We start from the raw sequence: 111027 nt of genomic DNA, 5'->3' as shown, positions 1-111027 counted from the left end.
AGCGGTTGACGCACACGCATGTCTGCCCGGTGTTGCGGAATTTCGAGGCCATCGCGCCCTTCACGGCTGCATCGATGTCGGCATCGTCGAAGACAATGAACGGCGCGTTGCCGCCCAATTCCAGCGAGACCTTTTTCAGGGTGTCGGCGGCCTGACGCATCAGCAATTTGCCGGTGCGGGTCGAGCCGGTAAACGACAATTTGCGCACCACGCTGGAGGCTTGCAGCGCACCGCCGATGGCCACTGCATCACCGGAAACGATGTTGAACACACCGGCCGGAATCCCGGCCTGCTCGGCCAGCACTGCCAGAGCAAATGCCGACAACGGGGTTTCTTCCGACGGTTTGAGGATCATCGTGCAACCTGCCGCCAGCGCCGGGCCGACCTTGCGGGTAACCATTGCCAGCGGGAAGTTCCACGGGGTAATCGCCGCGACCACACCGATGGCTTCCTTGGTCACGATGATCCGCGCATCAGCCTTGTGGCTCGGGATCACATCACCGTAGGCACGCTTGGCTTCTTCACCGAACCACTCCAGAAAACTCGCGGCGTAGACCACTTCGCCCTTCGCTTCGGCCAGCGGTTTGCCCTGTTCGCGGCTGAGCAAGGTCGCCAGCTCCTGCTGGTTGGCGAGCATCAGATCGCTCCAGCGTTTCAGGCGCTGGCTGCGTTCCTTTGCCGTGAGTTTGCGCCACGCCGGAAAGGCACGATTGGCCGCCTCGATGGCGAGGTTGGTTTCTTCGGCACCGGCCTTTTGCACCTCGGTGATCAACTCGCCATTGGCCGGGTTACGCACCGGATACGTGGCGCCGCCCTGGCCCCACTGACCGTCGATGAAGTTGCCGTGACGGATCAATTCGCTCATGCCACCGCCTCCTGCAACGTGAAGCGTTCGAGCCCCGGACGGGCCGTGCGCAGGATGCGTTTGCCGGCGGTGTAATCGTTGATCACATCGCACGGGGTATAGTTGCGCTCCAGTTCGTGCAGTTCTTCGGCATCGAGTTTGGTCTCCAGAGCGGCCAGTGCGCTGTCGAACTGCGCGGTGGTGTCGGCGCCGACCAGCATGCAATCCACGCCCGGATGATTGGCGACCCAGGCCTGGGCGATCTGCGCGTTCGACACGCCACGGGCGCGGGCCACGCGTTGTACCGAATGAGCGATTTCGAACGAGACTTCGTCGCTGTACATCTGCTGGGTGAAGAAGTCGGTCTGGTTGCGGGTCGATTGCACTTCACCGGTCAACAGACCACGGGCCAGCGGACTGAACACCGACACGCCGATGCCCTGGTCGCGGCAGAACGGAATCATCTCGCGCTCTTCTTCGCGGTAGGCGCAGTTCAGTTGCAGCTGCATGTTGATCGGCTTGACCCAACCGTTGCGCTCGCAGGCCATGAGGATTTTCGCCAGTTGACCGGTGAGCATGGTCGAGACGCCGATGTAACGCGCCTTGCCGGAACGCACGATGTCGCTCAGCGCGCCCATGGTTTCCTCGACCGGGGTGTTCACGTCGAAGTAATGCAGCATGAACACGTCGACGTAATCCATATTCAGACGCTTCAGCGAGGCATCGATGCTGTCCATGATGTGCTTGCGCGAATGGCCGCTGGCGTTGATGCCGTTGCGGGTGCCGTAGCCGACCTTGGTGGTGATCACCAGGTCCTCGCGGCGGGCCAGGCGCTTGACGATGCGCCCCACCACTTCCTCGCCGACACCGGCGGAATAGAAGTCCGCCAGGTCAATGAAGTTCACGCCGTTGTTGAGGGCGTGAGCGACGATAGGTTCGCTTTGTTTTTCATTGAAGATCCACGGTTTCCAGTCCGGGGTGCCCATGTTCATGGTGCCCAGGCACAGACGGGAAACTTGCAGGCCGGAGCTGCCCAAACGGATGTATTGCATGGCGCGGACCTCAGGCTTTTGGCGTGTAGAAAGGGTTGCTGATGTGGTTGACCACATCTTTGAGCTGCGCGGTTTCCGGCTTGCCGGTCAAGGCGGCGCGGATCGCGGTGCGGCAGGCGTTGTAGTTGTTCAGGTAGACCGCATCGAGGTCATCGCACGCCGGGTTGACCCAGTTGGCGGTGACGATCGCCCACTCGTCTTCGGCTTGCGGCGGCAGCGTGCCGTCGAGCAGCGCTTCGAGCACCGCCTTGGCGATACCGGCCTGGGAGGCGCCCCACGTTGCATTGCCGTGCAGGTCGCTGCTGATCGCAGCCTTGTTGACGTAAAGGGTCATCGGCTTGACCGGGATGTTCGGCTGGGCGATCACCATGAACGGGCAATGGCCCTGGCTCGGCGACGCCAGGCTGTTGGCAAACGCCTGCCCTGCCGGGCCATTGCGCGGGCCGATCAGGATGTTGATATGCGCGGCGTTCACGCCCGGGCCTTCGAAACCTTCACCAATGTACAGGTCGAGTTCTTTCATCAGTCATTACTCTTTGCGATGCAGAGGGATTTTTTGGGGTGATCGACAGCTCACGCAGGCCGAGAGGCCGACGGGATCAATAACGGACGTGGGGAGACGCGAGGGAAGAATCGGGACATGGCTGCAAACGCTCTCTGGTTGTTATTGATGAGCTGTGTTTGCGATTTTTTAACACCGGGGATCTGGCCGGCCGTAACCATTAAAAATCATGGGGCAATGACTTTTAGTCATAGCCTTTTGTGGCGGCAAAAAAAAATCCCGCTCGAAAGCGGGATGTTTTTGAACGGCTCTGATTATGCGACGACAGGAATCATCGGATCCGCAGCCGCCAGCGCGCTGGCACGGTCAGCCGCTGGCGGGTAGATCCACTGGGTGTTGATCTGCATCTTGAGGGACTTGCCCTCCTGCTTGACCAGTTTCACCTGACGATCCCAGCCTTCGGTGTACACCGCGCCCCAGGCGCCGAGATCGAGGCAGGTCACGTATTTCGGCTGGCTGTATGGCGTAGGGTCGACACCCAGAATCTGCGCAGCAACGTTGTTGCCGGCGTGGCGCCCCAGGGAAATCGCGTGCTGGCAGGTCATCAGGGCGAAGTTGCCGATATCGTCGCTGGCCGCATAAGCCACGTCGCCGGTGGCGAAGATGTCGTCCTGGCCGATGACTTTCAGATGGGCATCAACGTGCAGGCGACCCTGACGATCACGCTCGGCAGGAATCTGCTCGGTCAGGGAGCTGGCGCGCACGCCGGTGGTCCAGACCACGGTTTTTGCCTCGATACGTTGACCGTCCGACAAGGTCACGCCGTTTTCGTCGACCGACAGCACCGACACACCCAGTCGCCATTCCACACCCAATTCTTCGCTTGCTTGGGCAATCGACACGCTGATCGCTTCACCCATGGCCGCGCCAATTTTCTGCCCACGGTCAACGATGATCACCTGAACGTTGGCATCGTCGCCCAGTACGGCCCGCAGACGCGCCGGCATTTCAGTGGCGGTTTCGATGCCGGTGAAGCCACCGCCGGCGACGACCACGGTGTTTCGAGCCTGGCTCTCAGGTTGGTCGATCAAGGATTTCAGGTGGTTTTCCAGGCGGATGGCGGCTTCGATCCGGTCGACGTCAAACGCGTATTGCGCCACGCCCGGGGTGTCCGTCAGGGCCAGGCCGCTGCCGGAGGCGAGCACCAGTTTGTCGTAATTGAACACCTGTTGCGCACCGGCTGCATCGATGTAGCCCACGGTTTTCGCCTGCACGTCGATGGTGTTCGCCGCGCCCTTGATGAAGTTGACGCCAACCGCATCGAACAGATCGCCCAGCGGCGCCGCCAGCGTGTGGGCGTTCGGCTCGTAGAAACGCGGACGAACGCGCAGCTCGGCCTGCGGCGCCAGTACGGTGACGTCGATGTTGTCCCGATTGTGAATGTCGACCAGACGCGTGGCGCTCAACGCCGTCCACATGCCACCGAAACCTGCGCCGATTACCAGAATGTGCTGTTTCATTGTTCTCTCCAGGCACGAAGCCTAGTCACTGAATGAGGTTAAAGGATTCACATCATCGGGAGCGGACACATCTGTATTTTTCAAGAGTGCGGAAGGCTGCTCACCGGATAACGGCGACTGTATTGGTCGCCTTTAACGCCGACAAGTCAGATTTTGTGATGATTATGATCGAATAACTCGATAGCTCAGACCGCTCATGGCTGCCCTACGCAACGCTTTGATTAAGCAATAAACCAAGAAAATCGGGATATACATCGCTGAACACGCAAAGCGTTCGGATTTGTTTGCCACTGATAAGCCTGATAACATCGGCGACAAATACAGTCGGAGATAGTTATGTCGCTTTACAGTGCGGGGGTCGAGTACGGCATTCACTGCCTGGCCTTTCTGGTGGGCAGCGGCGGTGACAGTCGTGAAGCCAGCGTGCGCGATCTGGCAGAACTGCAAGGGGTGCCGCTGGATTACCTGGCGAAGATCTTCACCAAACTGGCCAAAGGCAAACTGGTGGAATCCACCGGCGGCGTACGCGGCGGCTTCACTTTGGCGCGCCCGGCGGATGAAATCACCCTGCTCGACATCGTCAATGCCATCGATGGTCGCAAGAACATTTTCGAATGCCGGGACATTCGCGGACGCTGCGCGCTGTTCGACGGCTCGCCACCGGACTGGGCGCTGGAAGGCACCTGCTCGATTCACGCCGCGATGATGACCGCGCAAAAGCGCATGGAAGAAGCCCTCGCCCAGCAGACCATCCTCGACATCGCCAGAAAGGTCGGGCGCAAGGCACCGCCGGGGTTCAACAGCCAAGTGGAAGACTGGATGCAGGATCGCCGGGAAAAGAAGACCGGTGGCGCCGGCATTCCGCTCATCGACCTCTCGGACTAAGCTCGATCAGCAGTCAAAAAAAAGCAGAAACCGATCACCGGTTTCTGCTTTTTTATTTCGCCATTACAGGCAATCACGCACCGCTTTGCGCAACGACCCGGACTTCGCCCACGGCGGCCCCTGATAGAGGGAGACACGGCTGCCGTCCTTGTACTTGACCACATCGAGAATCTCGTCGGCGGTGACGATGCTCGGCGCGGTAATCCGATAGCCGTTGGAAATCGCTGTCTGGGAGGTCTTGGCAACGTCCTGCTGCCACAGTGGCAATACACACGCGGCATATTCCTTGGGGGTTTTGTCGCTGGTCTTGCTGACATTTGGCTCGCCCGGCACCAGTGACGCAGGCAACGAACAACCGGCCAATGCCGCCAGCAGCATCCCCCCGATCAATATCCGCATGGTGATTCCTTCATCTGAAAAAACGCGAATGTACCTTGTAACTGTTCGGACATCCATCGTAGCGCTCTGCCGGTACTCCCTGAAAACCGGGCCATTGAGCTTATCGACAGATGACCTTGCCCCGCACCGGAAAAATGCGGCTACTCTGTTTTACCGAGAATGTTCCGGAGGTGATCATGCGGCTCAATGAATACGAACACGAACTTCAGCGTGACCTGCAAAGCGTGGCATCGGACCTGAGATGGTCGGCGGTGGACCTCAAGCGCATCGCCGAGCAACTGCGCCAGTCGGGCAACGAAGCGGACGCCCAGGCGGTGCTGCGATCCTGCGAGGTGCTGCAAAGCGATGAGGAGCGCCTGCAACTGTATGCCCGGGAAGTGAAAGCCCGCGCCATCAGCCGAACCAAAGTCCACTGAACCTCACACTGTCCACAGCAAAAAGCCCCGGACAACCGGGGCTTTTTCTTTACAGACCCTCAGTCTGCCTTGCGACCGCGTGCGCGGCTTTTGTACCCCGGCAACGCGGCGGCATACGCCAGCGCTTCCTCGCGACTGGCAAACGAAGCGAGCCGGTCACCCTGCGTGCAGACCCGCCACGGGCCGTTGTTCACGCTGAGTACGTCGTAGCCATTCATGTGCATTTTGTTCAGCATCGCCATGCTCATAGGCACCTCCTGTCTGGTAACGAACTTTTCCACCTTACACCCGCAACGCGCTCGCGTGCCGACCGGACGTCGCACCGCGCCGCGTCAAGCCCCCGGCACTTTTGCCACTGTCCGGCACTCAGAAGCTCTAAACCGGCAACGGCCCAAATATTGCTACTTCATGACAGTTTTATGACAAACGGCATTCTGGTGACACATGAAAGTACGAGCAACCGTCATCTGCGAGCAGGATCGACACATTCTCCTGGTGCGCAAACCCAGGTGCCGCTGGACCCTGCCAGGGGGCACCGTCGAGCCGGGAGAAACCCGCGCGCAGGCAGCCGCTCGTGAACTCAGAGAAGAGACCGGACTGGACAGCGACGACATGCTTTATCTGATGGAGTTACAGAATGGCAGCACCCGCCACCACGTCTACGAGGCGTCGGTGCTGAACATCGATCAGGTTCGCCCGCTGAATGAAATCGTCGACTGTCTCTGGCACCCGCTCGATGCGGTGCAGAATCTGAACGTCGGTGAAGCCACGTTGAGCATCATTCGCGCCTTTCGACGACGTCTTTGATCCTTAGCCGGCGAAAGCCCGGCGTCCGGCGCTCATTTCCGTGCGCAATTCACCGATGAAGTTGGAGATGTCACGAATGGTGACCAGGTGCTCCGGGGAAACCCCGTTGAGCAACAGATTGACGCGCCCGCTGTCGGGTTCGTAAACCTTGATCTGCAAGAGGCCCTGCGCCGTTTCGGTGCAATCGCAACACAACGGCGAAAAGCCGGATTCGACGATGCGGCAAATGTCGGCAATGGCAATCATGGGGGCGCGCCTCACAGGCGTTGGCTCGGGCGACCCAATGAGCATAGATGAGCTTTGGCCGCTCTGTTTGCGCCGCCCACCGCAAAATTTGCCAACGGCTTCACATCTTCAATTCGCCGCACTCAGTGAGCGTCGTGATCCCAGATCCAGTTCCAGATTCCCGGCAGGTTCACCGGTTTCGACGACTCTTGCACGGTGCGCGCCAGCGCGGCTTTTTCAAGCGCCGCGCGATCGTCATAGAACGGTTTGTCCGCCAGTCGCACACCGGTGGCGGCGGCGCTGTCGAGCAGAATCTGCAAGTACTCACGAGTGTGTCGAGCGGTGTAGCGATTGAGGTCATGGAAGGTCACCACCACCGGAATTACCCCGTCCACTGTTGGCAATTCGCCGAGGGCTATCTGTTCGCGGACTTCCGACAGCTGACGCAGCATGTTCGCCCGCCGCCGGGGGCTGGCGTTGAAGCCCCAGATCTTGCCATCGTTGGCGCTAAGGTCGGTCAGCAACACCCGCATATGGTGCTGCTGATAGGCGGCGAAAGTGCGTTTGTCGTAATTCCAGAACGGCGGACGCAGCAACGTTGGCGGCGCGCCGGTGATCGCCGCGATATCCGCCGAACCGTTGGTCAGCGAAGTTTCGAGTTCATCCGGGTCGAGCAATCGATGATTGGTGTGCCAATGGGTGGCGGTGTGAAAGCCCAGAACATGCCCTTCAGCGTGCTCGCGGCGCATGACTCGCCGGCCGATCTCGCTATTGCCCGCCCGGGGCGCGCCGGTCTGGACAAAAAACACCGCTTTGATGCCCGGTTGCAGCGGGTTGTCCTTGAGGCTGTCGAGCACAGTGTCGGTGGGATTGAAAAAACTCGACGCGCTGGGCCCGTCATCGAAGGTCAACAGAAACCGCACAGGCGCCTGTTCTTTGAGCCGGGCCTCGGTCTGCGGGGTCATTTCGATGGGAGCGGCGATGCATCCGGCCAACCCGACGGCCACCGCCATCGCGCAGAAAAGCTTGAACCACTGTGTCATGTTTTGCCTTGAGCCCGACCGTTGCGGTCATGTTGTCGAATGGCAAAACTCCCTCGCCGCTGTTGCCTCCCTGCGACCCAATGAGATGGGCCGAGGTTGGATAAAGATACACAGGATTTGGTTCAGGCGCTCGCACTCACCGGCCAGGGCAGCAAGGATTGATCCGTGCAACTAAGCTCAAACCTTCAGGCAGCTGTTCGCCGGAGGGTCGGCCAATGTGCGGAAGACTGTCGCAATACCGGGGCATTCACGATTTCGTCGCGGTGCTGAGCATTCCCGATGCGCTGATCAATCACGTTGGCGACGCACCGCTGGCGCATTACAACGCCGCGCCCACCACGTCACTGGCGATCCTTCACCAGTACCAGCAACGGCTGTACGCCGACAATCTGCGCTGGGGCTGGCGCCCGCACTGGGCGAAGGATCGCGCGGCGCCGATCAACGCGCGGGTGGAAAAAGTCGCTCATGGGCCGTTCTTTCGAGCGATCTGGCGCCATCGACTGATCGTGCCGGTCGACAACTGGTTCGAGTGGGTCGACGGGCCCGACAAGAGCCGACAGCCGTGGCTGATTCGTCGGGCCGATCATCAGCCGGTTTTCTGCGCCGCCATCGGCCAGCTTCCGACACCCGGCGAACCTCCACGGGACGACGACGGCTTCGTCATCATCACTGCCAACAGCGAAGGTGGCCTCCTCGATGTGCACGACCGGCGCCCGATCGTGCTGAGCGCCGATCGGGTGCTGGAATGGCTCGATCCCGCCACACCCACGGAGCGCGCCGAGCAGATGCTGTTGTTCGAGGCCGAGCCCAGCGAAGCGTTTGAATGGCACAAAGTCGGCAAAGCGGTCGGTAACTCCCGCAATCAGGGTGCTGAATTGATTGAAGCGGTGACGTAAATAAATGCCGGCGCGGTACGTTATCAAGAGCAGCCATCCACGAATTGAATCCTGCGCGTTACACACGGTGTTTCATTCGCGAAACACGGCGCTGACACAGTCGTTTGAGTGAACTAACCGCCTGTCTGACATTTCAATCGCCATACATACTTTTAGAAACACTACGGATAGCATGCGCGCCGCATTTCCTATTGGCATACCAGCTGACCAAAGAGTCAGTAAAACCAGGAATACCCCACAAACTTAACAAACCTTGCAGAGAACTAAGTTGCGCGACGATTTTGCAATCAAACAGGTCATCGGCCTGGAGTGTATTCATCTGTCCACGACAGAACGCTTTCAACTCGACTGTTTTATCGCCCACTACATCAAGACTCGAAACCTGCGTGACGTACCCGATATCGACCGTATCCTGCGCGCCACCCTCGAAAACTACCCCTGCCACCCGCCGGTGATGGTCAACGAGCTGAATGCCTGGATCGACAAGACTTTGGGTTATCGGGCCTCCCACCCCGATTTCACGCAGCTGGAAGATCTTTGATGAAACGAAAAAGCCCCGCGATCGCGGGGCTTTTTCGTTGTGGCGTTCAGGGTTTCAGCGGGCGTTCCTGATCACGGTCGGACAACTCTCGGCTGTCGTCATGCTTCCAGGTCTGCTCCTTGTGTTTCTCCCGCTCGATCTCTTCTTCACTCGGTTCATCATCTTCTTCGGGACGTTTCTGCTCGGTTGCCATGTTCACCTCGCTAATCAAATTCATCCATTAAGCGTAGAACACCCGCAACTTATAGCCACCAGCGCAATAGAAAGAAGAACGCCATGCTCAACAGCATGCTGAGTAACGTATTGCGTGTGTAGATCACCAGGCCGATTGCCACGAGTGAACTCAGCAGATAAGGGTTATCCCACTGCAGATTCAGTTGTTTGTCCGGCATGAATACAATCGGCCCGCAAATTGCGGTCAACATGCCCGGCACGGCAAAACCGAGAAACTGCCGTGCGTTGCTGCTCAGACGCACCGGCAAGCGCGGTTCGAGAAACACGTAACGGTTCAGGAACACCAGAATCCCCATGCCGATAATCACTGCCCAGACCATCATGTGCGCTCCCGATACAACTTGTTGCAGATAAACCCGGCAGTCATACCCGCCAGTCCCGACAGCACCAGCGCCGAGCCCCACTGCCAATAACTGAACAGCACCGAGCAGAACAGCGACACCGCCACGCAAACCACTGTCGGTACATTGCGCACAACCGGGGTGATCAGGGCGATGAAAGTTGCGGCAATCGAGAAGTCCAGCCCCAGGTGTTCAAGCCCCGGAATGCTGCTGCCAAGCACGATGCCGGCCAGAGTGAAGAGGTTCCAGGCGATGTAGAACGTCAGACCGACGCCCAACGCGTACCAGCGATTGAACTGCTCGCGGTCGTGCTGACTGGTCAGGGCGAACAGTTCATCGGTGAGCAAAAAGCCCAGGCCGATGCGCCAGCGCCCCGGCAACGGCGAAATCACGTGGCGCATGCTCATGCCGTAGAGCAAATGCTGCGACGTCAGCAGCAAGGTCGTCAGCAGAATCGAAAAAATCCCCGCGCCACCCTTGAGCATGCCGATCGCCACCAACTGTGCCGCGCCGGCGAACACGATGCTCGACAGGCCCTGCCCTTGCAGCGGCGTGAGGTTGGCTTCGATCGCCATGGAACCGGCCAGCAGCCCCCAGGGCGCGGTGGCCAGGGATAACGGCATGATCGCCGCGGCTCCGCGAAGAAAGGCACTGCGCGGCATTAATGAGTCAGACATAACACTCTTCAACCGTGAGACAAGACCCCGGACTCTGCCAACAAACGCCCGTGGATGGCTTGAACAATCTTGCGCAGTTGGCGCAAAACCTTCCTTCTGGCAGCCGTTTACCGGCGTAACATGGCAACCATTCACACACGCGTCAGGGAGACGACATGCTGTATCGAATAGCCGGCGACGGGCTGGTGCTGTTTCATTTGCTGTTCATTCTGTTCGTGCTGTTCGGCGGGCTGCTGGTGCTCAAGTGGCCACGATTGTTCTGGCTGCACTTGCCGGCGGCGGCCTGGGGCGTGGCGGTCGAGGTATTGCACCTGACCTGTCCACTGACCTATTGGGAAAACCTGATGCGCCACGCTGCCGGGCAGACCGAGTACGCCGGCGGTTTCATCGAACATTACGTGTGGCCGATCATCTACCCGGCCGGGCTGACACCGCAGATTCAGCTGGTACTGGGCAGCGTGGTGCTGATGGTCAACCTGCTGGTCTACGGGCGTCTGATTCGCCGCTGGAAACTTGGACGCGCCGCGCGCATTCCGTTTTAACGCGCTTTCAAGGTTTCCAGCCAGGCCGGATCGAGGCGCGGCTGATCGGTGTCCAGGCCGAGCGCCTCCATCCGCGCCTTGTGTGCTTCGACTTCCCGGTGCAATTGCGCGTGATCGCTGGAGTTGCCGTCCAGCTCATGCATCTGGGTCAGGCCCAGGTGGTAGAAACGCAGCACCTTCATCGCCACCGGATCGCCCTTCTCCACCGCCGCCGTCACCTGATGCATCACGTTGGTGACACTCATCAGGCTGCGCTTGAGCCGCCAGCCGTACACCGCCGGGGCCATCCAGGTCTGATTCCAGAAACGCCCGCGCAGCAACGCCGCCGTCAGCAGGAATGCGCCAAACACCCCGCCGACATTGAATCGCAGGTTATCCCCGCCCGGCTCGCCGAACAGTGCCACTGCCGCAGTCGAAAACACCATCGCCAGCACCAGAAACAGCACCGCGATGATCAGCGTGCTGCGCCGGGTCTGCTGGCGATAAGTGACGGCATCGATCGGTTGAATCTCGAACATCGCGACAGGCTTCCATGGCTTGAGTTAAAAAGAGGCTGCGCATTATCGCCTCTGAGGCGGATTTAGCTATGCTGGAGCGCCTTTTCATCTTTTCAACGTCCAACGGGGACATGGCGATACCACGCAGATCGTGCCATCTTCATTCATGGATACACACTATTCGGATGCCATTGGCCATGTCGGCAATGACATCGTTTTAAGGATCACTGCATGACCCAACGACACGTAATCAATGCCTCGGTCAGCCCGAAAGGCAGCCTCGAAACCCTTTCCCAACGTGAAGTTCAGCAACTGAGCCAGGCCGGAACCGGCAGCACCTACACCCTCTTTCGCCAGTGCGCCCTGGCCATCCTCAACACCGGCGCGCATGTCGACAACGCAAAAACCATCCTTGAAGCCTACAAAGACTTCGAAATCCGCATCCATCAGCAGGATCGCGGTGTACGCCTGGAACTGCTGAACGCCCCGGCCGACGCCTTCGTCGACGGCGAAATGATCGCCAGCACCCGGGAAATGCTGTTCAGCGCCCTGCGCGACATCGTCTACACCGAAAACGAACTCGATGCCCTGAGCATTGACCTCAGCACCTCCCAGGGCATCAGCGACTACGTCTTCCACTTGCTGCGCAACGCGCGCACCTTGCGTCCGGGCGTCGAGCCGAAAATCGTCGTGTGCTGGGGCGGCCACTCGATCAACACCGAAGAATACAAATACACCAAGAAAGTCGGCCACGAACTGGGCCTGCGCAGCCTCGACATCTGCACCGGCTGCGGCCCGGGCGTGATGAAAGGTCCGATGAAAGGCGCGACGATTGCCCACGCCAAACAGCGCATTCACGGCGGCCGCTACCTGGGCCTGACGGAGCCGGGCATCATCGCCGCCGAAGCGCCGAACCCGATCGTCAACGAGCTGGTGATCCTGCCGGACATCGAAAAACGTCTGGAAGCCTTCGTCCGCGTCGGCCACGGCATCATCATCTTCCCGGGCGGCGCCGGCACCGCCGAAGAATTCCTGTACCTGCTGGGCATCCTGATGCACCCGGACAACGCCGGCCTGCCGTTCCCGGTGATCCTGACCGGGCCGAAACATGCCGCGCCATACCTGGAACAGCTCGACGCTTTCGTCACGGCGACCCTCGGCGAAGCAGCGAAGAAGCACTACGAAATCATCATCGACGACCCGGCCGAAGTGGCGCGGCAGATGACCGCGGGCCTCAAGGCCGTGAAGCAGTTCCGCCGCGAACGTGCCGACGCGTTCCACTTCAACTGGTTGCTCAAGATCGACGAGGGCTTCCAGCGCCCGTTCGACCCGACCCACGAAAACATGGCCAACCTCAAGCTGCACCGCGACCAGCCGCCCCATGAACTGGCAGCCAACCTGCGCCGCGCGTTCTCCGGGATCGTCGCCGGCAACGTCAAGGACAAGGGCATTCGCCTGATTGAGGAACACGGGCCGTACCAGATCCGTGGCGACGCCGCGATCATGCAGCCGCTCGATCTGCTGCTCAAAGCCTTCGTCGCCCAGCACCGAATGAAACTGCCGGGCGGCGCGGCGTATGTGCCGTGCTATCGCGTGGTGTCCTGACACCATCAATGCATAAGCCTGGAGCCCCATTCTTCAGGCCATCCCATAACACTGTGGGAGCGGGCTTGCCCGCGAAGGGGCCATCGAACTCAGCATCTTTGTTGACTGACGGACCGCTTTCGCGAGCAAGCCCGCTCCCACAAAAAGAGTGTGAACCATGGATCACATCAACCACATTCTGATCGTCGACGATGACCGCGAGATCCGCGAGCTGGTCGGCAATTACCTGACCAAGAACGGCCTGCGCAGCACCGTGGTCGCCGATGGCCGGCAGATGCGCAGTTTTCTGGAAGCCAACACGGTCGACCTGATCGTGCTCGACATCATGCTCCCCGGCGATGACGGGCTGGTGCTGTGCCGCGAGTTGCGCGCCGGCAAGCACAAGGCGATCCCGGTCCTGATGCTTACCGCCCGCGACGACCAGACCGACCGCATCCTCGGCCTGGAAATGGGCGCCGACGATTACCTGACCAAACCCTTCGCCGCCCGCGAACTGCTGGCGCGGATCAATGCCGTGCTGCGCCGCACGCGAATGCTGCCACCCAATCTGCTGATCACCGAAACCGGGCGCCTGCTGGCGTTCGGCCGTTGGCGCCTGGACACCACCGCCCGTCATTTGCTCGATGAAGACGACACCATGGTCGCCCTCAGCGGCGCCGAGTATCGCCTGCTCCGGGTGTTTCTCGACCATCCGCAACGGGTGCTCAGCCGCGACCAGTTGCTCAACCTGACCCAGGGCCGCGACGCCGACCTGTTCGACCGCTCCATCGATTTGCTGGTCAGTCGCCTGCGCCAGCGTCTGCTGGACGACTCCCGCGAGCCGACTTACATCAAGACCGTGCGCAACGAAGGTTATGTTTTCTCCTTCGCCGTAGAGATGCTCGCCGAATCCTGATGGATTTGTATCGCTCTGTATAAATTCGCCACGCAGATACGTAACCCGTGTTTTCGGGCCGCAACACCACATACCAGCGATACACCCTCGCGTTTGAATGAACCCACCAGAAAGCACTGGCTCACTCATCTCAGACGCAAGGAGAAACACCATGTTGAAATCCTCGAAATCCCTGGTACTCGCCATCAGTCTGCTCGGCGGCCTGGCCCTGGCCGACCTGGCGTCCGCCAGCTCCCAGCCGCTGGTCGCCGAATACGGCTCGGAAAACCTGCAGAAAGATCGCGTTGCCGAAGGTGGCGCGGACCGTTTGCAAGAGTTGCGCGAACGTGTCGCCGAAGGGGGTGCGGATCGCTTGCAGGAACTGCGCGAACGTTCGACTCGCAGCGTGCTGGTCGCCGAGAACCGTCCCGAGTTCGGTTCCAAGTACCAGCGTTACTGATCGTTTAGACCCGCCGTTGTCGATTCCTGCCGGGGGCGCTCAGCCCCCGCAGCGTTCACTACCGAACCGCCTTGTTCTCTGACACAAAAGCCCCGCTGTTTCCCCACGACAGCCGTCGTGGCGCGTACTAAGCTGCGCGATTGATTTGTTCAGGGACGATCCATGAAACGATTTGCCGCCTGTCTGCTGTCCGTGCTGGCCCTGACGGCCAGCGCGGCGGATCTGCAACTGCTTACCGACAACCACCCGCCCCTGCATTTCATGCAAGGCAATCAACTCGCAGGATTCGGGGTGGACGTGGTACAGGCCTTGGCGACCCAGACCGGCGATCGCATCCACCTGCAACAAGTCCCGTTGCTGCGCGCCCTGCGCGTGGCCAGCGATACCCCCGACACCGGCGTATTCACCGTGCTGCGGACCGACGACCGTGACGATCGCTATCAATGGGTCGGGCCGCTGATCGAAGTCGAAACCGCGCTGTACGCCCGCGACAATCTCCAGCCTCCCGTGCACAGTCTGCGTGAAGCCGATCATATGGGCCGGATCACCGTGCCGCGCAAATGGCTGGTCTACAGCTATCTGCAAGGGCAAGACCTGAACAACCTCTACGGCGTGGAAACCCCGGAGCAGATGATGCGGCTGTTCAGCCTGGGGCGTACCGATTTCGTGGTCTCCGATACCTGGTCCAAGGCTGCCCTGGCCCGCGAACAAGGCATCGAGCCGGCGCGCTTGCAGTACCAGATCCCGTTGATGAAACAGAACACCTACATTGCCTTTTCGCCGCAGACCGATCCGAAACAGGTCGCACGCTGGCAGCAGGCGCTGGATACGCTGCGGGCCGATGGTCGTCTGGAGCAGATGCGCCAGCGTTGGCTGAGCAATACCCTACCGCGCTGATCAGGCATCAACGCCTTCGATAACGACTATGCGCAAGGGTGTTTTCACATTAAATCTCTCCAGCACTAGAGTGGGCCCCATCTTCTCCCCACTCCCTGGAGCAACATCATGAAAGACATCATCGCACTTGGCTTCATCGTTTCCCTGATCGGCGCCACCTCCGCCATCGCTGCCCCACACGCCAGCACTCCGGTTGTCGCGGCTGCGACCGTTGGCCAGTCCGGCACCCTGAACGTCGACACCGTCGGCATTGATGCCGAACACAAAGGCAACCTCAACCTGCAACAAAATGCCGAACAGACCAAACTGTACGTCGCGGAAAACCGTCCGGAATTCGGTTCCAAATATCAGCGCTACTGAGTGACCGGTTTGAGCTGCCAGAAACAGGAAACCCCGCCGAAGCGGGGTTTCTTGCATTCGGGCATCAGCGCAACAGTCGCGCGGCCAGTGCCTTGGCCTGCGCTGCCACATCGGTCACGGCAGTACTTTCCCACCACATGCCGCGCAACGGCGGGCCCATGGCGAACAAGCGGTTCGAGACCCGACCCTCTTCATCCAGCACAGCGCCGTCCACCGCCGCCGCAATGCCCAGCGCCAACGGCCCCGGACGAACCAGACCGCGCGCCAATAATTGCTGCGGCAAAGGTCGTGCGACCCGGCGCCAGTCGTATTCGATGCCGCTGGAATTGATCAATGCCGCGCCCTGCACCACGCGGGTATCAGCCTCGCCGCGAGGGCGAACGCGGATACTCACCCCGTCGCCCGACGCCGACTCAAGTCCCTTGTAAGACGCCGCATGAATGCGCAATCGCCCTTCCCGGTGCAGACGCTCGACCAGTTCCGCACTCAGCGGCGGTGAACGATGGTGATGACTTTCCCACCACGGCCGCACATGACGTACAAACTGACGCCGCTGCACATCGCTGGCCTGGCTCCACAACCGACCGATGTGCGCACGTACGGTGTCCAGCGGTGCCTGCCAGTCGATGCCTTGTGCGATGGCGTCGCGACAATGCCGGCGCAATTCGCGCAACAACTGGCGTGGCGTGCAGATGCTGTGATCTTCAGCGAGGAAGTCCACCCATGCGGGCGGTTGTCGACGGACATGGGGCAGCAACCCATGCCGGGAAAACACCTCGATCGGCCCGCGATGCCCGGCCTGCTCCAGCGACACCACGGCATCGACCATGGTCAGGCCGGAGCCGATGATCAGTACCGTCGACTGCGGATCAAGCTGGCGCATGGCCGCGACATCCCACGGATCCAGCGCCGCTGCATTAAGGCCGCTGGACTCCTTTTGCGGTGTGCGGGCCGCCGGGAACATCCCGGTCGCCAACACTGCAAAAGCGCCGCGCAGTTGCTGACCGTCATTCAAGGTGAGCTGCACGGAATCGCTGGAGGCCTGAACATCGACCACTTCGGCGCGCACATGCTCGACCGTCGCCCCCTGTTGCGCGCCCACCTGCTGCGCTTCGGCAAGACGCTGTTGCACGTACACACCGAACAGCCCCCGCGGTGGAAACAGTTCGCTGACCGGCACATGTTGCTGATCCGACTCCGGCCAACCGCCGCCGGCGATGTGATCGGTCAGCCACTGAGTCAGGTCATCGGCATTGTCCGGATCGACGCTCATCCGGGCTGCGTTGCCGTTGAGCGTATGGCCCAGCTCCACCGCACTGTACGCTTCGCCCCGGCCCAACTCGGCCCGGGGCTCGATCACCAGGATTTTTCTGCGACCCGGCAAACGCAGTAATTGCACCGCCAGCATCGTGCCGCTCAGGCCGCCGCCGACAATCAGAATGTCGGCGTGACGCAGGGCGGTCGTATCGGATTGAGTCATGCCGGTCTCGCAACTGAGGATAGGCTCGGGCCAGTGTCATTCAGACGCCGCGAGGACGTCTAGACGGACGCGACTTTTTTCTCCTGCCGACGCGATCCGCTGTCGGGTTCTGTGTCAGTCAGATCACCACATTGCGCACGAAACGCGCCGCCACTTCCCCATCGTTGCGATAGGTGTGCGGCTGATTGCTGGCGAACATGAAAAACTCCCCGGCTGCAATCTGTTGGGGTTGGTCGCCGAGCATCAGCGTCAGGCAGCCCTCGAACACGAAAATCTGTTCGCTCCAGCCTTCGGCGTCCGGCTGCGAAGGATAAACCTCGCCGGGTTGCAGGCACCATTCCCACTGTTCCACTGCACGGGTGGCGCTGGCCTTGGACAGCAAAACGGCTTTGCTGCCGGGGATGCTGCCAGCCCAGGCCAGTTCGTTGATACGGCCGGGATCGCGATTGTCCGGGGCCTGGATCAGATCGCTGAAGGCTACTTCGAGGGCTTCGGCGACACGGTCGAGGGTGGTCAGGCTGACATTCTTTTCGCCGGCCTCGATGGCCACCAGCATCCGCCGGCTGACCCCGGATTTTTCCGCGAGGGCCGTCTGGCTCATGTCGGCGGCGTGGCGCAGGCGCCGGACATTCTGGCTGACGTGTTGCAGGACCGAAGCCCGCTGAATGGAATCTCTGTGCACTATATTGCTCACTGGCTGGGACTGGGCAGTATACTGCGCAACATTTGGCGCATTGTGCGTCTCTTCCTAAATAGTGCGCAAGGTCATGACGTCAGCCAACTCCTCCCAAACTCCCCTGCGGTTTCACCGGTTCAGCAAAGCCGAGTGCGTGCTGGTGCTGATCACCATGCTCTGGGGCGGCACCTTCCTGCTGGTGCAGCACGCCATGACGGTCAGCGGCCCGATGTTTTTCGTCGGTCTGCGCTTTGCCGCCGCCGCGAGCATCGTGGCGCTGTTCTCGTGGAAACACCTGCGTGAACTGACCCTGTTCGAACTCAAGGCCGGTGCCTTTATCGGCGTGGCGATCATGCTCGGTTATGGCTTGCAGACCGTTGGTCTGCAGAGCATTCCCAGCAGCCAGTCGGCGTTCATCACCGCGCTGTATGTGCCGTTCGTGCCACTGCTGCAATGGCTGGTGCTCGGTCGGCGCCCGAGTTTAATGCCGAGCATCGGCATCATGCTGGCGTTTGCCGGGCTGATGCTGCTTTCCGGGCCATCCGGGGCTTCACTGAATTTCAGCCCCGGTGAAATCGCCACGCTGATCAGCGCCATCGCGATAGCGGCCGAAATCATCCTGATCAGCAACTATGCCGGGCAGGTCGATGTGCGCCGCGTAACCGTGGTGCAACTGGCGACGACTTCGGTGCTGTCGTTCTTGATGGTGGTGCCGACCGGTGAGGCGATTCCGGATTTTTCGTGGCTGTTGCTGAGCACCGCCCTGGGGCTGGGCGCGATGAGTGCGGCGATTCAGGTGGCGATGAACTGGGCGCAGAAAAGCGTTTCGCCGACCCGGGCGACCTTGATCTACGCCGGTGAGCCGGTGTGGGCCGGGATCGTTGGGCGTATCGCGGGGGAGCGTCTGCCAGCGATTGCGTTGGTGGGTGCGGGGCTGATCGTGGCGGCGGTAATCGTCAGTGAATTGAAGACCAAAGGCAAAGAGACACAAACGGTCACGGAAGAATTGGAGCACGAGACCGAAGGCTAAACGCGGGTTTTACGGCTACTTTGTAGGATTCAGAGACATCCTCGCGTTTGGCGATCCGGGAGCTGGCACGTATGATGCTTCACAAACTTCCGCAGATTAGAAGCCTATGTCTCTGATAGTTCTACTGCTTCTGCCTTTTCTGGGCAGTTGTCTGGCAGCCGTGCTGCCGCACAACGCACGTAACGCCGAATCCCTGCTGGCAGGTCTGGTCGCGTTGATCGGCACTGTCTCGGTCGCGATGCTGTACCCGCAGATCGCTCATGGCGGCGTAATTCGCGAAGAATTCACATGGCTGCCCAGCCTGGGCCTGAACTTCGTTCTGCGCATGGACGGCTTCGCCTGGCTGTTCTCAATGCTGGTGCTGGGCATCGGCACCCTCGTTTCCCTATATGCCCGTTATTACATGTCGCCGGACGATCCGGTGCCGCGTTTCTTCGCATTCTTTCTGGCGTTCATGGGCGCCATGCTCGGGCTGGTGATCTCCGGCAACCTGATCCAGATTGTGTTCTTCTGGGAACTGACCAGCCTCTTCTCGTTCCTGCTGATCGGCTACTGGCACCACCGCCACGACGCGCGCCGTGGTGCGTACATGGCGTTGATGGTCACCGGCGCCGGGGGATTGTGCCTGCTGGCGGGGGTCATGATCCTCGGCCATGTCGTCGGCAGCTATGACCTGGACAAGGTCCTGGCCGCCGGCGATCTGATTCGCGCACATGCCCTCTACCCTATCCTGCTTCCCCTCATTCTTATCGGCGCCCTCAGCAAAAGCGCCCAGTTCCCCTTCCACTTCTGGTTGCCGCACGCGATGGCGGCGCCAACACCGGTTTCGGCGTACCTGCACTCGGCGACCATGGTCAAGGCCGGGGTTTTCCTGCTGGCACGGTTGTGGCCGTCGCTGTCCGGCAGCGAAGAATGGTTTTATATCGTCAGCGGCGCCGGTGCCGCCACGCTGCTGCTCGGCGCGTATTGCGCGATGTTCCAGAACGACCTCAAGGGTTTGCTGGCCTACTCGACCATCAGCCACCTCGGCCTGATCACGCTGCTGCTGGGCCTGAACAGTCCCCTGGCCGCCGTGGCCGCGGTGTTCCACATTCTCAACCACGCGACCTTCAAGGCTTCGCTGTTCATGGCCGCCGGGATCATCGACCACGAAAGTGGCACCCGCGACATCCGCAAGCTCAATGGTCTGTTCAAGCTGATTCCGTTTACCGCCACTCTGGCCATGGTCGCCAGTGCATCCATGGCCGGCGTTCCACTGCTCAACGGTTTCCTGTCGAAAGAAATGTTCTTCGCCGAAACCGTGTTCATCAATGCCACGGCGTGGGTTGAAACCAGCCTGCCGATCGTCGCGACCATCGCCGGCATGTTCAGCGTGGCCTACTCGCTGCGCTTCACCGTTGATGTGTTCTTCGGCCCGACTGCCACCGACTTGCCGCATACGCCGCACGAGCCGCCACGCTGGATGCGGGCGCCGGTTGAACTGCTGGTATTTACCTGTCTGTTGGTGGGCATTTTCCCGGCTCAAATCGTCGGGCCGCTGCTCGCCGCTGCGGCATTGCCAGTGGTGGGTGGCGAGCTGCCGCAATACAGTCTGGCGATCTGGCACGGTCTCAATGCACCGATGATCATGAGCCTGATCGCCATGTCCGGCGGCATCGTGCTGTATCTGCTGCTGCGCAATCAGCTCAAGCGCGGGCGCTTCAAGTACCCGCCATTGGCCGGACGCTTCAACGGCAAGCGAATGTTCGAGCGCAGTCTGGTGGCGATGATGCGCCTGGCCCGGCGGCTGGAGCGGCGGATCGGCACCAAGCGTCTGCAAACCCAGCTATTCCTGATGGTATTGGCGGCAGTGCTGGCCGGCCTGATCCCGATGCTGCACAGCAGCCTGAGCTGGGGCGACCGGCCGAAGATCCCGGGCTCGATCGTGTTCGTGACCCTGTGGCTGCTGGCAATCGCCTGTGCTCTCGGCGCCGCCTGGCAGGCCAAGTATCACCGGCTCGCCGCCCTGACCATGGTCAGCGTCTGCGGACTGATGACCTGCGTGACCTTCGTCTGGTTCTCGGCGCCGGATCTGGCCCTGACACAGCTGGTGGTCGAAGTGGTGACCACCGTACTGATCCTGCTCGGCCTGCGTTGGCTGCCACGGCGGATCGAAGAGGTTTCGCCGCTGCCGAGCAGCCTGCGCAAGGCGCGAGTGCGGCGTCTGCGCGACTTGTTGCTGTCGATTGCCGTCGGCGGCGGCATGGCGCTGCTGTCCTATGCGATGCTGACCCGGCAGACGCCGAACGATATTTCCTCGTTTTACCTGAGCCGTGCCCTGCCCGAGGGCGGCGGCAGCAACGTGGTCAATGTGATGCTGGTGGATTTCCGTGGTTTCGACACCCTGGGCGAAATCACCGTGCTCGCCGCCGTGGCACTGACCGTATTCGCCCTGCTGCGTCGTTTCCGCCCACCGAAAGAAAGCCTGCAACTGCCGGCCCAGCAACGCCTGCTCGCCCCCGACGTGGTCACCGATCTGGTCAACCCGCGCTCGGCCAGCGACACCGCGCTCGGTTTCATGATGGTGCCGGCGGTGCTGGTGCGCCTGTTGCTGCCGATTGCGCTGGTGGTGTCGTTCTACCTGTTCATGCGCGGGCACAACCAGCCGGGTGGCGGCTTCGTCGCCGGTCTGGTGATGTCGGTGGCGTTCATCCTGCAATACATGGTCGCCGGCACCCAGTGGGTCGAGGCGCAAATGAGCCTGCGGCCGCTGCGCTGGATGGGCACCGGTCTGCTCTTCGCTATCGTTACCGGTCTTGGGGCGATGGCGGTCGGCTACCCGTTCCTGACCACCCACACCTGGCATTTCAGCGTGCCGCTGCTGGGTGACATCCATATCGCCAGCGCGCTGTTCTTCGATATCGGCGTCTACGCCGTGGTGGTCGGCTCGACCTTGCTGATCCTCACCGCCCTCGCCCACCAATCGGTCCGGGGCCACAAAACCGCTGCCGCCAAAGGAGCCGTCTGATGGAAGAAGTCATCGCAATCGCCATCGGCGTACTCGCCGCGTCCGGAGTGTGGCTGATCCTGCGACCACGGACGTTCCAGGTGGTGATGGGCCTGTGCCTGCTGTCTTACGGTGTCAATCTGTTCATCTTCAGCATGGGCAGCCTGTTCATCGGCAAGGAGCCGATCATCAAGGACGGCGTACCGCAGGACCTGCTCAATTACACCGACCCGCTGCCCCAGGCGCTGGTGCTGACGGCCATCGTCATCAGCTTCGCCATGACCGCATTGTTTCTGGTGGTGTTGCTAGCCTCACGGGGCCTGACCGGCACCGACCACGTTGACGGAAGGGAGCCCAAGGAATGACGGCGATGACTCACCTGATCGCCGCACCGATCCTGCTGCCGCTGCTGACCGCCGCCATCATGCTGATGCTCGGCGAAAAGCACCGTCCGCTGAAGGCGAAAATCAACCTGTTCTCCAGCCTCCTCGGCCTCGGTATTTCGGTGATGCTGTTGCAATGGACCCAGACCACCGGCGTGCCCGGCTCCATCGGCGTGTACCTGCCGGGCAACTGGCAGGTGCCGTTCGGCATTGTGCTGGTGGTCGATCGTCTGTCGGCATTGATGCTGGTGCTGACCGGGATCATCTGCGTCAGTGCCCTGCTGTTCGCCATGGCCCGCTGGGACGGCGCCGGGTCGAGCTTCCACGCGTTGTTCCAGATACAGCTGATGGGCCTCTACGGCGCGTTCCTGACGGCAGACCTGTTCAACCTGTTCGTGTTCTTCGAGGTATTGCTGGCCGCGTCCTACGGCCTGCTGCTTCACGGCTCGGGCCGGGCGCGGGTCTCGTCGGGGTTGCATTACATCTCGATCAATCTGCTGGCCTCGTCGCTGTTCCTGATTGGCGCGGCGTTGATCTACGGCGTGACCGGCACGCTGAACATGGCGGATCTGGCGTTGAAGATTCCTCTGGTGCCTGAGGCCGACCGTGGCCTGCTGCACGCCGGCGCGGGGATTCTGGCCGTGGCCTTCCTGGCCAAGGCCGGCATGTGGCCGCTGAACTTCTGGCTGGTGCCGGCCTATTCCTCGGCCAGCGCGCCGGTGGCAGCCATGTTCGCGATCATGACCAAGGTCGGCGTCTACACCTTGCTGCGCCTGTGGACGCTGCTGTTCTCCGGCCAAGCGGGCGCTTCGGCTTACTTCGGCGGTGACTGGCTGATCTACGGCGGCATGGCCACCATGGCCGGCGCAGGCGTGGCGATCATTGCCGCGCAACGCCTGGAACGCATGGCCAGTCTGAGCATTCTGGTGTCGGCGGGGATTTTGCTGTCGGCCGTGGGTTTCGCCCAACCGAACCTGATCGGCGCAGCGCTGTTCTATCTGGTCAGCTCGACCCTGGCATTGAGCGCGCTTTTCCTGCTGGCCGAATTGATCGAACGCTCGCGTACCGCCATCGAAGTTCCACTGGAAGACGAAAACGAGCTGCTCCCACGTCCGCAGCAATGGCAACGACCGGTCAAGGGCATCAACCTCGACGACGATCAGAAAGCGGTAGTCGGTCAGGTGATCCCGTGGACCATGGCCTTCCTCGGTCTGAGCTTCATTGCCTGCGCGCTGCTGATTATCGGCATGCCACCGCTGTCCGGGTTCATCGGCAAGCTGAGCCTGATCGGCGCCCTGCTCAATCCGCTTGGCCTCGGCGCTGGCGAACCGATTTCGAATGCCGCCTGGGCGTTGCTGGCCCTGCTTATCCTGACCGGACTCGGCTCGCTGATGGCGTTCTCGCGGCTGGGGATCCAGCGCTTCTGGTCACCAGAAGAACGACCATCGCCGCTGCTGCGCAAACTGGAATGCACGCCGATTTTCCTGCTGCTCGGCCTGTGCATCGCGCTGACCTTCAAGGCTGAACCGCTGCTGCGTTACACGCAGGCGGCAGCCGATGCCCTGAACAATCCGCAGCAATACGTGATGGCGGTGCTCGGCACCCGCGCCGTGCCGAGCCCGGAAGCCAAGGCCGCACTGCTGGAGGTGCAACCATGAAGCGACTGTTTCCTGCTCCTTGGTTGTCGCTGGCGCTGTGGTTGCTCTGGCTGGTGCTGAACCTGTCGGTCAGCCCGGGCAATCTGCTGCTGGGTGCCGTACTTGGTTTCTGTGCCCCGCTGATGATGCGCAAACTGCGCCCGCAACGGATTCACATCCGCCGCCCGGGCACGATTCTGCGTTTGTTTCTGCTGGTCGGGCGTGACGTGATCGTCTCGAACCTGCAAGTGGCCTGGGGCGTACTCAACGCCGGCCGCCGGCCGCTTCGTTCACGCTTCATCAAGGTGCCGCTGGACCTGCGCGATGCCAACGGTCTGGCGGCGCTGTCGATGATCTGTACGGTGGTGCCCGGCACGGTGTGGTCGGAACTGGCGCTCGATCGCAGCATTCTGTTGTTGCACGTCTGGGATCTGGATGACGAGGCGCAATTCATCCAGCACTTCAAGGTCACTTACGAGCAGCCGTTGATGGAGATTTTCGAATGAGTCCGCTGCTGTCGAACGCGATTCTGCTGACGCTGTTCCTGTTTTCCCTGGCGATGGTCCTCACACTCGTACGCCTGTTCAAAGGCCCGTCGGCGCAGGACCGGGTACTGGCGCTGGATTACCTGTACATCGTCGCCATGCTGATGATGCTGACCCTGGGGATCCGCTATTCCAGTGACACCTACTTCGAAGCGGCGCTGCTGATCGCGCTGTTCGGCTTCGTCGGCTCGTTTGCCCTGGCGAAATTCCTCCTGCGTGGCGAGGTGATCGAATGAACGCTGAACTGTCTCTGTGGGTGGAAATCCCGGTGGCGATCCTGCTGGTCCTCAGCGGCGTGTTCGCCCTGATCGGCGCAACCGGACTGCTGCGGATGAAGGACTACTTTCAACGCATGCACCCACCGGCGCTGGCCTCGACACTCGGTGCGTGGTGCGTGGCACTGGCATCGATCATCTGTTTTTCCGCGCTCAAGTCCGGGCCGGTGCTGCACGCATGGCTGATCCCGATTCTGCTGTCGATCACCGTACCGGTGACCACCTTGCTCCTGGCGCGGGCGGCGTTGTTCCGCAAGCGCATGGCCGGGGATGACGTGCCGGCCGAAGTCAGCAGCCGGCGCACTGAAACCGGCAGCTAGATCCAGGCAACAGCCAAGAGCCCGGCTCCCAATATCAGACACAACGGCGAGTAAACCCAAGTGTCGAGCCGGGCAAACCGCGACCCCTTCACTTCCTTGAAAAAACCGACCAGCTCCGAATCGCCAATCGCCCTCGCAAACATCAGCAGTGCAATCGCGCTGATCACCCATTGCAGTGCCCAGTGATGCACGACGGGCAGCCACCATCCCACTCGCATGCATACCAGTGCGGCAATCAGTAGCAGGGCTGCCGCCACCACCAGCGTGATCCAGCCTGACGGCTTGAACGCCGGCCTGAGAGTCAGCCCGCCGCTGTCCACCGGAACCTGCGGCACCACGGCCACGGCCGCCCACTGCCCACCCATCGCCCAATACACATGCATCAGGCTGATTACCGCGAATATCGTCACCAGCCATTGAGCCAACACAAAGGTCATGGTCGAGAATCCTTTAAAGGGATTTGAACAAAACATCCTAGTCGGCATTTTTCCATGTGCACGACCGGTCGGCGGTGCGGTAAAGTGCCGCCCCATGAAATTCACCCGTACCGATCGCTCACTATTGGCCTGGATGCTCTATTGCTGCGTTCTGTTCAACGTGTTCGCCTGCAGCATCGGTCACGGACAAATGGTCGGCATGCAGCTCAACGGTATCGGCGGCCAGTTCTGCGCCGTCGACCCGAGCACCCAGGCGCCGCTCGCCTCGAATCCCGCCGAAGAAAAACTGCCGACGCTGGCCAAGGCCTTCGGCTGCCCGCTGTGCTCCACTGGCGGTATGGGTCCGGCGTTCAACTCCAGCCTGACCCTGGCTATCCTGCCGGAACAACACAGCCCGCCGCTGCCGGCCATTGTCAGCGCTGACCTCCCTGCCCGCTTCATCTGGCCTTCGGCCAATCCCCGCGCTCCGCCGCTCGCCTGAGTGTCCTTGCCCTTTTTGATTTGTCAGCCCACTGCGCCAACGCGCGGCGTTCGCCTGTGCGCTGACTCCGAGACAAGCATTCAGGATTCAATCGATGAAACAACTTACCTTGCTGGCGAGCCTGTGCGGCTGCCTGTCGGTCAACGTCTGGGCGCAATCCACGGTCGATCTGGCGCCGATCACCATTGATGGCGAGTCCGGCGCAGAACCCGGCCTGAGCCTCGACCAATCCAGCGGCATGGCCTCGCGTCTTGGCCTTAGCGTGCGTGACACCCCGGCTTCGGTGGCCATCGCCAACCGCAATGACATCGAACGTCACGGTTCGCAAAACTTTCAGGACGCAGCCAACACCTTGCCGGGGGTGAACGCCAGTGCGCCGCCTGGCTTTGGCGGGTTCGTCTCCTACCGCGGTTTCACCAGCAGCCAGATCACCCAGATGTTCAACGGCGTCAACGTTTCCGGCGGACTGGCGCGCCCCGTGGATTCGTGGATTTATGACCGGGTCGAACTGTTGGGCGGCCCGTCTTCACTGATCAACGGCGCCGGTTCGGTCGGCGGTTCGCTGAACTACGTGACCAAACTGGCCACTCGCGACGAGCAAGCCGTCGAAGGTCGAGTCAGTTATGGCACCTACGACACCACCGAAACCGCATTCGGCCTCAATCACGCGCTGACCGAACCCGGTGCCGACGTGCAGCATTACGCGCGACTCGATGTCAGCCACAACACCAGCAATGGCTACATCGACCGCCAGCAACGCGATGCCTGGAGCGTGGCATTCTCGCTGCTCAGCGACCTGACGCCAAACCTGTCGCACACCCTGGCCCTGGAATATCAGGACGAACACGAGGACAGCCCGTACTGGGGCACGCCGGTGCTCAACCCCAAGGCCGGCGAATTGAAGATCGACAAGCACAACCGCTTCAACAACTACAACGTCGAGGACGGCCGCTACGAGCAGCGGACCATCTGGGTGCGCTCGATCATCGATTACCGGATCAACGACAGCACCAGCCTGCGCAACACCCTCTATCACCTCGACAGCCAACGTGATTACCGCAACCTGGAAACCTATCAATACAACGCCGACAACAGCGCGGTGAATCGCTCCACCGCGTATCAGGTTCGACACCAGGGCGAGCAGAACGGCAACCAGTTCGAATTGCGCCACGACAACACCCTGTTCGGCCTCGACACCACCTGGTCCGGTGGTTTCGAGTACAAAGTCAACCAGACCACCAACTCGCCGCTGAACGTCAAAGGCGCCAGCACGGTGAATCCGAACAACTACCGACCGGGGCACTTTTATGACATTCCCGGAACGATGCCGGGTTTTGTCAGCGACAAGACCAATGAGGTGACGACCAAAGCGCTGTTTGCCGAAAATCGCCTGGCGCTGACCGACAAGCTCTCGTTGCTCACAGGCCTGCGCTACGACGACATCGACCTCGACGTAACCAACCATCGCACGGTGACCGCGAGCAACCCGCGTCATCTGAAGCGCAGCTGGGAGCCAGTCACCGGACGCGTCGGCCTGACGTATCAGTTCATTCCGTCAGCCAATGTCTACGTGCAATACAGCACCGCCGCCGAGCAACCCAATGGCACTCAGGACTTTGATGTCTCGACCGGCAAACAATGGGAAATCGGCGGCAAGTTCGACTATCTGAACGGTCGCGGTTCGGCGACGGTGGCCGCCTACACTATCGAGCGAAAAGATTTCGCGGTGACGGATCCACTGGACCCGACCAGCAGCATTCCGGTCGGCCAGCAGACTTCGAAAGGCATCGAGATTGCCAGCTCGCTACGGATCACCGACAAGTTGCTGGCCGAAGGCAACTTCGCTTGGGTCGACGCGCAATACGATGAATTCAACGAGAAGAACGCCGCCGGCGTAGTGGTCTCCCGCAAGGGCAACACACCGACCAACGTGCCGGACCGAGTCGGCAATCTGTGGTTGACCTACGATTTCTCGTCGCAATGGCAAGGCGGGGTCGATGCGCGGTACGTAGCATCGGTGTTCGCCGATAACGCCAACACCATGACCGTGCCGTCCTACACACTGTTTGGCAGCTTCCTCAGCTACAAGGTGGATTCGCACACCACGGTGACCGGGCGGGTACGTAACCTGACGAATGAGGTGTATGCCGAGTTCGCCCATGTGTCGCCGGCGTATTACCTCGGCACACCGCGTACATTCGAGCTGGCAGTGCAGACAAGGTTCTGATCCACTTTGGCGAGGGCCTGGTGCCCTCGCCACATCGCTACAGACCTGCCTGAACCTTCTGCGCTACGTCCTTCGGCAACCACGCCTGCCACACATCCGGATGCGCTTTCATGAACGCCACCGCCGCATCCCGAGGCGCCGTGTGTTTCTCGCTCATTTCGGCCAGCGCCTTGTTCAAGTCATCGATCGGAAAGTCGACCTTGCTGAAGAATTCGGCAATTTGCGGATACTGCTTCTGGAATGGCGTGGACACACCGATCGACAGCTTGGAAACCAGTGAACGGGTCGGTTTTGGATTGGGATTGTCGGCGTCGGTCAGGGTCTTCCAGGCTTCGGCGTCGAACGGCGGTTCTTCCAGTTGAACCAGCTTGAACTTGCCGAGCAATGGCGTGGGCGACCAGTAATAGAACAGCACCGGTTTGCCCCGGCGGATCGATGAGCTGATTTCAGCATCCAGTGCCGCACCAGAGCCGCTGCGGAAATTGGTGAAGTCATTCTGCAAGCCATAGGCCGTGAGCTTCTGCTTGTTCACCACCTCCGACGTCCAGCCGATCGGGCTGTTGAGGAATCGACCCTTGCTCGGGGTTTCCGGGTCCTTGAACACGTCCTTGTACTTCTTGAGATCGCTGACGCTGCGCAGGTCCGGCGCCAGTGGCTTGATGCCCTTGGCCGGGTCGCCCTTGATCACGTATTCCGGCACCCACCAGCCTTCGGTCGCCCCTTTGACTGTGTCGCCCAGGCTGGCGACCTTGCCTTCGGATTCGGCCTTGACCCAAACCGGACTGCGTCCGGCCCACTCTTCACCAATGACCTGAATGTCATTGTTGGCCAACGCCGTCTCAAGCGTGATGGTGGTGCCCGGCAAGGTGTCGGTCGGCAGGCCGTAGCCCTTCTCGACGATGATGCGCAGGACATCGGTGATCAGGCTGCCGCTTTCCCAGTTCAGGTCGGCAAAGTGGATCGGCGCCTGTGCCGCGCTCACCGCAGGCACCGCCGTCATCAAGCCGAAGGTGGTCAGGCCAGCGGCCAGCAACCGTCGAAATCCGTTCATGCTTTTGCACCTCGTGCTGTTCACAGCAATAGCAGGATGGCCTGACAGAAGACCGCAAGCCTCTGAATACTCAGTCAACTGACTGTAGACGAGGTTCCTGCTTTTTCAGGGGCATGAAACGGATAAGGCTACTTTTCAGACATTTCCTGCAGGCTCTTCAGCTCGCGTCTGACCATGCTGGCGTATTCCGCAGGCTGCAAGGCGTAGATCTGCGAGGCAACCCAACCCAGCCATGCACCCTTCAATTCGCCCTTTGCAGCGAACAATCGACGAGCTTCATCACGGGCGCTGTCGAGGTTCTGCAAATGGAAATCGGCGCGGCTCACTCGCTGGCCTTGAACGTCACCAGTTCGCCCTTGCGCCACTTGGCGGCTTTGGCGGTGACGGCTTTCAGGGTCTTCGTCAGGCCTTCCTGGAGTTGTTCATTGGCGGCGAACACGGTGACCGCGCTATGGCCTTCCTTGAACACGATGGCATGGCCGTCGGCTGTGGTGACGAACGCGTAATCGCCCAGACCGTAAACGGTCATTTTGATTTCGCGAAAGCGGATATCCATCTTGCCGCCTTCACGGCTCGGCAGTACCGACGCGCTGAAATGATCACCGACCTTGAGCTTGAGGCCAGGTTTGTCATCGACCACCAGTGCGCTTTCGGTATCGATCTCGGCAACATAAATGCCTTCGGCGTTCTGCTCGGTGATGTAAACAAAACGCGATTGAAACTGCTTGACCAGCTTTGCCCGCAAATCACCGAGCACGAACAAAGCATGCATATCGAGGTTACTGACTGCCAAAGAAACATCCCCACACTTGAAAAGAGTGCCGCACGCGAATAGCGCGCACGGCAGAAAAATTCGGCTTGGCCGAAGGTGTTGCGCGATGACTCGAATATACGCCTGAGCGAGCGAAGTGCTCATTCAACGCGAGTTGCACAAGACTACTGGAATGCCACTCGCGAAACCTGCAAAGACGTTCTCCAAATGTTGAAGGAAAACGCGTCAAGGCCGGCCAAAGAAAACTGACTACGAACTTTAGGGAAAAAACTCACCAAAAAAAGCACTTTTCCGACATATCGCACGCAAAAAATTGCTTTAGATAGCGCCATACCGTCAACAGGTGTTGGCGATTTTAGAGCAGCGATGCTGTTCGCGACTACCCGCAACACCCTGTAAATGCGGGTCAATCCATGAAAAGGACTTCATATGTGCACTATGACGCATTTTGCCGTGACTCACGAACCCGTCTTTGCCTTGAACACTCCAGTGTTCGAGACTGATCCTACAATTGAGCCTTGTGGTCGGGAGCCGTTGTTTCAGGTGGTCCCGGCGGGCAACAGCTTTTTCCATATCAGGGAAAAGTCGACGGGGCTTGTAAGAGGTTTCCGCGAGAATCATAACGCCGCCTGCGCCCTCGCCCGTTCTCTGGAATCGCGAATCGAACTCCTGACCAGCGAGCACCTCAGATAAAGAGAGTCATCAATCCCGCCATTCTTCAAGGAGTACACCATGGAACTGCCTGCCTACAACCTGACAACCCTGTTCGATCAATTGGGGCTGCCTTCGGAGGAAGCGGCGATTGACGACTTCATCGAAGCCCATCCGCTGGAAGCCGATACCAAGTTGATCGACGCCGACTTCTGGAGCCCGCAACAAGCGCAGTTGCTCAAGGAATGGCTGCGTGCCGATGGCGAAGAAGCGGTGATGGTCGACGAGCTGAATGTGCGCCTGCACCGGGGCAAATGATTTCGATCAGTGCAGGCTGTTCTCTGTTCTGGCGCCCAACTGCGCGAGCCAAGCCGCCCTGCACTCCTCGGCTTCATCGCGACTGGCAAAAGCGGTGCCGCGCTGCTCGCCATTGAGCAGCACCACCCAGCAGACACTTTGCCCCATCGCGCGCAGTCCGGCGGGTACACCGCTGCCGATCATCACCGCGACATCGACTCTGCATTGCATGCTGACCTCCCAACTTCATTAGCAACCTAACTATGCGGGCATGTTAATGAAGTGGATCAAGAGGAAACAGCAACGCCGCTGCACAGCTTAATTGCAGTTCCGGCAACAATGCCTCAGCGCGGTTTCTCCGGTTTGTAGCCCAGACGCAATCCACCCCAGTGGCGTCCCTTGACGATGATGGGCACCGACAGGTCGTGCATCAGCTCGCCGGTATCGCGGGTGTAGGTCTGCAACAGCACCGGTTGCTGATGGCTGCCGCAGCGGATGCCCGTGCGGTCGGCGAATTTGCGTTTGGTGCGATTGTTGACGGTATCGACCTGCACATCCCCGGTCAGCGGCTGGCTGAACACCTTATTATGGGTCGGCACATAACCCTGCTGCGTACAGGCGATGGCGAATACCAGGCCTTCATGACGCGGCAGCAACGGTTCCTGAATCGCCGGCAGCACCTGATCGGTGTAGCGGTCGAAACGGGTCTGGAACTTGGCCGGCTGGGTGCCTGGAATCGGCTGATACTGGCGGTCAAACAGGTCTTCAAGGCTGATGCACCCTTGCTCGACGTCAGCCTCGAAACGCGCAGCAATCTGGCTGGCCCCTTCGCGGGCGAGGTCGTAGATGCGCTGGTGATAGTCATCCAGCCCGACTTCGGCCAAGCGTTCGCTGATGGATTCTGCCTGGCCCTCCATCTGCACCGCGGCCTCGGCCAGGCGACGAGTCTGCTGGTCGCTGATCGCCAGATCGCTGCGCATCTGTTCGATGGCAGTGAACAGGCTGTCGAGCTGTTCACGATTGGTTTCTGCACCCCGGGCAATTTCGCTGACCTGGTTTTCTACACCGGCCGCCAGTCGTGCGATGTTTTCCAGGTGCTGACCGGTGTGTTCGACCTGCTCGACACCCGTGTGCAAATCGTCGGAGAGCTGACGGATCTGCTCCACCACCTGCGCCGTACGTTGCTGAATGTCGGCGACCATCTCGCCCACCTCGCCAGTGGCCGTCGCAGTACGCGCCGCCAGACCGCGCACTTCATCCGCCACCACTGCAAAACCGCGACCGTGCTCGCCGGCCCGGGCCGCTTCGATGGCGGCGTTCAGTGCAAGGAGGTTGGTCTGACTGGCGATGGATTGGATCACCAGCGTCACGCGCTGAATATCGTCGCTGCGCTGGCTCAAGGCTTCGATCAGTTCGCGGCTGGCATTGGCGCGCTGGCTGAGCTGATGCATGCGCGAGATCGAATCCACCAGTTCGGTGCGCCCTGCTGCGCTGCTGTGATGGGCTTCGCTGGCAGCGCCCAATGCCTCGCGGCTGAGCTGCGAAGTGGCCTGTTCAGTGGCGATCATGACTTCAGCGTTATTGACGATCTGCGCAGCGGCGTCGAGTTGCGATTGCAGCTTGCCCGCCAGCTCCTTGACGGAAAAAGCCACGCCAGCAGCCGACAGCGCGTTATGACTGGTGGTGTACGAAAGGTCGCGAGTCAGCTCGGACATCGCGTTGCTGCTATCGACCGGTTGCGCATCAGAGACCGCCCGGGAACGCAGGCGCGGCAGCCAGACGATCAGTACCGCCAACGGCATGCCAACGTATAAGGACCATTCGCCCAGCGTCATCGCGGCCAGCAACAGCATCAGCGCGATGCTTTGCAGGGTCGGCGTCATCCAGCGATTCTTCGGCAAAACAACTGGTGCAGGCCGAGCCGCAACCAGAGATCCATCTCTCGTCATTTTGTTACCCCACGCTTGTTCTCATTGTTGTGGCTGCATTAAACGCCACTACAACGCCATTATCCATGGTCCGTTAGTCGTGGGTCTGTGGCAGGTCAATGGAATGGTGGGCAGGATTTTTCGGCAGACGAGAAAAAGCAAAGATCGCAGACTTTTGCAGTTCACTGAGAAACTGCAAAAGGCTGCGATCTTTTCGCGACGACCCACAGCGAAGGGGCCGCCTCAGGAATCAGGCCTGACGCTGGTGCTTGTCGATCTGCTCGTGACGCTCTTGAGCTTCGATGCAGTACTTGGTGGTCGGGCTGATCAGCAGGCGTTTCAGGCCGATCGGCTCGCCGCTGTCGTCGCACCAGCCAAAACTGTCTTCCTTGATCCGCTCAAGGGCCTGCTCGAGTTGCGGCAGCATGCGCTGGTCGCGATCAATCGCGTTCACCAGCCAGGTGCGCTCTTCTTCCACCGATGCGGCGTCCGCCGGGTCAGCCGGGGTGTCCAGGCTTTCGATGGCAATACGGTTCTGCTCAATGCGCTCATGGGTTTCGACTTTCATGTTCTGCAACAGCTCTTGAAAGAAAGCGTGTTGCTCGGCATTCATGTAGTCATCTGCCGGCATGGCCAGCAACTTGTCCTTTGTCATTGATATCTCTATAAAAAACGTGCATTAAGGCGAATTAGGGAGCGTTCCGGCGAACCGCCTGCGGTCATCGGAAAGGCATCGTTTATTGCAAACGCCACCCGGCACTCAATTTACGAAGGGGCGGCAGTCTAAGGCCCGTTTGAGGCCTCAGCAACTGTAAATACCGGGAATTTGTCCGACAAGGCTCGGAAACTGCTCTGACACAAGCTTCACAGCGCTCATCGGAGTGCGTTTATAGCAAGAAATTCAGTCGAGCGGCTGTATATAGAAGACAAACGTCGGACGAGCGGCGCTTTGTCGCAATTCGTTACGATCATTGACTGCGAAACCAGCCCCTTCTCAAAGACTGACAAATCCCCCCAACCTCAGCTACGTTATGCCCTCTCCGGTTCGACTTGAAGGAACGCGTCATGAAACTGATCGGCATGCTGGACTCCCCTTACGTGCGCCGCGTGGCGATCTCCGCCAAATGCCTGGGGATCGAACTGGAACACGACCCGGTCTCGGTGTTCCGTCACTTCGAGCGCTTCCAGCAGATCAACCCGGTGGTCAAGGCGCCGACCCTGGTACTTGATGACGGCGAAGTACTGATCGACTCAACCTTGATCCTCGACTATCTCGAAGCCCTGTCCGGCAAAACCCTGCTAACTGCAGACCTGACGCAACGGGTCAAAGCCCTGCGCCTGATCGGCCTCGGTCTCGCCGCCTGCGAAAAAGCCGTGCAGCTCTACTACGAACGCAACCTGCGCCCGGCCGACATTCAATACCAGCCGTGGGTCGAACGCGTCGAAGGCCAACTCGCCGCCGCCTTCGCCGCCATTGAACACGAACTCGAAAAACACCCGTTGCCCACCGACGGCCCCCTCCAACAGAACGGCATTACCCTCGCCGTCGCCTGGAGCTTCACCGGCCTCGTCGTCCCCGACCAGATCGACGCGGAGCGCTTCCCGCGCATCGCCCAATACACCGCGTACGCCGAAAGCACCCAGGCGTTCATCAGCACCCCGATGACCTGACCATGAGCACCACCGAAACCGCCGCCCCGGCCCTGAAAGAAATCTTCAACGCCGAACGTCTGCAACACATCGCCACAGAAATGAGCGCCGTGTACCCGGCGTTCAAGGCCAAGGCATTTCTCAAGCATGCCAACGACGGCCTCGCCGACCTCTCCGTCATGCAGCGCATGGCCCGCGTCAGCGAAAGCCTGCACCACGTGCTGCCGCTGGATTACGCAGACTCCCTCGCCGTCCTGCGCGAACTTGCCCCGCGACTGAACAGCGGCTTCGTCAGCATGTGCCTGCCGCACTATGTCGCGAGCTACGGCGCGCACGCGTTCGATACCTCGATGGAAGCCCTGAAGTACTTCACCACCTTCGGCTCCTCCGAATTCGCCATCCGCCACTTCCTGCGCAGCGATCTGGAACGTTCGCTGGAACTGATGCACGACTGGGCGCGAGATGAAAACCACCACGTCCGAAGACTGGCCAGCGAAGGCAGTCGTCCGCGCCTGCCTTGGTCGTTTCGGCTGGAACCGGTGCAGGCTGATCCCCTGTTGGCTGCCGGGATACTTGACCGGTTGAAGGCCGATGAAAGTTTGTACGTGCGCAAGTCCGTGGCGAATCATTTGAATGACGTGACCAAAGAGCATCCTGATTGGGTGCTGGACACAGTTGAAGGATGGTCGCTGGATAACAGGCACACAGCCTGGATTGCCAAGCATGCGTTGCGGAGTTTGATCAAACAGGGGGAATTGCGGGCGCTCGCGGTTATCGGTGCTGGGGCAAAGGCTGAGGTCGAGTTATTGGATGTGAAGGTGGAACCGGCGGTTGTGCGGCTTGGGGAGACGATTACTTTATCGTTTACCGTTCGATCGTTGGTGCCCGTTGAACAGCGGTTGGTGATTGATTATGCGATTGACTATGTGAAGGCCAATGGCGGGACGTCGGCCAAGGTTTTCAAGTTGAAAACGTTGGATTTGGCGGGGTTTGGAAGTGAGGTTGTGGCGCGGCGGCAGGTGATCAAGGATTTCACTACGAGGAAACACTATGCGGGGGAGCATGCAGTGCATGTGATGGTTAACGGGGAGCGGCTGGCAACTTCTGCCGTTGAAATAATCACTTCATAACGTCAATACCGGCCGGTTACCCAATCTGTGGTGTGGCTGGGGCGGCAACGGTGACCCAGAGGCCGACCTGGAAAACTCGACGGTGTGCGCGTTTTCAATCCGCAAGGCAAGGCGATAGGACACGTCAGCGGTAGACGACAGAAAAGGAAAACCTTATCCACCAGGCTCGTGAAGGCGTCATCACGCCACACGTGGTTGATTTAGAGCGGGCCCAAAGAGAATTTCTCCATGACCGTAATTGATCGCCTCAGGTTTTTGCGCGTTGTTCTGGTTCTGGCTGGCTTCGCGTGCCTTGCCCTCTATCCACTCATGGTGTTCTGGCCGTCTGGTTGGGCCTGGCACATCGGCCACTCAGACTACCCGCTGATGATCGTTGGCATCTACGCCACACTGGGCGTGTTCTTGATCCTGGCCGCACGTGATCCGTTAGCCAATCTGAGCCTGATCTGGTTCACCGTGTGGTCCAGCGTCGTGCACGGAGCAATCATGGCCGTCCAGGCGGCCACCCAGCCGGGGCAAATGGGACACTTGGCAGGTGATGTGCCGGCGCTCTTCATCGTGGCAATTGCCTTGGCAATCTTGACGCCCCGCTCGCAACCTGTCTCTTAGTTCGAGATAGGTCATGGAGCCTGGAGCCGGTCTGGAGATGCTTCGAAACAACAGACACCATTAAGAAACAACAGGAGACCTTTCCATTTCCGCTCTACTCTCACCGGCCTTGGTGCCACTGAGTGCCGAATGATAATGTTCAGCCTCAAAACCAGGGACGACACTTCGTGCACAAACAATGCCTTGCAGCAGCAATAACCTTCGCCATCAGTTTTTCCGCTCTTGCCTCCCCTGTGCCGCAGGAAGAGCTCGAAGAGTGCCAACGGATAGAAAATTCAGCCAAACAGGTCATGAAGAGCAGGCAGCAAGGCGTGCCCATGGCTTCGCTGTCGGAACTGGCCGAAGCGGCAGGCAAGCAAAGCGAGTATGTGGGTGAGCTGTTCAGGACGTTGATCCGCGAGGCGTACGCGATTCCTCAGTACTCAACCGAGAGCCAGCAGCAGAAATCGATCAGCGATTTCCAGAACAATTTCTACAAGGCTTGCATCGTGACGGCGGAAAAGAGAGCAGAGGCCAACGGCTGAATTCATCGAACAAAAAAAGGGAGCAGATTCAGGTAATGAATCTGCTCCCTTTTACTGAAGGACTCGTGATTCAGTTTCCGGGCCAAAGATCCCCATCACCTTCACGGGCATTAAAAGCCGCCCCTCAATGTGATAAACCTGTGGCTCCTCCGAAAAATACCCCTCCAGCCCCAGCATAAAAATCCTGTGATCCTCCCCTGCCTCAAACTCTGTATGAGCCTCAAGCGATTCCCACCGCACAATCAAATTGAACCGTTCCGGCGTTTCAATCCCCTGCGCCAACATGTGCCCGCCGTACCCGTTCGCGCGGCGGAGTAAAGGTGCAATCTCGGTAAATGCACGTCTGAACGCTTCACGACGTTCTGCATGAACAGGCAGCAAGGCAATCTCATAAATCATGACGCATTCCCCACAGAACTCGACCGAAGCGCCGGCTCGACCGCAATCGCAATCTTCCCTTGAAGACCGTTATTGGGACTTTCCAACCGTGCATGGGCCAGCGCAATCTCCGCAAGCGAATACACCGCGCCAACATGGGGCCGAAGTTGACCGCGCTCCACCAGGGCACTCAATTCATCGAGCTTGCCGCGGTTCTGGCGGGTGAAAACGAAGTGATAACTCGCGTTCTTGCCCCAGGCCTGGACCAGGCTTTGTGGTTTGGCAATGTCGACGATCGAGACCACGCGGCCTAGTTGTGCGAGGGCGTCAGGACTGCGCGACAGGGAGTCGCCGCCGATGGTGTCGAACACCACGTCCACTCCGAGACCATCGGTTTCTCGCAGGACGGCGTCGACGTAGTCTTCCTTTTCGTAGTCGATGATCACATCGGCGCCCATGCGGCGGACGAACTCGGCGTTTGCTTCGCGCGCGGTGGTGAACACTTTGGCGCCCATCGCTTTGGCGAGCTGGATGGCGACGTGTCCGACGCCTCCCGCCTGCCGACAGCTTGGCAAACCTCGTCAAACCACCAGAACGCAGCAAGGCACCTGATAAAGAATGTGCTCGGTGGTACTGCCCAACCACTTGCTCAGACCCCGCTTGCGAACCCTGCCCATCACGATGACATCGACATGCTGCTCGTCGGCGAACTCGCTCAGCACGGTGACTGGCCGGCCTTCAATGAAGTGGCGCTGACTGGAGGCCACACCGAAATGCCCGGCCAGTCGAAGAAACGATTTTTGCAGGTCTTCGCGCAGTGACCGGGTCAGCTCGGCCAGCGGCAATCCGCCCATGTCCGCCAGGTACCCGGCGGAAATATCGCAGGCATAGAGCAAGTGCAACTCGGCGTCGCACTGAATGGCCAGGGCATTGGCCTGCCGGATGATCTGCTCGTTCAACGAGTTGTCGGCGGATTCGATATCCGACACCTCGACCGCCGCCAGCACTTTGCGAGGCAATACATAGCCGCTTCCGCCCACCAGATAGACAGGTACCGGACAATCGCGCAGTAATTGCCAGTCCAGCGGCGTGTAAAACGCGCGTCTGAGGGCCGACACCTGTTCGATTTCCTTGATCAGCAGATCGGGCTCATACGCTTTGACGTGATCAAGGATGCGCTGCTCCACATCAGCGGCCCATTCCACTTCGATGGTCACCTCGATCCGCCTGCCGCGCAGATTGACCGCCCGGGCCTCCAGCGTTTGCCGATGATCCTGAAGAAATGCCTCGCGCGCCTGTTGCCGGTTGCCTGTTTCCAGCAGCGACAAACCGTCGGGCGAAGGAATCAGCGCCAATATGTGCAAACGCGCGCCGCTGGCCCTGGCCAGCGCTGCTGCATGATTGATCGCGCCGGACTCGCGCAGGAGCGGATTGATGATCAGCAGCAATCGCTGATACTGGCTCATGGCAACCTCGCGTCAGCTGAGTGACTGTCTACGCCGGCTCTGACGCCCGGCCCCACTGCCAGAATGCTACCGGGTACCGAATACAATGCCCGTTCGGTAGTGCTGCCGATCAATCGATCGATACCGGTCCGGTGTACGGTGCCCATCACGACCACATCCGCCACGTATTGCTCGACAAACTCGCTGATGACCGGCACCGGCAGCCCCATCACAAAATGGCGTCGCTCGGGTGGAATCTCGTAGCGTTCGGCCAGATTGATGAACGCCTGATGCAGGGACTGCCGCAGCTCCTCGACAAAATCCATTCCCCAGCCGGCACCGACCAACGGCGCATCGCCATTGAATGCCGGTGACAGGTCATAAGCGTAGAGCAGGTGCATGGGCGCGTCACATTGCGCGGCCAGCGCGTTGGCAGTCTGAATGATGGTGTCATTCAGACCGCTGATCTGGGTCTCTGGATCGAACGGATCCACGGCCGCGACGATGCGATGCGGCAGGCTGTAACGGACCTCGTTGACCAGATGCACGGGCACGGGGCACTCGCGCAGCAAATGGCAATCCAGCGGCGTGATGAAAACCCGTTTAAGCAGGGGTTCCATCGCCACGTCCTTGATCAACACATCAGGATTGAGGTCTGCGACAGCCCGCAAAATGTCCAGTTGCGGGTGCGTGGTGAACACCACCTCCACTGTCACCTTCAATCCCTGTCCTGAAAGTTGCTCAAGCTGATCGGCAACCCAGCGACGATGGTGACGCAGGTATCGCTGATAGCCGGCCTCGTCGATTTTGTCCTCCCACAGCCGGACAACCGGGGCCGGCTCAGTGAATACCCGAACATCCAGCGCCGCCCCGCTCGCCTTGGCCAGCGCCACTGCGCGCAGCATGGCGGGCGTCTGATGCAGGGTCCGGTCGGCGACCAGCAGCAAACGTTGATATTGCCCCATCACACACCTCCGCAAGACAACCACAGGCTTTGAGACTGAGCCTGACTGCCGGCGCGCAGTTGATTTACATCAACTCCGGACGATTCAACATCGCCGGTCTCTGACCCAGATCAGATTCCTGCCCTTCGAGCGGCGTAGAAAGAAAGCGACTGCGGGGCGCTGTGTCCCGTGCCCGTCTCCAAAACCGCAGGGAGGTTCTCCTCATGCTCACCGTCAAAGACCACAACGAACGAGCCGCCGTTGCCTATGCCTCGATCGCCGGCCAACACTGGATCGAAGCACTCAAGGACGGTCGTCATGTACTGATCCGGCCTCTTTCGGAAAAGGATCGGGAACGCGAATATGCGTTCATCAAACGCTTGTCTCCCGAGTCGCGACATATGCGCTTTCTGGCGCAGATCAACGAACCGTCGGGCACGATGCTGGACCAATTGATGGACACCGATAATCGCCTGCGCCTGGCTTATGTAGCGCTGGTGCACGACAACGGTCAATTGATCGAAATCGGCGTAAGCCGCTATGCCGCCACGGGTGAACACGAGTGCGAATGCGCCGTTACCGTTGCCGATGAATGGACGCATCTGGGGTTGGGGACATTATTGATGGAGCACTTGATCACGGCGGCGCGCAAGAATGGAATGCACCGAATGTACTCGGTCGATGCCGCCAGCAACGCCCAAATGCGGGACCTGGCCCGGACGTTGGGGTTTGAACGGAACAGCGATCCTGAAGATCCTCGCCAGGTCATTCACAGCCTGAATTTGTAGCCTCTGCGGCCGGCGATCGTCCAAACGGGCGATCGCCGGCGCTTCGGCGCTAAAGCCCCCTGCCCGGCTTGATCGCCAACACACTGCACGGTGCCCGGTGCAGGAGCTGTTCGGCGGTGGTGCCCAGCCGTTTGCTCATGCCTTTGTGCTGCACCGTACCCGCGACGATGACATCGACATTCTGCTCTTCGACGAATCGGCAAATGGCCGGCACCGGCACACCTTCGATGAAATGGCGACAGTCCGTCGACACGCCGTGACGCTCGGCCATCGCGGCAAACGCCTCATGCTGTGCCGTCCCCAATGCCTCGTAGATGCCGGTGGCCAGCGGTAACGCGCCGAAACCGTAGTCTTGCGCATACGCAGCGGTCCAATCGTAAACGTGCAATAACTGCAGCCGGGCATTGCACACCTCGGCCAGCTTCGATGCCGCGTCGATGATCTGGTCGTTGAACAGCAGATCCTGATCTTCGCTGCGCAGCACGTCGATGATCGCCAGAACATGACGGGGGCGTGGGTTCAAGGCATTGGTCACCAAGTGTGCCGGAATCGGGCAGTCGCGCAGCAGTTGCCAGTCCAGCGGGGTGAAGAACACCCGTTTCAGGGCCGACTCTTCATGGGCATCCTTGATGATCATCACCAGCGGCATTTCATTGATGAATTGCACAATCTCCGCGTACGGGTCCTGAACCCACACCACTTCGCTCGTGACGACGATCCCGTGTCCACGCATCCGGGTCGCCTGTTCTTCGAGCCAATGGCGATGCTTCTCCAGGTAGGCGTCACGGACCACTGCGACCTGGTCGGGGGCAAACAGTCCGGCCACGGCCAGCGCCTGTAAATAATCGAACGCCACGATATGCAGCGGTCTTTGCAGCGCCTGGGCCAATGCCAAGGCACGATCGAATGCCGGAGTGTGGTCCATGGCGGATGGAGCGATCAGCAGCAGGCGGGGTTCCTGTGACATGGTGCACCTCGACATTGAGCGATGGCAGGGAATTAAACTCACGCTGGCCCTTTTACCGACAACCACTTTGATTTTTGTCAGTGTCCGGTCAAATCGTCGCTTGATTCACCAGCAGACCGGCCCACATGGCAGCGGTCAGCAGAATCTGGCCGGGTATGACATACGCGGCAAAACGTCGTCCGCCACTGATCCAGGCCACCAGGCATTTGCTCAATGCGTTGCTGCTGACCGCCAGCAGCACGGGTGGCGCAATGGCGCTGTAAGCCAACAGACCGCCCTTGGCGAGGGTGGCAATCGAAGCCGTGGAAGAATGCGCATCGGCGAATCCGCTGAGTACGGCGGTCAGCATCACGCCCGCCTCGCCAAAGTAGTCGAGCATCAACGAAGACAAGAACGTCACCCCGGCCATGGTCAACGTGACCGCCAGCGCGAGTTTGAGATTGAACGCCCCGCCGACCTTGATCGGCTGGTTCGCTGCGACCGCAGGTTTGGGGAACAGCAAACACATACTGAACAGCAGCGTAACGATGATTCCGGCCAGCAACGGTCCCCACAGGTGCGGCAACAGCGCGGTGTCGACCGCGCCGAGGATCAGCGCGACCTGCGCCGCCGTGGCCAGGTTCGACAGCAGGGCAGCCGAACTCAATACCTTCAGGTGCTCCGGGTCTTTGCGAGCGATGTGCCCCATCGCCGCGATCGTCATGGTGCTGGAGGCGAAACCGGAGGCGATGGCGCTGACCGCATAGCCGTAGCGAACCCCCAACGTGCGCACGGCGATATGCCCGATGGCGCCGACGGCCATCAGCAACACGGTCAATGTGCAAAGGGTGCGCAGGTTTAGCGCCGAGTAGGGGCCGATGAACCGGTCAGGCGTCAGCGGCAACACCACCAGCGCTGCGATCAGCAGCACCAGCCCGTCGCGCATCTCCGCTTCGCTCAACTGGCTGCGGGCGAAATGATGGAGTTTCTGCCGGTAAGCCAACAGCCCCGCCATGACCACGCCAACGGCGATTGCCAATTCCGGCGCTGTACCACACAGCGCGCCCAGTACCAGCACCGTAAGCAAGGCCACTTCGCTGGTTACCCCTGGATCACTGCTCAGGCTGCGCCAATAAGCCACGCTGATCAGCACCGCCAGACAGCCGCCCACAATGCCCACCAGCAGCGCGCCGCCCACTTGCATCGCGACGTAACCCAGCAACGCCGTGATCGCAAATGTGCGCAAGCCGGCGCAGGCACGGCTGTCGCCGCGCCCTTTGTGCCGCTCGCGCTCCAGACCGACCAGCATGCCGATCCCCAGCGCCGCGGCGGCTCCGGCCAGACCCAGTGCGTTGGTCATAGCGCGACGGGATCACGGGCGCGCGCGACCTCTGGTCGTGCAACCGGCGCTGTATCGACAATTGTTGGCCACACATGAGGCGCATCGATCCTTGCCTTGAGCTGATCGACAAAAGATTGCGCAGCGACCTTGCTGTCAAACCTGACCACGAACGCATCCATTCGCACGATCCATTGGTCGCCGCTTGGTCCACTGATTTCAATGTTCATCGATCACCTCCAATCGCCGAAGACAATCCGACATGCAGTCACCGTTACATCCCTCGAAGCAGTGTCGTGAGCTCGCCATGAGTGGCCGTCGCCGATGACCTTGAGCGCCTCGGCATCAGGCCAGCATCGCGGTCATCTGCCGGGGGTGGGCGCTGAACCAGACTGCGCCGGGCTACGCGACCGACCCTTGATAATGATCAACAATCCACGCCGCAAACGGTTGGGGGAATCCCTGCGTCAGCGCTGCCGATCCATATCGAAGTCAATTCGAGCCAGATCCACGCTGTCGCGATACTCCGGCACCGACACCGGCCATCCCAGTTCCAGGCTGATGCGGCGGCGCAGCGTGTCGGAAGCGTTTGGTTCACCGTGCACCACGAAGGTGTGCTTCGGCGGCCGCTTGAATCCACGCAACCACTGCATGATTTCATCGGCGTCGGCATGCGCCGACAGGGTTTGCATGGGCACCACCTCGGCGTTGATGGGTACGTCCCTGCCATGGATGCGTACGCTGGGAGCGCCCGCGACAATCTGCGCCCCACGGGTGCCACCGGCCTGAAAGCCCGGCATCAACAATGTGTTGAGCGCGTTGGGAGCCAGCGCCTTGAGATGATGGACAACCCGCCCTCCCGTCGCCATGCCGCTGGCAGCAATGATCACCGCCGGCGTGCGCATTTGATCAAGCTCTCTGGAGTCCTGGACCGTCTGGACAAACTGCGCGACATGGCACATCCCGTCGCAGTCCTGCGCAGACAATTTGTGCTCGCTGCGAAATCGCTGATACAGGCCCGTGACGTCCGTGGCCATGGGGCTGTTCAGGTAGACAGGAAGATCCGGAATCGCTTTTGTGCGTTTCAATTGATACAGGTGATACATCAGCAATTGGGCACGTCCGACTGCGAACGATGGCACCAGCGTGATGCCTCGGCGCAACGCAGTACGGTTAATGACCTCGGCCAACTGTTGATGGGGTGATTCGGCTGGATGCTTTCGGTCGCCGTACGTTGACTCCACCAGCAGAAAGTCTGCTTGCTCGACCGTTTCCGGGGCGAACATCAAAGGGTCATCCGGTCGCCCAAGATCCCCTGAAAACACCAGGGATTGTCCTTCGGCAACTACCGTGACCGTCGCTGCGCCCAGAATATGCCCGGCGCAGCGCAGTTCGATGGTCATGCCGGGGACAATTTGAAGCTTGTGGTGCAACTCCACCGGCCGCAACAGTTTCAACGCTCGTGCTGCGTCTTGTTCGGTGTAAAGCGGCAGCGCCGGATTGTGCTTGGAGAAACCATGCCGATTGGCGAACTCAGCCTCCTCTTCCTGCAATCGACCGCTGTCCAGCAGCAGGATTTTTACCAGTTCACAGGTCGCTGGCGTGGCGTAGACCGGGCCGCGATAACCATTGCGTACCAATACCGGCAGATAGCCGCTGTGATCGAGATGGGCATGGGTCAGCACAATCGCGTCAAGACCGCCGGGAGGGAGCGGGAACGGGTCGCGGTTGTGCAGTCGCAGTTGCTTGTAGCCCTGGAACAGGCCGCAATCGACCAGCACATGTTGCTCATAATGTTCGAGCAAATACTTGCTGCCCGTCACCGTGCCGGCAGCACCCAGAAATGTGATTCGCATGGCCGTTTCCTTGAACGCTCGGAGGAGCACCATTGAGCGCTCCTTTTGGCTCGGGAGCCGTTGATTTTTATCAACTGCTGACCTGACAACGCTCACTTTCAATCGGAGGGCTGCGGCGACTTGACGATCATCAGACTGCAGGCAGCCTGGTTCAACAGGCTCTCGACGGTACTGCCGATGAGCCGGTGTTTGCCGTCGGGATAGAGCATCCCCAGAACCACCATGTCAAAAGCATGCTGCCGGGCAAACAGCCCGATGACCTTTCGCGGGATGCCGGTCAGCGAGTGTCTGCATGAACTCGGGATGCCATAGCGTTCGGCGAGTGCTTCGAAAGCTTCTTGCTGGGCGTCCTCGATTGCGTCTTTCAGACTGTCGTCCAGGCTGCCTGTCGGCACACTTGCGGTTCCCTCATCCATGACCGCCCAGCAACCGACATTGAGCAGGTGCAGCGCCGCGCCGCAATCGGCCGCCAGCCTGCAAGCAAGGTCAAGTATCCGGTCGTTCAACCCCCGCGTCAGTGCTTCAAGATGCGACAGATCGACCGCCGCAAGGATCTTCATTGGCCTGGCATGCCCGGCGCGAGTCACCAGGTGCAGATGTGCCGGACATTCGCGCAGCAAGCGCCAGTCCAGCGAGCGATGGAAAGCACGGTCGAGAGCCGGGACGCAATGGGTATCCTTGACGACCAGGTCCGGATGGAAGTCCTTCACGTACTCAAGCACGTGCGCCAGGCACGATCTGGCCCAGACCACTTCAGTGGTCACGTTCAGGCCGATGCATCGTTTGAAGCGGGCCTGCTGCTCCAGCCAGTGCCGATGCACTTGCAGATACCCTTCCCGCGCCCGGGCCATTGCCTCGGGCGCAAACAGTCCGGCCGCTGCCAGCACCGGGACATAATCGAACGCGACGATGTGCAACAGCGCTCCGCCTGCACAAGCCAGCGCACAGGCGCGCTCAAACGCCGGGGTCAGGGTCATTTCACCAGGGGCTATCAATAGAATGCGTTTGAGTTTGAGCACCACGTGCCTCTCCCTGAAACGTTTACCTTGAAGATTGCAAACCTGATTTCCTAAAGAGCGACAGGGGCGTGAGTTTCTCTGCGTGTGACCACAATCAGGAAACGCTGCCGTTCAAGTATCTGGCGGCACACGTCTGAATCACTGATTTTTATCAACTGAATGAGAGACGTCGCCACACTGATTCATGGCTGGTTTCTGATGCACGTGAATGTCTGACAGCCCGGATCCATTCGTCGTTTGACGACGTTTTTTCCGTGCCAATGGCGACCCGAGAACTATGCTGAACAGGCTGAAAGTGAGGGCTTTTCGGTGGCAGAAACTCGCTCTTGTCGCAATCAACAACTCAAAACGGCGTGCTCCAGTTGCAGCGTGCTGGAGTTGTGTCTGCCGCTCGGTTTGAGCGGTGGGGAAATCGAGCGCCTGGACACGCTGATCACCCAGCGACTGAAGGTCAAGAAAGGCGCTGCGCTCTACCGTGCCGGTGATCCTTTACGCTCGCTCTATGCCGTGCGGCTGGGGTCGTTCAAGACCAGCGTGCTGTCGATCGACGGTCGCGAGCAAGTCACCGGATTCCAGATTGCCGGTGAAATGCTCGGTCTGGACGCCATCAGTTCGGATCTGCACACCTGCGATGCGGTCGCGCTGGAAGACAGCGAAGTCTGCCCCATCCATTTCGGTCATCTGGAAAAACTGAGCCGGGAGCTGCCGTCACTGCAGCACAACCTGAACAAAATCCTCAGCCGGGAAATCGTTCGCGATCACGACATGCTGATGATGCTGGGCAACATGAATTCGGATGAACGCCTCGCGGCGTTCCTGTTGAACCTGTCGCAACGCTTGAACTCCCGGGGTTATTCGTCCCGCTGCTTTGTGTTGAAGATGCGTCGGGAGGAGATCGGCTCCTACCTGGGCCTGTGCCTGGAAACCGTCTGTCGCGGCATCGCCCACCTGCGCGACCTGGAGCTGGTGGAAATCACCGGCCGCGACGTCACCATTCAGAACATGGACGGGCTCAAGCAGTTGGTCGCCGGCTGCCATCGTCACCTGCCGTGAGTTGGCCGACGGGCTGGCCGCACCGTCACCTTCACGGTGTAATCGCCACTTTCATCACCCCGTCACGCTGGTGCGCAAACAAGTCATAGGCCGCTTCGATGTCATCCAGTTTGAATCGGTGAGTCACCAGCGGTGACAGGTCAACCCTGCCGCTCTGCACAACTGCCATTAAACGCCGCATACGTTCTTTTCCGCCGGGGCACAGGGTGGTAACGATGCTGTAATCGCCCAACCCTGCGGCAAAGGCGTCGAGCGGTATGTGCAGATTGCTCGAGTAAACGCCCAGGCTCGACAATCGACCGCCCGGACGCAGCACGCGCAACGCCGATTCAAAGGTGCCTTGCGTGCCCAGTGCCTCGATCGCGACATCGACGCCGCGCCCGTCGGTCAGGGCCATGATCTGCTCGACCACATCGCCCTCCCGGAAATTGACGACATGGGTTGCTCCCAGACGATGCGCCACCGTCATGCGCTCGGCCACTGCATCGACACCGATGATCGTGCTGGCGCCCTTGAGCCGGGCACCGGCCACCGCACACAGGCCGATGGGCCCCAGGGCAAACACCGCGACGGTGTCGCCGATGCTCACCTCACCCCGTTCGGCACCTGAGAAACCGGTGGACATGATGTCCGGACACATGAGTACCTGCTCATCACTGAGGCCATCGGGAATCGGGCAAAGATTGGCCAAGGCATCGGGCACCAGTACATACTCGGCCTGGCAGCCATCGATGGTATTGCCGAATTTCCACCCGCCGATGGCCCGGAAACCATGGCGAGTGTCCGGCCCGTCCTGAGAACCACAACCACACAGGCACGCATAACTTTGACCGCTGGGGGTGATGGCGCCGGCAATCACGCGCTGCCCTTCTGCGAATCCGCGCACCTGCGAACCCAGACGCTCAATGATGCCCACTGGCTCGTGACCGACCGTCAGCCCTTTCGCCACCGGGTACTCGCCCCGCAGGATATGTACATCCGTACCGCAAATGGTCGTGGTGGTTATTCGGACCAGAGCGTCCAGCGGGCCGACCTCGGGGATCGGTTTTTCATCCAGCACGATGCGATTGTTTTCGACAAAAATGGCGGCTTTCATGGTGGCCATGAGCATTCTCCTGAGCGATCCGACTCTTGGCCCAGCCTGCGCCGCTCTCCCTGAGCGGCACTTGATAATGATCAACAATCGACGACATCCACGACGATTGACCATCCGTCTGTCGTGTTCTGCCGGCCACCCATTGTTTGACAAAGATCAAACGCCCAACTCAGGCACGGCGCAGCCTGTGAGCATCGGTTCAAAGCGTCCTGCCAAAGGAGAGTCGTCATGTCAGAGCAATCGCGTTACATGCTGGTCGCCCCACCCCTGATGGAAAACAACCCGGCTTTCGAGCGTGCGGCGGCACTGGCCAAAGCGGCGGGCGCGGCCCTGCACATCGTGGCTTTCGATTACCTCGAAGGTCTGGCGACCGCCAGCATGGTCAACGAGCAAGCACTGGAGCAGATGCGGATCGGCTATATCGAGCGTCATCGTCAGTGGCTCGAAGAGCGGGCGCACTCGATGCGCAAGCTCGGGGTCACCGTCACCACGGAAGTGGTATGGGTGGAACGGCCGTTACAGGAAATCCTCATTCATCTCAGGGAACAGCCCATGGCGGCGCTGATCAAGGCGCTGGAGCCAGAATCGTTCCTTTCACGTTTGATGTTCACCCCGCTGGATATTCACTTGCTGCGCGAATGCCCGGTGCCGCTGCATTTCGTCAGCCATGTCGGGCATGCCCTGCCGCGCAAGATCCTGGCCGCCGTAGATCCGTTCCACCGTGACGGGCAATACGCCGGTTTCAACGACCGGATCCTGCGCGAGGCTGCCAGACTGGCCAGCCTGTGCAATGCCGAACTCGACGTGCTGTATGCCCATGATCTGTCTTCGATCAGCGCCAATGAATTCGGCTTCGACAATGCCTCGGCATTCTTCTCCTCCAGCGCCGCCAAATCGCTGTTCGATGCCCAGGCCGCTGCGTTTCGCGAACTCGCCGAGCGCAACGGCATTCCAGACGAGCGTCAGCACATGGTCATGGGTAACCCGGCCAAGGTGCTCTGCAGTTACGCAAGCGGATATGACATCGACATGATCGTCATGGGACGTGTCGGCCATCACGGCGTAGATCGGCTGGTCGGCAGTACGGTCGAACACCTGCTGTACAAGATTCCGTGCAGCGTTTGGGTCGTAGCGCCCGAACATCTGGCCGACTGAGCAGGCTTGCGCCTCAGGAGCGAGTGCGTCCTCCCAGCATGCGGTCAAGGGTGTCGTCACCCACCCAGTAGTGGTGGAACAGTCCGGCGGCCGCATGCAGACCGATCAACCAGTAACCGGCATTGCCGATCAGCTCATGCCAGTGCTTGAGTTGCTTGGCCAGGTCGGTATCCACCGCCAGCGGCGACGGCAGATGAAAGCCGAAATACGGGAAAGGTTTGTCACCGGTCGCCAGCATCAGCCAGGCCAACACCGGCGTGGCGATCATCAGCCCGTACAGGGCCAGGTGCATCAAGTGCGCGATTGCGGTCTGCCAGGCGGGAGGTTTCGGGGTGATTGGCGGACGCGGCGTCAGGCGCCCGAGCAAGCGCACCCACACCAGAACAAAGATGCTCGCGCCGAACACCCCGTGCAGGCCCATTAACAGGCCCCGCGCTTCGCTGCCTCGGGGCATGAACCCCTTGATTTCAACGCAGGCATATACGCCGACGAACAGCGCCAGCATCAGCCAGTGCAAGGTGATCGACAGTTTTCCATAACGGTTTGCGGGCATGTCGCGGGTCATAGGTGCCTCGTGATTGTTGTGAGCGACGGCCGATTCGTTCGGCCGTCTCGATCCGGTTTTTGCCGGGCGAGCCGACGGCGTCACCCTGCCCTGACAGTCTTAAGACAATCTGAAGATCGGTCGTTCGTTAACTTTTTTTCACCTTCAGACTTCGTTAAGAAATGGCCCGGATACTCCACTCAAACCTATTGAGGGAGGCGTTCAGCCCATGCCCGATTCTGACTGGAACATTCCCTTGCCCCTGCGTTTTGGCCACAGCGAAACACCGCAGATGCAACTGTCTAGCGCCCAGCCGGGCGACGCTCACCGGACGGCGTTCGAAACGTTCATTCAACAACGCTTTCGCAAGGCCCACGGCGCCGATATCCGCCATTTCATGCCTGAACTGTTTGGTGTGCACAACGACTCCGGCGACCTGTGCGCGGTGGCCGGGGTACGTCGTGCGCACCTTGAACCGTTGTTTCTTGAACGCTACCTGGACGAGCCGATCGAGCCGTTGATCAGCGCAGCCGCCGACCGTCCGGTGGAGCGCAGCGGGATTGTCGAAGTCGGCAACCTTGCCGCCAGCGACACTGGCAGCGCACGCCTGAGCATCATTGCCATCACTTACGTGCTGGCCATGGGCGGCCTGGAATGGGTGACCTTCACCGGCAATATCGGACTGGTCAACAGCTTCCATCGCCTGGGGCTGAAACCGGTGACCCTGTGCGCCGCCGACCCGGAACGCCTGGGCGATGACCGTCACCACTGGGGCAGTTACTACGAAAGCAAACCCTGGGTGCATGTCGGCAATATCCGCGCCGGCTTCATCCATCTGCGCAATATCGGCCTGTTCAGCCGGCTTGGATTGCCGACGTCTATCGAAGGAGCCTGCCATGTCGCTTGAACGGCAACGATTCCAGGAAACCCTGCGCAGCCATGCAGGGCGCAATGACAACGCTCTGGCATTGTGGGGCGACACGCTGAAAATCAGCTACACGACGCTCTACGCCGAAGTGATGTACCGCCAGCAACGCTTGCGCGATGAAAACGTGAAGGTTATTGCCTTGGCACTGGACAACGGCGTCGAAGCCATACTCTGGGATCTGGCGGCGTTGTTTGAAGGACTGGCCTGCGTGACCCTGCCGCCGTTCTTCAGTCCGGCACAACGCGCCCATTGCCTGGAACAAAGCCAGGCCGAGCGGGTGATCGCCGAACCGGAGCTGGAACCTGAATTACTCGCCGCCGGTTATGAAAAACGCGGTGAATTCTGGTGCCGCGCCTTTGAAGGGCCCGACCGCTTGCCCGCCGGCACCGCCAAACTGACGTTCACCTCCGGCACCACCGGCACACCGAAAGGCGTTTGCCTGAGCGCCGACAGTCTGCTGCGGGTCGCTCGGGAACTGGAAGAGGCAAGCAAAGCGACAGCTCCCCAACATCACGTGGCGTTGCTGCCACTGGCGATCCTGCTGGAAAACCTCGGCTGTTACGCGGCGCTGTACGCCGGTGCGGCCCTGAGCGTGCCGAGCCAGAAAACCCTGGGCATCCAGGGCGCCAGCGGCGTCGACCTGCCGCGCTTGCTTGGATGTTTGGCCAGCCGGGCACCCGAGAGCCTGATTCTGGTGCCGCAATTGCTGTTGTTGCTGGTCAGCGCCGCCGAACAGAAAGCCTTCGATCCGCAATCGCTGCGTTTTGCCGCCGTCGGTGGCGCACGGGTTTCCGAAGACCTGCTCCACCGTGCGCAACGAGTCGGCCTGCCGGTCTACGAAGGTTATGGCCTGTCCGAGTGCGCTTCGGTGGTCTGTCTCAACCGGCCCGGTGCGCGGCGTCCGGGCAGTGTCGGGCAGCCTCTGCCCCACGTCGACGTGCGCCTGGCCGAGGACGGAGAGGTGTTGATCAAAGGCTCGACCCTGCTCGGCTACCTTGGCGAACCGGCGTTCAGTGATGAGTGGTGGCCCAGCGGCGATCTGGGCGAGTTCGACCCGGAAGGTTTCCTCTACCTCAAGGGCCGCAAGAAGCATCAGTTCGTCACCAGCTTCGGACGCAACGTCAACCCGGAATGGGTCGAGTCCGAACTGACCCAGCGCCAGCACATTGCCCAGGCCTTTGTGTATGGCGAGGCCATGCCACACAACCATGCCCTGCTCTGGCCGCACCGTCCGGACTGCACCGATGCACAGTTGGCGGCTGCCGTCGCCGCTGCCAACGAGGCCTTGCCTGATTACGCCCAGGTGCATCACTGGACACGTCTGCAACAACCTTTTACCGCCGCCAACGGCCTGCTCACCGCCAACGGTCGTCCGCGCCGCGATGCCATCGTCGCGCAATACCGCACCGTGCTCACCGAATCCGTCCTTTGCGAGGAAAACGCACCATGAGTTTTTTCGACACCCTGCAAGAAGCCACACAGCAGGAACGCCACGAGCTGTTCAACCTGCCGATCATCCTTGATGCGCTGCAAGGCAAGGTCAGCCTTGAAAGCTATCGCGCGTTTCTCGCCCAGGCCTACTACCACGTTCGTCACACCGTACCGTTGATGATGGCCTGCGGCGCGCGCCTGCCGACGCATCTGGAATGGTTGCGCAAAGCCGTTTGCGAATACATCGAGGATGAATACGGCCATGAGCAATGGGTGCTCAACGACATCGAGGCCTGTGGCGGTGACCGGAACGCGGTGCGTGACGGCCAGCCGTCGCTGCCGATCGAGCTGATGGTCAGTTTTCTCTACGACCTGATCGCCCGAGGCAACCCGGTGGGTCTGTTCGGCATGGTCAATGTGCTTGAGGGCACCAGCATCGCCCTGGCCACCCATGCGGCGGGCAGCATCCGCGAGCGTCTGGCGCTGCCGGAAACAGCGTTCAGTTACCTCAGCTCCCATGGCTCGCTCGACATCGAGCACATGCAAACCTATCGGCACCTGATGAATCAGCTGCAAGACCCGGCCGACCAGGCGGCGGTGATCCATGCCTCGAAAGTCGTCTATCGGCTCTACACCGACATGTTCCGTGGCCTGCCCCGCGACGCGGAGGCTCAACATGCAGCTGCATGAAGCCCGCGTGGTGCTCACCGGTGCCAGTGGCGGCATCGGGCTGGCCATCACCCAAGCCCTGTGCAGCGCCGGGGCCAAGGTTCTGGCCGTGGCGCGTCACCAGGAATCATTGCGCCCGTTGCTCGAACGCTACCCGCAAAACCTGTGCTGGGTTGCCGCCGACCTGACGGTCCTCAGCGACCGCCGCAACGTGCTGGCCGCCGCCGAGGACATCGGCGGCATCAACCTGCTGATCAACGCGGCCGGGATCAACCACTTCGCCATGCTGGAACAGCTCGACGACAGCGACATCAACGCCATGCTGGCGGTGAACATCAGTGCGCCGATCTGCCTGACCAAACTGCTGCTGCCGCTGCTCAAACAGGCCGACAGTGCCATGGTGGTCAACGTCGGCTCGACCTACGGTTCGATCGGTTATCCGGGTTACGCCAGCTATTGCGCGTCCAAGTTTGCCTTGCGCGGATTTTCCGAAGCCTTGCGCCGGGAGTTGGCGGATACCCGGGTCGGTGTGTTGTACGTGGCGCCCCGCGCCACGCGCACCGCCATGAACAGCCCCGCCGCCCAAGCCTTGAATGACGCACTGAAATCCAGCGTCGACGACCCGCAAGCCGTCGCGAATGCCGTGATCCATGCGATCGCCGGTGATCGCCGTGACCTCTATCTGGGCTGGCCCGAGCGCTTTTTCGTACGCCTCAACAGCCTGCTGCCCAATCTGGTGGATCGCGGCTTGCGCAAGCAATTGCCGTTGATCCGTCGCCTGAGTGAAAAACCCGAGAACGAGACGCCAAAACCATGAAAAAACTTCTCGCCTGTGTGTTGTTGGGCGCCCTCAGTCAAAGTGTCTGGGCACTGGACGCCGCCGATCAGCAACGCCTCAACGGCATCCAGCAGAGCTGGGCGCACATCCAATACGAAACACCGGAAAAACAACGGGCCGCCGCGTTTGAACAATTGGCCGTCCAGGCAACGCATTTCGCCACCGAACGTCCGGCCGTCGCCGAGGCCTGGATCTGGAAAGGCATCGTCACCAGCAGTTGGGCCGGTGCCGAGGGCGGACTGGGGGCTTTGGGTAAAGCGAAGGACGCCAAGGCTGATCTGGAAAAATCCCTGACCCTCGACCCCAAAGCGCTGCAAGGTTCGGCCTACACCAGCCTCGCCGCGCTGTACGACCGGGTGCCGGGCTGGCCAATCGGCTTCGGCGACAGCGACAAGGCCGAACAGCTGCTCAAACAGGCCCTGCAACTCAACCCCGAGGGGATCGACAGTCTGTACTTCTGGGGCGATCACCTTTACCGTCAAAAACGCTACGCTGAAGCCAAGGCAGCACTGCTCAAGGCCCAGCAGGCCGCTCCGCGCCCGGGCCGGGAAAGTGCAGACGCCGGGCGCCGCAAAGAGATCGCCGCGTTGCTGGTGGACATAAACAAGAAACTCGACTGACAGGAGTCCGTGTGCGTTTATTACTGATCGAGGATGACGTGGCTCTCGGCGAGGGCATTCATCAGGCGCTGGGGCGCGAGGGCTACACCGTCGACTGGCTCAAGGACGGCAGCAGCGCCCTGCACGCCCTGCTCAGTGAAACCTTTGATCTGGCGGTGCTCGATCTCGGCCTGCCGCGCATGGACGGGCTCGAAGTCCTGCGTCGTCTGCGCGCCAGCGGTTCGAACCTGCCGGTGTTGATCCTCACCGCCCGCGATGCCACCGAAGACCGCATCGCGGGGCTGGACGCCGGCGCCGACGATTACCTGATCAAACCCTTCGACCTGGCCGAACTCAAGGCCCGTCTGCGCGCGCTGCTGCGACGCAGCGCCGGACGCGCGCAGATGCTGATCGAACACGCCGGCATCAGCCTCAACCCCGGCACCCAGCAAGTCAGTTATCTGGGCCAGCCGGTGGTGCTCACGCCCAAGGAGTATCAACTGCTGCACGAACTGCTGTCGCCGCCGGGCCGGGTCATGACCCGCGATCACCTGACACAACTGCTCTACGGCTGGAACGAAGAAGCCGAAAGCAACACCCTTGAAGTGCACATTCATCACCTGCGCAAGAAATTCTCCACCGACCTGATTCGCACCATCCGCGGTGTGGGTTATCTGGTAGAGGAGCGTCGATGACCTCGATCCGGCGCCGCACCCTGACCCTGATCATCGGCCTGATGCTCGCCGGTCTGACCGTCCTCAGCCTGTTCAACCTGCACGACAGCAACCACGAGATCGCCGAGGTCTACGACGCTCAACTGGCGCAGAACGCACGCCTGCTCCAAGGCGTGATGCGCATGCCGTTGCCGGGGCAGGAACACGCGGATCTTTATCGGGCGTTCAACTCGGCATTGGCCGAAGCAGTGCCCAAGGGTGACGGCCATCCCTACGAAAGAAAACTCGCCTTTCAGGTCTGGAATGCCAGGGGTGAGGTCCTGGTGCATACCGCCAGCGCGCCCTCGTTCAGCACGCCGCCGATGCAGCCTGGCTTCAGCGATGTGGTGGATTTGAACAAGCGCCACTGGCGGGCGTTTGTTCTGCAAGACAATCAGAACGGTTTGCGCATCTGGGTAGGTGAGCGCGGTGACGTGCGGGCCGATCTGGTTGACCGGATCGTTCGTCATACCCTGTGGCCGAACGTGATCGGCAGCCTGATCCTCGCGGCGATGATCTGGCTGGCCATCGGCTGGGGTCTCAAGCCATTGGCGAACATGGCGGCGACCCTGCGCGCCCGGCACAGCGGCTCCCTCGACCCCCTGCAATTGACACCCCTGCCGAGCGAGCTGGAACCGATGCAGGCCGCGCTCAACCGCATGCTCGCGCAGATTCAGGAAGTACTGGGGCGTGAACGCCGGTTCATCGCCGACGCCGCCCACGAAATGCGCACGCCGCTGGCGGTGCTGCGGGTGCATGCGCAGAACCTGCTGGAGGCCGGTACCGAGCAGGAACGCCGCGAATCACTCGAATTTCTGATCGCCGGGGTCGATCGCACCAGCCGACTGGTCAATCAGTTGCTGACCATGGCCCGTCTCGAGCCCAAGGCCGGCGCCCCTGTCAAACAACGCATCGACCTTGGCGATACCGTGCGCAACAGTCTGGTGCAGCTCACGCCTTGGCTGCTGAGCAAGCATCTGGAACTGGCTTTTGATGTCAGCGACCAACCTTTTCCCGCACATGCCGATGCCGCCACCATCGACATTGCCCTGAACAACCTCATCACCAACGCCGCCAACTTTTCGCCGGAGCAAGGCGTGATCAGCGTGCAATTGACCCCCGCGGACGGCTTCTACCATTTGAGCGTTGAAGATCAGGGGCCTGGAATCGATGAAGCGGACCGGTCGCGACTGTTCGAACGATTCTACAGTCGGGGCAACCCCCAGGGTGCGGGGCTGGGACTGACCATCGTCCATACCATCGCGACCCGTCTGGGTGGGCGGATCACACTGGAAAACCGGGTCGAGGGCGGCCTGCGGGCGACGTTGTCGATTCCCGCCGGTTGATCAGGCCTCGCGGCCGTTGAATCATGGCGCTGTCATCGGCGGCGCCTTGCTTTGCAGTGCCATTGAGTCGGCATTGGAGCGCGACACCGTTTCCGGCACCGCCACCCAAAGCAGCCCCAGCGCCACCATCGCGACCCCCGCCAATGTCAGGAACGCAGCGCTGTATCCCGCCTCCTGAACCACAATCCCCGCCAGGCTGTTACTCAACGCCGCGCCCAGACCAAACACCGTCGAAATCGCCCCCAAGCTGACATTGAAATGCCCGGTGCCCAGCGTCAGGTCTTTCACCACCACCGGAAACAGCGCCCCGAAAATCCCGGCGCCAATGCCATCGAGCAACTGCACCGAAACCAGCCACCACGGATCGTTCGACAGCACGTACAACACGCCACGCAACGGCAGGATAAGGAAGCCCGCCAGCAGCAACGGCTTGCGTCCCCACAAATCGGCTTTCGCCCCCACCAGCAGCGCGATCGGTACCATCACCAGTTGCGCCGCGACGATGCAGGCGGACGTGAGCGGCGTGGCCAGTTGCAGGTTGGCCTGTGCCAGTTTCTGACTCACCAGCGGCAGCATCGCCGCGTTCGCCAGATGAAACAGCGCACAGCAAATCGCGAACATCAACAACGGTCGGTTGGTGAGCAGTACGGAAAAACCCGAAGGCTGCTTGCCCTGCCCCGTTTCGCTTGGCGAAAGACCTCGGGCGAGGTCGTGATCAATGGCGTCTGCCGAAACGAACGAAACGGCAATCACACTGGCCAGCGCCATGACCGCCATCAGATAAAACACCGCGACCGGACCGAACAGGTAAGCGGACAAACCGGCCAACAACGCGGCGCAGGCGTTGCCGGCATGGTTGAAGGTTTCGTTGCGCCCGGTCCTTCGCGTAAACGCTCGAGGCCCCGTGATCCCGAGGGTGATCGCACAAATCGCCGGCGCGAAGATCGAAGCGGCAGCGGCGCTGATCGCCTGCGTCAGCGCCACCAGACTGAACGACGTCACGAACGGCAGCAGCAGACAGCTACCGGTGACCACCAGCGCGGCAATCGCGATCAGCGCCCGTTTGAAGCGTGTGCTGTCGACCAGCGCGCCTGCCGGGGTCTGGGTGATGAGCGCGGCGATCCCGGCAATGGTCATGACCAGACCAATGCTTGCCGGCTCCCAGTGGTGGACCGCCAGCAGGTAAATCGCCAGATAGGGACCGAGGCCGTCACGCACATCGGCGAGGAAAAAATTCAGGCTGTCGAGGGACAGGTTATTACGGCGATCGAGATGAGTGGCCACGGGTGACGTCTTCGTTGTCGAGGTTCTGCGAAATGACTCAACCTCCGCAAACCGAATGACCTTTTGCCAAGCGTTTTAGTTGCATGAAACAGCGGTCGTTACTGCCCCATCAACAACTCGCGCTCGCCTTCGCACAACTCCACCACATAATCCCAAACCACCCGCAACCGCACTGACTTGTGCAACTCGCGCCGGGTACTGATCCAGTAACTGCGCTCGATGCTCTCATCCGGCAACAGCGCCACCAGATCCGGATCCGACGCGGCCATGTAGCAAGGAAGCACCGCGATTCCCAATCCCGAGCGTGCCGCCTGCTGCTGGGCAATCACGCTGGTGCTGTGAAACACCACCCGTGGATTGCGGCAGAAACTGTTGAGGAACATCAGCTCCTGACTGAACAGCAGATCATCGACATAGCCGATCCACGCGTGCCGTCCAAGATCCTCTCGACTGCGCAGCGGCGGCGCGTTGTCGAGATAGGCGCGGCTGGCATAGAGCGCGAGTCGGTAATCGGTGAGTTTGCGGGTGACCAGCATGTCTGCCGCCGGCCGTTCCAGGTGAATGCTGATTTCCGCCTCGCGGTTGAGGATGCTGACGAAGCGCGGCACCGCCACCAGTTCCACTTCCAGCCCCGGATAGCGATCAAACAACCCGATCATGCGACTGGCCAGAAACACAATGCCCAAGCCTTCGGTTACACCGACGCGGATCTTGCCCAGCGGCGCCGTGGACTGGGTGATCTCCTCCTGGGCCAGCAGCGCGACGTTTTCCATGGCTTCGGCATGTTTGAGCAGCGCCTCCCCCGCCGGGGTCATTTCGTAGCCTTGGGCATGCTGGACGAACAGCGCGGTGCCGAGGCTTTTTTCGATGGCCTCGATATGCCGGGCGACGGTGGCGTGCGTGGTGTTCAGGCGGCGGGCGGCAGTCAGCAAACGGCCGCTGCGCTGCAACTCGAGAAAGAACCGCAGGTCGTTCCAGTCGAACATGGCTTGTCCTTGTCGGCTATCGTCAGGGAGCGCTGTTTGAAAACGCACAGCGGCTGCGCAAAAACTAACATTCTTTTGACGAAAGCTAACAACTAGGATGACCGACAACAAAAACAAAAAGCGAGGTCAGGGAATGCAGACTTCCCTCGATGAATTCGATTACATCGTGGTCGGCGCCGGGCCGGCCGGGTGTTTGCTGGCCAATCGTCTGTCGGCGGATCCGCAGCAGCGCGTGCTGTTGCTGGAGGCTGGCGGGCGCGACAACTATCCGTGGATTCACATCCCCGTGGGTTACCTGTTCTGCATCGGCAACCCGCGCACCGACTGGTGCTTCAAGACCGAAGAACAACCGGGCCTCAACGGCCGTGCGCTGAGTTATCCGCGCGGCAAGGTGCTGGGCGGATGTTCGTCGATCAACGGCATGATCTACATGCGTGGCCAGGCCAACGACTACGACGGGTGGGCTGCCGAGGGCAATCCGGGCTGGGCCTGGAATGACGTGCTGCCGCTGTTCAAGCAGAGCGAAAACCACTTCGCCGGCGCGGCGGACTTTCATGGTGCCCAGGGTGAATGGCGAGTCGAACGCCAGCGCCTGTCGTGGCCGATTCTCGACGCCTTTCGCAGCGCTGCCGAGCAAAGCGGCATCGCCAGCATCGATGACTTCAACCAGGGCGACAACGAGGGTTGCGGCTACTTTCAGGTCAACCAGAAGGCCGGGGTGCGCTGGAATGCGGCGAAGGCGTTTCTGAAGCCGATTCGCGATCGAGCCAATCTCACGGTGCTGACCGAAGTCGAAGTGGATCGCGTTCTGTTCGAAGACGGCCGCGCCTCGAAAGTCAGTGCTCACTGGCAGGGTCAACAAAAGAGCTTCAAGGCGCGCAAGGAGATTGTGTTGTGCGCCGGTTCCGTGGGCTCGCCGAGCATTCTGCAACGCTCCGGGATCGGGCCCCGTCCACTGCTGGAAAAGCTCGGCATCGGCGTCGCACATGAACTGCCGGGCGTCGGCGGCAATCTGCAGGATCACCTGCAACTGCGGCTGATCTACAAACTGGAAAACGCTCGCACCCTCAACCAGATAGCTGGCAGCGTGTGGGGCAAGATGGGCATGGGCCTGCGCTATCTGTATGACCGCAGCGGGCCGTTGTCGATGGCGCCGAGTCAACTGGGCGCGTTTGCCCGATCCGGTCCGGAACAGACCTCGGCCAACCTCGAATACCATGTGCAGCCGCTGTCGCTGGAGCGTTTTGGCGAGCCGCTGCACAGCTTTCCCGCGTTCACCGCGTCCGTGTGTGATTTGCGCCCGCAGAGCCGGGGCCGGGTCGAGATCCGCTCCGCCGATCCGCAAACCGCGCCGCTGATCCAGCCCAATTACCTCAGCCATCCCGAAGACCTGCGCGTGGCCGCCGACGCGATTCGCCTGACCCGGCGCATCGTCAGCGCCCCGGCGCTGCAAGCCTTCAACCCGGTGGAATACCTGCCCGGTGCCAGCCTGCAAAGCGAAGAGCAACTGCACGAAGCCGCTGCGAAGATCGGCACGACGATTTTCCATCCGGTCGGCACTTGCCGCATGGGCAACGACGCGGACGCGGTGGTCGATGCGCAGTTGCTCGTGCATGGCGTTCCAGGGCTGCGAATTGCCGATGCGTCGATCATGCCGCGCATTACCTCAGGCAACACCTGTTCGCCTACGCTGATGATTGCTGAAAAAGCGGCACAGCTGATTCTCAACGCTTCACAAGCAACACCTGTGGGAGCGGCGATGCGACGATTCGACTTGCCCGCGAAAGCGGTGGATCATTCAGCAGTGAGTTGAATGGCACACCGCCCTCGGGAGCAAGCTTCCTTCCACAAATGACCCGCATCAGATTCACGGACATCGCGCATCACCCGGACACGCAACACCAGTGGAAACAACAAAAACAATCACTGTGAGGGATACCGATATGTCAGAACACGTTCAGCCTCTGGACGCCGTGCGCAGCACGGACGCCAGCCCCGATACCCGAAAGGTCATCTTCGCCTCGTCCCTGGGGACGGTGTTCGAGTGGTATGACTTCTTTCTCTACGGCGCTCTGGCGGCGGTCATCAGCAAGCAGTTCTTCGCCGGGGTCAACGACACCACCGCGTTCATCTTCGCGCTGATGGCGTTCGCCGCAGGCTTCATCGTGCGGCCGTTCGGGGCGCTGGTGTTCGGTCGGTTGGGGGACATGATCGGGCGCAAATACACCTTCCTCGCGACGATCATTCTGATGGGTGTGGCGACGTTCGCGGTGGGCCTGCTACCGACTTACGCCAGCATCGGCATCGCCGCGCCGATCATTCTGGTGGTGCTGCGCATGCTGCAGGGCCTGGCCCTCGGCGGCGAATACGGCGGCGCTGCGACTTACGTGGCAGAGCACGCGCCGATCGGCAAGCGCGGTTTCCACACCAGCTGGATTCAGTCCACCGCAACTCTCGGCTTGCTGCTGTCGCTGCTGGTGGTGCTCGGTTGCCGCTACTTCACTGGCGATCAGTTCGAAGTCTGGGGCTGGCGTATCCCGTTCCTGCTGTCGATCGTGCTGCTGGGCATTTCCACCTGGATTCGCCTGAGCCTGCACGAGTCGCCGGCCTATCTGAAGATGAAAGAGCAAGGCAAGGCCAGCAAGGCGCCGATCCGCGAATCCTTCGGCAAATGGGAAAACCTCAAGGTGGTGCTGATCGCCCTGTTCAGCATCAACGCGGGGCAAGCAGTGACCTTCTATGCCGCGCAGTTCTACGTGCTGTTCTTCCTCACCCAGTTCCTGAAAATGGACCCGGCGGTGGCCAACAGCCTGCTGATCATCAGCGTGGTGATCGGCGCGCCGTTCTTCATCATTTTCGGCTGGCTGTCGGACAAGGTCGGGCGCAAACCGGTGCTGATGCTCGGCCTGCTGCTGGCCACGGCGCTGTACTTCCCGATCTTCAAATCCCTGGCTCACTACGCCAATCCGGCCATCGACCGCGCCAGCCAACAGGCGCCGATCACCGTAGTGGCCGACCCGGCCACCTGCACCTTCCAGTTCGATCCGGTGGGCAAGGCAAAATTCGACAGCCCGTGCGACAAGGTCAAGACCTTCCTGGTCAAGCAGGGCCTGCCCTACTCCAGCGTCGCCGCCCCGGCGGGCAGCACGGTGCAAGTGAGCGTCGGCGATGTGAAACTTGACGGTTTTGACGAGGCGGCACTGCGCGGCGCCATCACCCTCGCCGGCTACCCGCAACAGGCTGACATGCAACAGATCAACAAACCGATGATCGTGGCCCTGATCGTCGGCCTGATCATTATCTCCGCCATGTGCTACGGCCCGCTCGCGGCGCTGATGGTCGAACTGTTCCCGACCCGCATCCGCTACACCTCGATGTCCCTGCCGTATCACATCGGCAACGGCTGGTTCGGCGGATTCCTGCCGACCGTGTCGTTCGCGCTGGTGGTGTACACCGGGGATATCTTCTACGGCCTGTGGTACCCGGTGCTGATTACCGGGGTGAGCCTGGTGGTGGGGATGATTTGTCTGCGTGAGACGAAGAATATCGATCTGGACAAGAACTGATTGATAGATGGGTGGCGGGGGCGCAATGCCCTCGCCACCCTGCGGATTTTCAGACCTCCGCCTCCAGCAATTCAAACTTCACCTGATCGGGATAAAACGCCACGTAGTCCTTAATCTGGCTGACCGAAATCTTCGGATGTTCGTAAGTCCACACCGCGTTCGCCCCTTCGTGTCCGGGCACTTGCAGACTGAAATAGTTGGCATCGCCCTTGTACGGGCAGTAGGTGGTGTGGTCGGTGCGGGCGAAGTATTTTTCGTCGATGTCTTCACGCGGGATGTAGTAGACCGGCGGGTAATTGGCTTCGAGCAGCACCAGCGCGCGGGCCGACGCGGCGACCTGGATGCCGTGGAATTTCACAAGGAGGCAGCCTGGCTGCTCGGCAATGGTGATGACGGGACTGGGACCGGAGGTTTTCATCGGGTGCTCCTGACAACGGCTGAGAGACCGGTTCAGGTATAACCCATGCAGCGCGATCCTGTCGGGCTCGCAGCCGAACGGTTTTTTCGCTCACAAAAAACCGCAGCCGGTGAGGGCTGCGGTTTTCCGTTTTCAGATCAGGCGACGATATCGGTCGCCACGGCTTGCCCCACCACACCCACGGCGAAGTCCACCGAACCCTGGCCCGTGAGGTCGATCATCAGGCTGGTCTGGTTGGTCTGTCCGAAGTAGGTGAGGATCGCATCGCCGGCGTGCCCGGTGAAGCCGCTGACGAAGTTCAGCGTGGCTGCGCCGGTGGCGAACCCGGCGATGCCCGACAGGTCGATCTTGTCCAGGCCGCTGGTGAAATCCATGATCCAGTCCGGCGCGGTCATGGTCGAATCACTGGCTGCGCCGAACACGAAGGTGTCCACGCCTTCACCGCCCCACAGCGTGTCACCGCCGCCACCACCGTAGATGATGTCATTGCCGGCACCGCCGATCAGTTCGTTGGCCGCGCTGTTGCCGATCAACAAGTCATTACCGGAACCGCCAATGGCATTTTCCACGGTCACGCCATAGGCGATGGACACGTTGCCCACCAGGCCGCCAACGTCGGAGAACGACCCTTCGTTGAGGTTGATCTTCTGGTGCTGGCTGAAGCCGGAGAAATCCAGGGTGTCGTTACCGCCGCCGTCCCACACCGAGAACACCAGTTTGGAGGCGTTGGAAGTCGCGCTGTAGAAGTCGCGATCAGCGTTGGAGTTGAAGCCGTAAACAGTGTCACCGGCACGGGTTTTGAGGTTCGCACCGTAGAGTTTCTGCACGGCGACGATATCGTCCATCAGCGGTGCCGAGGCGTAGGCGCCGCTGCCGTCCTTGCTGAAGTTCTGGTCGGTGTTGGCTTCGCTCCAGTAGCTCATCAGGCTGTAGCCACGGGTGTCTTCGGCGTATTTGGCGTCGCCGTAGGTCGGGTTGCCATTGCCGGCGTTGTACGCGCCCGGATGCGACAGGCCAAGGGTGTGACCGATTTCGTGGGTCAAGGTCTGACGCCCGTAGTTGTTGGTGTCCGGGGTCTTGTTGACCTGGTACTGATCGTTGATCAGGTACCACGATTGACCGTCGTAGCTGCTACCCTGCGGCAGGTAGGCGAACGCTGCGCCGCCGGTGCTGACGTCGTAGTTGCCGAAGGTCATGTGGCCGTCGCCGCCCTTGCCTTCGGTGAAGGTCACGTTGGCCACGTCCGACCACGATTGCATCGCCAGCACGGCCTGGGCTTTCTGCTGAGCGCTGAACTCGCTGAAGTTGCCGAGTTTCGGGTTGTAGTTCGACGGTTTGTCGGTCAGGAACGTGTAGGTCAAATCAATCTTGCCGTCGGCATTCTTGTCCTGCCACGACATGCCTTTGCGAAGGATCTCGGCGGCGGCCTGGTCGGCGGTGAACGACGGTTTGCCGTTGACGGTGCCCGTGCCCCGGTCATACAGGTGGCTGAAAGTGTCGACCGCAGTGAAGGCGCTGCTGGCCTGGGAGTAAGGTTGAGACATGGTGTACGTCCTTGTTTCTGAAGAGTCAGTGTCAGACAGAAAAGCGGCGATCTTCTGGCGAGATCGTCCTGTCACTCGCCCTTTTAAGGCGATTCGAACCTGACACAGTGCCGGGCATGAGCGCCATTCAATTTCTCGATAGCGTCCCGGATTGCCCCGACGCGCGCTGTCATGACCGGCAATCCTTTTATCTGTATATCCATACAGATAAAAGTTGCCCCGGCGCCCGAGTCAGGCCATTCTGTGCGCCTCTTCGGGCAATGAGCGACGACGGTGGTTATGCGGCTGTACCTCTGTGAAAAACCTTCCCAGGCCAAGGATATTGCGGCCGTGCTCGGCGCAAAGCGTCGCGGCGATGGCTGCTGGCTGGGAACGGACGTCACGGTGACCTGGTGCATCGGCCACCTGCTGGAGACCGCGCCACCGGACGCCTACGACGCCAAATACAAGCGCTGGGTCCTGGCGGACCTGCCGATCATCCCCGACAAGTGGAAGATGACCGTCAAGCCGCGTACCGCCAGCCAGTACAAGGCGGTCAAGCGCCTGCTCGGCGAAGCCAGCGAACTGGTCATCGCCACCGACGCCGACCGTGAGGGCGAAATGATCGCCCGGGAACTGGTGGAGCATTGCCGCTATCGCGGGCCGATCCGCCGCTTGTGGCTGTCGGCGCTGGACGAAGCCTCGATTCGCAAGGCGTTGGCAGCGCTCAAACCGGGCGCTGAAACCTTCAGCCTGTATCACTCGGCGCTGGGTCGCTCGCGGGCGGACTGGTTGATCGGGATGAACATGAGTCGCCTGTTCACCCTGCTCGGCCGGCAATCCGGCTATCAAGGCGTGTTGCCGGTAGGCCGGGTGCAGACGCCGACCTTGCGACTGGTGGTGGATCGCGACCGCAGCATCGCCGATTTCGTGCCGGTCGCGTACTGGGCCATCGACGTGCAACTGCTGCACCACGGCACACCGTTCATGGCGCAATGGCGTGCACCGAATGAGGCCTGCGACGATCAGGATCGCTGCCTCAATCAGGCCCTCGCCCAGCAAGCGGCCGCTGCAATCAGCAACGCTGCCAGCGCCCGGGTGGTCAAGCTGCGCACCGAGCGCATGCGCGAAGTGGCGCCCCTGCCTTTCGATCTGGGTACCTTGCAGGAGGTCTGCTCGAAGAAGCTCGGCCTCGGCGCCCAGGAAACCCTCGACATCGCCCAGGCCCTCTACGAAACCTACAAAGTCATCACCTACCCACGCAGCGATTGCGGTTACCTGCCCGTCAGCCAGCACGGCGAGGCGCCGGGGATTCTTGCGGCGCTGCGCCAGGCCGATCCGAGTCTGGAAGCCTTGCGCGAGCATCTGGAGCCGCAGCGCCGCTCCCGCGCCTGGAACGACGCCAAGGTCAGCGCCCACCACGGCATCATCCCGACCGCTGCCGCGAAAAATCTCGAGCGCCTGACCGGCAAGCACCGTGCGGTCTACACCTTGATTCGCGCGCGGTATCTGGCGCAGTTCCTGCCCAATCACGAATACGACCGCACTCAGGCCGATTTCGAATGCGCCGGGGAAGCCTTGCGCGCGGTCGGCAAGCAGATCATCGAGCCAGGCTGGAAGCGCGCTTTACCCGAAGCGCTGGCCCCGGCCAAGGGCCGTGAAGCCCCCGCGCCACAGACTTTGCCGCCCCTGACTCAGGGTGCCGAGTGCGCCGTGGCGGACGTCAAGCTCAAGGACCTGTGGACGCAGCCGCCCAAGCCCTACACCGAAGGCGATCTGATCAAGGCGATGAAAAACGTCGCCAAACTGGTGGAAGATCCGCTGCTCAAGCAAAAACTCAAGGACACCACCGGCATCGGCACCGAAGCGACCCGCGCCTCGATCATTCAAGGGTTGCTGGATCGCGGTTATCTGGTGAAAAACGGCAAAGCGCTGTCCGCCACACCCGCCGCGTTCAGCCTGATCGACGCGGTGCCGCGCGCGATTGCCGATCCCGGCACCACCGCGATCTGGGAACAGGCGCTGGACATGGTGCAGAGTGGCGAGATGAGTCTGGAAGAATTCGTCACCAAACAGGCAGCGTGGATGAGCAAGCAAGTGACCCGTTGTGCCGGGCTGAGCCTGACCATCAGCGGCCCGCCGCCTGCCGGCAAGGCCGCTGCGCCGTGGAAAAACAAACGCAAGACCACCCGACGCAAAACCACCGGAACCAGCAAACGCTCGGCGAAACCGGCAGCCAGATAGCCCGCTGCGCGCTACTGTTTCTGCAGTGATGGTCAGGAGGCAGTGGTATGTCGGTCATCGAACTGCGCGCCGCCCGGCGCGACGAACTGGACACCCTCGAAAACCTGATGCAGTTCTACACCTACGACTTCAGCGAGTGGCTGCCGCTGAAGCTCGGCGGCCATGGTTTCTTTCCGATCCAGTTGAAAGGCGATTACTGGCGCCAGCCGGCGACCCGGCCGTTCCTGATCCATGTGGACGGCGAACTGGCGGGGTTCGTGACCGTGGATGACCACATCCTCATCGAAGGCGCCGACTACAACATCGGCTACTTCTTCGTCAGCCGGCGCTGGCGTGGCCAAGGCGTCGCGCAGTTTGTCGCCTCTGCCCTCTTGAGCCACTTGCCCGGTCGATGGCAGATTTTCCATGTCGACGCCAACCGGCCTGCACAGCGGTTCTGGGCCCGGCTCATCCCCGAGCTGAGTAGCGGCGACTTTACCCGCCAGACAAAGACCGTGGACGGCTATCCCTGCACGTTCTACTACCTGCGCAGCCTTTCTCCCGCTGCCTGAACGCCGCTTTTTTCATTCCAGAATGACTTTGTCCGACAATATGTAGTGAGCAAAAATAATCACTACAAAACCGTTGACGGCGTCGTTTGGCTTTTGCATGATGCAGACGTCTCCCCGATCGGGAGCACTGGCAACACGCTTGAGCAAGCTCGTCTGACCGCCGAGCTGTTTTTTCCGGATACACGCTGCCCACAAGGCAGATTGAAGAAGCTGACCTGGCCTGAACGTCCAGTACAAGGACGAGAAGCGCTGGCGAAAATTCTCAAGACGCTTGTGGTCGACCCTGAAAACGTCGTCAAGGAGCCTCCCGGTTTTCGCTGCTTCTCCTCGTTGTGACGCTATTGCGTAGCAGTTATTCAACACGACTACATGCAACAGACGCATGACCCCGTACTTCACACGGGCGACCGCTGACGTCCTGGTTTCGGTGCCAGGGATCAACTAACCGATGGGCTACCTGTATTAGCGAATCAACTTTGAAAGATCACCAAACTGGTCAAGGGGCAATAACATGAATCTGAACAATCAACCTACTATCGAAGAACTGGCTCGTATGTTCGCTGCGCAAAAAGACAGCCACGACAGCCATATTCTGTGGATCAGCAAGTCGGGTCAGGTCCATATTGACTGCCTGTCGCCCCATGCTGGTGAAGAAGAGTTCGACCGGAACAACCAGAACCTGCTGGCCCGCCTGAAGATGTACCGCCGCGGCCATGGCTATGTCGGCAAGAAAGCCGCGGCCGACAAGGACTTCATCGGTAATGTTCTGCAGACGCTGAAACAGGCGTGGGAATCAATGCAGAACAAGAACGAAGTCCGGGTGATTGATCGGTTCTGCTAAGTTAAAACTTCAATAAACAAAAGGGCCTGCTTCCGAATAGGAGCAGGCTCTTTTTTATTGCTCGCAAACAATGCTCATGAACGGGGTTCCAGCACCATCTCCATGAACGCCACCGATGCCGCACTGTGATAGTTGTTCTGGCGCCGCAACAACGCCGCTCCCCGCTGCGGTGCCTCGCTCTGGACATGCAACCGGCGCAATGCCCGGTCATCGGTCGCAATCGCCTCTGGCAACATGGTCGCAATCGGCGCATGCCGGATCACTTCCAGCAACGTGCTCACCGAATTCACCTCGATCTGCACCTTGGGCGTGATGCCGTGCTGACGGAAATACTCGTCAATCGATAACCGCGTGATGAAGTCCGGTGCCAACAGAGCGAAATCCAGTTGCGCAATCTCACCCGGCGTCAGCACCGAAGCGCTGTCATACAACGGATGCTCTCGCCCGACCATCACGCCCAACGTCTCGACAAACGCCGGGATGCATTCGATGTCAGGGTTGCGCACCGGCGTGAAAGCAATCGCGATATCCAGTGAGTCATCCGCCAGCCCGGCCTCGATGTCGTCCATCGACAACTCGAAAATCTCCAGGTGAATCCCCGGATACCGCGCCACGTAGTCGCGCACCAACGGCCCGACCAGATACGCCATGAATGTCGGCGTCATGGCCAGCCGCAGCGAGCCCCGGGAAAGATCCTTCACGTCATGCAACGCGCGCTTACCCGCCTCCAGCTCCACCAGCACCCGTCGCGCGCATTCGATATAGGCCTGACCGGCGTCAGTGGGTTTGACCGAACGCGAGGTGCGATCAAACAGATCCACCCCGACGCTTTCTTCCAGTTGGCGGATCTGTTGCGACAGGGTGGGCTGCGACACGTGCAGCGCTTCGGCTGCCCGAGTGAAACCGCCGTGATCGGCCACGGCCAGCAGGTATCGCAAATGTCGCAACAGCATGGGACGCTCCATCTATAGGCAGTACTTATGCTTTGCATTGTATATCGGTCTTGGACGCTATGGATCAATCGACAGAAGATGAGCCCACACAGCAAGCCAACCCCGAAAGGAGAAGCAACATGCAATCCCAAGCCTACAACGACAGCCGCATCGCCCTGACCACCCGCACCCTGGATGCCAAGGCACAGAAGAACCTCTCGTGGCAGGATCTGGCCGACGGCACCGGCCTGAGCCTGGCCTATGTCACCGCCGCCCTCCTCGGCCAGCACCCGCTGCCAAAAAACGCTGCCGAAGTGGTTGGCGACAAGCTTGAGCTGAGCGCCGAAGACGTCGCCGCCCTGCAAATCATCCCGCTGCGCGGCAGCCTCGACGGTGTGCCGACCGACCCGACCATCTACCGTTTCCACGAGATGATCCAGATCTACGGCACCACCCTCAAAGCCCTGGTTCACGAGCAGTTCGGCGACGGCATCATCAGCGCGATCAACTTCAAGCTCGACATCAAGAAAGTCGAAGACCCTGAAGGCGGTTCCCGCGCCGTGGTCACCCTCGACGGCAAGTTCCTTCCGCTGCGTCCGTTCTGATTCCTCCGGGCCCGCCCATCGCGTGCGGGCCCATCCAAAACCTGAATTGCCAAGTCGTCACCACATCTGTCTGGAGGCTGCCCCATGCAAAAAATTCTGTTGACCCTGGCCCTGCTCGCCGGCCTTGCCGCCCAGGCTCAGGCTGATGAAGAGGCCGTCGCCTACCGCTACGGCATGTCTCTGGACATCGCTGAAGTCGTGAGCATCACCCCGGTCGCCGACATCTGCGGCGTGGTGCCGGTCGAGATGACGTACCTCGACAGCCACGGCGCAAAACACATTCTTCAATACAGCGAATTCGGCACCGGCTGTTCGAACTGAGAGGACTACACCATGAAAAACCTGATCGAAGGCTTCCTGAAGTTCCAGAACGAAGCGTTTCCACAACGCACCGAACTGTTCAAACACCTGGCGACTACCCAAACCCCGGGCACGCTTTTCATCACTTGCTCCGACAGCCGCGTCGTCCCGGAACTGCTGACCCAGCAAGAACCCGGCGAGCTGTTCGTGATCCGCAACGCCGGCAATATCGTGCCCTCCTACAGCCCGCATCCGGGCGGGGTTTCGGCGACAGTGGAATACGCGGTGGCTGTGCTCGGCGTGACCGACATCGTGATCTGCGGCCATTCCGATTGCGGCGCCATGACCGCCATCGCCCAGTGCAAATGCATGGATCATCTGCCCGCCGTCAGCGGCTGGCTACAACACGCCGAGTCGGCGAAAGTGGTCAACGAATCAAGGCCACACGCCAATGACGCGGCCAAGCTGAGTTCAATGGTGCGGGAAAACGTGATCGCCCAACTGGCGAACATCCAGACTCACCCAAGCGTGCGCCTGGCCCAGGAGAAAGGCCTGCTGAATCTGCATGGCTGGGTCTACGACATCGAGACCGGCTCCATCGATGCCTTGAGCGAAGACCGCCGCACCTTCGTCTCACTGGCCGAGCACCCGTCGACGTGCGCGGTCTACGGTCAGGCAGTCGATGCTGCTTGAAAACACAACGCCGCGCCCCTCATTGCGACGGGCGCGGTGTTGTTCCGTTCAGCGTTTTACGCCCAGATCGATTTGCGTCATGCGGCTGCGTACGGTGAACACACCGTCGCCGGAGAGGATCGCGCTGCGGGCAAACAGACGACCGCTTTCCCAGTTCGAAAGGCCAAGTTCCGGCTTGTTCAGCGCGTATTGGCCATCGACCCATCGGGTGATCCCGTTACCCACGAACGGCGCGTTGACCGCGCTGTAGAAGCGCTCCTGAACCGCTGCATCTTCGCTGATCAACGACACCGTGAATTGCGGGCTGTAGCGATTGAACAGCGCGATGGCCTGATCCAGATCGTCGACGATCATCAGGCTGGTTTCCGGGGTTTCTTCCCATTCCCACTCGCGACCCAATTGCGCTTGCGGCAGCGGTTCAGCCAGCGCTTCGGTCTGGTAACCCTCGGCGCGATAGACCTCGACCGTCGCGTTCTGCCAGTCGCTCGGCAGGTAGCTTTCGCTGCCTTCGACGATGTGCAGTTTGCAACCCTGACCACGCGCAGCACCGGCCTGCTGCAAGGCGTCGAGGAACAGCGGCACCAGTTCGGCAGCACGCTCGCGCTGGATCAGGCAGACGTTCAGCGTGTTGCAAACCTTGCGATCCAGCGAGTTGCGCACCACCGCGGCAAAGCGCCTGGCGTCGGCATCGCGATCGGCGATCAGCCACGCGCCACCCGTGCCGTGCAGACTGACGGCGGTGCCGGCCTGCTGGGCGATGCTGCCCAGCTGACTGACCGCGCGGCCCGAACCACGTGCCACGGCCAGCGACAGACGCCGATCGGCGAACATCGCCCAACCGGCGGCGTGGTTGACGCTCTTCACCAGCGACACCGCACCCGCCGGCAGACCGGCATCGGCCAGCGCCGGATTCAAGGCATGAGTAACGATGGCTTGCGCGGTGCCCAATGCATCGCTGCCAATGCGCAGCACCGCCGTGTTGCCGGTGCGCAGTACGCCAGCGGCGTCGGCGAAGACGTTCGGCCGGCCTTCGAACACGAACGCGACGATACCCAGCGGCGACACGACCTGCTCGACCTTCCAGCCGTCATGCTCGACGCTGCTGATGACTTTGCCGCGGGTGGCCGGCGCATCACGCCAGGCACGCAGGCCGGCGATCATGTCGCGGCGCATACGCTCGTCGGCGAGCAACCGGGTAGTGGAACGGCCGCGAACCTTGGCCCGTTCGATGTCGGCGAGGTTGGCGGCTTCGATCAGTGCCCAGGCGTCCGGGTTTTCCAGGCGTTGGGCGAACAGATCGAAGAAGCGGCTGATGGCCTCATCCGACACCGCGGACAACGCAGTAAACGCCGCCGCTGCACGCTCGATCGCCACCGACGCGGCCTGCTGATCCACCACCGGAATCAGCAACAGCTCGCCGCTCACCTGCTCCACCAACAGGTGATCGCCGGGTCGGAAACGCTCGGCCAGTTCGGGGCTGACCACGGTGACGCGGTTACCGGCGAAAGGGATAGGCGTGCCAGCGACGAGACGTTCGAGCGCGAGAGACATGGAGCAGATTCACCATATTGAGGGCGGCCGGAAAATGTATAGGTTGGCCTCCCTCAAAGCAACACGGGCTCAGAACACCGACCAGCCAATCCGCGAACTGAGCATTTCCAGCGCCGCCATCCCCGCCAGCGAGTTGCCCGCCGTGTTCAGTTCCGGCGACCACACGCACACCGTGAACTGCCCCGGCACCACCGCGACGATGCCGCCACCGACGCCGCTCTTGCCCGGCAGACCAACGCGATAGGCAAAGTTACCGGCCTCGTCGTAGAGGCCGCTGGTGGCCATGATCGAGTTGACTTGCTGGGTCTGGCGCCGGCTCAGAATCTGCTCGCCGCTGTGTTTGCAGAAGCCGTCGTTGGCCAGGAAGCAGAACGCCCGAGCCAGGTCGATACAGCTCATGCGCAGCGCGCAATGGCTGAAATAGCTGCGCAGCACCGCCTCAACGTCGTTGTGGAAATTGCCGAAGGATTGCATCAGATACGCCATCGCCGCGTTGCGCGCGCGGTGCTGGTACTCGGAGTCGGCGACCTTGCCGTCGACCATCACCTGCGGGTTGCCCGACAGCCGCCGGACGAAGTCGCGCATCGACAAGGCCGGTGCGGCAAAGCGCGACTGATTGATGTCGCAGATCACCAGTGCCCCGGCATTGATGAACGGATTACGCGGACGGCCGCGTTCGAACTCCAGTTGCACCAGCGAGTTGAACGGCTGGCCGGACGGCTCGTGGCCCAGGCGCTCCCAGATTGCCTCGCCGGAATGTTCGATGGCCTGCACCAGGCTGAACACCTTGGAAATACTCTGCACCGAGAACGGCGTCTCGGCGTCGCCGGCGCAATACATCTTGCCGTCGTTGCCATACACGGCGATGCCCAGTTGATTGGCCGGCACGGTGCCGAGGGCGGGAATGTAGTCAGCCACCTTGCCCTGCCCGATCAGGGGCCGGACAGCGTCAAGGATCTCGTTCAACAGCGCTTGCATGCCGGGTCTCGAAGTCTCGCCCCATGGGATTGCGGGGACACCGTGGCTAGACGCTGCGGGGCTGAGGCAAATCACACATTCGGAATAATTGGAGATCCATTGTGGGCGAGCTTGCTCGCGATGAGGCCAGTACAGCCAGCATCCTCGGCGCCTGAGCCACCGCCATCGCGAGCAAGCTCGCTCCCACAATTTTTGAGCAGTCTGTGTATCGCAGTGTGTACGGCTCGATGCCCGACACATCCCGCGCACAAATCCGGCCCTTCGCGACACATCAGCGATACAGCCCGGCGTTCAAATGAACCTGTCGATCGGCAACACCGATCAAGCCTTTGAACTCACACCTCGCATCGGAGATTCACCATGACCAAGCTTTCGAAAACTTCCCTCACGCTGGGCCTGCTGCTTGCCGGTGGCCTGGCCCTGTCCAACGCCGCTTCGGCTTCCGAAGCGTTCAGCGTCAAGCAACTGGATCACGGCTACAGCCAGACCCAGGCCAAGGCCGACTCGGCGGAAAAAACCTCGGAAGGCAAATGCGGCGAAGGCAAGTGCGGCGCCGGCGAATAACCCTTTGCACGGGGTACGTCGGTGCCCCGTTTCCCTTTGAATGAATGGAGCCTTGCCATGACCACAGCTCTCTCGTCGGCCGTCAAAGGCCTGCATTTGAACCTCGACCGCGCCGGCCAGTGGCTCGCACCGCTGACCTTGCGCCTGTTCATCGCCTGGGAATTCTTCGAATCGGGGCTGGAGAAATTCAACGGCCAGAACTGGTTCGAAGACATTCAGGAGCGTTTCCCGTTTCCCTTCGATCACTTGCCGGCGACGCTGAACTGGGAGCTGTCGATGTGGGCCGAGCTGATCTGCGCCTTGGCGATCCTGATCGGATTCGGCACGCGGATTTCGGCGATTTCGCTGATGGTCGTGACCGTCGTCGCCACCGCAGCCGTGCACTGGCCGGCGGACTGGTCATCGTTGAGTGAACTGGCTCAGGGGTACGCGATCACCAACAAGGGCTTCGGCAACTTCAAGCTGCCGGCGATCTACCTCGCCGCATTGGTGCCGCTGGTGTTTGCCGGGGCCGGCAAGTTGAGCGTGGATGCCTGGCTGGCGCGCTTGTTCTGGAAACGCGCCAGCCGCTGAGGATCAATGCGCCCGGTCCAGCCCGGCCAGCAGCGCGCTGTCCCGGCTGTAGATGTCCGGTGCGTAGAGCACGCGACCATGGTCGTCGGCCTGGGCCGTCCAGTAAGTCATGAGGATCGGCACCGGATTGCTCAGGCGGAATTCATGGGTGGTTCCGGTAGCGAGCAAGGTATCGGTGCGCGCCTTCTCCGCCGGGCTGAGCAGGAAGTCGCGCAGCTTCATCGGATGCTCGACCCGCACGCAGCCGGAACTGAACGCCCGTGGTCCCTTGTCGAACAGCGCCTTGCTCGGCGTGTCGTGCAGGTACACCGAAAACGGGTTGGGGAAACGAATGACCATTTGCCCCAGCGGGTTGCGCGGCCCGGCGTCCTGACGCAGGAGGATGTTGCCGGGGTTGTCCCAGTCGATGTCGGCGGCGGCCAGCGGCTGGCCATTGGCGTCGAGCACTTGCAGATTCTGGCGGCTGAGGAAGGTCTGGTCCTTGCGGATTTCCGGCAGTTTGTCTTCCTTCCAGATGGTCGGCGGCACGGTCCAGGTCGGGTTCAGGGTCAGGCGCGTGACCCGGGATTTGAGCAGCGGGGTCTGGCGTTCGGCGCGCCCGACCTGGGTGCGGGTGTGCCACACCGGCAGGCCACCCTGATAAAGCGTCAGTTCGGCAGCGGCGACATTGACCAGCAAACCGTCCGGCTCCATGTCCTGGGCCATCCAGCGGAAACGTTCAAGGTTGACCCGCAACTGTTCGCGACGGGTCAGCGGACTGATGTTGAGCTCGGCAATCGTTCCCGGCCCGACCACCCCGTCGGCCTGCAACGAATGGTTGGCCTGAAAGCTCTTCACCGCCTCGACCAATACGCCGTGATAAGCGTTGTCCGGCGTGCCGACCAGGCTGCTCAGGTAGCCTTCGCTGTAGAGCCGCCGCGCCAGTTCCGGTACGCGTTTGTCTTCCATGTCCGGACGCAACAACGGGCCGTTGCCCACCGATGTCCATTGGGGCAAGGCTTTCAGGCGCTGAGCGGCGTAGAGATGACGCAGGTTCTGGTACTGCGCCAGTTGCGGGCGTGCCAGATCGAAGGCGGCCGCAACGTTGCGCACGCCCGGAACGGCGATGGCAAGCAATTCGGCCTGACGGTCGCGTGGCGTTTCGTCGGAATGCCACAGCGGTTCGAAGTGCGATTGCAACAGGAGACCGTAATGCAGATCCTGCAGGGCTTGCAGGTAGTAACGGCTGATCTGGATGTCGGCGCACAGTTCGCCGTCCTGCGGGGCGGTGAGCGCCACCGGATAGCGTTTCGGGTTCAGGCCATCGTCGGCCAACAGCTGCAATTGCGCATGCAAGGCCGGCAATTGCCCGCCATCGGCCCACACCGGCAGCCAGTCCCGCTGCTGGTAGAACGCGCGCAATTGATCCAGCGCCGGACCATTGAGGCTGGTGCCGATCGTCGGGCACGCCTGCGGCAGGCTGATCAGCGCAGCCTGCAACGGGCTCTGCGGCTCGACAGGCATTTGCCTCGGTACGGGCGGTAGCGTCGGGAGCCCCGGCAACGGCTCTTCGGCACAAGCGACAAACGGCGCAGCGAGCAAACAAATGCTCAAGTAGCATGCGTACTTTTTGAACAACTGCTTTACTCCAATCCATGGCCGTCCTGATTGACGGTCAACCTTACCTCAGGTGCGGTGAACAGTCAGGCCCGATTCGCGGGCTTGCCGGGAACGACTGGACGTCAGGAGCCTAAGTGCCAAACAAGTAGCAAGTGGAGACTCACGTTAAATGTTGACGTTTTTGCGCCGACTTCTGCTGACTGCCACCGCCATTGGCGTGCTGACCAGTCCAGCCTTTGCCGCCGGCACCTCTTCGCCGGTTCTGTACACCAGCCTCGCGCACGCCGCTCCGGAACTCAATCCCCAGGCGCTCAAAGGTGCCTTGAACGCCATGCAATGTGCGATCAACAACGGCGCGAAGCAGTCCCGTCACCTGGCGATCATCGACTATTCGCAGCCGTCCACCGAGCGTCGGTTGTGGATCTTCGACCTGACCCGGAAAAAACTGGTGCTGCGTGATCTGGTCGCCCACGGCTCGAATTCCGGGGAAAACTTTGCCACCCGGTTCTCCAACCGTGAAGGCAGCTTTCAGTCCAGCCTCGGCCTGTTCCGTACCCAGGAAAGTTACCAGGGCACTCACGGTTACTCGCTGCGCATGGACGGTCTGGAGCCGGGCGTCAACGACATGGCCCGCGACCGCGCCATCGTGATCCACGCCGCCGACTATGTGAACCCGTTCTGGAGCAAACGCACCGGTCGTCTGGGCCGCAGCCAGGGTTGCCCGGCCGTACGACCGCAAGTCGCCAAACGGGTGATCGACAGTCTGAAGAATGGCCAATTCATGTTCTCCTGGTACCCGGATCAGCAGTGGCTGAAATCCTCGCCGTATCTCAACTGCCAGCCGCAACAGATCGCGAGCATTCTCAGCACCCACGCCAGCTGAATACTCTGTGGGAGTGCGCTGGCTCCCACAGGTTCGTTTTATTACAGATTTGTCATCGAGTTGTCGGTTTGCCGAGCGGATCGCCCGGTAGCTTGAAGTTGTCCCGGCCAGAACGCCGATCAACTTCAACGACTCGAGTGACCCATCATGAAAACCCTGATCCTCGCCTTCACTGCCCTCCTCGCCACCGGTTCCGTGTTCGCCGCGCCTGCACCGGACGCCGCCGTCATTCATGACAAAACCGGATTCTTCGTGCACCTGGATGTCGACAAAGTCATCTCCAGCACCGATATTTCCCAGGCTTGCGGCGTGATCCCCGCGCAACTCAAATACCTCGACCACCAGGGCCGTGAACATGTGCTGGACTATCAAGTGCAGGGCAGCGGCTGCACCAACGACCATTGAGGCACAGTGCCCATGAATATCCTTGTTGTCGAAGACGAACCCAAGGCCGGCAATTACTTGCTCAACGGCTTGCAGGAACTGGGCTACAGCGTGAGCCTGGCCCGGGACGGCGCCGACGGTCTGCACCTGGCGCTGGAGTTCGACTTCGACGTGATCGTGCTGGACGTGATGATGCCGAAAATGGATGGCTGGGAAGTCCTGCGCCGGCTGCGCAAGGAAGCCGACACGCCGGTGCTGTTCCTGACCGCCCGCGACGACATCGCCGACCGGGTCAAAGGCCTGGAACTGGGCGCTGACGATTACCTGATCAAGCCGTTTTCCTTCGCCGAACTGGTGGCGCGCCTGCGTACCCTGACCCGACGCGGGCCGATCCATGAAGAAGAGCATTTGCAGGTGGCCGATCTGCAGATCGACGTACTCAAACGCCGAGTCAGCCGCGCCGGCAACCGGATCACCCTGACCAACAAGGAATTCGCCTTGCTGCAACTGTTCGCCACCCACACCGGGCAAGTGCTGTCGCGTTCGCTGATTGCCTCGCGGGTGTGGGACATGAATTTCGACAGCGACACCAATGTGGTCGATGTCGCCGTGCGCCGCCTGCGGGCGAAGATCGACGATCCGTTCCCGCTCAAGCTGATCCACAGCGTGCGCGGCATCGGCTACCGCTTCGATACCCAGCCATGAAAATCGCCGGCACGTATTCGCTGACGTTACGCCTGGCACTGGTCTTCGCGGTGCTCGCCTTCGCCGCGCTGGCGGGCCTCGGCGCGGCGCTGTACAACCAGCTCGAAGAGCAACTGACTCGCCGCGACGACATCCAGTTGGTCAGCCGCATCGATCAGTTGCGCACCATCCTCAACGACAGCAACACGCTCGAGCTGATCAAGACCAAACCGGCGCTGTTCCAGAACATGCTGGGCAACCGCGAAGCGCTGCTGACCATCGGTGCGCCGGGGCAACCGCCCCTGTTCGTGGTCAACCCCGGCGACCTGGCACTGCCAAGCGTGCCCGCCGTACCGATCGACCATGTCATGGCGCTCAACGACGTGCAGCATCTGCCGAGCATCAACGGCGTGCCGTTCTCGGCAGTGGCGGCCAGTATCGACTCCGGCGACCAGGGCAATCTGCAGGTGCTCATCGCCAAGGTGATGAGCGAACGTACGGCGATGCTCGCCAATTACCGGCTCAGCGTGTACGGCCTCGCCTCACTGGCGGCGATTGTGCTGGCGCTGGTCGGTTGCCTGTTGGTGTATCGCGGCTTGCTGCCGTTGCGGCGGATTGCCCGGCATGCCCACGGGATCGGCATCGCCAACCTCGGCGAACGCCTCGACCGCCAAGGCACGCCCCGGGAATTGCAGCCAATGATCGAGTCTTTCAATGCGATGCTGGACCGGCTCGACCGAGGGGTTGCGCAACTCAGTCAGGTTTCCACCGACATGGCCCACGAACTGCGCACGCCGATCAACAACCTGCTCGGAGAAACCCAGGTCGCCCTGCAACAGAACCGCAGCGTGGACGCCTATCAGCAGTTGCTCGCCTCCAACGTCGAGGAACTCGAACGGCTGGCGCGGATGCTCGACAACATGCTGTTTCTCGCCCGCACCGACCCGGCCAGCGCGCTGAGCCAGCGTCAGGAGCTGGACGCCTGCGATGAGATGCAGCGCATCGCCGATTACTTCGAAGGCCTGGCCGCCGATGTCGGTGTCACCATCGAGGCCCGTGGCAGCGGCGTGATCTGGGCCGAGCCGATGCTGCTGCGTCGGGCCCTGGCCAATCTGTGCGCCAACGCGATCAAGTACGGCGCGGCGGACTCGACGTTGCAAGTCGAAGCCATCGCCGAAGCGGACGGCAGCTACCTACGGGTACGCAATCAGGGCGCGACCATTGCGCCCGAACACCTGTCGCGACTGTTCGAACGCTTCTACCGCGTCGATCCGTCCCGCGAACGCTCGGCCCAATCCAACGGACTGGGCCTGTCGATCGTGGCGACCATCATGCAGTTGCATCAGGGCCGCTACAGCGTCAGCAGCGCTGATGGCGTCACCTGCTTTGAATTGTTCTTTCCGGCACGGGAGACGCGAGACGCAGGTGTGTGAAGGCGCCAAGGACAAGCGCCGCGAACATCAACGCCGTGGCCACACCGAAGGTCATGTGCAAGCCGTCCGCGATGACCGCGGCCGGCGCCTGGGTCGGATCATCCGTGGCCAGGGCGAACACCGCGCCCATCGCTGCCGCCCCGGTGATCAAGCCCAGATTGCGCGACAGTCCGAGCATGGCCGAGACCACGCCGCGCTGATCCTGAGCAACCCCGGACATCAACCCGGTGTTGTTGGCGGCCTGGAACAGCGCATAACTCAACGCCACCACCGTGATCGGCAGCACATAGGCAAACACCCCGAAACTCATCGGCAACAGCGCCAACAGACCACATCCACAGGCCATTCCGAGCAACGCACCCGGCACCATCCGCCGCGCCCCGAAACGATCCACCAGCCGCCCCGCCGGTACGCCGCTGAACGCCGCCAGCAACGGCCCGATCGACAACACCAGACCGACCTGAGTGCTGGAAAGACCCAGTCCTCGGCTCAGGTAAAACGGCCCGACCACCAGCGTGGTCATCATCACTGTCGTGACCAGCAACGTCAGCGCCAGACTGCTGCTGATTCGCGTGTCGGTGAACAATGACAGGTGAATCAGCGGCGCCTTGCTCCGTTGCTCGACCAGGATGAACAACCCCACGCCCAACAGACTGAGCAACAGCAACGTCGGGGTGAGGCCTTCAATCGTCATCGCCAGTGCATAGGCCGCCAGCGTCAGCATCAGTACGGCGGTGCCGGGATAATCAAATGCAACTCCCGAGCGCACGATCCGGTCCTTCGGCAAATAGCGATACACCAACCATGCGTTGAGCAAGCCCAGCGGTACGTTGATGACAAAGATCGACTGCCAGCCGACATGCGCCATCAACAGCCCACCGAGCGACGGTCCGAGGGTGGTACCGGTGGCGGACATCGTGGCCAGCAACCCCATCGCACTGCCGGCCCGGGATTTGGGCACCGCATCGGCCACCAGCGCCACCGTCAGCGCGAACATGATCGCTGCGCCAAGGCCTTGCATCGCCCGCGCACCGATCAGCCATGCGAGGCTCGGTGCCAGCGCGCAGGCCAGCGAGGCGGCGGTAAAGATGCCGATACCGATCAACAGCAAGCGTCGCCGCCCGAAGCCGTCCCCCAGTCGCCCGACGCTGACAATCAACGTGGTGACCGCCAGCAGATAGGCCAGCACGATCCATTGCACTTGCTGAAAGGTCGCATCGAACGCTGCCGCCAGCGTGGGCAGTCCGGCGTTGGCGATGCTGGTGTCGAGTGACGGCATCAACATCGACAGCGCCAGACTGGTCAGCGCCCAGCGGGCTGAGGGGTTCAGGGGTTCTCGGTGCATGGGAGGCTCACAGGGCAGAAGTCATGCGGCATAGCCTGAGCCTCGACAATACAAGGCGCAAGACGCATGCTTTGCACTTGATACCTGCATGGAACGCCATGTCATGAATGCACCGGATCTGAACCTGTTGATCACCCTCGACGTGTTGCTGAGCGAAGGCAGCGTCGCCCGCGCCGCCGAGCGCCTGCGTTTGAGTCCGTCAGCCATGAGCCGCGCGCTGGCCCGGCTGCGCGAAACTACCGGAGATCCGCTGCTGGTGCGCGCCGGCCGAGGACTGGTGCCGACCCCACGCGCGCTGGAGCTGCGCGACCGGGTCAGTTATCTGGTGCAGGAAGCCGAAGCAGTTTTGCGTCCGGCAGAAGTGCTCGATCCCGGCCAATTGCGGCGCACGTTCACCCTGCGCAACACCGACGGTTTTGTCGAAACCTTTGCCGCCGCCCTGCTCGCCCGCATCGCCGAAGAGGCACCCAACGTGCGTCTGCGCTTTGTGCAAAAGGCCGACAAGGACAGCACGCTATTGCGCGCAGGCCGGGTGGACCTGGAAACCGGCGTGGTCGACGACAGCACCGACCCGACGCTGCACAGCCGCATCCTGTTCCGCGATCAGTGGATCGGTGTGGTGCGTGAGGAGCATCCGTTGAGCATCGGCAAGGTCAGCGCCAAACGTTTTGCCGCAGGCCAGCACATTCTGGTGTCGCGACGCGGGCGCAGCGGCGGCCCGGTGGACGAAGCATTGCTCGCTTTCGGCCTGACGCGGGATATCGTCACCTCGTTCGGCGGGTTTTCAGCGGCGCTGACGCTGGTCCGTGAATCAGACCTGATCGCCACCGTCCCGGAACGTCACACCAGCAAACTGCGAACGGGCCTGCACAGTTTCGCCCTGCCATTCCGGATGCCGGACATCAGCGTGTCGATGCTCTGGCATCCGCGCATGGACGCCGACCCGGCGCACCGCTGGCTGCGCAATTGTGTGCGCGAAGTCTGCGCCTAACGCGCATCCCCGCCAGTGGGTTTATAAAACAGGAATTTCCTGGTCTCGGCGGTCCTGATGTATTCCTTGGCCCAGCCCGGATGAACGTTGCGATCGTGGAAATACAGCGCGCCGTGGGTGCGGTCGGTGAGCTGACGGTTCAGGGCCTTGCCGGCGATTTCCTTGGCCAGCGCATACTCGGCATCTTCCTTGACCTGATCCGGACGCCCGTCGCACCACCAGGAGAACTGGCAACTCTTGCTTTCCGAGCCCTGCTTGACCACCTCGCAGACCGTGCCTGGAAAGCCGTCATGCCCGAGGCGATTCATCACCACGCTCGCCACGCCTTCCATGTCGGCATTGTCCTTGCCCTTGGCTTCCCAATAGATGCTGCGTGCCAGACAGGTGATCGGGTCGTCCAGCGGTGCGGCTCCGGCGGGGTCGACCGCCTGAGCCTCGGTCGGGGTGATGGCTTCGGATTTGGGTGCCGGGGGCGCGTCGGGTTTGTCGGCGGCCTTCTCTTCCAGTACCTCGGCTTTCGCTTCGGCCTTTTCCTTGATCGGCGCCTGATCAGTGGCCAGTGCCGCGCCGCTCAGGAGGGTCAACGCAAGACAGCAAAGCAACCCGTTCAATCGCATGATCGATTCTTCCGAAAGCGCCCGTCGCGGGCAAACTGTTACGTGGTTGAGACGCCCGGTTTGCGGGGTCTTCGCAGAGTGTAGACGGCAAATTGCACGGAATCGTTCGGTAGAAAATTCCGCGCGATGAAGAAAAAGACATTGCACGAACCGGGGCCCTTTCGCGCATGATGTGCGCACTCAGCCCAAGGGAGATTTCCATGCGCTTCATGCCATCCGTTCTGCGACTCGCCGCGTTGTCCGTGGGCCTGGCGTTGGCCACTTCGGCCATGGCCGCCGACGAGTCGCAATTGATCGAATCGATCAACAGCTACCGCAGCCAGCCGCAGCGTTGTGGCAGCCAGGCGTCCAGCGAATTGCCGCCACTGTCGGCCGATCCGCGCCTGATTCTGCCGGCAAGCGGCGTAGTGGATTTGCAGCAGGCGATGTCCAGCGCTCGCTACCCGATGGTCAACGTGCAGGCGATCACCCTGAACGGGCCACGGGATGCGGCGTCGGCGATGAAGGCGATTCAGGAGAGCTTCTGTCAGGTGGTGCTGGATCCGCAGTTCGTCGATATCGGCGTCAGCCGCGCCGACCGTGACTGGCGCATCACTCTGGCCCGGCCACTGCTGTCTGCCCGCCTCGGCGACGGTCAGGCTGAAGGCCAGAAACTTCTCGAACAACTCAACGCCGCCCGCGCCCAACCGCGCCAGTGCGGCGGTCAGGCATTCGCAGCGACTGCGCCGCTGGCATGGAATGCCGTGCTCGGCGGCGTCGCCCAGGAACACAGCCGCGAGATGGCCAACAACAATTATTTCGACCACAAGGACCGCAACGGCGGCACTCCCGGCGACCGCGCCGAACTGGCCGGCTACAGCGGCCAGCAGGTCGGCGAGAACATCGCCGCCGGGCAGGACACGGTGCAGAAAGTCGTTGCCGGCTGGCTCGCCAGCCCCGGCCATTGCGCCAACCTGATGAACCCGCAGTACCGCGAAATGGGTGCTGCTTACGCAGTCGATCCGAAGAGCAGCGCCGGCATTTACTGGACCGCGATGTTTGGTGGCGAGTAAATATTAAAACCACCACAGGACTCAGTGGTGGACTCAGATTTGGGCAATAAAAAACCGGAGCCAGGCTCCGGTTTTTTATGCTCAGTGAGTCCTCATCCCCGCCGCATACATCGCCAGTTTCAACAGACTCGCCACTACGGCCAGCGATACCACGCTGCCAAACCAGATCAGCAGCAGCCAGCCCAGGCGCTTGTACCAGGGGCTGGATTTCACCTCACGCGAATCAATGATAGCCATCGCCAATCCTCACTTTGCCGCGGAACACGTAGTAGCTCCAGAAGGTGTACATCAGGATCACCGGCAGGATGAACAGCGCGCCGATCAGGGCGAACAGCTGACTGGTGGCCGGTGAGGCCGCCGCCCACAGGCTGACCGACGGCGGAATGATGTTCGGCCAGATGCTCAGCGCCAGCCCGATGTAACCGAGGAACATCAGCACCAGGGTGAACACGAACGGCCAGTGGGTGTGTCGCTGCCGTAGCGAACGCAACAGCCCGAACAGCGCCAGTACCGCCAGCACCACCAGCCCGGCGAATACGGTCAGGTGCGCATGGTTGAACCAGCGGCCGGCCAATTCCGGGTGCAGTTGCAGCGTCCACGCGCCGATCACCACCACCATCGCCAGCAACAGCCACGCCAGCGGACGGCTGTAGTGACGCATCCGCGACTCCAGCATGCCTTCGGTCTTGACCAGCAGCCAGGTGCTGCCGAGCAAGGCATAAGCGACCACCAGACCGACGCCGCAGACCAGCGGGAACGGCGCCAGCCAGTCGAGACCGCCACCGGCAAACTGCCGATCCACAACCGGAATTCCCGCCACATACGCGCCAATCACCACGCCTTGGGAGAACGTCGCCAACAGCGAACCGCCAATGAACGCCCAGTCCCACAGATGACGTTTTTCAGCCGGTGCCTTGAAGCGAAACTCGAACGCCACACCGCGGAAAATCAAACCCGCGAGCATGAAGATCAGCGGCAGATACAGCGCCTCCAGAATCACCCCGTAAGCCAGCGGAAACGCGCCGTACAACGCCGCGCCGCCGAGCACCAGCCAGGTTTCATTGCCGTCCCACACCGGTGCGACGGTGTTCATCATCACGTCGCGTTCCTGCTCGTCGCTGATCATCGGGAACAGGATCCCGAGGCCCAGATCGAAGCCGTCCATGATCACGTACATCATCACCCCGAAGGCAATGATCACGCCCCAGATCAACGAGAGATCGATACCTTGGATACCCATGACTCAACGCTCCTTTTTCAGTGGATCCGGGTCGCGGATTCGAGGTTGTCGGTGACCGCCGAAAGTGGCCGGCGCGGGGTCTGGACCTGAGTGCCTTCAGGCGGGTGTTCGTGGTGCGGCTGCGGGCCTTTGCTCACCAGTTTCATCATGTAGCCGATGCCCACGGTGAACACCGAGCAGTAGATGACGACGAACAGCGCCAGCGACGTGCTCATCTGCGCTACCGAGTGGTGGGACGCGGCGTCATGGGTGCGCATCAGGCCATACACCACCCACGGCTGCCGCCCGACTTCGGTGGTGATCCAGCCCGCCAGCAACGCGATCAGACCGCTCGGCCCCATCAGCAGCACCAGTCGCTGGAAGCCGCGATGACGGTAGACCTTGCCGTTGCGCCGCAGCGCCAGCCCCAGCACACCGACCAGAATCATCAACATCCCCAGCCCGGCCATCACGCGGAAGCTCCAGAAAATCACGGTCGAGTTCGGCCGGTCTTCTTTCGGGAAGCTCTTGAGCGCCGGAATCTGCTTGTCGAGGCTGTGGGTGAGGATCAGGCTGCCGAGGTACGGAATCTCGATCGCGTACTTGGTTTTCTCCGCCTGCATGTCCGGGATGCCGAACAACAACAGCGGGGTCGGCTCGTTGTCAGCGTTTTCCCAGTGGCCCTCGATGGCGGCGATTTTTGCCGGTTGGTGCTCCAGCGTGTTCAAGCCATGGGCGTCACCGACCACCGCTTGAATCGGCGCGACGATAAGTGCCATCCACAACGCCATGGAAAACATCTTGCGCACCGGTTTGCTGTCGTTGCCGCGCAGCAAATGCCAGGCTGCCGAAGCGCCGACGAAGAACGCCGTGGCAACGAACGCGGCAATCGCCATGTGCGCCAGCCGGAACGGGAACGACGGGTTGAACACGATGGCCAGCCAGTCGACCGGCATCACCCGGCCGTCGACGATTTCGAAACCTTGCGGAGTCTGCATCCAGCTGTTGGAGGCGAGAATCCAGAAGGTCGAAATCAGCGTACCGATGGCGACCATCACCGTGGCGAAGAAGTGCAAGCCACGGCCGACGCGATTCCAGCCGAACAGCATCACCCCGAGGAACCCGGCCTCGAGGAAGAACGCGGTCAGCACCTCATAGGTCAGCAACGGCCCGGTGACGCTGCCGGCAAAATCAGAGAACCCGCTCCAGTTGGTACCGAACTGGTACGCCATGACCAGACCGGAGACCACGCCCATTCCGAAGTTGACGGCGAAGATCTTCGACCAGAAATGGTAGAGATCGCGGTAAGTGTCGTTACGGGTTTTCAGCCACAGGCCTTCGAGCACCGCCAGGAAACTCGCCAAGCCAATGGTGATCGCCGGGAAAATGATGTGGAACGAAACCGTGAACGCGAATTGAATTCGCGCCAGGTCCAGTGCCTCCAGGTTGAACATGATGATGTCCTCATCCAGGCTGAAAAGCGGCAGCACACGGCCGGGCCACCGCCAGGCGCGAACGCCTGCAGCCAGTCAAAAAGCAGAAGGTTGGATCGCGTGGGTCGGCTACGCCACCGACGACGGGATCAGGTTGCTCGCCTCGGCGGCTTCGAGACGGATCGCCACGAACTTGGAGGTCGGTGTATAGGTGCGATCACCGTAGCTTTCCAGCGGCACCAGCGGGTTGGTTTCCGGGTAGTACGCGGCAGCCTGACCCGCTGGAATGTCGTAGGCGATCAATGTGAAACCGCTGACCCGACGCTCGCGTTCATCGCCCCACAGCGCTACCAGATCGACCTTCTGCCCCGGTTCGAAACCGAGCCGGCGGATGTCCTGCTCGTTGGCGAACACCACGTCGCGCATGCCGTAGACCCCGCGATAACGGTCGTCGAGGCCGTACAGCGTGGTGTTGTACTGATCGTGGGACCGCATGGTTTGCAGAATCAGATGCGGTTTGACCGGCAGGTTGCGCACGCCTTCGCTGATCAGATGCTCCGGCAGCACGCACGGGGTGAACTGGGCCTTGCCGGTTTCAGTTTTCCAGACCCGGTCGGACGCGTTGTTGCCGAGGTGGAAACCACCGGGGATCAACAGCTTCTCGTTGAAATTTTCGAAGCCCGGAATCACGTCCGCGATCAGGTTGCGGATGCGACCGTAGTCGCCCACTGCCCATTCCCAGTCGATCGGATGCTTGCCCAAGGTGGCGGCGGCGATCCCGGCAATGATCGCCGGCTCGGATTTCAGGTGCGCTGACTTCGGTTTCAACTGGCCAAACGACAAGTGCACCATGCTGAAGGTGTCTTCCACCGTCACCCCTTGCGGGCCTTCGGCCTGGAGGTCGATGTCGGTGCGGCCGAGGCACGGCAGGATCAGCGCGTCACGCCCGGTCACCAGATGGCTGCGGTTGAGCTTGGTCGAGATGTGCACGCTCAGGTCGAGTTTGCGCATCGCCGCGTGGGTGCGCGGAGTATCCGGCGTGGCTTGGGCGAAATTGCCGCCCAGACCGATAAACACCTTGGCTTCGCCACGTTCCATGGCACCAATCGCCATCACCGTGTTGTGGCCGTGCATGCGCGGCACCTTGAAGTTGAAGCGTTTTTCCAGGGCGTCCATCAGTTCGGTCGGGGCCAGTTCGTTGATGCCCATCGTGCGGTCGCCCTGCACATTACTGTGGCCACGCACCGGCGACAGCCCGGCGCCCGGACGGCCGACGTTGCCGCGCAGCAGTTGCAGATTGATGACTTCCTGCAGGGTCGGCACCGAGTGCACGTGCTGGGTCAGGCCCATGGCCCAACACATGATCACGCTCCTGGCGCGGGCATACATGCGCGCGGCCAGTTCGATGTCATGCAGCGGCACGCCGGATTGCTCGACGATGTGCTCCCAACGGGTGGCATCGACTTCGGCCAGATAACTGTCGAGACCCGACGTGTGTTCGGCAATGAACGCGTGATCGAACACCGGTTCGCCACCGGTGGCCTGGGCTTCACGCTCCCACTCCAGCAGGAATTTGGCCATGCCGCGAATCATCGCCATGTCGCCGCCCAAGGCTGGACGGAAGTACGCAGTATTGGTCGCTTCCCAGCCGTTGCTGAGCATTTCGATCGGGTTTTGCGGGTTCTGGAAACGCTCCAGCCCACGCTCCTTGAGCGGGTTGATGCACACCACTTGCGCGCCACGCTTCACCGCTTCACGCAGCGGTTCGAGCATGCGCGGGTGGTTGGTGCCGGGGTTCTGGCCGATCACGAAAATCGCGTCGGCGTGGTGCAGGTCGTCATAGACCACCGTGCCTTTGCCGACACCCAGGCTCTCGCCCATGCTTACCGCACTGGCTTCGTGGCACATGTTCGAGCAGTCCGGGAAGTTGTTGGTGCCGTAGGCGCGGACGAACAACTGGTAGAGAAACGCTGCTTCGTTGCTGGCACGTCCCGAGGTGTAGAACTCGGCCTCGTGGGGCGATTTCAGGCCTTTGAGGTGTTTGGCGATCAGCGCGAAAGCGTCGTCCCAGGTAGTTTCCACATAGCGGTCGACCCGCGCGTCGTAGCGCATCGGATGGGTGATCCGCCCCTGATACTCGAGCCAGTAATCGCTTTGCTCGGCCAGGGTCGAAACTGTGTACTTGTTGAAGAACGCCGGATCGACCAGGCGGCCGGTGGCTTCCCAGTTCACCGCTTTGGCGCCGTTCTCGCAGAACTTCAGCATGCTCGCGCCGGGTGCTTCACCCCAGGCGCAACCGGGGCAGTCAAAGCCGCCGTTCTGGTTGGTCTTGAGCATGGCGCGGATGTTTTTCAGGGCGTTTTCACTGCCCAGCCAATTCCTGGTGAGGCTGATCACAGCACCCCAACCCGCAGCGGCGCCCTTGTAGGGTTTGTAACGGTCGACTTGTGACATGGGACTTCTCCATGACGATGCACACAGGCAAAAACCTGATCGGGTTTAAACAGCGACGACTGACTTAAAGTTAAAAAAGCGGTCGTTTCGTTTGACGGGGCCAAGGATAGAAACCGCTGCAAAAACTTGTCTAATCGCTATTAATGACCGCGTTATCGAAAGCATCTATCAAGGCTTTAAACTCTTTAAATACAGTCACTTGTAAAAACAGAGAGCGATAAAACCGGAAGAATTATTTCATCATCGACAGTATCAATCGGCCGGTCATTAAGAGTGATTGGACGTTGTCTCAAGTTGCTCATAATCTGCACCGACCCAATTCCTTCAATAGCGGACTTCACCCAAGCGAGGCTGTCATGTCAGAGCGCGTCTTGATCGATGGTTACAACCGCCGCGTCGACTACCTGCGCATGTCCGTCACCGACCGCTGCGACTTTCGCTGCGTGTACTGCATGGCTGAAGACATGCAGTTTCTGCCGCGCCAACGGGTGCTGACGCTGGAGGAGATCTATCAACTGGCGCAGAGCTTTGTCGCGTTGGGCACCCGCAAGATTCGCCTGACCGGGGGCGAGCCGCTGATTCGTCCCGGCGTCGTCGGTTTGTGCCAGCAGATCGCCGCCCTGCCCGGCCTGCGCGAACTCTGCCTGACCACCAACGGTTCGCAGCTCGGCAAACTCGCCAGTCCGCTGTTCGACGCCGGGGTCAAACGCCTCAACGTCAGCCTCGACAGCCTCGATGCCGAACGCTTCAAGCAGATGACCCGTACCGGCGACCTGGCCCAGGTGATCGACGGCATCGACGCCGCGCGCGCCGCCGGTTTTACCCGCACTAAACTCAACTGCGTGGTGATGCAGGGCCGTAACGATCACGAGATCAACGACCTGGTGCAGTTCGCCATCGAGCGGGATCTGGACATTTCCTTCATCGAGGAAATGCCGCTGGGCATCATCAGCGAACACAGCCGTGCCGAGTCGTTCTTTTCCAGCAGCCAGGTGCGTGAAAAGATCGCCGAGCGTTACACCCTGATCGACTCCGCCGAGTCGACCCAGGGCCCGTCGCGCTACTGGCGGCTGGCCGAAGCGCCGCACATCCGGCTGGGGTTCATCTCGCCCCACAGCCACAACTTCTGCGGCACTTGCAACCGGGTGCGGCTGACCGTCGAGGGGCGTTTGCTACTGTGTCTGGGGAACGAGCATTCGGTGGATCTGAAAGCGGTGCTGCGCGCTCATCCTGGTCAACCGCAACGGCTGGAGAAAGCCATCATCGAAGCGATGAAGCTCAAACCTTACCGGCACAACTTTGAAGTGAACGACGACGTGCAAGTGGTGCGTTTCATGAACATGACCGGCGGCTGATCCGCCACGTTTTCAAGGCAGAGAGCCGCATGATCATCCGACCCAAGGTCAATCAATTCGCCATTCTCTTCACCCTCAAAGGCTCGATCGCCAAGCGCATCGCCCTGCGCACCCTGATGGTCACGCTGCTGGCGTCGGCCATCGTGCTGGTGGAAATGCTCCACCCGAGCAACTTCACCAAGGTCAACGCCACGCCATTTACCTTGCTCGGTCTGTCGCTGTCGATCTTCATGAACTTTCGCAACAACGCCTGTTACGACCGCTGGTACGAAGCGCGCAAGGCCTGGGGCGAATTGATCGTGCATGTGCGCTCGGTGATTCGCGAAACCCATGTGATCCGCGAGTCGGCGCAACGCCGCTTGCTGTTGCTCAACCTCTGCGGTTTTGCCCACGCCTTGAATGCTCGGCTGCGCCGGGAAAACGAAGCTGCCGCCAGTGCCGAATGGATCACGCCGCAACACGATGCGCAGGTGCCGGACTACAGCGGACGCATCCTGCAAACCGTCGGCCAGCAATGTTCCGATTTGCATCAAACAGGCGATCTCAGCGAATGGCGCTACATGCTGCTGGCCAATCACCTGACCAGCCTGACCCAGGCGCAGGCGGTGTGCGAGCGGATCAAGAACACGCCGCTGCCCTTCCCCTACACCTTGCTGCTGCACCGCACGATTTACCTGTTCTGCATCCTGCTACCGTTCGCCATGGCCGAACCACTGGGCTGGCTGACGCCGCTGTTCACGGCGATTGTCAGCTACACCTTCTTCGGCCTGGATGCGATTGCCGATGAGCTGGAAGACCCGTTCGGCCGGGATGAAAACGATTTGCCGACCGATGCCCTGGTGCGCAGCATCGAGCGCGATATTCTGGCGGAACTCGGGACGGAGCCTTTGCCGCCAGCGCTGAAGCCCGTCGACTTTGTACTCAGCTGACGGAACTCCGATCCTGTGGGATTGAGGGTGTTCAAAGGGCCTTTGGTTAATCCAGATGCGCCCAGGTCATGCGGAACGACGCGCCACCCCACGGTGAATCGCCGACCTCGACCTGCCCGCCATGGGATTGCGACACTCGCCGCACCAGCGCCAGACCAAGGCCGAAGCCGCCCGTGCGGCGGTCGCGGCTGGCGTCCAGGCGCGAGAACGGTTCGAAGATTTTCTCCCGACCTGCCAGCGGCACGCCCGGTCCGTCGTCATTGACCTGCACTTCGTATTGATCGCCGACGCGCACCAGCGACACCTCGACCCGCTGCTCGGCATAACGAATGGCGTTGCGCAGCAGATTGATCACCGCCCGCGCCATGAAGCGCGGTTCGATCCGCACTTCATCAACCCGGCAATCAACGATCAACAGCTGAACCCCGGCCGCCTCGGCTTCCAGCGCCACACTGCCGACCACGCTGTCGAGCCAGTTGGCCGCTTGAATATTCTCGCGGGTGATTACCGTCGCTCCGCGTTCGAGGCTGGCGTAGGTCAGCAGTTCGGAGACCATTTCCTCCAGCTCGCCAAGGTCGGCGTACATGTCGGCGATCAGTTCGCGGTTCTGGCTGGCGTCCGGTTGCTGCTTGAGCTGATCGAGTTCGAACGACAACCGGGCAATCGGCGTGCGCAGTTCGTGGGAGACCGCGTTGGTCAGTTCGCGCTGATTGGCGATCAAGCCTTCGATACGCGCCGCCATCAGGTTGAAGTGGCCGGCCAGGTCGCGGATGTTCGAGCGTTTGGACAGCTGGATCCGTACCGAGAGGTCGTTGTCGCCGAAGCGCTCGGCGGCCAGTCGCAGTTTTTCCAGATCGCGCCAGTGCGGACGCACCCAGAAGTACAAAACGATACCGAGCAGCACCGCCAGCATCATGTAGGCCCCGGCAATGTAGAACGGCATCAGGCTCGGCTCGGGCGGCAATTTGATGCTGAGCAGCTGTGAACCACCGTCGATGTTGCTGATGAACTGGGTGTAATCGTCGCGAATCACCAACAGATCCTTGGCCAGCTCGGCTTTTTCCTGATCGTTGAGGTTCAACTGGTCAGCCTCGACCAGACTCAACGTCAGCCCATAGTGTGGCCGCAATGCCTCCAGTTGCGCCTCGCGCGCCACGCCCTGCTGATCGCGCATGTGTTCGACCAGCGACCATGCCTGACCGCGTACCGCCTCGCGGTTGTAGGCCTGCATCTGGTTGTCGAGCAATGCGTTGAAGGTGTGCTCGACGGTTTGCAGCGCCGCCACCAGCCCGACGGTCATCACCAGAAACAGCCCGAGAAATAACCGCAGCATCTACAACTCCCACGCGAATGGATTGAACAGATAACCCTTGCCCCACACGGTCTTGATGCACACCGGTTCACGCGGGTTGTCCTTGAGTTTGTTGCGCAACTTGCTGATGTACACGTCGACGCTGCGATTGAGGCCATCGAAGGCGATCCCGCGCATGCGGTTGAGAATGTCATCGCGTGACAGGATGTTGCCGGCGGCACTGGCCAGCAGCCACAGCAGTTCGAATTCCATGGTGGTCAGTTCGATCGGCTCGCCCGCCAGACGCACTTCACGGCAACTGCGGTCGATGATCAGGTTGCCGAACTCCAGCGAGCTGACCACACCGCTTTCCGGTACTTGCCGGCGTTGCAGGGCCCGCAGGCGTGCGAGCAGAACAGGCGGTTTGATCGGTTTGATCACATAGTCATCGGCGCCAGACTCCAGGCCCAGAATATGGTCGACGTCATCTTCCTTGGCGGTCAGGATGACGATCGGCGTGTCCGACACGCTGCGGATTTCCCGGCACACGTGCAGACCACTCTGCCCCGGCAGCATCAGGTCGAGCACCACGACTTTGGGCCTGAATTCAAGAAACGCGGCCACGGCCAGATCGCCGCGATGCACCGTGCGCACATCAAAGCCGTGTTGTTCGAGAAAGTGGGCGATCAGCGCGGCCAGCCGCTCATCGTCTTCCACCAGCAGGACTCTGCCAAAACCCAGGTTATCCATAACGACCGCCGCCAACCGCTTTGTGAAGTGGGCGACATTATGCGGGCATTCAATGGCGAGTCGTTTACGCCAGGCAGCAAAAACCGGCCTCTGGGGCCGGTTTTCGTTGATGTTTCATACTCTTAAGAGTTTTTAACAATTCATGCCGCGACGGGTACGCCGCTGTGGAAACGGAATTCTTCGTCCGGGGACTCGATCAGATCCTGCTCGGCGGCGCGGACTTTTTCGATCACTTGAGCGATGTCCCCGGCGTCGCCGTACTGGTAGGCCAGTTTCAGGTAACCCTGGAAATGCCGGGCCTCGCTTTTCAGCAGGCCGAAGTAGAACTTGCCGAGTTCTTCGTCCAGATGCGGCACCAGCGCTTCGAAACGCTCGCAACTGCGCGCTTCGATGAAGGCGCCGACCACCAGGGTGTCGACCAGTTTGACCGGTTCGTGGCTGCGCACCACTTTGCGCAGGCTGGAAGCATAACGGCCGGCATGCAGCTGACGCAGTTCGATCTTGCGCCGCTTCATGATGCGCATCACCTGCTCGTGGTGCACCAGCTCTTCCCGGGCCAGACGCGACATCATGTTGATCAGATCGACATGGGAATGGTACTTGGCGATCAGGCTCAACGCGGTGCTGGCGGCCTTGAACTCGCAGTTCTTGTGGTCGATCAGCAGAGTTTCCTGATCGGCCAGCGCGGCCTGGACCCAGGCGTCAGGCGTGCGGCAACCAAGGAATTCGTGGATTTCGGGAAGGATCATGGGGCTCACGGTCAAAAGGTGTTCGAGCGAAGGGCGCCGATTATACCGGCCTGCCCGCAGACCACCAGCGGCCTGCGTTGATATGCATCAAGTCGCAGACGGATGCGCAGCAACTATAGTTGTGCAACGCCGTGCCTTTTCATTGCTGGAGACTCACTCATGCAAGCCATTCGCAGCATTCTGGTGGTCATCGAACCCGAACACGCGGAAAGCCTCGCGCTCAAGCGCGCCAAGCTGATCGCCGGGGTGACCCAGGCCCATCTGCACCTGCTGGTCTGCGACAAGAAGCACGATCACGCCGGCATGCTCAGCGTGCTCAAGGCCGCGCTGTTGGCGGACGGCTACAGCGTCACCACCGAGCAGGCGTGGAACGAGAGCCTGCACGAAACCATCATCGACGTGCAGCAGGCCGAAGGCTGCGGGCTGGTGATCAAACAGCACTTCCCCGACAGTCCGCTGAAAAAGGCCCTGCTGACCCCGGCAGACTGGAAACTCCTGCGCCACTGCCCGACTCCGGTGCTGCTGGTGAAAACCTCCGCCTCCTGGAAAGACCGAGTGATACTGGCCGCTGTCGATGTAGGCAATGCCGATGGCGAACACCGCCACCTGCACACCACCATCATCGACCACGGTTATGACATCGCCAGTCTGGCCAAAGGGCATCTGCACGTGATTACCGCCCATCCGTCACCGATGCTGTCGGCGGCCGACCCGACCTTCCAGCTCAAGGAAAGCATCGAGGCGCGCTATCGCGAGCAATGCCGGGCGTTTCAGGCTGAATTCGACATTGATGACGCTCACCTGCACGTCGAGGAAGGCCCGGCGGATGTGCTGATTCCGTTCATGGCGCACAAGCTGCAGGCGGCGGTGACCGTGATTGGCACCGTGGCGCGCAGCGGGGTATCCGGGGCGTTGATCGGCAACACGGCCGAACAGGTGCTGGATCAGCTGGAGAGTGATGTACTGGTGCTCAAGCCGCAGGAGGTTGAAGACCATTTGGTCGAGTTGGCGGTCAAGCATTAAGGCCTTCGGTGCCTGAACCGGCCCCTTCGCGAGCAAGTCGAATCGTCGCACCGTCGCTCCCACAGTGGTTTTGTGAACGACATTAATCCAATGTGGGAGCAGCTTGCTCGCGAAGCTTTTGAACTTCAGTCGCCGAGGGCGTCTTTGAGAAAACCTGGCGCGATATAGCGCTGATAGTGCGCTTCCGACAGCAGGAAAAATTCCCGATCAATGGCATCGCGCAGTTCCGGCAGGTTCCAGTCGCGAAACTCCGGCAGCAATACCATCCCGTAGGCTTCCAGATTAATGATCACCCGCGCGCCCCGGGCGATCAGTTGATAAGCCCAGCAATATTCCGACTGATGCGGCACGAAGCGGATCTTGCGCTGTTCCAGCTGATGGCGCAGGCGCGCCGGATCGAAGACCTCGACCTTGCTGGCCATCACTTGTGACAGCAATTGCTCGAGACGCAGCCAGACCGCGCGCTTTTCTTCCTCGTTGTAACCGTTCCAGTGGATCACTTCGTGGTGGAAACGCTTGCAGCCACGGCACACCAGATCACCGTAAACGGTAGAGCAGAGGCCGACGCAGGGGGTCTTGATGGTCTGATTGGGCATAAATGGGCAAAACACTTGAAACGCGGAACAGGTCGGCATGTTAGCCCTTTGTCCGCCATTCATCACCCCTCAAACGTCAGGGGCAAGCGCTGGATCGGGGTTTGGCCCGATGGCGCACAACGCCACCAAAGTCCAATAGAGCGCGACTTACCTTTAAATTTTTTTTGCCGTAGAATCAGCCAGCCTTTTTAGGCGCCAATGTCCGTTAGAAGCTGTTTTCAAAGCGTCACGAGCACAGTCGTTCCTTCAGAGCGGTGTTGGCGTAAGGTTTTTCCAGCGGGGAAAAGCCGTACGCCAACCCTCATCAGCTCCCCGTTCTGCAGGCGTAAAACTTTGAAAGCAGCTTCTGTAAGGAATTGCCGGTAATTCTGGCCGAACGACCCACAACGTCGTGAGGAGCATGAGTACGGCAATTTCGGGATGAGCGTCCCGGACACCCATTTGGGACCACTGATGAGGGTAATAACTGTGCTTGAAGCCTACCGCAAACATATCGAAGAGCGTGCAGCCCTGGGTATCGTTCCCCAGCCGCTTAACGCCGAACAAACTGCAGGCCTGGTCGAGCTGCTGAAGAATCCTCCGGCTGGCGAAGAAGCTTTCCTCGTTGACCTGATCACCAATCGCGTACCACCAGGAGTGGACGAAGCCGCCTACGTCAAGGCCGGTTTCCTCTCCGCACTGGCCAAGGGCGAAGTCTCCTCCCCTCTGCTGGACAAAAAGCGCGCTGTAGAACTGCTCGGCACCATGCAGGGCGGCTACAACATCGTGACTCTGGTTGAACTGCTGGACAACGCCGAACTGGCGCCAGTGGCCGCCGAAGAACTCAAGCACACCCTGCTGATGTTCGATGCCTTCCACGACGTGGCTGAAAAAGCCAAGAACGGCAACGTTCACGCCAAGGCCGTGCTGCAATCCTGGGCTGACGGCGAGTGGTTCAAGAAGCGCCCTGTGCTGGCCGACAAGATCAGCCTGCGCGTCTTCAAGGTGACCGGCGAAACCAACACCGACGACCTGTCCCCTGCTCCTGACGCCTGGTCGCGTCCAGACATCCCGCTGCACGCTCTGGCCATGCTGAAAATGGCCCGTGACGGCATCGTTCCGGACGAGCAAGGCAAGACCGGCCCGATGAAGCAGATCGAAGAAATGCGCGGCCAGGGCTTCCCTATCGCCTACGTCGGTGACGTGGTCGGTACCGGTTCCTCGCGTAAATCGGCGACCAACTCGGTTCTGTGGTTCTTCGGCGACGACATCCCTTACGTGCCGAACAAGCGCGCTGGCGGTTTCTGCTTCGGCAGCAAAATCGCTCCGATCTTCTACAACACCATGGAAGATGCCGGCGCACTGCCAATCGAGTTCGACGTGTCGAACATGAACATGGGCGACGTGATCGACCTGTACCCGCACGCTGGCAAAGTCTGCAAGCACGGTACCGACGAAGTCATCACCACCTTCGAAATGAAGACCCCGGTCCTGCTGGACGAAGTCCGCGCCGGCGGCCGTATCCCGCTGATCATCGGCCGTGGCCTGACCGAGAAGGCTCGCGCCGAGCTGGGTCTGCCAGCGTTCGACCTGTTCAAGAAACCTGAAGCACCGGCCGAAAGCACCAAGGGTTACACCCTGGCGCAGAAAATGGTCGGCAAGGCCTGCGGTCTGGCAGAAGGCAAAGGCATCCGTCCTGGCACCTACTGCGAACCGAAGATGACCACCGTAGGTTCTCAGGACACCACCGGTCCAATGACCCGTGACGAACTGAAAGACCTGGCGTGCCTGGGCTTCTCCGCTGATCTGGTGATGCAGTCCTTCTGCCATACCGCGGCTTATCCAAAGCCGATCGACGTGACTACCCACCACACCCTGCCTGACTTCATCATGACCCGCGGCGGTGTTTCCCTGCGTCCGGGCGACGGCATCATCCACTCGTGGCTGAACCGCATGCTGCTGCCGGACACCGTCGGTACCGGTGGCGACTCGCACACCCGTTTCCCGATGGGCATCTCGTTCCCGGCCGGTTCCGGTCTGGTCGCGTTCGCCGCCGCCACCGGCGTCATGCCGCTGGACATGCCGGAATCGATCCTGGTGCGTTTCAAAGGCAAAATGAAACCTGGCATCACCCTGCGTGACCTGGTTCATGCCATTCCTTACTTCGCCATCCAGAACGGTCTGCTGACCGTCGAGAAGAAAGGCAAGAAAAACGCCTTCTCCGGCCGCATCCTGGAAATCGAAGGCCTGGAAGGTCTGACCCTGGAGCAGGCGTTCGAACTGTCCGACGCCTCGGCCGAACGTTCGGCTGCCGGTTGCACCATCAAGCTGTCGAAAGAGTCGATCACCGAGTACCTGCAGTCCAACGTCACCCTGCTGCGCTGGATGATCGGCGAAGGCTACGGCGATGCGCGTACCCTGGAACGTCGTGCTCAAGCGATGGAAGCCTGGATCGCCAACCCGCAACTGATGGAAGCCGATGCCGACGCCGAATACGCCGAAGTCATCGAAATCGATCTGGCCGACATCAACGAGCCTGTACTGTGCGCGCCGAACGACCCGGACGACGCCCGTCTGCTGTCCAGCGTTGCTGGCGAGAAGATCGACGAAGTGTTCATCGGTTCGTGCATGACCAACATCGGTCACTTCCGCGCTGCCGGCAAGCTGCTGGATCAGGTCAAGGGTCAGCTGCCAACCCGTCTGTGGCTGTCGCCGCCGACCAAGATGGACGCTCACCAGCTGACCGAAGAAGGCTACTACGGCATCTACGGCAAGGCCGGCGCCCGCATGGAAATGCCAGGCTGCTCGCTGTGCATGGGTAACCAGGCACGCGTTGAGCCGAACAGCACCGTGGTGTCGACGTCGACCCGTAACTTCCCGAACCGTCTGGGCGACGGCGCGAACGTCTACCTGGCTTCGGCTGAGCTGGCGTCCGTTGCTTCGATCCTAGGTCGCCTGCCGACCGTCGAGGAGTACATGGAATACGCTGGCAAGATCGACAGCATGGCGGCCGACGTTTACCGCTACCTGTCCTTCGACCAGATTGCCGAGTTCCGTGAAGCTGCTGCGAACGCCAAGATCCCTGTCGTTCAAGCCTGACGCTGCAACGCAATGAAAAACGCCGCCCATCGCGAGATGAGCGGCGTTTTTTTATGCCTGCTGAACGGCTGGTGCTGATCGTTCCCACGCTCCGCGTGGGAATGCAGCCAAGGACGCTCTGCGTCCTGAACCGTGACGCAGAGTGTCACAAGAGGCATTCCCACGCAGACGGTTCGACGCCTCGACATGGGAACGATCAATTACAAACCATACAGGCACAAAAAAGGCCGACCTGCGATGCAGATCGGCCTTTGTGTTTCACAAGGTCAAATGCGACCTTGCTGCTGAACCTCAAGCAGTCAGCGAATAGATCAACGCCGAAATCGCCACCAGACCCACTGCGGTGACAAACACGTTCGACATCTGCCCACGATAACGGGCCATCGCCGGCACTTTGCGGATCGCGTACATCGGCATCAGGAACAGGATCGCCGCGATGACCGGGCCACCGATGGTTTCAATCATGCCGAGGATGCTCGGATTCAGGGTCGCCACGATCCAGCACACCACCAGCATGAACGCCGCCACGATGCGATCCAGAGCCTTGGCACCTGGACGCTTGCCGCTTTTGACGATCAAGCCCTTCAGGCCTTCGCTGGCTCCGATGTAGTGGCCGAGGAACGACTTGGAGATCGCCACGAACGCAATCAGCGGCGCGGCGAACGCGATGGTCGGGTTGCTGAAGTGGTTGGCCAGGTAAGACAGGATCGACAGGTTCTGCGCCTTGGCTTGCGCCAGTTGTTCCGGCGACAGGGTCAGTACGCAGCTGAACACGAAGAACAGCACCATCAGCACCATCAACAGGTGGGCGCGAGACAGGATCTGCGAGCTGCGCTCGTCGGCGTGAACACCGTAACGACGCTTCTGATCCACCGCAAACGCCGAGATGATCGGCGAGTGGTTGAACGAGAACACCATCACCGGAATCGCCAGCCACAGCGTGTGCAGCAGCGCCGACGGTGCCGGCACTTGCGAGGCGGTGGTCAGGATGCCGCCGTTCCAGTGCGGAATCAGGTACACCGCCAGGAACAGCAGCGCGACGATGAACGGATACACCATCAGGCTCATGGCCTTGACGATCACTTGCTCGCCGCAGCGCACCACGGCCAGCAGGCCGAGGATCAGCACGAACGACAACACCGCGCGTGGTGGCGGCGTGATGTGCAATTGGTGTTCAAGGAAACTGGCGACCGTGTTGGTCAGGCCGACGCTGTAGATCAGCAGGATCGGGAAGATCGCGAAGAAGTACAGCAGAGTGATCAGTGCACCGGCCTTGATGCCGAAATGCTGTTCCACCACGTCCGTGATGTCGGCTCCTTCGCGACCGGAAAGCACGAAGCGGGTCAGACCGCGGTGTGCGTAGAACGTCATCGGGAAGGCCAGCAGCGCGAGGATCACCAGCGGCCAGAAACCACCCAGACCTGCGTTGATCGGCAAAAACAGGGTACCGGCGCCGATGGCCGTCCCAAACAGTCCCAACATCCAGGTAGTGTCATGGCGATTCCAGCTCGACAGTTCAGCTGGTGCTGCCGCTTCAAAGCGTTGTTCGACGCTATTGGCCTGATCATTCATCCGGTCGGATCTCCGCATTCCGGTCACTTGCCACTCGGCCAGGACGCGTCGGAAAAAACCGACAGACATGCCCCGGCCGAAACAGGGGCGCGATTCTCCGCGATAAATGAGCAGAAGCAAAGACTTAGCTGAGGAATGGTTGTGCGGAGCAGATCGAAGAATTGTCGCTTTTGGGAAAAACCCTGTCGGCAACGGATACGCTAAATGTCGTTTTATGGCATGTTTCGGTGCCGGATGTGACAGGGCAAAACCCGATCAAATCGATCGGCCCAACATGAAGCCGAGGGACATGCAAAAAATGCCGAAACCCAGCATGCCCCAGACTGGGTACATATCGTTTTTATCCTGGATTCGCATTTTCTCGACCCACTCCTCGTGCTCTCGATCTGCTTCTTCCATTATCGCTTTACGGTCGAACGTGCTCATGTAGATGTCCTTTTTGGGGTCATGGGGCTGACTGTGTGACGCACACATGCTCAAAACTTGAAATAGACACCTGCTACTGCGGTGATTGCGGTTACCACCGCTCCCAATACCGCGAGCGGGTACAGATTAGTCTCCCTGTTGAGTTTCTTTACCTCCGCCAAATGCTTTTGCCTTTCAGCCCTCAGCTTGCGTGATTCATTCATTAGCCTGTCGAGCTCCAGACTTTCACGATCGTTCTGAAGCATTGGCCTTCCTTGGCTGATGGCAATTCCCGCACAGGCTGCCGCTCCATCCTGAGAGCATCCCGCGTTGCCCCTGTATGTTTTCGCGTTTCCAATCCCACTGTATAGCGGACGATTCCGCCGGACACCGTAGGCAACATCCGTAAATCCCGCAGGACGGCGCGTCCATTTCCTAACGTTTTTAAACAACCTCACCGACTGGCATTTTTCGGCTATACCCAATGGCGAATCGACTGACATCCCCGTCCAGTCCCCTCGCCTGTGGAGCCTTCCCATGCCCCTCGTTCGCGTCGACATCAAGAAAAACCCGGATCCGACGTTCGCCAAACGCATTGGCGAAGTGATCTACGCCGCCCTGCGCAGCGAGATCAATGTGCCGGAACACGACAATTTCCAGGTGCTGGCCGAGCACGACGACCAGCATTTCGTCTATGACACGCAATACCTGGGGATCCAGCGCAGCGACGGCATCGTGTTCATCCAGTTGACCATCAGCGAAGGCCGCACCGTGGAGATGAAACAACGGTTGTTCCAGACCATCGCGCGCAATCTGAATCAGCAACTGGCCGTGCGTCAGGAGGACGTGTTCATCAACCTGGTGGAAGTGAAAAAAGAGAACTGGTCGTTCGGCAACGGCATCGCCCAGTACGTGACCTGATCCTGTGACCACCAGCGCCGACATCACCTGACGAAGCACCCGCGCGATCCCTGTATCAGCTCCTACACTGCCTGATGCGGGGCCGCGCCAGCCGTTGCCAAACCGCTCTGGAATCAGCACTCTGAATCGACTTTTGCGCCCGAAGACCGACGATCACAGGAGCCGAGCAATGCCCGCCACCGTTCTGGTACTGGTTGAAACCATCAATGACTATTTGCCGATTCTCGAACGTCAGGGATTTCACCTGATTCTCGCGCCGACTCCTGCCGAACGCGCGCAAGCCATCGCCACTCACGGGGCACGGATCGACGCGGTGCTGACCCGTGGCCCGCTGGGTTTGTACGCGGAAGAAATCGCCGCATTGCCCGCGCTGAAAATCATCTGCGTGATCGGCGCCGGTTACGAGCAGGTCGATCTGCAAGCCGCCAGTGACCGTGGGCTGACCGTGACCAACGGCGCCGGTGTCAACGCGTCATCGGTGGCCGACCACGCCATGGCCATGCTGTTGGCGCTGGTGCGGGACATTCCGCGCTGCGATGCGGCAGTACGTCGGGGCGAGTGGCCGAAAATCATGCGCCCGTCGCTGGCCGGCAAGCGCCTGGGAATTCTCGGCCTGGGCGCAGTGGGGATGGCGATTGCCAAGCGCGCCGGTCTGGGCTTTGACATGGAGATCAGCTACCACAACCGTCAGGTGCGCAGCGACGTGCCTTACGCGTTCTGCTCGACCCCGACCGAACTGGCCCGGGCCTCGGACTTTCTGGTGGTCGCCACGCCCGGCGGCATCGGCAGCCAGCATCTGGTAACCCGTCCGGTGCTCGATGCCTTGGGGCCCAACGGCTTTATCGTCAACATTGCCCGCGCCAGCGTGATCGCCACCGCCGACCTGATCAGCGCGCTGGAACAGCGTCGAATCGCCGGCGCAGCGCTGGATGTGTTCGATCACGAGCCGCAAGTGCCCGATGCGCTGAAGAGCCTGAGCAATGTACTTCTGACCCCGCACGTCGCCGGGCTGTCACCGGAAGCCACCCAGGGCACCGTTGAGCTGGTGGGCAAGAACCTGGTGGCGTTCTTCTCCGGCCAACCGGTGCTGACACCGCTCCAGTTGCCGCCGAAGCTGAGCAACCAGCGCGTGCACTAAAGCACGCCGGGCAGAGTCCACAGACGCCGGGATTCGGCGTCTGCCGAAATCATCCCGGACGTGCGGGCGTCGGGCTGCGGCACGCCACGTCCATTCCCAAAGTTGATTACCGTCCAACACGCTAACCTATAAGACCGAGCCGCGCTTGTGACGACCCGAGCGCGCCATTAGATTAGCCAATGATGTCTGGCCTCCAAAATAAGCAGAAGGGATAAGCATGGCGCTTACTGACCAGTCCACCCGTATCCGCTCTGGCGAAGAACTCGATGCCAGCCTGATCGATCCGTACCTCAAGGCGCACATTCCGGGCCTGACCGGCACGCCCCGGATCAGCCAGTTTCCCGGCGGCGCGTCGAACCTGACCTACCTGCTGGAATACCCGGACCAGGAGTTCGTCCTGCGCCGTCCACCGTTCGGCCACAAGGCCAAGTCCGCCCACGACATGGGCCGCGAATTCCGCATTCTCAACCAGTTGCGCGACGGCTTCCCGTATTGCCCGAAAGCCTACGTGCACTGCACCGACGATTCGGTGATCGGCGCCGAGTTCTACGTGATGGAACGGGTCAAGGGGATCATCCTGCGCTCCGACCTGCCGCCGGAACTGGGCCTGGACTCAGCCAAAACCGAAGCCCTGTGCAAGAGCTTCATCGACCGTTTCGTCGAGCTGCACCGGGTCGATTACAACGCCTGCGGCCTCGGCGACCTCGGTAAGCCTGAAGGCTATGTCGCCCGCCAGATCAAGGGCTGGAGCGAGCGCTACGAAAAAGCCCTGACCCCGGACGCACCGCACTGGGAACAGGTCAAAGCCTGGCTCAACGACAAGATGCCGGCCGACCACCCGACCTCCAGCATCGTGCACAACGACTACCGCTTCGACAACGTCATCCTCGACCCGACCAACCCGATGCAGATCATCGGCGTGCTGGACTGGGAGCTGACCACCCTCGGCGATCCGTTGATGGACCTGGGCAACACCCTCGCCTACTGGATCCAGGCCGACGACCCGGCGCCGGTGCAACTGATGCGCCGCCAGCCAAGCCACGCACCGGGCATGCTCACCCGCCGCGAATTCGTCGACTACTACGCCGAACGCTCGGGCATCCAGATCGACAATTTCGACTTCTACTACACCTACGGCCTGTTCCGCCTGGCCGGCATCGTGCAGCAGATCTACTACCGCTTCTTCCATGGCCAGACCCAGGACAAACGCTTCGCGCAGTTCATTCACATGAACAAACTGCTGGAGCAGATGAGCCTGCAGGTCATTGCCAAATCCAGCCTCTGATGACGGCGTTATAACAAGGCTTACTACAAGGGAATCCCATGTCCAAGACTCAGTTGTTCGACCTCGACGGCAAAATCGCTTTCGTCTCCGGCGCCAGCCGCGGCATCGGTGAAGCCATCGCCAAACTGCTGGCCCAGCAAGGCGCCCACGTCATCGTTTCGAGCCGTAAACTCGAAGGCTGCCAACACGTGGCCGACGCCATCATCGCCGCTGGCGGCAAAGCCACAGCGGTCGCCTGCCATATCGGCGAAATGGAACAGATCAGCCAGGTCTTCGCCGGGATCAAGGAACAGTTCGGCCGTCTGGACATCCTGGTCAACAACGCCGCGACCAACCCGCAATTCTGCAACGTGCTGGACACCGACCTCGGCGCCTTCCAGAAAACCGTCGACGTGAACATCCGTGGCTACTTCTTCATGTCGGTGGAAGCCGGCAAGCTGATGCGCGAAAACGGCGGCGGCAGCATCATCAACGTGGCCTCGATCAACGGCATTTCGCCGGGGATCTTCCAGGGCATCTACTCGGTGACCAAGGCCGCGGTGATCAACATGACCAAAGTCTTCGCCAAGGAATGCGCGCAATTCGGCATCCGCTGCAACGCCCTGCTGCCGGGCCTGACCGACACCAAATTCGCTTCGGCCCTGGTGAAGAACGACGCGATCCTGAAGCAAGCGCTGACGCAGATCCCGCTCAAGCGCGTAGCCGACCCAAGCGAAATGGCCGGCGCCGTGCTTTACCTGGCGAGCGATGCGTCGAGCTACACCACCGGCGTGTCGCTGAATGTGGACGGTGGTTTCCTGTCCTGATCCGCCGCTGACGCAAACGAAAAGGCAGCCCAAGGGCTGCCTTTTTCATGCTTCCAGAACCATCGGCAACTGCCAGCCGAAATGCACCGACAACAACCGCAGCAACAAACACGCCGCGCCTGCCAGCAATGCGGCCGCCACAGGCGAAACGCCCAGCCTGCGCCCGACGATCAACACCGCCGCACCGACAAACGCCGAACTGGCATACAAATCCGCCTGCAACACCAGCGGCACCCGCGCCAGCACGATGTCACGCAGCACCCCGCCACCGACACCAGTAATCGTGCCCATCAACATGGCCACAAACGGCGAAATCCCGAAATTCAACGCCTTCTGTGCCCCGGCCACTGCAAACAGCGCCAACCCCGCCGCATCCAGCACGATCAAGGTCGAACCGGACCAGCCCAGCACCCGCTCATGAAAAACAAACGCCACCCCGCCCATGGCAAACGCCAGCGCGGGATAACGCCAGTCAGCCACAGCCTTGGGCGGCGTAGCGCCGATCAGCAGGTCACGGGTCACCCCGCCGCCCAGTGCAACGATGAACGCAATCACCATCACCCCGAGCAGATCGAGTCGAGCGTGCATCGCCGCAATGGCGCCTTCAACGGCAAACACGGCGGTGCCGACCAGATCGGCCACCAGCACAATCCGCTCGACCCGCGCCTTCGATGGCGCCAGGGCTATTGAGTGACGCAACGGGTCTTGGTGATGTGTCGGGTCACTTGCCCGTCGGCATACGCATCACCGGCGACCTCGGTATTTTCCATGACCTGACAAGTGCGCTCCGGTGGTGGAGGCGGCGCTGCCGGCGGAGGGGGTGGAGGACTGGCGCAGCCGCTCAGCAGCACCAGACCGAAAGCCGACAACAGCGAAAAACACACGCGTTTCCCAGGACTTTTCATAGGATGACCCGCGATGAATGGAAGACAAACTCCCGTCGCCGAGCGTGCAAATACCCGGTTATGGAAACCGAACCACTCATTCCTTATAGACCAGTGGGGGGTGAGTGCCAGTGAAATGGGGATAACAGGTGATATTTACTGTCGATTTTCGGGATGAGTAGCTATCAATTCAATGAGTCGACCGATCGGCCGCCCCCGCTGACAAACCGGTACCCACAGGTGACCGTCAGATTGGGACGCAGAGCCAAAGCGAGGTGCCGAACGTCAGGGCACAGACCTTTTGGTTCCTGTTGGCTGGGCCGGCATTAACGGATATTCACCCAAAAAACCATGAACCTGGTCGGCCCGGAGGCCGCCACGCTCACCCCGGAGAGCGCAAGGAATTACTCTCAAGTTCATACCGCAATTCATCAATCAAGGCCTCCACCGCTTCCGGCGTGCGCAAGGCATCTAGGCTCAATCCGCTGATGACCAGATCAACCTCCCCGGAAACCCGGTGATACAGCTTCACCGTCAGTGAATGATCCCCATCCACCACGCACTCGCAGGCCAACGGCGAAAAACTGCGCTCAAGCTGAGCCCGCAACTGTGCCAGATACATCACCGCGCGTGCTCCGGAAGACGGCGCGCTACGCCCGGTTCAATGACAAGCAATACATTCATGGGGCTGATCCTTGAGTTACGACGAAAGGGACACGATCACGAAAACGCATCGCATGTCGCCAGACTAAGAACAGCCCGCCTCACCAGACACCCTAATTTGCACCTCATTGACTAGTGCATTTGCACCTTATCGTTGCCCCTTGCCGCCGCCCGAGAACAGTCCGCGCTCGCGAGCCCAGACAATCGCCTCACTGCGACTGTGCACGTCGAGTTTGGAATACACCGTCGCCACATGATTGCGCACGGTGTTCGGCGCCAGCTTCAACCGGGCCGCAATCTCCTTGTCCGCCAGCCCTTCACAGATCAGCCCCAGCACGTCTCGCTCGCGAGCCGTCAGGTCGGTAAACGACACACTTGGAAGTTGCGGCGAATTGACCTTCTTCACATTGGCCAGTTTTTCGATCAGCGTACGGCTGAACCACGACGCATCCTTCATCACCTCTTCAATCGCCGCCACCAGTTCAAGCTCGGTACGCTTGCGCTCGGTAATGTCCATCAGCACCAGCAGATAGCACACCGTGTCCTGAATGTTGACGGTGTCAGCGGACACTGCGCACTCCAGCAACTCGGCGTCTTTCCTGCGGATCCGCATGTCGACGCGATCAACCCGGCCGGTCTTCTCCAGCGCCGCCAGCAAGCGCGAGCGCTCCGCCGGTTCATCGATGAAGTTCAGTTGCGCGATGGTGTTGCCCAGCACTTCGTCGCTGTCGTAAGCCAGGGTATCGAGGAAGGCTTGATTGACATCGATCAACCGCTGTTCGTCGGCGCTGCAAATCAAAATCGGCACCGGGGTCAGGCGAAAGGCCTTGGCGAACCGTTCCTCACTCTGACGCAGGGCGACCTCGGCCTTGTGCCGCAGCTCCATGTCGACGAACGAAAACAGCATGCAGTCTTCGTCGTTGAGCACCAGCGGCTGGCCGGCGACGATCACCTGCTTGCTGCCGCCATCCGGCAGACGCAACTCAGCCTGCATCTGCGGAATGGTCGCGACATCACGCAGTCGCTGGATCGCCAGATCCTTGCGCTCGGCCTGTTCGAGAATGTCCAGCTCATAAGTGGAAGCGCCGATCACCTGATCGCGGGTGTAACCGGTCATCTCCAGGAAGCCCGGATTGACCTTGATGTAACGCAGGTCACTGAGACGGCAGATCACCGCGGGCGCCGGGTTGGCATTGAAGGTTTTTTCGAAGCGCTGTTCGGCGTTGGCCCAGTCGGTGACGTCGCTCATGATCAGCACCAGCGACTCGATGTCGCCGTCTCGATCGGTCAGCACCATGCTGCGCACGCTGTGCACCCAAGTGCGTTCCTCGTCACTGTTCGGGGTGACTTCGACCAGCACGTCGCTGAAGGTTTCGCCGGCGGCCACTCGGCTGATCGGGTACTGCTCCGGTGTCAGCGTGTGGTTGTTGCGATAACGCAGGTTGAAGCGCTCGGCATATTCCCCGGCATTGTTGCCCAACTCGCCGATGCGACTGACGCCATGCATCGCCAGCGCGGCTTCGTTGGCCCAGAGAATGGTCTGATCGAGTTCCAGCAGAATCACTCCGTCGGACAGACCGGCAATGATCTGCTGCAACTGACGGCGATTGGTTTCGGTGGTCAGGACGTCCCGGCTCATTGGCTCTCCACAAGTGAACGCATGTGAAGATTACGACCGCTGGCCGTTGTGATCGTGCCGGGCAATTTTGCCCCTGATTACCGAGAGTTGTGATCCACCAGCTCGCGCAGCGTATCGAGAAACAGCTTGAGCACCGGCGAGGCATCGTCGGCCCGATACGTTGCATACAACGGCACTTGCGGCAGCGCCGGCGTGAGGCGTCGAAACACCAGCCCGGCCGGGGCCAGTTGCTCGATGGAGGCTGGCAACAGTGCCACGCCAAACCCGGCACGGACCAGACTGAGCAAGGTCTGCACCTCGATCACCTGCTGGCGGATCTGCGGGGTGAACCCGGCCTGAATGCAGCACTGATAGAGAAAATTGGCGAACCGCGACTGCTTCAGTTCCAGCGCAACGAACGGTTCCTGCGCCAGATCTGCCGGCGCCAGCACTTCACGCCGGGCCAGCGGATGATCCTGCGGCATCACCACATGGATCGGCTCATGGATCAGCAATTCATTGCGTAATTGCGGGTCGTCATAACCGACGCGGAACACGCAGGCGTCGATGCGTTTTTCCTTCAACGCCTTGACCTGAGCCGCCGGGGTCATCTCATGCAAACGCCAGGTCACCTGCGGATAGCGCTCGCGAAACAGGTGCAGGGCCTTGGGCAGCACGCCGACCATCACCGAGCTGATCATGCCGATCTCCAGCTCGCCGAGTTGCCCGCGCCCGGTCTGGCGGGTCAGGTCCAGCGCCCGTTCGAGTTGCTCGAACACCAGCGGCGCCTGCTCCTTGAGCATCTGCCCCGCCGCCGTCAGCTCGACCCGGTGATGGCTGCGCTCGAACAACGGCGTGCCGAGTTCTTCCTCCAGCAAACGAATCTGCTGGCTCAGCGGCGGCTGGCAGATGTGCAGCCGTTCGGCGGCGCGGCCGAAGTGCAGCTCATCGGCCAGGGCCATGAAGTACCGCAGCAAACGCAGGTCCATGGCGGTTTACCCCAGGTTCAGTGGCGTGGAACGCTGACGCACCCCGGTCAGGCTGAACAGCGCATTGGCAATCGCCGGGACCACCGACGGGCTGCCCAGTTCTCCCACGCCGCCCGGTTTATCCGACTGACCATCGAGCACAAGGATGTCCACCGGTGGCATGTCGGACATGCGTGTGACGCGATAGTCATGGAAGTTGCTCTGCACCACCCGGCCCTGTTGGATGTCGAGGCGATCGAACAATGCGTGGCCGAGGCCCCACATCAGTCCGCCGTAAATCTGCTCCTCGACCCCGCCGGGCGACACCGCCAGACCGCAATCGACCACACAGGTCAGCTTTTCGACCCGGGCCTTGCCGTCCACCTTCGCGACCCGCGCCACCACGGCGATGAAACTGGTGTAGCCCTGATTGGTGGCGATCCCCAGCGCCGTATCCGGCGGCAGTTTCTGGCCCCAACCGGCGCGTTCGGCAGCCTGCTTCAACACCGCCACATGCCGTGGCCGCTCCTGCATGTTGGCCAGCCGGAACGCCAGCGGATCTTTGCCGGCCGCATGGGCCAGTTCATCCATGAAGCTTTCCACGGCGAACACGTTGGGAATGAAGCTCACCGAGCGATACCAACCGCTGGGCACGTTGCTTTCGTGTTTGACCCAGTTCAGTTCCAGGTGCGGCGGGCGGTAGGCAAAGTCCCACGCGGTGATCGCCTCGGTGGTGCTGTAATCCATGTGATCCGGGCGCTCGAAATAGCCCGGTTCCCACTGTTCCGGCGAGGCTGGCGACACCGCATGCAGTTGCAGCGCCGCGAGTTTGCCTTGGGCATCCAGTGCGCCTTTCGCCCGATGAAGCGTGGCCGGGTGATTGAACAGCGCTTGCATTTCGTCTTCGCGGCTGTTGAGCAGTTTCACCGGCACGCCGGTCTGCTGCGCCAGATACGCGACTTCGAACAGCCAGTATTTGGCTTCCCGCGCACCGAAGCTGCCGCCGGACACCAGTTCATGAATCGTGACCTTGTCCTTGCCGATGCCACACACGGTCTGCGCCGCTTCCAGTGCCGACGACGGCACCTGCACGCCGCCCCAATAGGTGATCGCCTTGTCCTTGACCTGCGCGGTGATGCAGATCGGCTCCAGCGGGTTTTGCACCTTGTAAGGCATCGTGTAATCGGCTTCGAGCAGCTTCGTCGCGCCCGGCCATTGCCCGGCGACATCGCCCTGGGCCATGGCTTTGACGGTTTGCGTTGCCGGATCGCTGATCGCTGCGATCTGTGCTTTGCTCAGCTCGGCGCTGTCGAAACCGGCCAGCGGGGAGTCGCTCCATTTGATCTCCAGCAACTTGCGCCCCTGCTGCGCGGCCCAGAAAGTTTCGGCCAGCACCGCGACGCCTTCGAGGTTGCCGCCGAGCACGTCCGGGCGGCCCGGAATCGCGATCACCTTGCGCACGCCCGGCACTTGCAACGTGGCCGCCGAATCCACCGCGACAACCTTCGCGCCCACCACCGGCGCACGCTGAATTACCGCCACCAGCATTCCCGGCAACTGCACATCGATGCTGTACCTGAAGCGCCCGCAAACCTTGGCCGCCGCATCGCGTTTGTGGCGCAATTTGCCGATGTACTTGAACTGCGCCGGATCCTTCAGCGTGACGTTGGCCGGCGCCGGCAGATGCGCTGCCGCGCCGGCCAGCTCGCCGTAGCCGAGGCTGCGTTTGCTCGACGCATGCACGACCCGGCCCTCTTCGGTGGAGCAGCTGTCAGGGCTGACCTTCCATTGCTGCGCCGCCGCACTGATCAGCAGCGCCCGCGCCGTGGCACCGGCCATGCGCAGACGATCGTATTCCAGCGACACACTGGTGCTGCCACCGGTTGAGAAAACTTTCCAGACCGGATGAATGTAGGTTTCAAAAAACGGATCTTCCGGGGTGATGACCTGCACCGTCATCGGGTTCACGTCCAGTTCTTCGGCGACACACGCGGCCAGCGCGGTCTGGGTCCCGGTGCCGGAATCGTGCTTGTGCACCACCAGCTTCACCGTGCCGTCGGGCAGCACCCGCACCCAGGCGTTGGGTTCGAATTCGGTGGCCGAGGTTTTCACTTCAGTCACCGCCGCACCGGAAGGCAAATACAACGCAACCGCCATACCGGACGCCACCGTGACCGCCTGCTTGAGAAATACCCGGCGCGAGGGTTCATCAACGTTGCCGTGGATGAGGCTCATCACGCCTCCTTCGGCGCATTCGCCGCACGTTTGATCGCTTTGTTGATCCGCCCGTAAGTGCCGCAGCGGCAGATATTCCCGGACATGGCGTTGCGGATCGAGTCGTCGTTAATCGCTGCCCCAGTGTTGAGCAACGCGGCGGCGGACATGATCTGCCCGGATTGACAGTAGCCGCATTGCGGCACATCTTCGGCGACCCAGGCCAGTTGCAGCGGATGGTTTTCGCTGGGCGACAGGCCCTCGATGGTAGTGATGCTGTGGCCCGCGACGGCGGCCAGCGGCAACTGGCAGGAACGCACCGCGACGCCGTTCAGGTGCACGGTGCAGGCACCGCACAGGCCCATGCCGCAGCCGAACTTGGTGCCGGTGAGTTTCAACTGATCACGCAATACCCATAACAAGGGCATGGAGGGGGACGCTTCATCCAGCTCGCGTCGTTCGCCGTTAACCGTGAATGCAATCATTGTCAGGCTCCAGAAGAGCGGCCCGTCTTTGTGCGGGCCTGGTGATCGATTATTGGAAACCCTGGCAACGCGCGGCCAGCGACGATTTCTGCCAACCGGTGTAAGCAGGACTAACAACATGTACAAGCGATACCCGTCGGTGCAGTCCATGAGCGCGTTCATTCACGCGGCGCGCAGCGGCAGTTTTTCCAGCGCCGCGCGCAAGCTCGACCTGACCCACAGCGCGATCAGCCAGCAGATCCGCGCCCTGGAAGAGTTCATCGGCCAGCCGCTGTTCGTGCGCGAAGGCGGCGGCAGCAACCTGACCGACGCCGGGCAGCTGTTTGCCAGCGTGCTGTCGGATGGGCTGGCGCAGATTGATCGGGCGTTGTCTTCGGTCAAGAACCGCAGCGTGGCCCAGCGACTGACCCTCGACGTCGACAGCGAACTGGCGCAGAGCTGGCTCAATCCGCGCCTGCCGCAGTTGCTCGACGGTTTGCCGGATTTCGAAGTGACGATCCTGTCGATGCCGCGCAGTGATCGCAGCACGTTCGAACGGGTGGACCTGTCGCTGCGCTATGGCTATGGCGATTGGGACGATTGCGAGATGACGCAGATTTGCGGGGATCGGGTGCTGGCGGTGGCGTCACCGGTGTTGCTTGAGCGACATGGTTTACAGGTACCGCTGAGCCCGGCGCAGATTCTTGAGTTGCCGTTGTTGGGGTATACGCGGCGGTCTTGGATTCCGTGGCTGGATGCGGCCGGGATGACGCCGACCGAACCGCCGGCGCGGGTGATTTTTGATAATGCGGCGAATCTGAT

120 protein-coding genes and 1 pseudogene (2 of these 121 running past the window's edge) are annotated in these 111027 nt (G+C 60.9%); 61 read left to right on the top strand and 60 right to left on the bottom strand.

Annotated elements, in window-relative coordinates; genetic code table 11:
• From CAF79_RS14095 to CAF79_RS14080, 4 genes are all read right to left on the bottom strand, one after another.
• A protein-coding gene (locus CAF79_RS14095; protein ID WP_085698263.1) for an NAD-dependent succinate-semialdehyde dehydrogenase crosses the window boundary here: on the bottom strand, positions 1–865 show its 5' portion. 569 nt of this gene lie to the left of the window's left edge; only the first 865 of its 1434 coding nucleotides appear in the window; it begins with the start codon at positions 863–865; its stop codon lies off the left edge, out of view.
• Positions 862–1896: an aldo/keto reductase gene (locus CAF79_RS14090; protein ID WP_085698262.1), complete on the bottom strand. Its 1035-nt coding sequence runs from the start codon at positions 1894–1896 to the stop codon at positions 862–864. Before CAF79_RS14090 ends, CAF79_RS14095 begins: the two co-directional genes overlap by 4 nt.
• Before the next feature lie 10 nt (positions 1897–1906).
• Entirely contained in the window at positions 1907–2419 is a 513-nt protein-coding gene (gene fae / locus CAF79_RS14085; protein WP_085698261.1) for a formaldehyde-activating enzyme, read from the bottom strand.
• A gap of 293 nt (positions 2420–2712) precedes the next feature.
• Complete coding sequence (locus tag CAF79_RS14080) at positions 2713–3918, bottom strand: NAD(P)/FAD-dependent oxidoreductase (RefSeq protein ID WP_085698260.1); 1206 nt, start codon at positions 3916–3918, stop codon at positions 2713–2715.
• A gap of 336 nt (positions 3919–4254) precedes the next feature.
• On the opposite strand from CAF79_RS14080, the gene CAF79_RS14075 reads away from it, so the two are divergent.
• Positions 4255–4803, top strand: coding sequence for an Rrf2 family transcriptional regulator (locus CAF79_RS14075; protein ID WP_085698259.1), 549 nt, complete (start codon positions 4255–4257; stop codon positions 4801–4803).
• 63 nt (positions 4804–4866) lie between these two features.
• Here CAF79_RS14075 and CAF79_RS14070 read toward each other — a convergent pair whose 3' ends face one another.
• Positions 4867–5202 (bottom strand): hypothetical protein, encoded by a 336-nt coding sequence (locus CAF79_RS14070; protein WP_085698258.1) that lies wholly within the window; start codon positions 5200–5202, stop codon positions 4867–4869.
• Between the two features lie 176 nt (positions 5203–5378).
• Between CAF79_RS14070 and CAF79_RS14065 the strand changes: the two genes are divergently transcribed.
• Positions 5379–5618, top strand: a complete 240-nt coding sequence (locus tag CAF79_RS14065) for a hypothetical protein (RefSeq protein ID WP_007950501.1) — start codon at positions 5379–5381, stop codon at positions 5616–5618.
• Positions 5619–5677: 59 nt separating this feature from the next.
• Here CAF79_RS14065 and CAF79_RS14060 read toward each other — a convergent pair whose 3' ends face one another.
• Complete coding sequence (locus CAF79_RS14060) at positions 5678–5866, bottom strand: hypothetical protein (protein WP_007950503.1); 189 nt, start codon at positions 5864–5866, stop codon at positions 5678–5680.
• A 196-nt stretch (positions 5867–6062) separates the two neighbouring features.
• Between CAF79_RS14060 and CAF79_RS14055 the strand changes: the two genes are divergently transcribed.
• Positions 6063–6425: an NUDIX hydrolase gene (locus CAF79_RS14055; protein WP_085698257.1), complete on the top strand. Its 363-nt coding sequence runs from the start codon at positions 6063–6065 to the stop codon at positions 6423–6425.
• Positions 6426–6428: 3 nt separating this feature from the next.
• Here the strand turns inward: CAF79_RS14055 and CAF79_RS14050 are convergent, their stop codons facing one another.
• Both CAF79_RS14050 and CAF79_RS14045 read right to left on the bottom strand, forming a co-directional pair.
• Positions 6429–6671: a DUF1652 domain-containing protein gene (locus CAF79_RS14050; protein WP_085698256.1), complete on the bottom strand. Its 243-nt coding sequence runs from the start codon at positions 6669–6671 to the stop codon at positions 6429–6431.
• A 122-nt stretch (positions 6672–6793) separates the two neighbouring features.
• Entirely contained in the window at positions 6794–7693 is a 900-nt protein-coding gene (locus CAF79_RS14045; protein ID WP_085698255.1) for a polysaccharide deacetylase family protein, read from the bottom strand.
• A 215-nt stretch (positions 7694–7908) separates the two neighbouring features.
• Between CAF79_RS14045 and CAF79_RS14040 the strand changes: the two genes are divergently transcribed.
• Together CAF79_RS14040 and CAF79_RS14035 are read left to right on the top strand one after the other, a co-directional pair.
• Complete coding sequence (locus CAF79_RS14040) at positions 7909–8589, top strand: SOS response-associated peptidase family protein (protein ID WP_085698254.1); 681 nt, start codon at positions 7909–7911, stop codon at positions 8587–8589.
• 268 nt (positions 8590–8857) lie between these two features.
• A complete protein-coding gene (locus tag CAF79_RS14035) occupies positions 8858–9130 on the top strand; it encodes a hypothetical protein (RefSeq protein ID WP_085698253.1) in 273 nt (90 codons plus the stop codon).
• A 46-nt stretch (positions 9131–9176) separates the two neighbouring features.
• Here CAF79_RS14035 and CAF79_RS29150 read toward each other — a convergent pair whose 3' ends face one another.
• The 3 genes from CAF79_RS29150 to CAF79_RS14025 are packed head-to-tail and all read right to left on the bottom strand — an operon-like array spanning position 9177 to position 10382.
• Positions 9177–9323: a hypothetical protein gene (locus CAF79_RS29150; RefSeq protein ID WP_007950514.1), complete on the bottom strand. Its 147-nt coding sequence runs from the start codon at positions 9321–9323 to the stop codon at positions 9177–9179.
• Between the two features lie 49 nt (positions 9324–9372).
• Entirely contained in the window at positions 9373–9684 is a 312-nt protein-coding gene (locus tag CAF79_RS14030; protein WP_166742327.1) for an AzlD domain-containing protein, read from the bottom strand.
• A complete protein-coding gene (locus CAF79_RS14025) occupies positions 9684–10382 on the bottom strand; it encodes an AzlC family ABC transporter permease (protein ID WP_085698252.1) in 699 nt (232 codons plus the stop codon). The genes CAF79_RS14030 and CAF79_RS14025 overlap by 1 nt, the downstream gene beginning before the upstream one ends.
• Before the next feature lie 155 nt (positions 10383–10537).
• Here CAF79_RS14025 and CAF79_RS14020 point away from each other — a divergent pair, with 155 nt between their 5' ends.
• Entirely contained in the window at positions 10538–10924 is a 387-nt protein-coding gene (locus CAF79_RS14020; protein WP_085698251.1) for a DUF2784 domain-containing protein, read from the top strand.
• On the opposite strand, the gene CAF79_RS14015 is transcribed toward CAF79_RS14020, so the two are convergent.
• On the bottom strand, positions 10921–11442 hold the full coding sequence (locus CAF79_RS14015; RefSeq protein WP_085698250.1) for a DUF3087 domain-containing protein: 522 nt from the start codon (positions 11440–11442) through the stop codon (positions 10921–10923). The genes CAF79_RS14020 and CAF79_RS14015 overlap by 4 nt on opposite strands.
• A gap of 210 nt (positions 11443–11652) precedes the next feature.
• Here CAF79_RS14015 and ppnN point away from each other — a divergent pair, with 210 nt between their 5' ends.
• The 5 genes from ppnN (at position 11653) to CAF79_RS13990 (ending at position 15617) form a co-directional block, all read left to right on the top strand.
• A complete protein-coding gene (ppnN, locus tag CAF79_RS14010; protein WP_007950520.1) occupies positions 11653–13026 on the top strand; it encodes a nucleotide 5'-monophosphate nucleosidase PpnN in 1374 nt (457 codons plus the stop codon).
• Between the two features lie 157 nt (positions 13027–13183).
• Positions 13184–13921 carry a response regulator gene (locus CAF79_RS14005; protein WP_085698249.1) on the top strand — a complete coding sequence of 246 codons (738 nt, stop codon included), beginning with the start codon at positions 13184–13186 and terminating at the stop codon, positions 13919–13921.
• A gap of 151 nt (positions 13922–14072) precedes the next feature.
• Positions 14073–14360, top strand: coding sequence for a hypothetical protein (locus CAF79_RS14000; protein ID WP_085698248.1), 288 nt, complete (start codon positions 14073–14075; stop codon positions 14358–14360).
• Between the two features lie 162 nt (positions 14361–14522).
• Positions 14523–15257, top strand: a complete 735-nt coding sequence (locus tag CAF79_RS13995; protein ID WP_085698247.1) for an ABC transporter substrate-binding protein — start codon at positions 14523–14525, stop codon at positions 15255–15257.
• 108 nt (positions 15258–15365) lie between these two features.
• On the top strand, positions 15366–15617 hold the full coding sequence (locus CAF79_RS13990; RefSeq protein ID WP_085698246.1) for a hypothetical protein: 252 nt from the start codon (positions 15366–15368) through the stop codon (positions 15615–15617).
• Between the two features lie 64 nt (positions 15618–15681).
• On the opposite strand, the gene CAF79_RS13985 is transcribed toward CAF79_RS13990, so the two are convergent.
• Both CAF79_RS13985 and CAF79_RS13980 read right to left on the bottom strand, forming a co-directional pair.
• Positions 15682–17097 (bottom strand): FAD/NAD(P)-binding protein, encoded by a 1416-nt coding sequence (locus CAF79_RS13985; protein ID WP_085698245.1) that lies wholly within the window; start codon positions 17095–17097, stop codon positions 15682–15684.
• A 118-nt stretch (positions 17098–17215) separates the two neighbouring features.
• Complete coding sequence (locus tag CAF79_RS13980) at positions 17216–17779, bottom strand: helix-turn-helix domain-containing protein (protein WP_085698244.1); 564 nt, start codon at positions 17777–17779, stop codon at positions 17216–17218.
• 85 nt (positions 17780–17864) lie between these two features.
• Between CAF79_RS13980 and CAF79_RS13975 the strand changes: the two genes are divergently transcribed.
• From CAF79_RS13975 to CAF79_RS13945, 7 genes are all read left to right on the top strand, one after another.
• Positions 17865–18803, top strand: a complete 939-nt coding sequence (locus CAF79_RS13975; RefSeq protein WP_085698243.1) for a DMT family transporter — start codon at positions 17865–17867, stop codon at positions 18801–18803.
• 106 nt (positions 18804–18909) lie between these two features.
• Positions 18910–21810: a monovalent cation/H+ antiporter subunit A gene (locus tag CAF79_RS13970; protein ID WP_085698242.1), complete on the top strand. Its 2901-nt coding sequence runs from the start codon at positions 18910–18912 to the stop codon at positions 21808–21810.
• Positions 21810–22154 (top strand): Na+/H+ antiporter subunit C, encoded by a 345-nt coding sequence (locus CAF79_RS13965; protein WP_003192163.1) that lies wholly within the window; start codon positions 21810–21812, stop codon positions 22152–22154. The genes CAF79_RS13970 and CAF79_RS13965 overlap by 1 nt, the downstream gene beginning before the upstream one ends.
• Entirely contained in the window at positions 22151–23830 is a 1680-nt protein-coding gene (locus CAF79_RS13960) for a monovalent cation/H+ antiporter subunit D (protein ID WP_085698241.1), read from the top strand. Before CAF79_RS13965 ends, CAF79_RS13960 begins: the two co-directional genes overlap by 4 nt.
• A complete protein-coding gene (locus CAF79_RS13955; protein ID WP_085698240.1) occupies positions 23827–24315 on the top strand; it encodes a Na+/H+ antiporter subunit E in 489 nt (162 codons plus the stop codon). The genes CAF79_RS13960 and CAF79_RS13955 overlap by 4 nt, the downstream gene beginning before the upstream one ends.
• Complete coding sequence (locus CAF79_RS13950; protein ID WP_007910754.1) at positions 24312–24590, top strand: K+/H+ antiporter subunit F; 279 nt, start codon at positions 24312–24314, stop codon at positions 24588–24590. Before CAF79_RS13955 ends, CAF79_RS13950 begins: the two co-directional genes overlap by 4 nt.
• A complete protein-coding gene (locus tag CAF79_RS13945; protein ID WP_007950534.1) occupies positions 24587–24949 on the top strand; it encodes a Na+/H+ antiporter subunit G in 363 nt (120 codons plus the stop codon). Before CAF79_RS13950 ends, CAF79_RS13945 begins: the two co-directional genes overlap by 4 nt.
• Here CAF79_RS13945 and CAF79_RS13940 read toward each other — a convergent pair.
• Positions 24946–25386: a DUF3995 domain-containing protein gene (locus tag CAF79_RS13940; RefSeq protein ID WP_085698239.1), complete on the bottom strand. Its 441-nt coding sequence runs from the start codon at positions 25384–25386 to the stop codon at positions 24946–24948. The genes CAF79_RS13945 and CAF79_RS13940 overlap by 4 nt on opposite strands.
• Before the next feature lie 94 nt (positions 25387–25480).
• Here CAF79_RS13940 and CAF79_RS13935 point away from each other — a divergent pair, with 94 nt between their 5' ends.
• Entirely contained in the window at positions 25481–25867 is a 387-nt protein-coding gene (locus tag CAF79_RS13935) for a DUF2946 domain-containing protein (RefSeq protein ID WP_011334690.1), read from the top strand.
• A 94-nt stretch (positions 25868–25961) separates the two neighbouring features.
• Positions 25962–28094: a TonB-dependent siderophore receptor gene (locus tag CAF79_RS13930; RefSeq protein WP_085698238.1), complete on the top strand. Its 2133-nt coding sequence runs from the start codon at positions 25962–25964 to the stop codon at positions 28092–28094.
• Between the two features lie 37 nt (positions 28095–28131).
• On the opposite strand, the gene CAF79_RS13925 is transcribed toward CAF79_RS13930, so the two are convergent.
• The 3 genes from CAF79_RS13925 to CAF79_RS13915 form a co-directional block, all read right to left on the bottom strand.
• Positions 28132–29145 carry an ABC transporter substrate-binding protein gene (locus CAF79_RS13925; protein ID WP_085698237.1) on the bottom strand — a complete coding sequence of 338 codons (1014 nt, stop codon included), beginning with the start codon at positions 29143–29145 and terminating at the stop codon, positions 28132–28134.
• A gap of 128 nt (positions 29146–29273) precedes the next feature.
• Positions 29274–29471 carry a hypothetical protein gene (locus tag CAF79_RS13920; protein WP_085698236.1) on the bottom strand — a complete coding sequence of 66 codons (198 nt, stop codon included), beginning with the start codon at positions 29469–29471 and terminating at the stop codon, positions 29274–29276.
• Positions 29468–29938, bottom strand: coding sequence for a hypothetical protein (locus CAF79_RS13915; protein ID WP_007950541.1), 471 nt, complete (start codon positions 29936–29938; stop codon positions 29468–29470). The genes CAF79_RS13920 and CAF79_RS13915 overlap by 4 nt, the downstream gene beginning before the upstream one ends.
• A 408-nt stretch (positions 29939–30346) precedes the next feature.
• Here CAF79_RS13915 and CAF79_RS29435 point away from each other — a divergent pair, with 408 nt between their 5' ends.
• Entirely contained in the window at positions 30347–30610 is a 264-nt protein-coding gene (locus CAF79_RS29435; RefSeq protein WP_085698235.1) for a hypothetical protein, read from the top strand.
• A gap of 39 nt (positions 30611–30649) precedes the next feature.
• A complete protein-coding gene (locus tag CAF79_RS13905; RefSeq protein ID WP_085687730.1) occupies positions 30650–30886 on the top strand; it encodes a DUF2789 family protein in 237 nt (78 codons plus the stop codon).
• A 6-nt stretch (positions 30887–30892) separates the two neighbouring features.
• Here the strand turns inward: CAF79_RS13905 and CAF79_RS13900 are convergent, their stop codons facing one another.
• From CAF79_RS13900 to CAF79_RS13890, 3 genes are all read right to left on the bottom strand, one after another.
• Entirely contained in the window at positions 30893–31096 is a 204-nt protein-coding gene (locus CAF79_RS13900) for a hypothetical protein (RefSeq protein ID WP_085698234.1), read from the bottom strand.
• A 113-nt stretch (positions 31097–31209) separates the two neighbouring features.
• Positions 31210–32433 (bottom strand): methyl-accepting chemotaxis protein, encoded by a 1224-nt coding sequence (locus tag CAF79_RS13895; protein WP_371917927.1) that lies wholly within the window; start codon positions 32431–32433, stop codon positions 31210–31212.
• A 610-nt stretch (positions 32434–33043) separates the two neighbouring features.
• Entirely contained in the window at positions 33044–33448 is a 405-nt protein-coding gene (locus tag CAF79_RS13890; RefSeq protein ID WP_039767046.1) for a TraR/DksA C4-type zinc finger protein, read from the bottom strand.
• A gap of 410 nt (positions 33449–33858) precedes the next feature.
• Here CAF79_RS13890 and CAF79_RS13885 point away from each other — a divergent pair, with 410 nt between their 5' ends.
• The 4 genes from CAF79_RS13885 (at position 33859) to CAF79_RS13870 (ending at position 36706) form a co-directional block, all read left to right on the top strand.
• Positions 33859–34464, top strand: coding sequence for a glutathione S-transferase (locus tag CAF79_RS13885; protein WP_085698232.1), 606 nt, complete (start codon positions 33859–33861; stop codon positions 34462–34464).
• Positions 34465–34466: 2 nt separating this feature from the next.
• Positions 34467–35573, top strand: coding sequence for a DNA alkylation repair protein (locus CAF79_RS13880; RefSeq protein ID WP_085698231.1), 1107 nt, complete (start codon positions 34467–34469; stop codon positions 35571–35573).
• Between the two features lie 228 nt (positions 35574–35801).
• Positions 35802–36182, top strand: a complete 381-nt coding sequence (locus CAF79_RS13875; RefSeq protein ID WP_085698230.1) for a DUF6632 domain-containing protein — start codon at positions 35802–35804, stop codon at positions 36180–36182.
• Between the two features lie 167 nt (positions 36183–36349).
• Positions 36350–36706: a hypothetical protein gene (locus CAF79_RS13870; protein WP_085698229.1), complete on the top strand. Its 357-nt coding sequence runs from the start codon at positions 36350–36352 to the stop codon at positions 36704–36706.
• Between the two features lie 51 nt (positions 36707–36757).
• Here the strand turns inward: CAF79_RS13870 and CAF79_RS13865 are convergent, their stop codons facing one another.
• The 4 genes and pseudogenes from CAF79_RS13865 to CAF79_RS13850 all read right to left on the bottom strand — a co-directional run bounded on the left by CAF79_RS13865 (position 36758) and on the right by CAF79_RS13850 (position 39494).
• On the bottom strand, positions 36758–37105 hold the full coding sequence (locus CAF79_RS13865) for an antibiotic biosynthesis monooxygenase (RefSeq protein WP_085698228.1): 348 nt from the start codon (positions 37103–37105) through the stop codon (positions 36758–36760).
• Positions 37102–37641, bottom strand: a pseudogene (locus tag CAF79_RS13860) (zinc-binding dehydrogenase); the annotation flags it as partial. The gene CAF79_RS13865 and the pseudogene CAF79_RS13860, both read right to left, overlap by 4 nt.
• Positions 37642–37665: 24 nt before the next feature.
• Positions 37666–38550 carry a universal stress protein gene (locus tag CAF79_RS13855; protein ID WP_085698227.1) on the bottom strand — a complete coding sequence of 295 codons (885 nt, stop codon included), beginning with the start codon at positions 38548–38550 and terminating at the stop codon, positions 37666–37668.
• Complete coding sequence (locus tag CAF79_RS13850; RefSeq protein ID WP_085698226.1) at positions 38547–39494, bottom strand: universal stress protein; 948 nt, start codon at positions 39492–39494, stop codon at positions 38547–38549. Before CAF79_RS13850 ends, CAF79_RS13855 begins: the two co-directional genes overlap by 4 nt.
• A gap of 203 nt (positions 39495–39697) precedes the next feature.
• Between CAF79_RS13850 and CAF79_RS13845 the strand changes: the two genes are divergently transcribed.
• Entirely contained in the window at positions 39698–40261 is a 564-nt protein-coding gene (locus CAF79_RS13845) for a GNAT family N-acetyltransferase (RefSeq protein WP_085698225.1), read from the top strand.
• 49 nt (positions 40262–40310) lie between these two features.
• On the opposite strand, the gene CAF79_RS13840 is transcribed toward CAF79_RS13845, so the two are convergent.
• The 5 genes from CAF79_RS13840 to CAF79_RS13820 form a co-directional block, all read right to left on the bottom strand.
• Positions 40311–41228, bottom strand: a complete 918-nt coding sequence (locus CAF79_RS13840; protein ID WP_085698224.1) for a universal stress protein — start codon at positions 41226–41228, stop codon at positions 40311–40313.
• Between the two features lie 88 nt (positions 41229–41316).
• Positions 41317–42567 (bottom strand): DUF4010 domain-containing protein, encoded by a 1251-nt coding sequence (locus tag CAF79_RS13835; RefSeq protein WP_085687698.1) that lies wholly within the window; start codon positions 42565–42567, stop codon positions 41317–41319.
• The gene (locus CAF79_RS13830; protein ID WP_085698223.1) at positions 42564–42776 is read right to left on the bottom strand and encodes a hypothetical protein; all 213 of its coding nucleotides are present in this window, start codon (positions 42774–42776) and stop codon (positions 42564–42566) included. Before CAF79_RS13830 ends, CAF79_RS13835 begins: the two co-directional genes overlap by 4 nt.
• 237 nt (positions 42777–43013) lie before the next feature.
• Positions 43014–44402 (bottom strand): MBL fold metallo-hydrolase RNA specificity domain-containing protein, encoded by a 1389-nt coding sequence (locus tag CAF79_RS13825; RefSeq protein ID WP_085698349.1) that lies wholly within the window; start codon positions 44400–44402, stop codon positions 43014–43016.
• Positions 44403–44500: 98 nt separating this feature from the next.
• Positions 44501–45421: a universal stress protein gene (locus CAF79_RS13820; protein ID WP_085698348.1), complete on the bottom strand. Its 921-nt coding sequence runs from the start codon at positions 45419–45421 to the stop codon at positions 44501–44503.
• A 309-nt stretch (positions 45422–45730) separates the two neighbouring features.
• Between CAF79_RS13820 and fnr the strand changes: the two genes are divergently transcribed.
• Entirely contained in the window at positions 45731–46474 is a 744-nt protein-coding gene (fnr, locus tag CAF79_RS13815; RefSeq protein ID WP_085698222.1) for a fumarate/nitrate reduction transcriptional regulator Fnr, read from the top strand.
• 31 nt (positions 46475–46505) lie between these two features.
• Here fnr and CAF79_RS13810 read toward each other — a convergent pair whose 3' ends face one another.
• Positions 46506–47579: an NAD(P)-dependent alcohol dehydrogenase gene (locus CAF79_RS13810; RefSeq protein ID WP_085698221.1), complete on the bottom strand. Its 1074-nt coding sequence runs from the start codon at positions 47577–47579 to the stop codon at positions 46506–46508.
• Between the two features lie 219 nt (positions 47580–47798).
• On the opposite strand from CAF79_RS13810, the gene CAF79_RS13805 reads away from it, so the two are divergent.
• The gene (locus CAF79_RS13805; protein WP_085687688.1) at positions 47799–48725 is read left to right on the top strand and encodes a universal stress protein; all 927 of its coding nucleotides are present in this window, start codon (positions 47799–47801) and stop codon (positions 48723–48725) included.
• A gap of 13 nt (positions 48726–48738) precedes the next feature.
• Here CAF79_RS13805 and CAF79_RS13800 read toward each other — a convergent pair whose 3' ends face one another.
• The gene (locus tag CAF79_RS13800) at positions 48739–49290 is read right to left on the bottom strand and encodes a cytochrome b (RefSeq protein WP_085698220.1); all 552 of its coding nucleotides are present in this window, start codon (positions 49288–49290) and stop codon (positions 48739–48741) included.
• A gap of 208 nt (positions 49291–49498) precedes the next feature.
• On the opposite strand from CAF79_RS13800, the gene CAF79_RS13795 reads away from it, so the two are divergent.
• The 7 genes from CAF79_RS13795 to CAF79_RS13765 are packed head-to-tail and all read left to right on the top strand — an operon-like array spanning position 49499 to position 55793.
• Entirely contained in the window at positions 49499–50176 is a 678-nt protein-coding gene (locus tag CAF79_RS13795) for a thermostable hemolysin (protein ID WP_085698219.1), read from the top strand.
• A complete protein-coding gene (locus tag CAF79_RS13790; protein ID WP_085698218.1) occupies positions 50166–51647 on the top strand; it encodes an AMP-binding protein in 1482 nt (493 codons plus the stop codon). The genes CAF79_RS13795 and CAF79_RS13790 overlap by 11 nt, the downstream gene beginning before the upstream one ends.
• On the top strand, positions 51644–52318 hold the full coding sequence (locus tag CAF79_RS13785; RefSeq protein WP_085698217.1) for a TenA family transcriptional regulator: 675 nt from the start codon (positions 51644–51646) through the stop codon (positions 52316–52318). The genes CAF79_RS13790 and CAF79_RS13785 overlap by 4 nt, the downstream gene beginning before the upstream one ends.
• Complete coding sequence (locus CAF79_RS13780; RefSeq protein WP_085698216.1) at positions 52305–53114, top strand: SDR family oxidoreductase; 810 nt, start codon at positions 52305–52307, stop codon at positions 53112–53114. Before CAF79_RS13785 ends, CAF79_RS13780 begins: the two co-directional genes overlap by 14 nt.
• Positions 53111–53755, top strand: a complete 645-nt coding sequence (locus CAF79_RS13775; protein ID WP_085698215.1) for a tetratricopeptide repeat protein — start codon at positions 53111–53113, stop codon at positions 53753–53755. The genes CAF79_RS13780 and CAF79_RS13775 overlap by 4 nt, the downstream gene beginning before the upstream one ends.
• Before the next feature lie 11 nt (positions 53756–53766).
• The gene (locus CAF79_RS13770; protein ID WP_085687674.1) at positions 53767–54429 is read left to right on the top strand and encodes a response regulator; all 663 of its coding nucleotides are present in this window, start codon (positions 53767–53769) and stop codon (positions 54427–54429) included.
• Positions 54426–55793, top strand: a complete 1368-nt coding sequence (locus tag CAF79_RS13765) for an ATP-binding protein (protein WP_085698214.1) — start codon at positions 54426–54428, stop codon at positions 55791–55793. Before CAF79_RS13770 ends, CAF79_RS13765 begins: the two co-directional genes overlap by 4 nt.
• A 21-nt stretch (positions 55794–55814) precedes the next feature.
• On the opposite strand, the gene CAF79_RS13760 is transcribed toward CAF79_RS13765, so the two are convergent.
• The gene (locus tag CAF79_RS13760; RefSeq protein ID WP_085698213.1) at positions 55815–57077 is read right to left on the bottom strand and encodes an MFS transporter; all 1263 of its coding nucleotides are present in this window, start codon (positions 57075–57077) and stop codon (positions 55815–55817) included.
• Between the two features lie 98 nt (positions 57078–57175).
• Entirely contained in the window at positions 57176–58063 is an 888-nt protein-coding gene (locus CAF79_RS13755; protein WP_085698212.1) for a LysR family transcriptional regulator, read from the bottom strand.
• A 133-nt stretch (positions 58064–58196) separates the two neighbouring features.
• Here CAF79_RS13755 and CAF79_RS13750 point away from each other — a divergent pair, with 133 nt between their 5' ends.
• Together CAF79_RS13750 and CAF79_RS13745 are read left to right on the top strand one after the other, a co-directional pair.
• Positions 58197–59876, top strand: coding sequence for a GMC family oxidoreductase (locus CAF79_RS13750; RefSeq protein WP_085698347.1), 1680 nt, complete (start codon positions 58197–58199; stop codon positions 59874–59876).
• A gap of 130 nt (positions 59877–60006) precedes the next feature.
• On the top strand, positions 60007–61629 hold the full coding sequence (locus tag CAF79_RS13745) for an MFS transporter (protein ID WP_085698211.1): 1623 nt from the start codon (positions 60007–60009) through the stop codon (positions 61627–61629).
• 49 nt (positions 61630–61678) lie between these two features.
• Here CAF79_RS13745 and CAF79_RS13740 read toward each other — a convergent pair whose 3' ends face one another.
• Both CAF79_RS13740 and CAF79_RS13735 read right to left on the bottom strand, forming a co-directional pair.
• Positions 61679–62047: a DUF427 domain-containing protein gene (locus CAF79_RS13740; RefSeq protein ID WP_085602857.1), complete on the bottom strand. Its 369-nt coding sequence runs from the start codon at positions 62045–62047 to the stop codon at positions 61679–61681.
• A gap of 137 nt (positions 62048–62184) precedes the next feature.
• The gene (locus CAF79_RS13735; protein WP_085698210.1) at positions 62185–63591 is read right to left on the bottom strand and encodes a serralysin family metalloprotease; all 1407 of its coding nucleotides are present in this window, start codon (positions 63589–63591) and stop codon (positions 62185–62187) included.
• Between the two features lie 279 nt (positions 63592–63870).
• Here CAF79_RS13735 and CAF79_RS13730 point away from each other — a divergent pair, with 279 nt between their 5' ends.
• The gene (locus CAF79_RS13730) at positions 63871–65814 is read left to right on the top strand and encodes a DNA topoisomerase III (protein WP_085698209.1); all 1944 of its coding nucleotides are present in this window, start codon (positions 63871–63873) and stop codon (positions 65812–65814) included.
• A 47-nt stretch (positions 65815–65861) separates the two neighbouring features.
• Positions 65862–66365, top strand: coding sequence for a GNAT family N-acetyltransferase (locus CAF79_RS13725; protein WP_085698208.1), 504 nt, complete (start codon positions 65862–65864; stop codon positions 66363–66365).
• A gap of 12 nt (positions 66366–66377) precedes the next feature.
• Here the strand turns inward: CAF79_RS13725 and CAF79_RS13720 are convergent, their stop codons facing one another.
• Positions 66378–66749: a hypothetical protein gene (locus CAF79_RS13720; RefSeq protein ID WP_085654241.1), complete on the bottom strand. Its 372-nt coding sequence runs from the start codon at positions 66747–66749 to the stop codon at positions 66378–66380.
• A 127-nt stretch (positions 66750–66876) separates the two neighbouring features.
• Here CAF79_RS13720 and CAF79_RS13715 point away from each other — a divergent pair, with 127 nt between their 5' ends.
• Entirely contained in the window at positions 66877–67206 is a 330-nt protein-coding gene (locus CAF79_RS13715) for a hypothetical protein (RefSeq protein WP_085698207.1), read from the top strand.
• Between the two features lie 74 nt (positions 67207–67280).
• Here CAF79_RS13715 and cynR read toward each other — a convergent pair whose 3' ends face one another.
• Entirely contained in the window at positions 67281–68159 is an 879-nt protein-coding gene (cynR, locus tag CAF79_RS13710) for a transcriptional regulator CynR (protein WP_085698206.1), read from the bottom strand.
• Between the two features lie 119 nt (positions 68160–68278).
• Between cynR and cynS the strand changes: the two genes are divergently transcribed.
• From cynS to CAF79_RS13695, 3 genes are all read left to right on the top strand, one after another.
• The gene (cynS, locus tag CAF79_RS13705) at positions 68279–68743 is read left to right on the top strand and encodes a cyanase (protein WP_085698205.1); all 465 of its coding nucleotides are present in this window, start codon (positions 68279–68281) and stop codon (positions 68741–68743) included.
• Between the two features lie 84 nt (positions 68744–68827).
• Entirely contained in the window at positions 68828–69064 is a 237-nt protein-coding gene (locus CAF79_RS13700) for a DUF2790 domain-containing protein (RefSeq protein ID WP_085687643.1), read from the top strand.
• 12 nt (positions 69065–69076) lie between these two features.
• A complete protein-coding gene (locus tag CAF79_RS13695) occupies positions 69077–69736 on the top strand; it encodes a carbonic anhydrase (protein ID WP_085698204.1) in 660 nt (219 codons plus the stop codon).
• Positions 69737–69784: 48 nt separating this feature from the next.
• On the opposite strand, the gene CAF79_RS13690 is transcribed toward CAF79_RS13695, so the two are convergent.
• Both CAF79_RS13690 and glsB read right to left on the bottom strand, forming a co-directional pair.
• The gene (locus CAF79_RS13690; RefSeq protein WP_085698203.1) at positions 69785–71287 is read right to left on the bottom strand and encodes an aldehyde dehydrogenase family protein; all 1503 of its coding nucleotides are present in this window, start codon (positions 71285–71287) and stop codon (positions 69785–69787) included.
• Positions 71288–71356: 69 nt separating this feature from the next.
• Complete coding sequence (gene glsB, locus CAF79_RS13685) at positions 71357–72265, bottom strand: glutaminase B (RefSeq protein WP_085698202.1); 909 nt, start codon at positions 72263–72265, stop codon at positions 71357–71359.
• A 360-nt stretch (positions 72266–72625) separates the two neighbouring features.
• Here glsB and CAF79_RS13680 point away from each other — a divergent pair, with 360 nt between their 5' ends.
• Positions 72626–72829, top strand: coding sequence for a hypothetical protein (locus tag CAF79_RS13680; protein WP_007950576.1), 204 nt, complete (start codon positions 72626–72628; stop codon positions 72827–72829).
• 57 nt (positions 72830–72886) lie between these two features.
• Positions 72887–73402, top strand: coding sequence for a DoxX family protein (locus CAF79_RS13675; protein ID WP_085698201.1), 516 nt, complete (start codon positions 72887–72889; stop codon positions 73400–73402).
• Between the two features lie 3 nt (positions 73403–73405).
• On the opposite strand, the gene CAF79_RS13670 is transcribed toward CAF79_RS13675, so the two are convergent.
• Positions 73406–75019 carry a murein L,D-transpeptidase gene (locus tag CAF79_RS13670; protein WP_085698200.1) on the bottom strand — a complete coding sequence of 538 codons (1614 nt, stop codon included), beginning with the start codon at positions 75017–75019 and terminating at the stop codon, positions 73406–73408.
• Between the two features lie 151 nt (positions 75020–75170).
• Between CAF79_RS13670 and CAF79_RS13665 the strand changes: the two genes are divergently transcribed.
• The 4 genes from CAF79_RS13665 to CAF79_RS13650 all read left to right on the top strand — a co-directional run bounded on the left by CAF79_RS13665 (position 75171) and on the right by CAF79_RS13650 (position 78385).
• Complete coding sequence (locus CAF79_RS13665; RefSeq protein WP_007950579.1) at positions 75171–75884, top strand: murein L,D-transpeptidase catalytic domain family protein; 714 nt, start codon at positions 75171–75173, stop codon at positions 75882–75884.
• Between the two features lie 147 nt (positions 75885–76031).
• Positions 76032–76289, top strand: a complete 258-nt coding sequence (locus tag CAF79_RS13660) for a DUF2790 domain-containing protein (protein WP_085698199.1) — start codon at positions 76032–76034, stop codon at positions 76287–76289.
• A gap of 12 nt (positions 76290–76301) precedes the next feature.
• Positions 76302–76973: a heavy metal response regulator transcription factor gene (locus CAF79_RS13655; RefSeq protein ID WP_085698198.1), complete on the top strand. Its 672-nt coding sequence runs from the start codon at positions 76302–76304 to the stop codon at positions 76971–76973.
• Positions 76970–78385, top strand: coding sequence for a heavy metal sensor histidine kinase (locus CAF79_RS13650; protein WP_085698197.1), 1416 nt, complete (start codon positions 76970–76972; stop codon positions 78383–78385). Before CAF79_RS13655 ends, CAF79_RS13650 begins: the two co-directional genes overlap by 4 nt.
• Here the strand turns inward: CAF79_RS13650 and CAF79_RS13645 are convergent.
• Positions 78330–79730 carry an MFS transporter gene (locus tag CAF79_RS13645; protein ID WP_085698196.1) on the bottom strand — a complete coding sequence of 467 codons (1401 nt, stop codon included), beginning with the start codon at positions 79728–79730 and terminating at the stop codon, positions 78330–78332. The genes CAF79_RS13650 and CAF79_RS13645 overlap by 56 nt on opposite strands.
• A gap of 103 nt (positions 79731–79833) precedes the next feature.
• On the opposite strand from CAF79_RS13645, the gene CAF79_RS13640 reads away from it, so the two are divergent.
• Positions 79834–80721, top strand: coding sequence for a LysR family transcriptional regulator (locus CAF79_RS13640; RefSeq protein WP_085698195.1), 888 nt, complete (start codon positions 79834–79836; stop codon positions 80719–80721).
• Here CAF79_RS13640 and CAF79_RS13635 read toward each other — a convergent pair.
• Positions 80718–81338, bottom strand: coding sequence for a cell wall hydrolase (locus CAF79_RS13635; RefSeq protein WP_085698194.1), 621 nt, complete (start codon positions 81336–81338; stop codon positions 80718–80720). The genes CAF79_RS13640 and CAF79_RS13635 overlap by 4 nt on opposite strands.
• A gap of 200 nt (positions 81339–81538) precedes the next feature.
• Here CAF79_RS13635 and CAF79_RS13630 point away from each other — a divergent pair, with 200 nt between their 5' ends.
• Positions 81539–82390: a CAP domain-containing protein gene (locus CAF79_RS13630; RefSeq protein WP_085698193.1), complete on the top strand. Its 852-nt coding sequence runs from the start codon at positions 81539–81541 to the stop codon at positions 82388–82390.
• Positions 82391–82471: 81 nt separating this feature from the next.
• On the opposite strand, the gene CAF79_RS13625 is transcribed toward CAF79_RS13630, so the two are convergent.
• The 4 genes from CAF79_RS13625 to CAF79_RS13610 all read right to left on the bottom strand — a co-directional run bounded on the left by CAF79_RS13625 (position 82472) and on the right by CAF79_RS13610 (position 87496).
• Entirely contained in the window at positions 82472–82627 is a 156-nt protein-coding gene (locus tag CAF79_RS13625) for a DUF2474 domain-containing protein (protein WP_085698192.1), read from the bottom strand.
• Positions 82614–83630, bottom strand: a complete 1017-nt coding sequence (cydB, locus tag CAF79_RS13620; RefSeq protein ID WP_085698191.1) for a cytochrome d ubiquinol oxidase subunit II — start codon at positions 83628–83630, stop codon at positions 82614–82616. The genes CAF79_RS13625 and cydB overlap by 14 nt, the downstream gene beginning before the upstream one ends.
• Before the next feature lie 17 nt (positions 83631–83647).
• Entirely contained in the window at positions 83648–85063 is a 1416-nt protein-coding gene (locus CAF79_RS13615) for a cytochrome ubiquinol oxidase subunit I (RefSeq protein ID WP_085698346.1), read from the bottom strand.
• A 108-nt stretch (positions 85064–85171) separates the two neighbouring features.
• Entirely contained in the window at positions 85172–87496 is a 2325-nt protein-coding gene (locus tag CAF79_RS13610; protein WP_085698190.1) for an FdhF/YdeP family oxidoreductase, read from the bottom strand.
• Between the two features lie 356 nt (positions 87497–87852).
• Here CAF79_RS13610 and moaA point away from each other — a divergent pair, with 356 nt between their 5' ends.
• Together moaA and CAF79_RS13600 are read left to right on the top strand one after the other, a co-directional pair.
• Complete coding sequence (gene moaA, locus CAF79_RS13605; RefSeq protein WP_085698189.1) at positions 87853–88851, top strand: GTP 3',8-cyclase MoaA; 999 nt, start codon at positions 87853–87855, stop codon at positions 88849–88851.
• Positions 88852–88880: 29 nt separating this feature from the next.
• Entirely contained in the window at positions 88881–89780 is a 900-nt protein-coding gene (locus CAF79_RS13600; RefSeq protein WP_085698188.1) for a bestrophin family protein, read from the top strand.
• Between the two features lie 46 nt (positions 89781–89826).
• Here the strand turns inward: CAF79_RS13600 and CAF79_RS13595 are convergent, their stop codons facing one another.
• The 3 genes from CAF79_RS13595 to CAF79_RS13585 all read right to left on the bottom strand — a co-directional run bounded on the left by CAF79_RS13595 (position 89827) and on the right by CAF79_RS13585 (position 92570).
• Positions 89827–91113, bottom strand: coding sequence for an ATP-binding protein (locus tag CAF79_RS13595; RefSeq protein WP_085698187.1), 1287 nt, complete (start codon positions 91111–91113; stop codon positions 89827–89829).
• Positions 91114–91821, bottom strand: a complete 708-nt coding sequence (locus tag CAF79_RS13590) for a winged helix-turn-helix domain-containing protein (RefSeq protein WP_085698186.1) — start codon at positions 91819–91821, stop codon at positions 91114–91116. It lies immediately after the preceding gene.
• Between the two features lie 140 nt (positions 91822–91961).
• Positions 91962–92570 carry a tRNA-(ms[2]io[6]A)-hydroxylase gene (locus tag CAF79_RS13585; RefSeq protein ID WP_085698185.1) on the bottom strand — a complete coding sequence of 203 codons (609 nt, stop codon included), beginning with the start codon at positions 92568–92570 and terminating at the stop codon, positions 91962–91964.
• Between the two features lie 159 nt (positions 92571–92729).
• Between CAF79_RS13585 and CAF79_RS13580 the strand changes: the two genes are divergently transcribed.
• The gene (locus CAF79_RS13580; protein WP_085698184.1) at positions 92730–93593 is read left to right on the top strand and encodes a universal stress protein; all 864 of its coding nucleotides are present in this window, start codon (positions 92730–92732) and stop codon (positions 93591–93593) included.
• Positions 93594–93718: 125 nt separating this feature from the next.
• Here CAF79_RS13580 and CAF79_RS13575 read toward each other — a convergent pair whose 3' ends face one another.
• Positions 93719–94189, bottom strand: coding sequence for a DUF1289 domain-containing protein (locus tag CAF79_RS13575; protein WP_085610662.1), 471 nt, complete (start codon positions 94187–94189; stop codon positions 93719–93721).
• Between the two features lie 468 nt (positions 94190–94657).
• On the opposite strand from CAF79_RS13575, the gene acnB reads away from it, so the two are divergent.
• Positions 94658–97267: a bifunctional aconitate hydratase 2/2-methylisocitrate dehydratase gene (acnB, locus tag CAF79_RS13570; protein WP_085698183.1), complete on the top strand. Its 2610-nt coding sequence runs from the start codon at positions 94658–94660 to the stop codon at positions 97265–97267.
• Positions 97268–97558: 291 nt separating this feature from the next.
• On the opposite strand, the gene CAF79_RS13565 is transcribed toward acnB, so the two are convergent.
• The 3 genes from CAF79_RS13565 to CAF79_RS13560 form a co-directional block, all read right to left on the bottom strand.
• The gene (locus tag CAF79_RS13565; RefSeq protein WP_085698182.1) at positions 97559–98839 is read right to left on the bottom strand and encodes an HAAAP family serine/threonine permease; all 1281 of its coding nucleotides are present in this window, start codon (positions 98837–98839) and stop codon (positions 97559–97561) included.
• A 255-nt stretch (positions 98840–99094) separates the two neighbouring features.
• Positions 99095–99265, bottom strand: a complete 171-nt coding sequence (locus CAF79_RS29145; RefSeq protein ID WP_170929732.1) for a hypothetical protein — start codon at positions 99263–99265, stop codon at positions 99095–99097.
• Positions 99266–99315: 50 nt separating this feature from the next.
• Positions 99316–99510, bottom strand: a complete 195-nt coding sequence (locus CAF79_RS13560; protein ID WP_085698181.1) for a hypothetical protein — start codon at positions 99508–99510, stop codon at positions 99316–99318.
• Positions 99511–99781: 271 nt separating this feature from the next.
• On the opposite strand from CAF79_RS13560, the gene CAF79_RS13555 reads away from it, so the two are divergent.
• The 4 genes from CAF79_RS13555 (at position 99782) to CAF79_RS13540 (ending at position 103394) form a co-directional block, all read left to right on the top strand.
• On the top strand, positions 99782–100165 hold the full coding sequence (locus CAF79_RS13555) for a tautomerase family protein (RefSeq protein WP_085698180.1): 384 nt from the start codon (positions 99782–99784) through the stop codon (positions 100163–100165).
• A gap of 169 nt (positions 100166–100334) precedes the next feature.
• A complete protein-coding gene (locus CAF79_RS13550) occupies positions 100335–101303 on the top strand; it encodes a 2-hydroxyacid dehydrogenase (RefSeq protein ID WP_085698179.1) in 969 nt (322 codons plus the stop codon).
• A 217-nt stretch (positions 101304–101520) separates the two neighbouring features.
• Entirely contained in the window at positions 101521–102588 is a 1068-nt protein-coding gene (locus CAF79_RS13545; protein WP_085698178.1) for a phosphotransferase family protein, read from the top strand.
• Between the two features lie 38 nt (positions 102589–102626).
• On the top strand, positions 102627–103394 hold the full coding sequence (locus CAF79_RS13540) for an SDR family oxidoreductase (RefSeq protein WP_085687598.1): 768 nt from the start codon (positions 102627–102629) through the stop codon (positions 103392–103394).
• A gap of 45 nt (positions 103395–103439) precedes the next feature.
• On the opposite strand, the gene CAF79_RS13535 is transcribed toward CAF79_RS13540, so the two are convergent.
• The 6 genes from CAF79_RS13535 to CAF79_RS13510 all read right to left on the bottom strand — a co-directional run bounded on the left by CAF79_RS13535 (position 103440) and on the right by CAF79_RS13510 (position 110226).
• Positions 103440–104093 (bottom strand): trimeric intracellular cation channel family protein, encoded by a 654-nt coding sequence (locus CAF79_RS13535; RefSeq protein ID WP_256579268.1) that lies wholly within the window; start codon positions 104091–104093, stop codon positions 103440–103442.
• Positions 104094–104660: 567 nt separating this feature from the next.
• Positions 104661–104903, bottom strand: a complete 243-nt coding sequence (locus CAF79_RS13530) for a DUF1652 domain-containing protein (protein ID WP_085698176.1) — start codon at positions 104901–104903, stop codon at positions 104661–104663.
• A 186-nt stretch (positions 104904–105089) separates the two neighbouring features.
• Positions 105090–106580 (bottom strand): helix-turn-helix transcriptional regulator, encoded by a 1491-nt coding sequence (locus tag CAF79_RS13525; RefSeq protein WP_085698175.1) that lies wholly within the window; start codon positions 106578–106580, stop codon positions 105090–105092.
• Between the two features lie 77 nt (positions 106581–106657).
• A complete protein-coding gene (locus tag CAF79_RS13520; protein WP_085698174.1) occupies positions 106658–107548 on the bottom strand; it encodes a LysR family transcriptional regulator in 891 nt (296 codons plus the stop codon).
• 6 nt (positions 107549–107554) lie between these two features.
• Positions 107555–109762 (bottom strand): molybdopterin cofactor-binding domain-containing protein, encoded by a 2208-nt coding sequence (locus CAF79_RS13515; protein WP_085698173.1) that lies wholly within the window; start codon positions 109760–109762, stop codon positions 107555–107557.
• On the bottom strand, positions 109762–110226 hold the full coding sequence (locus CAF79_RS13510) for a (2Fe-2S)-binding protein (RefSeq protein ID WP_085698172.1): 465 nt from the start codon (positions 110224–110226) through the stop codon (positions 109762–109764). The genes CAF79_RS13515 and CAF79_RS13510 overlap by 1 nt, the downstream gene beginning before the upstream one ends.
• Before the next feature lie 118 nt (positions 110227–110344).
• On the opposite strand from CAF79_RS13510, the gene CAF79_RS13505 reads away from it, so the two are divergent.
• Positions 110345–111027 carry the 5' portion of a LysR substrate-binding domain-containing protein gene (locus tag CAF79_RS13505; RefSeq protein ID WP_085698171.1) on the top strand. It continues 208 nt past the right edge of the window, so only the first 683 of its 891 coding nucleotides appear in the window; its start codon is at positions 110345–110347; the stop codon falls past the right edge of the window.

The organism is Pseudomonas sp. B26(2017) (assembly GCF_002113045.1).
Taxonomy (GTDB): Bacteria; Pseudomonadota; Gammaproteobacteria; order Pseudomonadales; family Pseudomonadaceae; genus Aquipseudomonas.
The sequence above is the reverse complement of the archived record's forward strand: the minus strand, read 5'-3'. Positions and strand labels throughout refer to the sequence as shown.

Coding starts and splice junctions, on each gene's coding strand:
- CAF79_RS14090 (WP_085698262.1), bottom strand. CDS start 1,896: ATGCAATACATCCGTTTGGGCAGCTCCGGCCTGCAAGTTTCCCGTCTG.
- fae (WP_085698261.1), bottom strand. CDS start 2,419: ATGAAAGAACTCGACCTGTACATTGGTGAAGGTTTCGAAGGCCCGGGC.
- CAF79_RS14080 (WP_085698260.1), bottom strand. CDS start 3,918: ATGAAACAGCACATTCTGGTAATCGGCGCAGGTTTCGGTGGCATGTGG.
- CAF79_RS14075 (WP_085698259.1), top strand. CDS start 4,255: ATGTCGCTTTACAGTGCGGGGGTCGAGTACGGCATTCACTGCCTGGCC.
- CAF79_RS14070 (WP_085698258.1), bottom strand. CDS start 5,202: ATGCGGATATTGATCGGGGGGATGCTGCTGGCGGCATTGGCCGGTTGT.
- CAF79_RS14065 (WP_007950501.1), top strand. CDS start 5,379: ATGCGGCTCAATGAATACGAACACGAACTTCAGCGTGACCTGCAAAGC.
- CAF79_RS14060 (WP_007950503.1), bottom strand. CDS start 5,866: ATGAGCATGGCGATGCTGAACAAAATGCACATGAATGGCTACGACGTA.
- CAF79_RS14055 (WP_085698257.1), top strand. CDS start 6,063: ATGAAAGTACGAGCAACCGTCATCTGCGAGCAGGATCGACACATTCTC.
- CAF79_RS14050 (WP_085698256.1), bottom strand. CDS start 6,671: ATGATTGCCATTGCCGACATTTGCCGCATCGTCGAATCCGGCTTTTCG.
- CAF79_RS14045 (WP_085698255.1), bottom strand. CDS start 7,693: ATGACACAGTGGTTCAAGCTTTTCTGCGCGATGGCGGTGGCCGTCGGG.
- CAF79_RS14040 (WP_085698254.1), top strand. CDS start 7,909: ATGTGCGGAAGACTGTCGCAATACCGGGGCATTCACGATTTCGTCGCG.
- CAF79_RS29150 (WP_007950514.1), bottom strand. CDS start 9,323: ATGGCAACCGAGCAGAAACGTCCCGAAGAAGATGATGAACCGAGTGAA.
- CAF79_RS14030 (WP_166742327.1), bottom strand. CDS start 9,684: ATGGTCTGGGCAGTGATTATCGGCATGGGGATTCTGGTGTTCCTGAAC.
- CAF79_RS14025 (WP_085698252.1), bottom strand. CDS start 10,382: ATGTCTGACTCATTAATGCCGCGCAGTGCCTTTCTTCGCGGAGCCGCG.
- CAF79_RS14020 (WP_085698251.1), top strand. CDS start 10,538: ATGCTGTATCGAATAGCCGGCGACGGGCTGGTGCTGTTTCATTTGCTG.
- CAF79_RS14015 (WP_085698250.1), bottom strand. CDS start 11,442: ATGTTCGAGATTCAACCGATCGATGCCGTCACTTATCGCCAGCAGACC.
- ppnN (WP_007950520.1), top strand. CDS start 11,653: ATGACCCAACGACACGTAATCAATGCCTCGGTCAGCCCGAAAGGCAGC.
- CAF79_RS14005 (WP_085698249.1), top strand. CDS start 13,184: ATGGATCACATCAACCACATTCTGATCGTCGACGATGACCGCGAGATC.
- CAF79_RS14000 (WP_085698248.1), top strand. CDS start 14,073: ATGTTGAAATCCTCGAAATCCCTGGTACTCGCCATCAGTCTGCTCGGC.
- CAF79_RS13995 (WP_085698247.1), top strand. CDS start 14,523: ATGAAACGATTTGCCGCCTGTCTGCTGTCCGTGCTGGCCCTGACGGCC.
- CAF79_RS13990 (WP_085698246.1), top strand. CDS start 15,366: ATGAAAGACATCATCGCACTTGGCTTCATCGTTTCCCTGATCGGCGCC.
- CAF79_RS13985 (WP_085698245.1), bottom strand. CDS start 17,097: ATGACTCAATCCGATACGACCGCCCTGCGTCACGCCGACATTCTGATT.
- CAF79_RS13975 (WP_085698243.1), top strand. CDS start 17,865: ATGACGTCAGCCAACTCCTCCCAAACTCCCCTGCGGTTTCACCGGTTC.
- CAF79_RS13970 (WP_085698242.1), top strand. CDS start 18,910: ATGTCTCTGATAGTTCTACTGCTTCTGCCTTTTCTGGGCAGTTGTCTG.
- CAF79_RS13965 (WP_003192163.1), top strand. CDS start 21,810: ATGGAAGAAGTCATCGCAATCGCCATCGGCGTACTCGCCGCGTCCGGA.
- CAF79_RS13960 (WP_085698241.1), top strand. CDS start 22,151: ATGACGGCGATGACTCACCTGATCGCCGCACCGATCCTGCTGCCGCTG.
- CAF79_RS13955 (WP_085698240.1), top strand. CDS start 23,827: ATGAAGCGACTGTTTCCTGCTCCTTGGTTGTCGCTGGCGCTGTGGTTG.
- CAF79_RS13950 (WP_007910754.1), top strand. CDS start 24,312: ATGAGTCCGCTGCTGTCGAACGCGATTCTGCTGACGCTGTTCCTGTTT.
- CAF79_RS13945 (WP_007950534.1), top strand. CDS start 24,587: ATGAACGCTGAACTGTCTCTGTGGGTGGAAATCCCGGTGGCGATCCTG.
- CAF79_RS13940 (WP_085698239.1), bottom strand. CDS start 25,386: ATGACCTTTGTGTTGGCTCAATGGCTGGTGACGATATTCGCGGTAATC.
- CAF79_RS13935 (WP_011334690.1), top strand. CDS start 25,481: ATGAAATTCACCCGTACCGATCGCTCACTATTGGCCTGGATGCTCTAT.
- CAF79_RS13930 (WP_085698238.1), top strand. CDS start 25,962: ATGAAACAACTTACCTTGCTGGCGAGCCTGTGCGGCTGCCTGTCGGTC.
- CAF79_RS13925 (WP_085698237.1), bottom strand. CDS start 29,145: ATGAACGGATTTCGACGGTTGCTGGCCGCTGGCCTGACCACCTTCGGC.
- CAF79_RS29435 (WP_085698235.1), top strand. CDS start 30,347: ATGTGCACTATGACGCATTTTGCCGTGACTCACGAACCCGTCTTTGCC.
- CAF79_RS13905 (WP_085687730.1), top strand. CDS start 30,650: ATGGAACTGCCTGCCTACAACCTGACAACCCTGTTCGATCAATTGGGG.
- CAF79_RS13900 (WP_085698234.1), bottom strand. CDS start 31,096: ATGCAATGCAGAGTCGATGTCGCGGTGATGATCGGCAGCGGTGTACCC.
- CAF79_RS13895 (WP_371917927.1), bottom strand. CDS start 32,433: ATGATCGCCACTGAACAGGCCACTTCGCAGCTCAGCCGCGAGGCATTG.
- CAF79_RS13890 (WP_039767046.1), bottom strand. CDS start 33,448: ATGACAAAGGACAAGTTGCTGGCCATGCCGGCAGATGACTACATGAAT.
- CAF79_RS13885 (WP_085698232.1), top strand. CDS start 33,859: ATGAAACTGATCGGCATGCTGGACTCCCCTTACGTGCGCCGCGTGGCG.
- CAF79_RS13880 (WP_085698231.1), top strand. CDS start 34,467: ATGAGCACCACCGAAACCGCCGCCCCGGCCCTGAAAGAAATCTTCAAC.
- CAF79_RS13875 (WP_085698230.1), top strand. CDS start 35,802: ATGACCGTAATTGATCGCCTCAGGTTTTTGCGCGTTGTTCTGGTTCTG.
- CAF79_RS13865 (WP_085698228.1), bottom strand. CDS start 37,105: ATGATTTATGAGATTGCCTTGCTGCCTGTTCATGCAGAACGTCGTGAA.
- CAF79_RS13855 (WP_085698227.1), bottom strand. CDS start 38,550: ATGAGCCAGTATCAGCGATTGCTGCTGATCATCAATCCGCTCCTGCGC.
- CAF79_RS13850 (WP_085698226.1), bottom strand. CDS start 39,494: ATGGGGCAATATCAACGTTTGCTGCTGGTCGCCGACCGGACCCTGCAT.
- CAF79_RS13845 (WP_085698225.1), top strand. CDS start 39,698: ATGCTCACCGTCAAAGACCACAACGAACGAGCCGCCGTTGCCTATGCC.
- CAF79_RS13840 (WP_085698224.1), bottom strand. CDS start 41,228: ATGTCACAGGAACCCCGCCTGCTGCTGATCGCTCCATCCGCCATGGAC.
- CAF79_RS13835 (WP_085687698.1), bottom strand. CDS start 42,567: ATGACCAACGCACTGGGTCTGGCCGGAGCCGCCGCGGCGCTGGGGATC.
- CAF79_RS13830 (WP_085698223.1), bottom strand. CDS start 42,776: ATGAACATTGAAATCAGTGGACCAAGCGGCGACCAATGGATCGTGCGA.
- CAF79_RS13825 (WP_085698349.1), bottom strand. CDS start 44,402: ATGCGAATCACATTTCTGGGTGCTGCCGGCACGGTGACGGGCAGCAAG.
- CAF79_RS13810 (WP_085698221.1), bottom strand. CDS start 47,579: ATGGCCACCATGAAAGCCGCCATTTTTGTCGAAAACAATCGCATCGTG.
- CAF79_RS13805 (WP_085687688.1), top strand. CDS start 47,799: ATGTCAGAGCAATCGCGTTACATGCTGGTCGCCCCACCCCTGATGGAA.
- CAF79_RS13800 (WP_085698220.1), bottom strand. CDS start 49,290: ATGACCCGCGACATGCCCGCAAACCGTTATGGAAAACTGTCGATCACC.
- CAF79_RS13795 (WP_085698219.1), top strand. CDS start 49,499: ATGCCCGATTCTGACTGGAACATTCCCTTGCCCCTGCGTTTTGGCCAC.
- CAF79_RS13790 (WP_085698218.1), top strand. CDS start 50,166: ATGTCGCTTGAACGGCAACGATTCCAGGAAACCCTGCGCAGCCATGCA.
- CAF79_RS13785 (WP_085698217.1), top strand. CDS start 51,644: ATGAGTTTTTTCGACACCCTGCAAGAAGCCACACAGCAGGAACGCCAC.
- CAF79_RS13780 (WP_085698216.1), top strand. CDS start 52,305: ATGCAGCTGCATGAAGCCCGCGTGGTGCTCACCGGTGCCAGTGGCGGC.
- CAF79_RS13775 (WP_085698215.1), top strand. CDS start 53,111: ATGAAAAAACTTCTCGCCTGTGTGTTGTTGGGCGCCCTCAGTCAAAGT.
- CAF79_RS13765 (WP_085698214.1), top strand. CDS start 54,426: ATGACCTCGATCCGGCGCCGCACCCTGACCCTGATCATCGGCCTGATG.
- CAF79_RS13755 (WP_085698212.1), bottom strand. CDS start 58,063: ATGTTCGACTGGAACGACCTGCGGTTCTTTCTCGAGTTGCAGCGCAGC.
- CAF79_RS13750 (WP_085698347.1), top strand. CDS start 58,197: ATGCAGACTTCCCTCGATGAATTCGATTACATCGTGGTCGGCGCCGGG.
- CAF79_RS13745 (WP_085698211.1), top strand. CDS start 60,007: ATGTCAGAACACGTTCAGCCTCTGGACGCCGTGCGCAGCACGGACGCC.
- CAF79_RS13740 (WP_085602857.1), bottom strand. CDS start 62,047: ATGAAAACCTCCGGTCCCAGTCCCGTCATCACCATTGCCGAGCAGCCA.
- CAF79_RS13735 (WP_085698210.1), bottom strand. CDS start 63,591: ATGTCTCAACCTTACTCCCAGGCCAGCAGCGCCTTCACTGCGGTCGAC.
- CAF79_RS13730 (WP_085698209.1), top strand. CDS start 63,871: ATGCGGCTGTACCTCTGTGAAAAACCTTCCCAGGCCAAGGATATTGCG.
- CAF79_RS13725 (WP_085698208.1), top strand. CDS start 65,862: ATGTCGGTCATCGAACTGCGCGCCGCCCGGCGCGACGAACTGGACACC.
- CAF79_RS13720 (WP_085654241.1), bottom strand. CDS start 66,749: ATGCGTCTGTTGCATGTAGTCGTGTTGAATAACTGCTACGCAATAGCG.
- CAF79_RS13715 (WP_085698207.1), top strand. CDS start 66,877: ATGAATCTGAACAATCAACCTACTATCGAAGAACTGGCTCGTATGTTC.
- cynR (WP_085698206.1), bottom strand. CDS start 68,159: ATGCTGTTGCGACATTTGCGATACCTGCTGGCCGTGGCCGATCACGGC.
- cynS (WP_085698205.1), top strand. CDS start 68,279: ATGCAATCCCAAGCCTACAACGACAGCCGCATCGCCCTGACCACCCGC.
- CAF79_RS13700 (WP_085687643.1), top strand. CDS start 68,828: ATGCAAAAAATTCTGTTGACCCTGGCCCTGCTCGCCGGCCTTGCCGCC.
- CAF79_RS13695 (WP_085698204.1), top strand. CDS start 69,077: ATGAAAAACCTGATCGAAGGCTTCCTGAAGTTCCAGAACGAAGCGTTT.
- CAF79_RS13690 (WP_085698203.1), bottom strand. CDS start 71,287: ATGTCTCTCGCGCTCGAACGTCTCGTCGCTGGCACGCCTATCCCTTTC.
- glsB (WP_085698202.1), bottom strand. CDS start 72,265: ATGCAAGCGCTGTTGAACGAGATCCTTGACGCTGTCCGGCCCCTGATC.
- CAF79_RS13680 (WP_007950576.1), top strand. CDS start 72,626: ATGACCAAGCTTTCGAAAACTTCCCTCACGCTGGGCCTGCTGCTTGCC.
- CAF79_RS13675 (WP_085698201.1), top strand. CDS start 72,887: ATGACCACAGCTCTCTCGTCGGCCGTCAAAGGCCTGCATTTGAACCTC.
- CAF79_RS13665 (WP_007950579.1), top strand. CDS start 75,171: ATGTTGACGTTTTTGCGCCGACTTCTGCTGACTGCCACCGCCATTGGC.
- CAF79_RS13660 (WP_085698199.1), top strand. CDS start 76,032: ATGAAAACCCTGATCCTCGCCTTCACTGCCCTCCTCGCCACCGGTTCC.
- CAF79_RS13655 (WP_085698198.1), top strand. CDS start 76,302: ATGAATATCCTTGTTGTCGAAGACGAACCCAAGGCCGGCAATTACTTG.
- CAF79_RS13650 (WP_085698197.1), top strand. CDS start 76,970: ATGAAAATCGCCGGCACGTATTCGCTGACGTTACGCCTGGCACTGGTC.
- CAF79_RS13645 (WP_085698196.1), bottom strand. CDS start 79,730: ATGCACCGAGAACCCCTGAACCCCTCAGCCCGCTGGGCGCTGACCAGT.
- CAF79_RS13640 (WP_085698195.1), top strand. CDS start 79,834: ATGAATGCACCGGATCTGAACCTGTTGATCACCCTCGACGTGTTGCTG.
- CAF79_RS13635 (WP_085698194.1), bottom strand. CDS start 81,338: ATGCGATTGAACGGGTTGCTTTGCTGTCTTGCGTTGACCCTCCTGAGC.
- CAF79_RS13630 (WP_085698193.1), top strand. CDS start 81,539: ATGCGCTTCATGCCATCCGTTCTGCGACTCGCCGCGTTGTCCGTGGGC.
- CAF79_RS13625 (WP_085698192.1), bottom strand. CDS start 82,627: ATGGCTATCATTGATTCGCGTGAGGTGAAATCCAGCCCCTGGTACAAG.
- cydB (WP_085698191.1), bottom strand. CDS start 83,630: ATGGGTATCCAAGGTATCGATCTCTCGTTGATCTGGGGCGTGATCATT.
- CAF79_RS13615 (WP_085698346.1), bottom strand. CDS start 85,063: ATGTTCAACCTGGAGGCACTGGACCTGGCGCGAATTCAATTCGCGTTC.
- CAF79_RS13610 (WP_085698190.1), bottom strand. CDS start 87,496: ATGTCACAAGTCGACCGTTACAAACCCTACAAGGGCGCCGCTGCGGGT.
- moaA (WP_085698189.1), top strand. CDS start 87,853: ATGTCAGAGCGCGTCTTGATCGATGGTTACAACCGCCGCGTCGACTAC.
- CAF79_RS13600 (WP_085698188.1), top strand. CDS start 88,881: ATGATCATCCGACCCAAGGTCAATCAATTCGCCATTCTCTTCACCCTC.
- CAF79_RS13595 (WP_085698187.1), bottom strand. CDS start 91,113: ATGCTGCGGTTATTTCTCGGGCTGTTTCTGGTGATGACCGTCGGGCTG.
- CAF79_RS13590 (WP_085698186.1), bottom strand. CDS start 91,821: ATGGATAACCTGGGTTTTGGCAGAGTCCTGCTGGTGGAAGACGATGAG.
- CAF79_RS13585 (WP_085698185.1), bottom strand. CDS start 92,570: ATGATCCTTCCCGAAATCCACGAATTCCTTGGTTGCCGCACGCCTGAC.
- CAF79_RS13580 (WP_085698184.1), top strand. CDS start 92,730: ATGCAAGCCATTCGCAGCATTCTGGTGGTCATCGAACCCGAACACGCG.
- CAF79_RS13575 (WP_085610662.1), bottom strand. CDS start 94,189: ATGCCCAATCAGACCATCAAGACCCCCTGCGTCGGCCTCTGCTCTACC.
- CAF79_RS13565 (WP_085698182.1), bottom strand. CDS start 98,839: ATGAATGATCAGGCCAATAGCGTCGAACAACGCTTTGAAGCGGCAGCA.
- CAF79_RS29145 (WP_170929732.1), bottom strand. CDS start 99,265: ATGAGCACGTTCGACCGTAAAGCGATAATGGAAGAAGCAGATCGAGAG.
- CAF79_RS13560 (WP_085698181.1), bottom strand. CDS start 99,510: ATGCTTCAGAACGATCGTGAAAGTCTGGAGCTCGACAGGCTAATGAAT.
- CAF79_RS13555 (WP_085698180.1), top strand. CDS start 99,782: ATGCCCCTCGTTCGCGTCGACATCAAGAAAAACCCGGATCCGACGTTC.
- CAF79_RS13550 (WP_085698179.1), top strand. CDS start 100,335: ATGCCCGCCACCGTTCTGGTACTGGTTGAAACCATCAATGACTATTTG.
- CAF79_RS13545 (WP_085698178.1), top strand. CDS start 101,521: ATGGCGCTTACTGACCAGTCCACCCGTATCCGCTCTGGCGAAGAACTC.
- CAF79_RS13540 (WP_085687598.1), top strand. CDS start 102,627: ATGTCCAAGACTCAGTTGTTCGACCTCGACGGCAAAATCGCTTTCGTC.
- CAF79_RS13525 (WP_085698175.1), bottom strand. CDS start 106,580: ATGAGCCGGGACGTCCTGACCACCGAAACCAATCGCCGTCAGTTGCAG.
- CAF79_RS13520 (WP_085698174.1), bottom strand. CDS start 107,548: ATGGACCTGCGTTTGCTGCGGTACTTCATGGCCCTGGCCGATGAGCTG.
- CAF79_RS13515 (WP_085698173.1), bottom strand. CDS start 109,762: ATGAGCCTCATCCACGGCAACGTTGATGAACCCTCGCGCCGGGTATTT.
- CAF79_RS13510 (WP_085698172.1), bottom strand. CDS start 110,226: ATGATTGCATTCACGGTTAACGGCGAACGACGCGAGCTGGATGAAGCG.